Below are 114,400 nucleotides of genomic sequence, written 5' to 3'. Positions count from 1 at the left end.
GGGGTGCTGGCCATCCGGCTGCGCAGGGTGCCGCCGACGAACCGCTCGGGCTGGCCGGCGATCGGCAGCGCCGCGTACCAGGTCGCGAACCACGGTTCGGCGCGGACGGCGCTCAGCAGGTCGACGAATTCCGCCGCCGGGACCAGGTTGCGCCGGGACAACCCCGAGCCGTCACGCTGCCGCAGTTTTCCGGTGTCCATTCCCGTGTCGGCCACGTACTCGCTGATCGCCGTGAGGCCGGACGTCCAGGTGCCCGAGCCGGAGAGCACCCGGCCGATCTCCTTGGTCAACACCTCGGCGTGCCCGTTGTTGGACAGTTTGAGGAACGGTGTCATCAGCTCACCGAGGCTCATCGAGTCGTGGCGTGCCACCTGTTGGGCCGTCTCCGGGGTGGGCTGACCGAGCACGGTCCGGCCGCGCACCAGAACGCCGTGTCGGTGCAGCGCGGCCCGGAACACGTCGGCCGCGTAGCCGGTGGGTTCCGAGACGGTCACCCACTCGCTGGCGGGCGCGTCGCCGACGGCGATCTGGCCGGTCACCACCACCGTGTTGCCGCCGTGCTCACGATCGATCGAGATCGAGGTCTCGCCGCCGCTGACCGTCTGGGCGCGGTTCTCGACGCGGACGTACCCGGTGGCGGGGGTGGTGGTGACCACCGGACGGCCGCCGGCCCGGGCGGCCGGCGCGGCGCGCACGATCACCGTGCCCGCGTCGTAGTCGGTGTCCGGGGCGACGGTGAGCGCCGAAACCTGGGCGGCGTAGTAGTAGGGCTCGTCGTCCCAGGTCCAGTCGGGGCCGAGTCGGGTGCGGTCGTAGCGGGTGTCGTCGGCGACGAGGTTTCCGGCTACCAGCCGGACGCCGGCGGCGGCGACCTTCGCGGCGAGCGCGTCGTAGTCGGCGGCGAGCATCGTCGGGTCGCCTCCGCCGCGCAGGTACAGGTTGCCGGAGAGCAGACCCGCTCGGCGTGTGCCGCTGGTGCGGACGTCGGTGCTGAAGCGGTGGCCCGGGCCGAGCAGTTCGAGGGCCGCCGTCGAGGTCAGCAGCTTGGTGTTGGACGCCGGCACCAGCCGGCGGTCACCGTTGCGGTCGTAGAGCGTCTGCCCCGTGCTGGTGTCGACAACGACCACCGACGCCTGCGCGCCGGTCAGCCGGGTGTCGGCGAGGATCGTGTCGATGGTGGCGCGCAGTTGGGTCGTCGCGGGGGTGGGCGACTCGGCCGTGGCACCGGGCGCTCCGGCGGTGGCCGCGGTGGCAACGAGCGCGAGCAGCGCGAGGGCCCGGGGGAAGTGACGACGATGCATCCGCTGATGCTGTCACGGAGATATTCGCCGGAAAAGGGCCTCTGTCGAAAGATAGTGCCGTCCGGGTTATTTCGGCCCGCCGACCGACTTCTCGTGACCACCCCAGTAGTGCCGCTGCGCACCCATGACCATCGGTGCGACAAGTGCGGCAAGCGCCCCACCGAGAAGCGGGAACACGATGAACACCCAGAGCTGCCGCAGGGCGACACCGCCCTCGAAGACCGCCGGGCCGAACGCGCGGGCCGGGTTGACCGCCGCACCGGTGAGCGTCACACCCACCAGTTGGGTCACGGCCAGAGCCAGACCGATGGCCAGCCCGGCGGTGCCCGGATTCTCACTCCGGCTGGTCACCACCAGCACCACCAGCACAAAAAGGAAGGTCAGGATGACTTCCAGCACGGCGGCGCCGCCCCGGTTGATGTGCGCGCCGTACCCGTTCGTGCCCAGGGCCCCGGTCTGGTCCGCGACGTCACCCCATCGGGTCAACGCCCAGAGCACGAAGCCCGCGACGGTGGCCCCGACGAACTGCGCGATCCAGTAGGCCACCGCCCCGATCAGCGAGATCTTGCCGGACAGCAGCACGCCGAGCGTCACCGCGGGGTTGACGTGGCTGCCGGAGAGTGGACCGATCGTGTAGACGAGGGCCACCATGACGAACCCGAAGGCGAGTGCCACCACCACCACGCCGCCCTGGACCCGTGCGGCGATGGCACTGCCCACGCCGAAGAACACCAGCAGCAGGGTGCCGAGGAACTCTGCCGCGTACCGACGGAAGTCGCTCATTCACTCAGCGTAAGTGCAGGTCAGGTGGTCGACGCCGAAACGGCGGTCTGTGATCGGCGCGACGGTCGAGGACGGGCACAGCGGGGACGTCCCGGGCGTTGTAGCCCACGTGGACACCCACTTCGCGGACGTCGTGGTGATCGGCGCCGGGCAGGCCGGCCTGAGCGCCGGCTACCACCTGCGCCGCACCGGCTTCGCGCCCGGTGACGGCTTCGTCATCCTCGACGCCGACAACGGGCCCGGCGGTGCCTGGCAACACCGCTGGCCGACGCTCGTCTTCGACCGGGTGCACGGTTTCCACGACCTCCCCGGGCTGGCGCTTCCGCCCACCGACCCGCAACGCCCGGCCTCCGACCAGGTCCGCGCCTACTTCGCCGCGAACGAGAGGGCCTTCGACCTGCCGGTGCGGCGGCCGGTGCGGGTCCGGGCGGTGCGCTCGCGCACCGACGGTCGGCTGGATGTGCAGACCGACCGGGGCACCTGGACCGCTCGGGCCCTGATCAACGCCACCGGCACCTGGACCCGGCCGTTCTGGCCGCACTACCCGGGCCGGGCAGTGTTCCGGGGACGGCAACTGCACACCGCCGACTACCGGGGTCCGGCCGAGTTCACGGGTCTGCGGGTGGTGGTGGTCGGCGGCGGCACCTCGGCCGTGCAACTGCTCGGCGAAATCTCCACCGTCGCGGCGGCCACCACCTGGGTGACCCGCCGGCCGCCGACGTTCAACGCCGAGGAGTTCGGCCCGGAACTGGGCCGCGCCGCGGTCGCCACCGTCGACGAGGCGGTCCGGGCCGGCCGACCGCCGGGCAGTGTGGTGGGCGTGACCGGGCTGCCGGTCACCCCCGAGACACGCCGACTGCGTGAGCGCGGCGTCCTCGACCGACTACCCATGTTCGACCGGATCACGCCCGACGGGGTGGCCTGGACGGACGGGCGGTTCGTGCCGGCCGACGTGATCCTCTGGTGCACCGGATTCCGGGCGGCCATCGACCATCTCGCCCCGCTGGGGCTGCGTGCCCCGGGCGGCGGTATCACGATGGACGGCACCCGGGTGGTCGCCGACGGCCGGGTTCACCTGGTCGGGTACGGCCCGTCGGCCAGCACGATCGGGGCGAACCGGGCCGGCCGCGCGGCGGTCAACGAGATTCGCGCCCGGCTGGCCGAGGCCGCCGCTCTCCACTGACCTGGCTCTATTTGACGGATGGTCGACCAGCGGGCACGGTGGAGAAGACGGGGCCGTCAGCTGCCCTGATCCAATGCGACGGCGATGACCGTTCGCCCCTCTGTCGCCTCCCAGGTGTGCTCGTGCGCGGGCCGATTGTCCGATCCGCGCGGTATCCGACAGCGAGCCGACAATCCACGAGGAGTTCCCGCCATGCTCACCATGACCGACAACGCCGTGCTCGTCATTCGTGACCTCGCCACCCAACAGGACGTCGCCCAGGACGGCGGGGTGCGGATCGCCGCCGACGCCGAGGCCGGCTCGCTCACCGTCGAGTTGGTGCCCGAACCGGCACAGGGCGACCGGGTGGTCGACAACCAGGGCGCCCGGATCTTCCTGGACGAGGACGCCGCTGAACTGCTCGGCGACGCGTCGGTGGACGCCACTGTCGACGACGAGGGCATCATCCAGTTCGGTTTCACCGAGAAGCAGTAGACCCGACCCTCACCGCAGCGGTCGTCCCCGCTGCTGAGGCGGACCCTTCCCGGGGTGCCACCTCGGCGCGCCGTCTTCGGGCGGATGCAGCAGGGTGGCAAGCACGTGGGCCAGATGGTGCGAGGTGCTCCACGCCGCCCAGTTGGCGGTCGAGCCGGCGCCGGCACCCCTGCGGGCCCGGCGCAGCAGCTCGTGGTCACCCCAGGAGAACGCCGCCCCGGTGGTCGGCCAGTGTGGTGCCGACACCAGCGTGCGGCACAGGTCGGCGAAACGTTCGTCGCCCCGGCCGCCGCGTCGCGCCCAGCGGTAGACCCACCACCTGCCGTCGTCGGTGTATCGCACTGTCGGCAACCGGTCGCCGGGGTCGCCGGCGCCCGGCCCGGCCGGGTGGACGCCGTAGTCGCCGTAGTCGACCCCGGCGTCAGCCAGCCGTCGCCAGAGCTGCCAGTCCCAACGCTCCAACTGGACCGGCTCGTCGGTGGGCAACCGGGACAGCGTCGGCGGCATACCGCCCGCCGCCACCGTCACCGACCGCCACGCGTGTCGGCGCGCCCAGTCGAGCAGATGGCGGACCCGGGGCTCGGCGGTCCGCACGTCGGCCGGGCAGCACACGTCGCCCGCGTCCACCAGCAGGTCGCACTCCTCCGGGGTGAGGTCGGTGAACCGCCAGATCCGTTCCACAGCTGTGGTGCTCGCGTCCGGCCCGGCCCGGTCCTGGCCGGTCCGCAGCCGCACGAGTGCGCGTCGGCCGTACGCCCGCGCGGCCGCGCCGTGCGCGACCAACCGGTGGTCGCTCTCGGTGAGCCCGATGACCGGCACCACAGGTACGCCCCAACGGGTCAGCTCCGCCTCGGGGATGTCGGGCAGCGCGCTGACGTCGATGGCGGGCATCAGGCCGGACGGCAACCCACGGATGGAGTCCATCGTGGACCTGCCGATCGCACCGATCTCCAGGACCGGGGCGACGAGCGTGGCGTACGCGGGATCGATGTGGTTCAGGGCCTCGAGCTCGCCCCGTCGGCTGGCGAGGATGGGGCGGTAGAGACGTGCCGCCGCCCGGCCCCCGTGGGCGGGCACCATACTTCAATCTAGCCAGGCATACGCGCCGGCCACAGGGCTGTGGGTCGGAATTCGGCTGCTGCACTGTCGGTTCGGCGACTACCATCCCCGGATGCCCACGCCGATTCACCGATACCGATCCGACGACGAGGACAGCGCGCGGTGGACCGGCTTCCCGTTCCGCGACGGCGACATCGTGATCAGCACCCGGTCCAAGAGCGGCACCACCTGGATGCAGATGATCTGTGCGCTCCTGGTGCTGGGCACCCCGGAGTTGCCGGCGCCGCTGACCGAGCTGTCACCGTGGCTGGACTGGTTGGGCGAGCCGAAGGACACGGTGTACGACCGGCTGGCCGCCCAGCCGCACCGGCGGTTCATCAAGACGCACACCCCGCTGGACGGGATACCGCTCGACCCGCGCGTGCACTACGTCGTGGTGGCCCGGCACCCGCTGGACCTGGCGGTCTCTCTCTATCACCAGGTCGCCAACCTGGATCGGGCGCGCCTCGCCGAGCTGACCGGCCAACCCGCACCGGACGGCCCACCCGCGCAGCGGCCGCCGGTGCAGGAGTGGTTGCTGAGCTGGGTCGACCGCGAGGTGGACCCCCGTGCCGAGTTGGATTCGCTGCCCGGTGTGCTCATGCACCTGAGTGACGCGTGGGCCCGCCGGCACGAGCCGAACGTCGAGTTGGTGCACTACGACGACCTGCTGGCCGATCTGGGTGGTGAGATGCGGCGGCTCGCCGACCTGTGGGACCTTCCGCGCCCGACGCCGGAGGTGGTCGAGGCGGCCACCTTCGGCCGGATGCGGGAGCGCGCCGACCGGCTCGCACCGGACACGCTCGGCGTGTTGCGGGACAGGCAGGCGTTCTTCCGTCGGGGAGGCTCGGGCCAGGGGCGCGACCTGCTGCCCGAGGCCGGGCAGTCCCGCTACCAGGAACGGGCCCGGGCCCAGGCCCCGCCCGACCTGCTCACCTGGCTGCACCGCTGACGGTTCCCACCGTCCGCGCCGATCTTGCGGTTTCGGTTGCCGACACGCGTGGAATGCCCTTTATGGTCCAACAGTAAGTGCGAGATCGCGGGGGACCGGGGGGAAAAGAGCGCACGGCGCCGTTTCGACACTGTCGCAACGTCGCCGTGCTCTGGCCGTCTCCCACCACCGCAGCCGTTCGGCGGTACGCCGGCGGGGACCTGGCTCGACCGGCCGCTCGTGCCGGTCCGCTCCTCGATCCCCGCTCCGGGCAGATCCAAACCCACCGAGCGTGGGGAATTGCACCATCCGCCAGTCCCGGCGTGGCGCGCCACCGGACGGGGTATGAGCGTGGGCATGGAGCATTTCACTATCGCGACCGTCGCCGAGCAGAGCCCCGACTTCCGGCGGGTGCTGTGGACAGGTGAGCACACCCAGCTGGTCATCATGACCATCCCCGCCGACGGGGAGATCGGCGAGGAGGTGCACGAGGACATCGACCAGATCCTCACCTTCGTGAGCGGTGTCGGCGAGGCGCGGGTCGCCGGCTCGAAGCGGAAGGTCGTCGCGGGCGACCTGGTCGTGGTGCCGGCCGGCACCAAGCACAACTTCGTCAACACCGGCCCCAACCCGCTGGTGCTGTACACCGTCTACGGGCCGCCGGAGCACGCCGACCAGGCGGTGCACAAGACCAAGGAAGAGGCCGACGCGGCCGAGGCGGCGGGGGAGGACGAGCCGCCGACCGAGTGAGCCGCGCCGCCTGATCCCGACCGATCCGGGTATCCCCGGCGGGTGGAGCAGCAGCCGGAGATCTCCGACTACGGGTTCCTCTCGGACTCCCGTTCGGGTGCCCTGGTCGGCAAGGACGGCTCGATCGACTGGTGGTGTCCGCACCGGTTCGACGGGGCGTCCGTGTTCGCGCGGCTGCTCGACCCGGGCGCCGGCCATTTCCGGCTGGCGCCGGTCGGCGTCGGCGGCCCGGGTCACCGGGTGGAGCGCGCGTACCTGCCGAACACGTTGGTGCTGCGGACCGTGCACCACACACCGCACGGCAGCGTGGCGGTCATCGACGCCCTGGCCGCCGAGGTCGGTGCCCGCGCCCACGAGTTGGGCAAGAACTCACCCGCCGTGCTGATCCGCGTGGTCAAGGGACTCTCCGGGCGGGTACGGATGGCGTTGGACTTCGCGCCCCGCCCGGAATACGGCCTGCTCACGCCGTACCTGCACGAGCAGCCGGACGGCGGGGTGCTGGCCGGCGCCGGCCCGGTCGTGCTCATGTTGCGCGCCGGGGGCCTGCGTCTGCGGGCGGGCACCGACCGGGTGACCCACGAGTTCGAGGTCTCCGCCGGTCAGGTCATCGGGATGGACCTCGCGTTCGGCGAGGCGTACGGCGACCCGCCGGCCCGGATGGATCCGCTGACCACCCTCGCCGAGACGACAGAGGCGTGGCAGGCGTTCCGGGAGACGCACGGGTACTCCGGCCGTTACCCCGAACTCGTCACGCACAGCTCGACGGTCCTGACCGGTCTCACGTACGCCCGCAGTGGTGCGGTCGCCGCCGCGCTCACCTCCTCGGTGCCGGAGCGGATCGGCGGCGACCGGAACTACGACTACCGCTACTCCTGGCTGCGGGACTTCTCGTTGACGATGCGGGCGCTGTGGGTGGCGGCCTGCCCCGACGAGACGTCCCGGTTGTTCACCTGGGCGACCCGGTCCATCGGCCGGTTCGGCGACGAGCCTGTCCCGGTGCTCTTCGGGTTGGAGGGGGAGCGCGACCTCTCCGAGCACCACTGCAACCACCTGCGCGGCTACCGTGACAGCCGACCGGTGCGCATTGGCAACGACGCCTGGCGGCAGCGGCAGCTCGACGTGCCGGGTGAGGTGATGTCGGCGGTGTGGCGGCTGCGTGACTACCTCGGCACGCGGTTCGAGGGCGAGTTGCTGGAGATGGTGCTCGGGCTGACCGAGCAGGTGGCCGCCACGTGGCAGTTGCCGGACCGGGGCATCTGGGAGACCCGCGGCGAGGAGCGGCACTATGTCTCGTCCAAGGTGTCCTGCTGGCTGGCGATGGATCGGGCGGTCGGGCTCGCCGACCGGCTCGGCGATCGGGCCGACCCTCGTCGCTGGGCGGCGGTACGCGACGAGATCCGCGACACCGTGCTACGCGAGGGGTGGAACGACCGGATCGGGGCGTTCACCGGCGCGTTCGGCTCGGCGGAGCTGGACGCCTCGGTGCTCGCTATGCCGGTGGCGCGTTTCCTGCCGGCGACCGACCCGCGGATGCGCTCCACCATCTCGATGGTCGAGCGTGAGCTGGGCACCGAGGACGGCCTGCTGCGACGGTGGACGACCGACCCGGCGGGGTTCTTGCTGTGCTCGTTCTGGCTGGTGGAGTGCCTGGTGATGATGGGTGAGCCGCAGCGCGCCGAGTCGCTCTTCGAGCGGGTTGCCGGGTACGCCAACGATGTGGGGCTGTTCAGCGAGCAGGTCGATCTGACGACCGGGGCGCAGCTCGGCAACATGCCGCAGGCGCTCTCGCACATCGGCCTGATCAACGCGGCCTGGCGGATCAGCGAGCCGGAGAGCTACTGACCGGTCGGCGGTGCTCCTCCGGTCGGAATCCTGCAACAGACCTGCAAGCGTCAGGCATTGACGCTGATGCTTGGGCAGTCCTAGCCTCGAAGGGGCGGGAAAGCCCTTTCCCCAGGGTTTTGATCCCGCTTCACCCCGCTTCGGATCCGGGCATCCGGCGGGGCGCACACCGATCCCTCTCACGGCGCAGCACGCCGTGCCGCCACGTCTCGGTACGGCCGCCGGGGGATCACCACCACATGCGTCAAGGAGGACACCTGTGCAGAAAAGACAACTCCCCGGCCGCCGACCACTCCTGCTGGCAGTGGGTGCCGGGGTGACCGCGGTGGCCCTCACCGCCGGCATGACCTCGGCCTTCGCGGCCACCGTCTTCAGCGACAACTTCACCGACGGCGACACCTCCGGCTGGTCCAAGTCCGGCGGCACCTGGACCGTCGACGGCTCGGGCGTGCTCAACCAGTCCAACGCCGGCAGCGAGCTGGCCCGGCTGTTCGCCGGCCAGACCAGTTGGACCAACTACTCCGTGCAGGCCCGGGTCCGGCCGGCAAGCTTCGGCTCGTCGAGCGCCCTGGTCGGGCTCGCCGCCCGCTCCACCAGCAGCACCAAGATGTACCGGCTGGCAGTGCTCGGCTCCGGCCGGGCCGAACTCCAGGCGGTGAACGGCAGCTCCGTCACCGCTATCGGGTCCGCCTCGCTGGGCGCCGGCACCGGCACCTGGTACACCCTGCGCATCGAGGCGAGCGGCAGCACCATCCGTGGCTTCGTCAACGGCACGCAGATCGCATCCGGCAGCAACAGCCTGACCGGCGCGGGCCGGATCGGTCTGGTCACCGCGTACGCCAGCGGCGGCTTCGACGACGTGGTGGTCGACTCGTCCGGCGGCGGAACCCCGACCACCCCGCCACCGACCACCACCCCGCCACCGACGACCACCCCGCCACCGACGACCACCCCGCCGCAGGCTGGCTGGCCGACGCCCACCAGCAGCCAGAAGGTGGACGCCACGATTCCGGTCTCCGGGACCTTCGACGGTGGGCTCAAGCGCTTCTACGGCATCGGTGACGGCGGGCAGAGCGAGAGCCAGGACCCGATGTTCGAGCTGGCCGCCGGCGCCACCCTGCGCAACGTCATCATCGGGGCCCCGGCCGGCGACGGCGTGCACTGCGAGGGCGACTGCACCCTGATCAACGTCTGGTGGGAGGACGTCGGCGAGGATGCGGCGACCTTCCGCGGCGGCACCACGTACACCGTCGACGGCGGTGGTGCCCGCTCCGCCAGTGACAAGGTCTTCCAGCACAACGGCGCGGGCACCGTCTACATCAGGAACTTCCGGGTGGAGAACGCCGGCAAGCTCTACCGCGCCTGCGGCAACTGCTCCACGTCGTACCAGCGGCACGTGGTGATCGACAACGTGACCGTCCGCAACACCGACGCGATCGCCGGGATCAACACCAACTGGGGCGACACCGCCCGGTTCAGCCGGATCACCATCGTCGGCGACCCGGACCGGGAGACCTCGATCTGCGTGAAGTACAAGGGCGTGCCGAAGGGCAGCGAGCCGACCGAGATCGGCGAGGGCGCCGACGGCGTCAACTGCCTCTACTCACCCTCCGACATCACCTACCAGTAGACCGGCACGACGGCATCCCGCGGACCGCCCGGTCCGCGGGATGCCGCCACCTCACCCCATCAGGGGTACGTCCGACACGTCTACGGTGTCCGGATACTTCAGCCCGGCGCCGGTGTTGAGCACCACCACCCGCTCGCCGGCCCGAATCCACCCGCCGGCCCGCAGTTGCCGCGCCGCCGTGAGGCAGGCCGCCCCCTCCGGGCAGAGCAGCAGCCCCTCCCGGGCGGCGAAGTCCCGCAGGTCGGCCAGGATGTCCGCGTCGTCGACGGCGACTGCGGTGCCGGAGGACTCCCGCAACGCCGCCAGGATCAACTCGTCGCCCAGCGGGGCCGGCACGGTGATCCCGAACGCCACAGTGTGCGCGTCCGCCCACGGCTGCGCCCGATCCTCACCGGCGGCGAACGCCCGCACGATCGGCGCGCACCCGGTTGACTGCACCGCCACCAGCCGGGGCAGCTTGTCGCCGATCCACCCCAGCTCGCGCATCTCGTGCAACGCCTTGTGGATGCCGATCAGGCCGACCCCGCCACCGGTCGGATAGATGATCACGTCGGGCGTCTGCCAGCCGAGCTGCTCGACGATCTCGTACCCCATTGTCTTCTTGCCCTCCAACCGGTAGGGCTCGCGCAGCGTGCCGGCGTCGAAGATCGCACCGTTCGACGCCGCGATCAGCTCGGCCACCAGCCGGCCGGCGTCACTGATCAGCCCGTCGACCAGGCGCAGGTCGGCACCGGCGGCGACACACTCGCGCCGGCAGATGCTCGGCGCCTCCAGCGGCATGACGATCGTCGCGCCCATTCCGGCCCGCGCGGCGTAGGTGGCCCAGGCCGAGCCGGCGTTGCCGTTCGTGGGCATCGCGATCCGCTGGACGCCCAGCTCGCGAGCCCGGCTTACACCAACCGCCGCGCCCCGGGCCTTGAACGAGCCGGTGGGGATCAACCCCTCGTCCTTGACCATCAGATCCGCGATGCCGATCTCGGTGCCGTACGCCGGGGCCCGCAGCAGCGGCGTCCAGCCCTCACCGAGGGTGGTGACGTGCCGAGGGTCGGCCACCGGCAGCAACTCCCGGTAGCGCCACAGGTCGGCCGGGCGCAGCGGGAAGCGTTCCGGGGTGACCGCCTTCGCCACGGCCGGCAGGTCGTAGCGGGCCAGCAGCGGCGACCCGCACTCGCAGAGGTTCTGTAGCCGGTCCGCGGCGTACTCCCTGCCGCAGCGCGGGCAGTCCAGGTGGGTCAGGTACACGTCGCTCCTCGCCGTCACACCGCGTCGATGCTCAGCCAGTGCCGGCTGCGCCGCCCCGGCTGGTAGACCGAGTCCAGCCGCTTGGCGAGCACACCCGGCAGGCCCTGTTCCTGTCCGGCACGCAGGGCCTCGTCGCCCGCGCCCGGGAACCACGGCGGAGTCTGCCAGTGCGTACCGGCCATGACCAGCCGATCGGTCACACCGGCATTCTCCGGCAAACCGGACCGGTGCGCTGGACGCCGGAGTGTCCGGTTCGCTCGGCGGCCGGCGGTCGGGCGGGGTAGAACGGACCTCATGGACCTCAGCGACCAGCCCACCGCCCTGCTCCCCGGTGACGTGCGGATGCCCCTGCTCGGTTTCGGCACCTGGCAGGCCACCGGCCAGGCCGGTTACGACGCCGTGCTGGCCGCGCTCGACACCGGCTACCGGCACCTCGACACCGCCACCGTCTACGGCAACGAGCGCGAGGTCGGCCGGGCGGTGCGGGAGAGCGGGCTGCGCCGGGAGGACCTCTTCATCACCACCAAGCTGCCGCCGGACCGGGTGGGCCGGGAGCGGGCGACACTGGAGGCCAGCCTGGAGGCGCTCGGCGTCGAGTACGTCGACCTCTGGCTGATCCACTGGCCGCCGTCGTCGCCGGGGGACAGCATCCCGCTCTGGCGCGAGATGCTCGCCGCTCGCGACGAGAATCTCACCCGGGCGGTCGGGGTGAGCAACTACAGCACCGCGGAGATCGACGAGCTGATCCAGTCCACCGAGGAGAACCCGGCGGTCAACCAGATCAGATGGAGCCCGTCGTTGTACGACAGGCAGCGGCACGCCGAGCACCGGGACCGGGGCGTGGTGCTGGAGGGGTACAGCCCGTTCAAGACCAGCGACCTCAGTGACCCGGTGTTGACGAGGATCGCCGGCGCGCACGGCGTCTCCCCGGCGCAGGTGGTGCTGCGGTGGCACATCGACCACGAGATCGTGGTGATCCCGAAGTCGGTGACCCCGGAGCGGATCACCGCCAACTTCGACGTCTTCCACTTCTCGCTCACGGCCGAGGAGATGCGCGACATCGACGCGCTCGGCGAGGTCTGATTCGGCGGTTTCCTTCAGCTCTCGGCGCAGGAATGAAGGGTATCGACATCGACGTACGTGACGGTATAGCGTGCCCGTCATCACGTTCGTCGATCCGTTCGTACCCGCCGTCGCTGGAGGATCGCCATGCCCCGAACCCCGTCCATCCGTCTGCGCCGCCGAGGGGTGCTCGGCATCCCCGCCCTGGTGGTCGCCGCGCTCACCGTCGTCGCCCGACCCACCGCGGCGACCGCCGCGCCGAAGGCCGAGTGCCTCGCCGACCTGATCCAGGACGCCTGATGGCGACGATTCCCTGGCTGGTGGACGTGCTGCGCGCCGCCGGGGTCCAGGTCGTGGTCGAGGGGGACTGGCTCAACCGGATGCGCCCCGGCACCTTCGACCCCATCGGGGTGCTCTGGCACCACACCGCCTCGACCTCCAGCGCGAGCAACCCGCACCCGGCGCTCGGCATCTGCATCAACGGCCGCTCCGACCTGCCGGGACCACTGTGCCAGGCGCTCGTCGACTACAACGGCGTCTTCCACGTCATTTCCGCCGGCCGGTGCAACCACGCCGGGGTCAGCGGCGGCAGCGGGCCGATCCCGGCCGGGGACGGCAACACCCTGATGATCGGGTGGGAGATCGACTACAACGGCGTCAACCAGGAAATGACCGCCGCGCAGTACAACGCGTCGCTCGCCGCCACCGCTGCCGTGCTCACCCGGCTCGGCCGGGACAGCAGCTACGCCCGGGGCCACCGGGAGACAAGCACCTCCGGCAAGATCGACCCGTCCTTCATCGACCTGAACGTCATGCGTGCCGACGTGGCGGCGAGGATGGCCGGCGGCGGCACGGCCTGGTCCTCCACGGTGGACAACACCACCAGTGGGCGGTTCACCGCCAGCGCCAACTGGGGAGTGTCGTCGTACTCCAGTCAGCGCTACGGCGCCGACTACCGGTACGCGGATCCCGTGGCGGCCAGCGATGTCGCCTGGTACCGGTTCAACGTCCCGGCCACCGCCAGCTACCGGGTCGAGGCGTGGTGGCCGGCGAACACGGGCTACAACAGCGCCGCCCCGTACATCGTCGCCACCAGCACCGGCAACCAGACCGTCCGGGTCGACCAACGCGCGACCGGCGGGCAGTGGCGCATCCTCGGCACGTTCACCCTCCCGGCGGGTGACGCCAACCGGGTCGGCGTGAGCCGGTGGAGCAACACCACGGGCCTGGTCATCGCCGACGCGGTACGCCTCACCCGCGTCTGACCCCGACAGCCCGGCCGCGATTCGGGCGGCCCGGGTCGCCGGCCCGGGTCGCCCGCCCGGGTCGCCGGCCCGGGCGGCCGAGCCGCGATTCGGCGTCACGCGCCCGCCCCGGCGTGATCGACTCGACTTCCCGGAAGTCGGGGCGTGCCAGGGCGACGCCCCGATCTCACGGGATCGGAGTGGACCTCGGCGGCGGCAACTCGTGACGGGCCGGCCCCTGCGCATCCGGAGACCGACGATCCCGGGTCACGCACGGGGAGGTGCGTTTGCCGGTGCCGAGCCCGTCGGTGCCCGCACGATGGAGCCACGAGCCGTGTACCTCGTCGACGTGGACGGTGCCACCCGCCCGTGTGTAGGACGCCTGCCAGTCGCGGATCGTCTCGTACGCGCCGTGGTCGAGATAGTCCAGGTGCAGCTCGAGTTGGACGTGCTGCCGCGGGGGCAGGGCGGTGAGTCGGCGGGTGAGCCGTCCGGAGGCGACGAAGGCGAGCGTGCCGATGATCGACACGAGCCAGGTGCCGGGATTCGGCTCGGTGACGTGGATCTCGCACCGGGCCAACCGCCACAACATGAAGAGCACCGCCGTCGCCATGCCCAGCCCGACCCCGATGAGCAGGTCCGTCGCGGCCACGCCGACGGCGGTGACCACGTAGATGGGCAGCTCCCGGTGCCGGGCGTACGTGCGGATCTGGGCGAGGCTCACCAGCCGTACGCCGACCACCACGAGGACCGCGGCGAGCGCGGCCATCGGGATCATCTCCAGCAGTACGGTGCCGGCGATCACGAACCCGGCGATCCAGACCCCGTGCAGAATGGCCGAGGCGCGGGTGCGCGCGCCGGCCGCGACGTTCGCCGAGCTGCGCACGATGACGCCGGTGACCGGAAGGCCGCCGAGCGTCCCGGACACGGCGTTCGCGGCGCCCTGGGCGATGAGTTCACGATCGAGGTTCGCCCGTGGGCCGTGGTGCATCCGGTCGACGGCCACCGCGGAGAGGAGAGATTCCACGCTCGCCACCAGGGCGATGGTCAGGACGGCCGGAAGAACCTCCCACGGCGGCGCGTCGGGCCAGCGGGCGAAGGCGATCGCGCCCAGGGGGTCGGCGGGCAGGTCCACCCGCTCCACGTCGGCACCGACGGCCGTCGCGACCACAGTGGTGACCACCACCGCCACCAGGGTCGCCGGCAGCATCGTGGTCTTGACCAGACGTGCCCAGACCAGCAGCAGCGTGATGGTCAGCGCGCCGAGCAGCACCGACACGCTGTGGTAATCGGCGATCTGGCCGGGTAGGTCACGCAGATTCGCCCAGGCGGAGCTCTGGGGTGCGCCGCCGAGTGCGACGTGGACCTGGCTCAGCGCGATGACCAGGCCGATGCCGGCCAGCATCCCGTGTACGACTGTTGGCGACAGGGCGAGCGCGGCCCGCCCGAGGCGGGTGATGCCCAGCAGGATCTGCAGCAGCCCGGCGACTGTCACGATCGCGGCGGTGCCGGCGAAGCCGAACTCGGCGATGGTGCCCGCGACGATCACGGTGAGCCCGGCCGCTGGTCCGCTGACCTGGAGCGGCGCGCCGCTGAGCGCCCCGGCGACTATTCCACCGACGACGGCGGCGATCAGCCCGGCCAGCAGCGGTGCTCCCGAGGCGGCAGCGATGCCCAGGGACAGCGGTATGGCGATCAGGAAGACGACGATCGACGAAGGGACATCGTGCCGAAATGACGCTAAAGCCGACATCTTCTGGAAGGTACTTAAGTAATATTAATGCATAGTTAAGCGTGATTCTTTCATCCGCTACGCGCGACAGCGGGGACGCGACCGTCCGGGTCACGCCCCCGCCGTCGTGGTCGGATCAGCTACGAGTGCAGTTCGCCCCGTTGAGCGAGAAACTGGTCGGCGACGAGTACGACCCGCTCAGGGTGCCCTGGTAGCCGAAGCTCGCGGTGCCGCCGGGTGCGATCGACCCGTTGTGGCCGACGTTCCGGGCGGTCACCGAGGACCCGCTCTGGCTCACCGTGGCGTTCCACGCGTTGGTGACCGTCTGCCCGCCGGGCAGCGAGTAGGCGAGCGTCCAGCCGTTGATCGCGCTGGACCCGGTGTTGCTGACCAGCACGTCGGCGGTGAAGCCGTTGTTCCACGAGTTCGCCGTGTACTTCACCGCGCAGCTCGCGCCACCGCTCGGCGGCGGGGTCGTCGGGTTGGTCGGCGGCTGGCCGCCACCGTTGACGTTTGCCGAGAACGACGTCACGGCCAGGCCGACGCCGCCCTGCCACGGCTCGAAACCGGCCTGGATGCTGGTCAGGTACCAGGAGTTGGTGATCGCGCCCCGGTTGCGGGTGTCGTTGATGAAGTCCAGCACGCTGAAGTTCAGGCTGGAGATCGCCGACTGCGCGACGTAGGAGATGACGTTGTTGGAGCCGTTGCTGCCCCGCCAGACCTCCCAGGTGCGGCCGGCGAGGTTGGTGGTGCCGACCACCGAGCCGATGGGCTGGATCGAACCCTGCCGGTTGAGCCAGATCATGATCTCCATCTGGTTCACCCCGTCCCGCTTGGGCGACGGGTCCAGCCAGATGTCGTACGACGCGTTGTAGGTGGCGCCGCTGACGTAGCGGTAGGAGATGCTGCTGGTGGCGCTGCTGATCTGGCTCACCTGGATCGGCAGGTTCGTGCCGGGGGAGCAGTTGGTGTAGTGACAACCGAAGAACACCGAGGGGTACGCCGTGGGCGCCCCGTTCGTCGGGCTGCTGCCGTTCAGGGTGGTGATCTCGAAGCCGTTGCTGGTGGCGTTGATGCACTGTTGGGCGGTGGTGCCCCAGCGGTTGTTCTGCACCACGTAGCGGCCCTGGATGACGGTGGAGCCGTACTGTTCGCAGATCTGCGTGTCGGCGGAGGCGCTGCCACCGAAGGCCACTGCCACCAGCGAACTGGCGACCAGCAACCCGGCGGCGGCCAGGGCTCGAAGTTGACGTTTCATGACGCTCCTTGACTCGGCGCGTGCCGGGCGCCGGATGTGGTGGGGCAATGCGGGAGCGCTCCCACGCTCAATCACACATTTACATGTCTGAAACTGCTGCGCAACCGTACGGGTCGAACCGGCACATTGTGCGGATTGCCGTGCCCCGCCGGACGGCTGGCGCCGGACAGCGGCCAAGCGGTGCGGATCGTCGAGGAGTGGCGGGGTGCGGACCGATTGGGCCTGGTGTGCGCCGATCGCTCCGAGTAGCGTGTTGCCTCCAACGCGTGCCGCTCCCCCTCCGGAGGCGTACACCACCATGGGTGGCTCCCCCCTGCGCATCCTCGTCGTCGGCGCGGGCATCGCCGGCCTGGCAGTGGCCCGGGCGCTGCGCCTGGCCGGCTTCCGGCCCGACGTCACCGACAAGCTGCCACCGGGGGAGTCCACCGAGGCCGGCCTCTACCTGCCCGGCAACGCCGCCCGCGCACTGCACCGCCTCGACCTGCACGACCCGGTCCGGCCGACCGGGCAGGTGATCCACCGGCAGCGGTTCTTCGACGCCGCGGGCGCGCAACTCTGCGAGGTCGACCTCGACGCCCTCTGGGCCGGCGTCGGCGAGTGCCGGGCCCTACCCCGGGCCGACCTGCACCGGGTGCTGCTCAGCGGTGCCGGCGGCGCCGTCCGGCACGGTGCCGAGGTCCGCACCCTGGACCTCCTCCCGGGCGCTGTCGGCGTCACCTTCACCGACGGCACCACCACCGAGTACGACCTGGTCATCGGCGCCGACGGGCCACGCTCCTCGGTCCGTGCGCTGGCCGCCCTCGGTGGGCCGCCGCGCCCGGTCGGGCAGGTGGTCTACCGGGCCGTCCTGCGCGACGGTCCACCTGTCACCGAGTGGACCGCACTGCTCGGGCAGCGCTCCGGGTTCCTGATGGTGCCGATCGGTGCCGGGCGACTGCATCTCTACGCCGACGAGGCGGGCACCGAAGAACCAGCCGATCCGCTGGCCCGGCTGCGGGAACTCTTCGCCGACTACCGTGGCCCGGTTCCCGAGGTGCTGGCGGCTCTCGACGAGGTGCACGTCGGGATCACCGACGAGGTGGAGCTGGGCCGCTGGTACCGGGGTCGTGTCCTCCTGGTCGGCGACGCCGCGCACGCCACCGCGCCGACCCTGTCGCAGGGCGCGGCAATGGCGCTGGAGGACGCCGTGGTGCTGGCCGAGTCGCTGCGCGCCGCCACCAGCGTGGAGGCGGCGCTCGTGGCGTACGAAAGTCGTCGCCGCCCGCGTACCCGATGGGTGCGGGACCGGACCCGCGACCGCAACCGGACCAGGGACGTGCCGCCGGCGCTGCGCGACCCGCTGCTGCGCGGACGCGGCGACCGGATCTTCGGGGAGCACTACCGGCTCCTGCTCGGCCCGCTGTAGGCCCGAAGTAGATCGTGTCACGCCACCCCACGCGGCGCTGCGACCTGCCGGGGACTATCCTCCTTGCGGATGACGGCCCGCCGATAACCAGCGTGTGCCGAGCGGGACAACCGAGAACCGGAGGCCACTCGTGACCACCGTCGCACCCAAGCCGGTCGTGACCCGGCCCTGGCCGGTCCGGGAGCCGGTCAAGGGGTCGGCCATCGCGCGGCTGCTGCGAACCACGGACGCGAAGCAGATCGGGATCATGTACATGATCACCGCGTTCGCGTTCTTCATGATCGGTGGCCTGATGGCCCTGGTCATGCGTGCCGAGCTGGCCCGACCCGGGTTGCAGTTCCTGTCGCCGGAGCAGTACAACCAGCTGTTCACGATGCACGGCACGATCATGTTGCTGTTCTTCGCGACGCCGATCGTGTTCGCCTTCGCGAACTACATCGTGCCGATCCAGATCGGCGCGCCGGACGTCTCCTTCCCGCGGCTGAACAGCTTCGCCTACTGGCTGTACCTGTTCGGCGGCACGATCGCGACCGCCGGGTTCCTCACCCCGGGTGGCGCCGCTGACTTCGGCTGGTTCGCGTACGCGCCGCTGAGCAGCGTCGAGCACTCGCCGGGTGTCGGCGCCAACATGTGGATCATGGGTCTGGCCATCTCCGGTCTGGGCACGATCCTCGGCGCCGTGAACATGATCACCACGGTGCTGACCCTGCGCGCGCCCGGCATGACCATGTTCCGGATGCCGATCTTCACGTGGAACATCCTGGTCACCAGCCTCCTGGTGATCCTGGTCTTCCCGCTGCTCGCCGCCGCGCTGTTCGCGCTCGCCGCGGACCGCATCCTCGGTGCGCACGTGTACGACGCGGCAACCGGTGGGCCGATGCTCTGGCAGCACCTGTTCTGGTTTTTCGGGCACCCCGAGGTGTACATCGTGGCGCTGCCGTTCTTCGGCATCATCAGCGAGGTCATCCCGGTCTTCTCCCGCAAGCCGATCTTCGGCTACAAGGGTCTGGTCGCCGCGACCGTCGCGATCGCCGCGCTCTCCATGAGCGTCTGGGCGCACCACATGTTCGCCACCGGCCAGGTGCTGCTGCCGTTCTTCAGCTTCCTGAGCTACCTGATCGCCGTGCCGACCGGTATGAAGTTCTTCAACTGGATCGGCACCATGTGGCGGGGCCAGATCAGCTTCGAGACGCCAATGCTCTGGGCGGTCGGCTTCCTGGTCACCTTCCTCTTCGGTGGTCTCACCGGTGTGCTGCTGGCCAGCCCGCCGATCGACTTCCACGTGTCGGACTCGTACTTCGTGGTGGCGCACTTCCACTACGTGCTCTTCGGCACCATCGTGTTCGCGGTCTTCGCCGGCATCTACTTCTGGTTCCCGAAGATGTTCGGCCGGATGCTCGACGAGCGCCTGGGCAAGGTGCACTTCTGGCTCACCATGATCGGCTTCCACACCACGTTCCTGGTGCAGCACTGGCTGGGCAACGAGGGCATGCCCCGTCGGTACGCCGACTACCTGCCCAGCGACGGCTTCACCACGTTGAACACGATCTCCACGATCGGCGCGTTCATCACCGGTATCTCCACGCTGCCGTTCATCTACAACTGCTGGAAGTCGTACAAGACCGGCCCGGTCGTCGAGGTGAACGACCCCTGGGGTCACGGCAACTCGCTGGAGTGGGCGACCAGTTGCCCGCCGCCGCTGCGCAACTTCGACAAGATGCCCCGGATCCGCTCCGAGCGGCCGGCGTTCGACGCGAAGTTCCCGGAGTTGGCCGCCGGCCAGAGCGTCGCCGGCCCGCCGGAGGGTGGCGCCAAGCCGCTCACCAGCGAGTCGGACGGCGGCGCCAGCTACCGCGAGGACACCGCGAGCGACGTCGACAGGCACTGACCGCTCACGCTCAGCAGTACGACGGGCGCCGCCTCCGGGACAACCGGGAGCGGCGCCCGGTGTCTTTCCCTGTCTTTGCCGGCATGCCCCGGTCTGGCCCGGCGCGGTCCCGGCTCGACGCGGCTGCCCTCGGGACTGTGTCCCTGATGAGCCTGATGCCTGTGAGTCATCGTGATGACTCACAGGCATCAGGCTCATCAGTAGGTATGCCGGGTCGTGCTGCCCGGGTCGGCCCTGGTCAATGCTGCTTGGCCGCGCTGCCTGGGTCGTGCTGCCTGGGTCGTGCTGCCCGGGTCGTGCCGCCCTGGCCGCACTGCCCGGGCGTGCTGCCTGGCCGCGCTGCCTGGCCGTGCCGCCTGGGTCGGCTCTGGTCCGTCTGGCCGGTGTCGGCGGTCGTAGTGGTCGGCAGCGCCGTGCGAGGGCTGGCGAGAGCGGCGACCCGTCGCTCCGCTGCGTGGGCGGGGTGTCAGCGGGCAGCGGAGGTGAGGTCGGCCTCGACGGACGGCGGGATGACCGCGTCGGCGTTGCGGCGGCGGCGCAGCTCGATCGGGAGCACCACAAGGGTGACGAGCGCGCCGAGCGCACCGGTCACCACGAAGCCCCAGAGGGGCGCGCTGGCGTCGATCACCGCGCCGGCGAGTGGCGCGCCGACCGCGATGCCGACGGTGACCGCGGAGCCGTGCAGGCCCATCGCCTCACCGCGTACCTCGGCCGGTACCAGGCGGCTGACCGCGTCCGAGCCGGCCGCGATGGTCGGCGCGCAGAGCGCGCCGGCGGGGATCAGTGCCAGGCACAGCAGCCACCAGTGCGCACCGCCCAGCCCCACCGGGATGGTGCACAGGGCCAGCGCGGCGGTCAGTGCCAGCGGGGAGAACGAGCGGTGCACCGCCCCGTAGGCGAAACCGCCGGCCAGCGAGGCGACCGCCCAGATGGCCAGGACCGCGCCGGTCCAGCCGACCTCGCCGCTGGCCCGCAGAACGGCGACCACCGCTACATCGGTGCCGCCGAGCACCAGGGTCGCCGCGGCGCTGAGAGCCAGGACAGCGAGCAGTCGGGGTGTCAGCCACTCCCGGCGTGGCACCCGGCGCTGCGGGCCGGTGGGCTCGGTGGCCTCCCGGATCGGTGGGTTCACCACCCACAGGGCGATTCCGGCGGCGACGATGCCACCACCGACCAGATACATGGTGGTCTGCGCGGAGATCGCGGTGACCAGGGCCACCGCCAACGCCGGGCCGATCATGAAGGACAACTCGACCGACATCGAGTCCAGGGCGTATGCCTGGCGGCGCTGCTCCTCGGGGACCAGCGCGGCGATCGACTGCCGAACCACGGAGAAGATGGGCAGGGCCAGGGAGCCGGCCACGAAAGCGGCCGGCAGGAGCACCGGGTACGTGAGGGAGGGCGCTGTGGACCAGAAGATCGCCTCGGCGATCCCGGTGAGCACCAGGACCGGGCGCAGTCCACGCCTGTCCACGAGTCGGCCGAGCAGCGGCCCGCCTATCGCCGCGCCCACTGTGACAGCCGCACCCACCAGGCCCGCCGCCCCGTAGCCTCGATCAAGGTCGAGCACCACGTGGAAGGTGAGCGTCACCCCGGTCGCGGTGAGCGGGATGCGGGCGAGGACGGCGACCACAAGCAGCGACCGCAGGCCGGGCAGGGCGAGCGCCTGCCGGTAAGGCTTCATGTTCACGTGGGTCCGTACCTCCGGCGACATCCTCGACCGGTGGCGGCCCCGGGGCCAACCTAATAACGCCTCATGCGGCAGTGATCACAGGCTCGCCGTGCATCACCACCCCGGCGCCGTCCATCGCGCGGAGGGCCACGTCGGTGGTCGCCGGGGCGACGGCGGCGGTCAACTGCAGCAGCACCGTGGTGGCGAAGCCCTCCCGGGCGGCGTCCAGCGCGGTAGCCCGCACGCAGTGGTCGGTGGCGATGCCGACCACGTCGACCCGGTCCACGTCGTGCCGGCGCAGCCAGTCGGCCAGGCACTCGCCGTCGTCGGCATGCCCTTCGAAACCGGAGTACGCCGCCGCGTGCTCACCCTTGTGAAAGATCGCCTCGACCCGGGCCGTGTCCAGTTCCGGGTGGAACTCCGAACCGCTGGTGCCGACCACACAGTGCCGGGGCCAGGACTCCACGAAGTCCGGCGGATCGCCGAAGTGGGCACCCGGGTCGACGTGGTAGTCCTTGGTCGCGACCACGTGCGCCCACCGGTCCGGCTCGGTGGCGAGCAACCGGGAGATCCCGGCGGCCACCCCCGCGCCGCCCGCCACGGCCAGCGAGCCGCCCTCGCAGAAGTCGTTCTGCACGTCCACGATGATCAGCGCGTTGGCCATCGGGGGTTCCTCTCTCCGTGTTGTCGGTGGCGCTCGGGGGACGGCTCAGCCGGCGGGTACGACGGTGACCGGCACGGCCGGGTCGCCGGCCGACAGCTTCAGCCCTTCCCACGGGATGGAGATCAGGCACTCCCGCAGGTGCTCCCGCGACTCGTCGAGGGTGGGCAGCCTCACCGGCTCGCCGGCCACCACGTACGAATGCTGGAGCAAGCGGTCGTTGGGCTGCCGGTCCGGAACGCCCTGCGGGACGATGACCTCCTCGGTGGCGGTGCCGGTCGGCTTGTGCCGTCGGACCGCTACCTTCCGGCCGCCGATGGTCGCCTTGTGCTCGGACCGCTTCACCACCGGGCGTCCCTCGACCTCGACCAGCTTGTAGACCAGCCCGGCGGTCGGCGCCCCGGAGCCGGTGACCACTGCCGTGCCGGCGCCGTACATGTCCACCGGCTCGGCGGCCAGCGCGGCGATGGCGTACTCGTCCAGGTCACCGGAGACGATGATCTTGGTCTCGGTGGCGCCCAGCGAGTCGAGCAGCTCCCGGGACTGCTGAGCGATCACCGCGAGGTCACCCGAGTCGATCCGTACCGCCCGCAGCTCCGGCCCCGCCACCGCTATCGCGTTACGGATGCCCTGGCTGATGTCGTACGTGTCGACGAGCAGCGTGGTGTCCTTGCCCAGCGTGGCGACCTGCGAGGCGAACGCCGCCCGCTCGTCGTCGTGCAGCAGCGTGAACGCGTGCGCCGCGGTGCCCGCCGTCGGGATGCCGTACCGCGCACCGGCGGCGAGGTTCGACGTGAACCGGAACCCGGCCAGGTACGCGGCCCGCGCTGCGGCCACCGCCGCTTCCTCGTGCGCCCGACGCGACCCCATCTCGATCAGGGCCCGGCCCCGCGCCGCGGTCACCATCCGGGCCGCCGCGGCAGCCACCGCGCTGTCGTGGTTGAGCACCGACAGTGCCACCGTCTCCAGCACCACACACTCGGCGAAGCCGCCGGAGACGGTGAGGATCGGTGAACCGGGGAAGAACAGCTCACCCTCGGCGTACCCGTCGACGTCGCCGGTGAACCGGTAGTCGGTGAGCCACGCCGCCGCCGTCTCGTCGACCACGCCCGTCCGCAGCAGGAACTCGACCTCGGTGGGGTCGAACCGGAAGTCGCGGATCAGCTCGATCAGCCGGGTCGTCCCGGCGACCACGCCGTACCGGCGGCCGGTCGGCAACCGGCGGCTGAACACCTCGAAGACACACCGGCGGTCGGCCGTGCCGTCCTTCAGTGCCGCACTGACCATGGTCAGCTCGTAGTGATCGGTCAGGAGCGCGGGGCGGTGGATGCTCACCGCCCCAGCCTAAGGTTCAGCTCGCGTCGCCGCCGTCGTGGCCCGGGATCGACCGTAACGCCGCCCACAGCTCGGCCCGTCCGGCGACGCCGAGCTTGGCGTAGATCCGCTGGAGGTGGTTCTCCACAGTGCGCGCCGAGAGGTAGAGCCGTTCGGCGATGGCCCGGCTGGGGGCGCCGTGCGCGGCGAGGCGGGCCACCTGCCACTCCCGCTCGGTGAGCACCGGCGCGCCGGCCTGGAGCGCCGGCGTCCGGATCAGGTCACATCGCCCGAGCAACCCGGCGAGGCGCTCCCGGGCGTCGTTCGCCGCGGCCGAGTGCTGCCGGCGCAACCGCTGGACGGCCTGGGAGGTGGCCTCGGCGGCGTACACGGTCAACTCCAGGGCCGCGTAGTCGTCCGCGACCGCGAGCAGACCGGTGGGGGAGTCGGTGACCGCGGCGCGGGCGTGCCGGGCCAACAGCGGCGGGAGCACCCCGTCGACCCGCTCGGAAAGCTCGGCGAGGCGCTGCGCCACCGTGCGCCGGCCACCGTCGGAGCAGGTCGGCCCAACCTCCATGCCGGCCTGGTCCAGTCGGACGAGGTCGTGCAGGACGTGCACCTCGTGCCCGGCGAAGCCGTCCGAGCGCAGCCGGTCCACCAGGTCGCCGAGGTGTTTGACAGCGCCCGGCAGATCGCCCGTCGCGGCGAGCGACGCACCCCGAGCCTGCTCCAGCCACGGGTAGAGCACCGCCATACCCGGTGCCTGGGTGCGGTCGGCTTCGGCCATCGCCGCGACCGCCTGGGCGGCGTCACCGCGCAGCGCCGCCGACTGCGCGCGTTCGGCCTGGGCCAGACCCGCGTAGACCCGACTCGTGGCCAGCACCGCGCAGGCACCGAGGGAGGTCCGCATCGCGGCGTCGCTCTGCCCGCGCAGCCGGGCCGCGTACGCCTGGAGGATCGCCAGGTAGCCGGTGCCGAGGCGGAAGTCGCCGGCGCCGGCGAGGTCGGCGAACTCGTCGGCCACTATCGCGTCGATGCCGGCGAGGTCGCCGGTGAGCATGAGTCGGGTGCCCCGGGCCAGCTCCAGGGCCAACTGGAGGTACGGCATGTCGGTGCGCCAACTGGCCGCGGCCGAGTGCACCTGGGCGATCGCCGTACCGCTGCGGGTCAGCTCGCCCTGCGCGGCCTGCACGTACGCGATCGTGGAGCGGGCCAGCTCGCGGGCGGCGACGCCGGCCGCCGGCCGGTCCAGTACCTGTCGGCTGAGCTGCACAGCGGTGGCGGTGTCCAACCGGTGCAGGCGCATGATCGCCTCGAAGGCGTGCACCCGGGACCGGTCGGCGGAGTCGCTGAGCTGCTCGACCCGGTTCGCAATCTCCTCCACCGTGGACTCCTGGCTCAACCCCCAGTAGGTGACCATGCCTCGGACGGTCAGCCAGCGGCAGAACCGCCGCTCGTCGCCGGGCTCGGGCGTCACCGCGTCGAGGACCTCGATCGCCTCTTCGGGTCGGTCGGCGAACATCAGGATGGTGGCCAGCAGTTCGGCCGCGTCGTAGCCGCCGTCGGCGTTCAGCGCGGCCCGCGCCAGCCGGGTAGCCAGCGGGACGTCGTAGCGGGTGAACGCCTGCACCGCGGCGTCCAGCAGCAGGGCCGGATCCTGTGCGGTGCCCGAGTCGAGTCGCCAGACGGCCACCCGCAGCAGATCGTCGCGGCGGCGTTTGCCGACCTGCTCCAGCAGCTCGGCGAGGTGTGCCTGGAGCCGACGGGTGCGGCTCACCGGACAGCGGCGACGCATCACCTCGCCGTAGAGCGGGTGCGCCAACCGGACGTTCGTGCGCCTGTCGTGTTGAACGACGGTGATCAGCCCGCGTTCCTCGGCCGTCTCCACGTCCGACTGTTCGGCGGCCTGCCGCAGGAGGTGCAGGCCCAGTGGTTCGCCGAACGCGACGAGCTCGACGACAGCGCGGACGCCGTCGGTGAGTTTGCCGACCCGGGTGTCGATGAGGTCGGTCAGGTTGGGCGCCAGCTCCAGTCGCCCGGTCCACTTCCAGATGCCGTACGTGCGCTTCAACTCCGCGCTGCCGTTTGCGGCGTGCACCAACTCGCGTAGCAGCAGCGGGTTGCCGGCCGACAGTCGGCCGAGCCGGTCGGCGGAACCGGGGTCGACCGGGCCGCCGAGGATCGCCGTCAGCAGGTCGGTGGTCTGCTCCTGCGGCATCGGGGTCAGCTCGACGTGTTCGACCAGGTCGTTGGTCCAGAGCGCGCGGATCGGCAGCGGGATCTGCTCACCGTCGCGCAGGGTGCCGACCACTGTGGCGTTCTCGGCGCGGGCGACCAGGTGCACGAGTGCGGCCGAGGGTGGGTCGAGGAGGTGGGCGTCGTCGATGGCGAGCACGATCCGTCGACCGGCCGCCTGCTGTTGCAGCAGGTTGAGCGCCCACCGCAGGACGCCGGCGGGGGAGAGGCCCTGGGGCTGCTCGGCGGGGAGGACCTGGACCAGCCCGCCGAACGGCAACGCCGCTGTGGTGGCGCTGGCGGCGATGGACCAGATCGCGAACCGGTCGTTGGGCAACACGCCGACTGCCTCGCGCAGCAGCCGACTCTTGCCGATGCCGGCGCTGCCACTGAAGAAGAGCCCGCGGCCGGCCTCACCGGTCACCGCTTCCAGCAGGCGGTTCAGCTCGTCCGTGCGGCCGACGAACTCCCATCGACTCATTCGCGCAGCATATCGACCGGAATCCCCCCGCGCCCGCACCGTCACCGTGCGAAGTTGAGTAATCGCACAATTACCGGTGAGTACCCGAGATGTTCCGCTCGGTTGCCGGCCCGCCCGTAGTCTTCCGACATCCAGGTTCTTGTACCGGAACTTTCGCGACCGGACCTTCGGTCACCTGCATTGGGAGGCACCTGATGAAGCAGGGCCCTCTCCCCTCGGTCGACTCGCCGGACGACATGACCGGCCCCACCGACCTACCCACCTGCGGTCCCCTCCCCGCCCAGGTCGGAGTGTCCGGCGCAGCCCCGGACGAGCCGCTCGGTGTGGTCGCCGTCGGTCCGGCCGGTGCCGAACGGCGGGCCGTGCTCGCCACAGTGCTCGGGCTCGACCCGGTCATGCTCACAGTGCCGGCCGGCAGTTGGCTGGTCGTACGCGACGCCAAGGTTCCCACCCGGGCGGCGTTCGTGCCCGGCTACCGTCAGCCGCACTCGTACGGCGCTGACCGTGACGCCGCCGGTCCGGCACTGGCCCGCCCGCCCCGGCGTGTCGAGCTGACCGTTCCCGAGCCGCTGCTGCGGCACTTCACGCTCATCGACGTCCCGGACACCGCAACCCTCGGCGTGTCCGGCACCCGGGTGCTGCTCGAAGCAGCGGGTCGAGCCGGCGCGCTGCTCTTCGTGATCGCCGCCGACCAGGCTTTCACCGCCGCCGAGTTGAACCTGCTCGCCGAGGTCGCCCCGACCCCGGTGGAGGTCGTCTTCGCGGTCACCCCCGGCGCGGCGGGCTGGGCTCCGCTGGCCGACGGCACGGCGACTACGGAGGACGCGGGGGCGTCCGTCCCGCCGGTCGGTGGTGCGGGGACCGAGGTGGACGCGGTGGCGGTGACGGTGGAGGCACATCGGGCCGCGCTCCTGGCCGCGGTGCCGGCGCTCGCCGGTGCGCGGTGGTTCCCGGTCGACGACGCCGACACCGCCGCCGACCTACGGCGGGCGCTGGTGGGCTGGGCGTCGCGGGAGGGGTTGCAGCGGGCCAGCGTCGACCCGGTCCTGCCGGGCCATCAGGATCGGGTCGCCGTGGCCGCCGATCCCGGTAACTGGGCCGAACGGCTCGACCGGCGTACCCGCTCGTGTGCTCAGCGGATCCGTCAACATCTCGCCCTGGAGTTGGCGAACATCCACCTGCGGGCCGTTCAGGAGATCGTGTTCGGAGTCGGCTGTGCCGGCCTACCGGATCACCTCGACCGGGAGATGGCGGCGTTGTCGCTGTTGGCGACCGCACAGTGCGACCAGGCGGTGCACGGCATTCTGACCGACGCCGCGACCCAGGTGCTCGGCGTGCCGCCGGCGGAGGGCGTGCACCGCCGGATCGCCCGGGCCGTGCGGTACGGACTGGCCGATCACCGGCCCGGCCACGAATTGGACAAGGTGCTCTTGATCACCAGTGCGGCAGGTGTGACCGACTTGACCGGCTCGGAGGCGATCGACGCCGCCGCCAGCTATCCGACGGCGTCCCGCGACGAGGTGCTCCCGCCGGTCGCGGTGGCGCTCTCCGGCGGCTGCTGGCAGCAGTGGCGTACGCCCGGCAACGCCGACCAGAGCGCGGCGCGGGCCTGGTCCCAACGGGCGGTGCGTGAGGTCGAGTTGGGATTGTCCAGGGAGATCTCCCGACGGTTCGAGGTGATCCGCCTCTCGCTGGGCGTGGTGCTCTCCGATGCACTCGATCACGGCACTCTGCTCGCCTGAGGGCGCGCCCACCGGTTGGTCCGGGTCCGGCCCGGACCCCGCTTCCGATGGCGTCCGGGGCGGGTCGGGAGTGCCGGGGGTGGGTGATCCGCGCCGGGCCGGCGTTCCGGTTCCTCGGTTCCGGGAAACCGGTGGCACGATGGGGGGCATGGCGGCTCCGCAGGTTGTACCGGTCGAGACGCCGGACACTGACGAGGTGCCGGCGTCCGACCGGCAGTGGGTGACGATCGTGTGGGACGACCCGGTCAACCTGATGACGTACGTGACCTGGGTTTTCCAGAAGCTTTTCGGCTACAGCCGGGAGAGGGCCGAACAGCTGATGCTGGACGTGCACCACAAGGGCCGCGCCGTGGTCTCCACCGGCGCCCGGGAGCGGATGGAGCACGACGCGTCGCAGTTGCACGCGTACGGGCTGTGGGCGACGGTGGACAGATCATGAGCATGTTCCATCGCCAGGCCGGCCGCTACGTCGCCGTGTTCGCCGTCGACGAGGTGCGGGTGCTGCGCAAGGTCGCCTCCGAGGTGGTGGGTCTGCTCACCGACGGCTTCGACCACACCGACCCGGTCGTCGGCAGGCTCTTTCCGGCGGTCTACCCGCAGGACGCCCCGGGCACCGCCGAGTTCCGCCGCTACACCGAGGGCGACCTGAAGACCGCGAAGATCGATCAGGCGGGGGCGATCCTGGCCGCGTTGCCTGACGACGCCGGTGGCGAGGTGCGGCTGGACGCCGAGGCCGCCGAGGCGTGGTTGCGGGCGATCAACGACGCCCGTCTCGCGATGGGCGTCCGGCTGGAGATCAAGGACGGCACGGATCTGGGCGAGGAGTTGGACGACGCGGTCGCCGAGGACCCGGGGTCCAGCCGGGTGTTCCAGCTTTCGGTCTACGCCTATCTCGGGTATCTACAGGAGTCGCTGCTCAACGCCTTGATCGACTAGGCGTGACCGGCACCACTTCGGCACGTGCCCGGCAGGCGTTAGGCTGGTGCACGTGCTGAGCATCGACCGGTCGATCATCGACGCGATCGTCGCCCACGCGCGCCGGGATCACCCCGATGAGGCGTGCGGCGTGGTCGCCGGTCCCATCGGCGGCGACACCCCGACCCGGCACATCCCGATGGACAATGCGGCGCGGTCGATGACCTTCTACGAGTTCGACTCGATGGAGCACCTGCGCGTGTGGCGGGAGATGGACGACCGGGACGAGGAGCCCGTCGTCATCTACCACTCGCACACCGCCACCGAGGCGTACCCGTCGCGGACCGATGTCGCCTTCGCCGGCGAGCCGGGGGCCCACTACCTGCTCGTCTCGACCCGGGAGCCCGACTCCGAGGAGATCCGGTCGTTCCGGATCGTCGACGGCGTGGTCACCGAGGAGCCGGTCCGCGTCGTGGAGGCCGGGGTCGACCCGCACGCCGTCCAGTCCTACATGTTCGGGCAGAGCCCGGCGACGGTCGATTACGAGTGTTCCGGCCGCTGACCTGTCAGCGCCGCAGCCGTCTCGTCCCGTCACCGTAGGCACACCCGATCGAGGAGTTCGACATCATGGCTATCGAGGTTCGCATCCCCACCATCCTGCGCAGCTACACCGGCGGCGCGAAGGTCGTCGACGGCAGCGGCGACACGCTCGCCGAGCTGCTCACCGACCTGGATTCCCGGCACGGTGGTCTGCGTGGCCGGCTGATCACCGACGCGGGCACGCTGCACCGCTTCGTCAACGTCTACGTCAACGACGAGGACGTCCGCTTCCTCGGCGCGTTGGACGCGAAGCTCTCCGACGGTGACAGCGTCACCATCCTGCCAGCCGTGGCCGGCGGTGCGTTCGGCTTCGCCGCCGCCGCGGCGATCAGCTCGCACAGCATCAGCCTGCACAACGCCGCCGCGGAGGCCCGCGACGCCGTAGCGGCTCGCTGAGGTCGGCCGCCATGGCGCGGTACGACAGTCTGCTCGACGCCTGTGGGGGCACGCCGCTCGTCGGCCTGCCTCGACTGTCCCCGACGGTGCCCGACGGGGCCCCTCCGGTGCGGCTCTGGGCCAAGCTGGAGGACCGCAACCCGACCGGCAGCATCAAGGACCGCGCGGCGCTGTTCATGGTGCGCGCGGCGGAGGAGTCCGGCCGGCTCCGCACTGGTGACACCATCCTCGAGCCGACGAGTGGCAACACCGGCATATCGTTGGCGATGGTGGCCAAGCTGCGCGGTTACCGGTTGGTCTGCGTGATGCCGGAGAACGTCTCCACCGAACGGGTCCAGATGCTCCGGATGTACGGTGCCGAGATCATCTTCTCGCCGGCGGCGGGCGGTTCCAACCAGGCGGTCGCCACCGCCAAGCAGATTGCCGTCGAGCACCCCGACTGGGTGATGCTCTACCAGTACGGCAACGAGGCGAACGCACGGGCGCACTACGAGACGACCGGGCCGGAGCTGCTGCACGACCTGCCCAGCATCACGCACTTCGTGGCCGGTCTGGGCACCACTGGCACCCTGATGGGCACCGGCCGCTACCTGCGGGAAAAGGTCGAGGGCATCCAGGTGGTGGCCGCCGAGCCGCGGTACGGCGAGGTGGTCTACGGCCTGCGCAACATCGACGAGGGCTACGTTCCGGAGCTGTACGACGCGTCGGTGCTCTCCCGCCGGTTCTCGGTCGGCACCCGCGACGCGGTGTTGCGCACCCGTCAACTGGTGGACGTGGAGGGCATCTTCGCCGGGTTCTCCACGGGCGCCATCCTGCACGCGGCGTTGGCCGTGGCGCACGAGGCGGTGCGCGACGGCCGGCGTGCCGATGTGGCGTTCGTGGTGTGCGACGGCGGCTGGAAGTACCTGTCCACCGGCGCGTACGGCGGCACGCTCGCCGATGCCGAGGACGCCCTGGAGGGGCAGCTCTGGGCCTGACCGATCTGGTCTGCCGACTACGGGCCGTCGACATTTGTCGGCGGCCCGTCTGCTGCCCGAGGTACCGCGAGCAGGTGTCACGTTCGTGACAACTTCCGTTGGATCATTCTTGCTGCCGGGTGCGCCAGCGTAGGCTGCGCAGCGTGGCGCACGCGTCGGTAGAGATCATGGCCGGGACTGTCACCGGCACGGCTGCTACTGATAGTGACAGCGAGACCACTCGATGCGACTGACAGTCCTGGGAAGCGCCGGCAGTTTTCCTGGCCCCGAATCCCCCTGCTCCGCCTACCTCGTCGAGGCCGACGGTTTTCGGCTCCTGGTCGACTTCGGTTCGGGGTCGCTGTCCAGCCTCCAGCGCTACGCGGGGCTGCACGCCCCGGACGCGATCCTGTTGACCCACCTGCACTGCGACCACATGTTCGACGCCGTGCTGTACGTGGTGGTGCGCCGGTACGCCCCGGACGGCCCGTACCCGGCGCTGCCCGTGTACGCGCCCGCCGGCGCGCCGGACCGGCTCAGCGCCGCGTACGGCGACGACGGTTCGGTGGAGGACGTGTACCAGTTCTACTCGCTCCAGCCGGGCACGTTCCCGATCGGCCCGTTCACGGTCACCGTCGACCGGGTCAACCACCCGGTGGAGACGTACGGCGTGCGGCTGGAGCACGACGGGCGTTCGCTGTGCTACTCGTCCGACACCGCCCCGTGTGACGCGTTGCTGCGGCTGGCCCAGAACGCCGACGTGTTCCTTTGCGAGGCCAGTTACCTCGACGGTGTGGACAACCCGCCGGATCTGCACCTGACCGGTCGGGAGGCCGGTGAGGCGGCGACCAAGGCCGCTGTGGGCCGGTTGCTGCTCACCCACCTGGTGGCCGCCTGGGGCAGTGAGGCGCACACACTGGAATCGGCCGCCTCCGCGTACACCGGGCCACTCGAGGTGGTCCGACCCGGCGCCAGCTACGACGTCTGACGCACCGCGTCGTCCACCGGACGGTTGTGGCGGTGTACTGGCCCAGGAGTTCGGCTGGCCGGCGGCGGTCGACGGATTCCTCGGTGTGCACGGCGCGGACGTTCTCCGGGGCACCCCGGGCGAGGTGCGCAGCCGCACCGCATAGGGTGCAGGGATGGCGCGACCTGACGGGCGAGGGCCCTCTCAACTCCGACCGGTGACAGTGACCCGAGGCTGGAGCACCCATCCGGAGGGCTCGGTGCTCGTCGAGTTCGGTGGCACCCGGGTGCTCTGCACGGCGAGCGTCACCGAGGGGGTGCCCCGCTGGCGCAAGGGCTCCGGGCTCGGCTGGGTGACCGCCGAGTACGCGATGCTGCCCCGGGCCACCAACACCCGCTCCGACCGGGAGAGCGTCAAGGGCCGGGTCGGTGGCCGTACCCACGAGATCTCCCGGCTGATCGGTCGTAGCCTGCGGGCCAGCATCGACCTCAAGGCGCTCGGCGAGAACTCGATTGTGCTCGACTGTGACGTGCTCCAGGCCGACGGTGGCACCCGCACGGCAGCGATCACCGGCGCGTACGTCGCGTTGCACGACGCGGTGGGCTGGCTGGCCGCCCGGAAGTCGTTGTCGGGTAAGCCGGAGAAGGTGATGCACCGTTCGGTGTCCGCGGTCAGCGTGGGGATCGTCGCCGGGGAGGCCCGGCTGGACCTCTGTTACGAGGAGGACGTCGCCGCCGAGGTGGACATGAACGTGGTGTGCACCGGCACCGGCGACTTCGTCGAGGTGCAGGGCACCGGCGAGGCCGGCGTGTTCGCCCGCGACCAGCTCGACGCCCTGCTCGACCTGGCCGTGGCGGGTTGCGCCGACCTGGCCGAAGCTCAGCGGAAGGCACTCGCCTCATGAACAAGGTCCTGCTCGCCACCCGTAACCGCAAGAAGCTTGTCGAGCTGCAGCGGATCCTGGACGGCGCGCTCGGCGCGCACCGGATCGCCCTGCTCGGGCTCGACGATGTCGAGCAGTACGCGGAGCTGCCGGAGACCGGTCTGACCTTCGGTGAGAACGCGCTGATCAAGGCTCGGGAGGGGTGCCGGCAGAGTGGGCTGCCCACCATCGCCGACGACTCCGGGCTCGCTGTCGAGGCGCTCAACGGGATGCCGGGGGTGTTCAGCGCCCGCTGGTCCGGCCGGCACGGCGACGACCGGGCCAACCTTCAGTTGGTGCTGGACCAGATCGGCGACGTGCCCGACGAGCAGCGGGCCGCCTCGTTCGTCTGCACCGTGGCGTTGGTGCTGCCCGGCGGCAAGGAGCACCTCGTCGACGGCCGGCAGTCCGGTCGGGTGCTGCGCGCGCCGCGCGGTGACGGCGGGTTCGGCTACGACCCGATCTTCCTGGGCGACGGCCAGGACCGGACCAACGCCGAGTTGACCCCGGCGGAGAAGGACGCCATCAGTCACCGGGGCAAGGCGCTGCGCGAGCTGGCCAAGCTGGTCGCGAAGGTGCTGCCGCCCGCCAACTGACGGGCGCGAAGGTGCTGCCGCCCGCCAACTGACGGGCGCGAGGTGCTGCCGCCCGCCGCCTGACCCGCGGCGGACGGCAGCCACCCGCCGGAGATCAGCCCAGCGGGCCGACCTCCCGTTCGATGGCGGCGCGTAGCTCCGGCCCGGCGACGACGGCGCGGGCCGCCTCCATCACCGGGGCGAGGAACACGTCCGGGCCGGGCTCGCCGGCTGCCGCACCGAGCGCGGCGACGGCCGCCTGGCCGGCCGGGGACGGCTCCAGCGGGGCGCGCAACTGAAGGCCGCGTACGCCGGCCAGCAACTCCACAGCGAGCAGGCTGGTCAGGTTGTCCAGCACGGTCCGCAGCTTCTTGGTCGCAGCCCAGCCCATCGAGACGTGGTCCTCCTGCATGCCGCTCGTGGGCAGCGAGTCCACCGAGGCGGGGGACGCCAGCCGACGGTTCTCCGCGACGATGCCGGCCGCCGTGTACTGGGCGATCATCAACCCGGAGTTGACCCCGGCGTCGGGCGAGAGGAACGCCGGCAGCTCCCGGGAGCGGGTGACGTCGAGCAGCCGGTCCACCCGCCGCTCGGCGATCGCGCCCACCTCGGCGGCGGCGATGGCGAGGAAGTCCGCGGCGAAGCCGAGAGGTGCCCCGTGGAAGTTGCCTGTCGACTCGACCCGGCCGTCCGGCAGCACCACCGGGTTGTCCACAACGGACACCAGTTCCCGACCGGCGACGGTGCGGACGAAGTCCAGGGTGTCCCGGGCCGCGCCGGCCACCTGCGGCGCGCACCGCATCGAGTACGCGTCCTGCACGGCGTGCGCCAGGTCGTCGCGGTGCGAGTCCATCACCCGGGAGTCCTGCAACAGCCTGTGGATGTTCGCCGCGGACGCCGCCTGACCCGGGTGCGGCCGGATGGCGTGCAGCTCGGGCAGGAACGGCCGCTCCGATCCGAGCATCGCCTCGATGGCCAGCGCTGCCGTCACGTCGGCCATGGCGAACAGGTGCGCCGAATCGTGGATGGCAAGCAGCAGCATGCCGAGCATGCCGTCGGTGCCGTTGATCAGTGCCAGCCCCTCCTTGGCGGCCAGCTCGATCGGCTTGAGCCCGGCGGCGGTCAGCGCGTCGGCCGCGTCCTGCCGCTCACCAGCCGGGCCGAGCACCCAACCCTCGCCGAGCAGCACCAGCGCGCAGTGCGCCAGCGGTGCCAGGTCGCCGGAGGCGCCCAGCGAGCCGTGCTCCGGCACCCACGGGGTGATGTCGTGGTTGAGCAGGTCAACCAGCGCCTCCGCGACCAGCGGCCGCACCCCGGAGCGGCCCAGGGCGAGGGACCGGACCCGCAGCAGCATCATGGCCCGGACCACCTCCCGCGGCATCGGGGCGCCCACCCCGGCGGCGTGCGACCGGATCAGCGCGTGTTGCAGCTCGGCCCGCCGCTCGGGGGCGATGAAGGTGTTGGCCAACGCGCCGAACCCGGTGGAGACCCCGTAGACGGGACGACCCGACGACTCGATGCCGTCCACGATGGCCCGGCTCGTCGCCATCGCGTCGACGGTGGTCGGCGCGAGGACGACAGAGGCGGTGCCGCGGGCCACCGCGAGAACGTCGTCGGCGGTGATCCCGGTGGGCTGGATGGTCACGTGCGTCATTGCGGTACTCCGTTGCGTATTACCTGGCGGATCAGTGGGACACCGGGCCGGTAGGCCAGGTGCAGGTGCGAGGGCGCGTCGAGGACGACGAGGTCGGCCCGCGCGCCGGGGGTGAGGACACCGATGTCGTCGCGGCGCAGAGCCCGCGCCCCACCGGCGGTGGCGGCCCAGACCGCCTCGGCCGGGGCCATCCGCATCTCGCGGACCGCGAGGGCCACGCAGAACGGCATCGACGAGGTGTACGACGAGCCGGGGTTGCAGTCCGTCGCCAGCGCCACTGTGACACCGGCGTCGAGCAGCCGGCGGGCATCGGGGTACGGCGAGCGGGTGGAGAACTCCGCGCCGGGCAGCAGGGTCGCCACAGTGCGGGTCCCCGACCCGTCGGTGTGGGCGGTGGCGGCGAGCGCTGCCACGTCGGCGTCGCTCAGGTGGGTGCAGTGGTCGACGCTTGCCGCGTCCAGTTCCACGCCCAGTTGCACCCCGGGGCCGGGGCCGAGCTGGTTGGCGTGCAGTCGTACGCCCAGCCCGGCGGCCTGACCACAGGCCAGGATGGCGCGGGCGTGGTCCACGTCGAAGGCGCCCTGTTCGCAGAACACGTCGATCCACTTGGCGTACGGAGCGGCGGCGGCAAGCATCGGCCCGCAGACCAACCCGACGTAGTCGTCCGGGCGGTCGGCGTACTCGGCGGGCACCACGTGCGCGCCCAGGAAGGTGGTCTCGGTGCTGGTCTCGGCGGCGATCCGCAGGGAGCGGGCCTCGTCGGCGACGGTGAGCCCGTACCCACTCTTGATCTCCATGGTCGTGGTGCCCTGGCGCAGCGCCTCCCCGCGCAGCCGGCGCACCGTGACCCGCAGCTCGTCGTCGGTGGCGGCCCGGGTCGCGCCGACAGTGGTCCGGATGCCGCCGCCGGTGTAGGGCTGACCGGCCATCCGGGCGGCGAACTCGGCGGCCCGATCGCCGGCGAAGATCAGGTGGGCGTGGCTGTCCACGAAACCGGGAAGCACTGCCGCCCCACCGGCGTCGACGTGGTGGTCGGCGGCCGGCGCGTACGCCGACGGCCCGACCCAGACCACCCGGCCCTCCTCCACCAGCACGGCGGCGTTGCGGCGGATGCCGAGCGGTCCCTCGCCGGCACCGTTCGTGACCAGCTCCCCGATGTTGTCGACGAGCAGGCTGCCGCTCATGCGGGGATCACCGCCTCGATCGACGCCGACAGTTCGGCCGGTACGTCGACGGTCAGGTGTCGGCCCTCGGCGACCACCAGCCGGCCGTCCACCACCACCTGCTCGACGTCCGCCGCGCCGGCCGCGAAGAACGCGCCCACCGGTGGCACCCCGGCGGTGCGGGCGCTGTCCAGTCGTACCGTCACCAGGTCGGCGCGGGCACCCACCGCGATCCTCCCGGCGTCGGCCCAGCCCAGCGCGGCGTGCCCGGCGACGCTTGCCGCGCCCAGCAGGTCGAGCGGCGCGAAGTGGCCGCGCCGACGGGTGCGCAGCCGCTCGTCCAGCTCCACCGCCCGGGCCTCCTCGAACAGGTCGATCACGGCGTGGCTGTCGCTGCCGAGGCTCAACCGGATGCCCGCGTCGGCCATCGGTCGGGCCGGGCCGATGCCGTCGGCGAGGTCCCGTTCGGTGGTGGGGCAGAGGCACACACCGGTCCGGCTGTCACCGAGCAGTGTCAGGTCGGCGCTCGTGGGGTGGGTGGCGTGCACGGCCGTGGTGCCCGGCCCGAGCACGCCGTGGTCGGCGAGCAGTGCGGCGGGCGTACGCCCGTGCACTCGCCGGCACTCGTCGTTCTCGGCGGGTTGCTCGGACAGGTGCACGTGCAGCGGTGCCTGCCTCTCGCGGGCCCAGTCGGCGACGGTGCGTAGCTGGTCGGCCGGGACGGCCCGTACCGAGTGCACCGCCGCGCCGACCCGGATGTGCGGGTCCGTCGGCTGGAACGCCGCAGCGCGTTCGGCCCAGCGGCCCGCGTCACCGTCGCCGAAGCGTCGCTGCGGCCCGGCGAGCTGTCGACCGTCCACGCTGGAGGTCAGGTAGCAGGTGTCCAGCACCGTGAGCCGGATCCCGGCGTGGGCGGCGGCCTCCACGAGCGCCGCACCCATCGCGTTCGGGTCGTCGTACGCGCCGCCGTCCGGCCGGTGGTGCAGGTAGTGGAACTCGCCGACGCAGGTGATCCCGGCCAGCGCCATCTCGGCATAGACGGCCCGGGCCAGGGCGAGGTAGGTGTCCGGGTCCAACCGGTCGGCGACGGCGTACATCTGGTCCCGCCAGGTCCAGAAGTCACCCCGCCCGCCATGGGTACGCCCCCGCAGTGCCCGGTGGAACGCGTGCGAGTGCGTGTTAGCCAGGCCAGGCAGGGTCAGGCCGGGCAGCGGCACCGCGTCGGCGTACACCTCGACCCCGGCGGGTGGCCTGCTGCCGGGCGTCAGCGGCGTCACGGCGGTGATCCGGCCGTCGTCGACCTCGATCAGCACGTCGGGGGTGGGCTCGGCGTGCTCGGGCAGCCAGGCGTACTCGGCGAGCCAGCGGGTGGTGGTCATGCCACTCGCCTCCTTTCGAGCTGAATCGTCTGCGACATCAGCGTCGAGGCCGGTGCCGAGGCCGAGGCCGAGGCCGGTGCCGGTGTCGGTGTCGGTGTTGGCGTTGGCGTCGGTTCCGGCGTCGGTTTCGGCCTTTGCTGTGATTCGTTTGCGGCATCAGCTCCAAAGGACGTCGACACCAGGTGCCGACCCCCGCTGCGGCGGAGCCGCCGCACCCGGGAGCCTGGCTGCCTCGGGCCAGCCGGCGAGCGGCCCGTCACCCTGTTCACCTGCACGTCAGCTCCTTCAGCACCCGGGCCAACGCCCGAACCCCGGCGGCGCAGTCGTCGTCGGTGGCGGTCTCGGCGGGGGAGTGCGAGACGCCAGTCGGGTTGCGCACGAAGAGCATCGCGGTGGGCAGGTACGCGGCGAGCACACCGGCGTCGTGGCCCGCCCCGGTGGGCAGCACCGGCGCGTCGAGAAGCGTGGCCAGTCGGTCGGCCAACCCGCCGTCGAAGGCGACCACCGGGGTGGCGGACTCCTCGGTGACCGTCACCGTCGTACCGTCGCGGCGGGCCCGTTCGGCGAGCTTGCCGCGCACCGCGTCGACAAGCCCGGTCAGGGTGTCCGGGTCGGCAGCGCGGGCGTCCAGCCAGCCGGTCACCTTCGACGGGATCGCGTTCGTGGCGTTCGGTGCGACGGCGACCCGGCCCACAGTGGCGTGCGCGCCGCGCAGCCGGGCCTCCTTGTTGGCCGCCAGCACCGCGAACGCGTAGGTGAGCATCGGGTCACGCCGGTCGGCCATCCGGGTGGTACCCGCGTGGTTGCCCTCGCCGACGACGTCGAAGCGCCACCGCCCGTGCGGCCAGATCGCGCTCGCCACCGCTACCGGCGCGTCCGTGTCGGCGAGCGCGCGGCCCTGCTCGACGTGCAACTCCACGAAGGCACCGAACCGGCCCAGCACCTCCGGGCGGGCGCCCGCCGGCCGGTCACCGAGCGCCTCGGCGAAACTCACCCCGGCCGCGTCGCGCAGGCCGGCCGCGCGTTCGGCCGAGAGCGCCCCGGTCAGCAGCCGCGAACCCAGGCAGGGTACGCCGAAGCGCGCCCCCTCCTCCTCGACGAAGGCACCGAGAACCAGCGGCCGGTCCGGGGTGACGCCGGCGGCGCGCAGCTCGTCGACGGCGAGGAACGCGCTGACGATGCCGAGCGGCCCGTCGTACGCCCCGCCGTGCGGCACGGAGTCGAAGTGGCTGCCGGTGAGCACCGCGTCGGACGCCTCCGGGTCACCCCAGTGGGCGAAGAGGTTGCCGTTGCCGTCCTCGGTGACCGGCATGGCACGGCGCTCGGCCTGCGCACGGAACCAGGCGCGCAGTTCCCGTTCCGGCTCGGTCAACGCGTACCGCAGATAGCCGCCGCTGTCGGCGTCCCGTCCGACCGGCGCGATCTCGTCCCACAGCGCCCGGAACCGGGCGGAAAGGTCGCCGCTCACGCAGGGTCCCCCTCCGTCATGGGTACCCGGACGCCGTGGCGGTCGGCGACCTCGCGGGCGCTCTCGTAGCCGGCGTCGACGTGCCGGATGACACCCATCGCCGGGTCGTTGGTGAGCACCCGTTCGATCTTCTGACCGGCGAGGGCGGTGCCGTCTGCCACGCACACCTGCCCGGCGTGGATCGACCTGCCGATGCCCACGCCGCCGCCGTGGTGGATCGACACCCAGGACGCGCCGCTGGCCGTGTTGACCAGGGCGTTGAGCAGCGGCCAGTCGGCGATGGCGTCGGAGCCGTCGGCCATCCCCTCGGTCTCCCGGTACGGGCTCGCGACGCTGCCGGTGTCCAGGTGGTCGCGGCCGATCACCACCGGGGCGGAGAGTTCGCCGGAGGCGACCATGTCGTTGAACCGCACGCCGGCCCGGTCCCGTTCGCCCTGGCCCAACCAGCAGATCCGGGCCGGTAGGCCCTGGAACGCGACCCGCTCACCGGCCAGCTTGATCCAACGGGCAAGCGACTCGTTCTCCGGGAACAGGTCGAGGATGGCGCGGTCGGTGGCCGCGATGTCCGCCGGGTCACCGGAGAGCGCCGCCCACCGGAACGGACCCCGACCCTCACAGAACAACGGCCGGATGTACGCGGGCACGAAGCCCGGGAAGTCGAAGGCGCGCTGGTAGCCGCCGAGCTGCGCCTCACCCCGGATCGAGTTGCCGTAGTCGAACACCTCGGCACCGGCGTCGAGGAAGCCGACCATCGCCTCGACGTGCTGCGCCATCGACGCGCGGGCCCGGTCGGTGAACTCGGCCGGCTTCGCGGCGGCGTAGTCCCGGGCCTCGGCCAGTTCCACCCCCACCGGCAGGTACGCCAGCGGGTCGTGTGCGCTGGTCTGGTCGGTCACGATGTCGATCTCGACGCCCCGGTGCAGCAGGTCCGGAAAGACCTCGGCGGCGTTGCCGACCACGCCGACGCTCAGCGCCCGGCGTTCCCGCTTCGCCGCGCAGACCCGAGCGATCGCGTCGTCCAGGTTGTCGGCCACCTCGTCCAGATAGCGGTCGTGCACCCGACGGTCGAGCCGGGTGCGGTCCACGTCCACGATCAGGCACACGCCGCCGTTCATGGTGACAGCGAGTGGCTGCGCGCCGCCCATCCCGCCGCAGCCGGCGGTGAGAGTCAGCGTGCCCGCCAGGGTGCTCCCGCCCTGCCCGTCGCCGTCGGCGATCTTCGCGGCCACCGCCGCGAACGTCTCGTAGGTGCCCTGGAGGATGCCCTGCGTTCCGATGTAGATCCACGAACCGGCGGTCATCTGCCCGTACATGGTCAGGCCGAGCTGTTCGAGGCGGCGGAACTCCGGCCAGTTCGCCCAGTCACCGACCAGGTTCGAGTTGGCCAACAGCACCCGGGGCGCCCACTCGTGGGTGCGCATGACCCCGACCGGGCGGCCCGACTGCACGAGCATCGTCTCGTCCTCGCGCAGGTCGGTGAGCGTCCGGACCAACGCGTGGTACGACGGCCAGTCCCGCGCCGCCTTACCGGTGCCGCCGTAGACCACCAGGTCGTCGGGGCGTTCGGCCACCTCGGGGTCGAGGTTGTTCATCAACATCCGCAGGGCGCCCTCCTGCTGCCACCCGCGGGTGGTGAGCTGGTTGCCCCGTGCGGCACGAATGGGTCGGGTCATCTCTGGTTCTCCTCCGGTCAACCGAGGAACAACTGTCGGCGGGCCGCGGAGGCTTCGAACGCCTCCAGTCGGCGCTGGGTGTCGGTCGGCGCGGCATCGCAGATCGCCTGCAACAGCACCATGGCCAGGGTCATCGGTGCGGTGTGCAGGTCGAAGACGAGCTGCGCGCCGACCGCTGCGGCGAGCACCACGTCGGCGTGCTCGGTGGCCGGGCTGACCGGCGAGTCGGTGATCGCCACCACTGTCAACCCGGCGCGACGGGCGTCGCGCAACGCGTCCAGGGTCTCCCGGGGGTAGCGGGGCAGCACGAAGGCCAGCACGGCGGACGCCCCGGCCTCGGCGGCCTGCTCCAGGCGGTCGGTGAGCAGGCTGCCGCCGTCGTCGAGGACCCGGACGTCCGGGTGCACCTTGGCCGCGAAGTAGGCGAAGTACGCGGCGAGTGGTGCGGCGGCACGCAGGCCCAGCACCGGCAGTGGGCGGCTTGCGGCGAGCAGCCGCCCGGTCTCGGCGATCCGGTCCCGGTCGGCGAGCTGACCGGCCAGTCGGTCCAGGTTGTCCATTTCGGCGCGTACCGCCTGCTGGAGTTCGTTCTCGGTGTCCGCCGGCCCGCCCGGCGTCGCGGTGGTCAGGTCGCGCAGGCGGCGGCGCAGTGCCGGATAGCCGTCGTGGCCGAGCGCGACGGCGAACCGGGTGACCGACGGCTGGCTGACCCCGGCCAGTTCGGCGACCTCGGCGGCGGACAGGTACGCCACGGTGGGGGCGTGCTGCACCAGACAGTGCGCGATCCGGCGTTGGGTGGGGGTGAGTCGTACCCCTTGGAACAGGTCGAGCACCCGGTCAGCGGGTGCCTCGACAGCTCCTTCATTCATGTGCCGACTCTATGCATGAGAACTTTCACTGGCAAGCGGCTCCGGCCACCGCCAGCCGCCCCGGGCGGGGCAGGCCCGGTTGGCCGACGGTCGGTACTATCCGCACGGCGGTTCAACGGAGGAGTGCGCATGCAGCCGGAAGGCCCCTACAGGTACACCCACGCGTTGGGCGGGTCTCCGGTGGGGAAAGCATGGGCCGCGATCGACGAGCAGGGCCGTTTCGTCACAGTTGCTGTGCTCGAGGCCGCAGTGGCCGCCACACCCGGCTGGCGTGAGGCGTTCGCCGCGGCCGCCGACCTGTTGGCCACGTCAGCCAATCCGATGCCCTACACGTACGCCGACTTCTCCGCCGCCGCGCCCTGGGTGGCCTACCCGGCCGAGGCGGGCCCCGGCGCCGAGAAGCTGTTCCGGGCCCTCGGTGTCGACTACACCCCCGCCCCGACAGTGGCCCCACCGACGTCCGCGCCGCCCGTCTTCTCCGCGCCGCCTTCAATGTCCGCCCCGCCGGCGTTCTCCGCCCCGCCTTCGGTGTCCGCACCCCCGGTGTCGGGTCCGCCGCAGCCCGTCTCCGGTGGTCCGCAGGCCCCGTGGGCGGTGCAGTCCGGCCCGATACCCGGTCAGCTGGTCTCCGCGGCCCCGCACTCCGTCTCCGGCGTACCCACCTCGCCGGGGCCGGTCACCTCGTCCCCGCCGGCCGCGCACACGTCCCCGGTCAGCGGGCCGGGCCCCGACACCCTCGCCGCGCCGCCGCACGACCCGTTCAGGTCGCCGACGCAGCGGATCCGTCCCTCCTCGCCCCGCAAGAGCCGTACCGGGCTCTGGGTCGGGATCGCCGCCCTGGTGGTGGTGCTCGTCGGTGGTGTGGGTGCGGTCGCGTGGCGCAGCTTCGGCGGGCCGTCCGAGCCCACGACGGCGAGCCCAGCGCCCACCGCGACGGCCACGTCCGGCCCCACGGCCTCGCTGCCGACCAGCCCGCCCCAGCAGCCCGGCCTGGAGCCGCCCCGGCCGGGGGACTGGCCCAGGTGGCCGACCTTCGTCGAGAGTGCGGCGGTCCACACCCTCAACCCGGACGGCCTGGGCATCACGTTCCGGGCGCCGGCCAATTGGGACTGCACCCCCGGTAGTCGCGGCGAAGGACAGGTCGAGTACAACTGCGGTGCCGCGATCGCTGACAACTCGGAGGTCGGCGGCGAGTTGATCGTCCGCGAGTGCCGCGATTGCAAAGAGGAGCAACGGGCCGCACTGCGCAAGGCCGAGGAGGCGTGGGGGCTGCAATGGCGCAGCGCCGGGCAGTATGTCGTCCTGGCCGAGACCGTCAAACTGAACGGCGCCGAAAGGTACGCCATTGTTGTTGTCGCATTCTGGCGTTCCTCGCCGGACGGTGCCATCGACCGCCAGTTGGTGCTGCGGATGACCGGCCCACCTGCCTATATGAATGACATTCGTCGGGTGGTCAACTCCGTGCGCGACAACGCGCGCTTCTGACCGACATGTCAGCCGTTTCGGCAGTCGAGAAGACGTATCAACGGTGCCGGCGAACCAGTTTCCCGCTTACCCGAAAGTCAGGCCGTAAGGCGTGAGCAGACCCCCGCATGACCAGCGCAGCCCCGGCGGTGACTGGTTGGCCAACGCCGAGACGGAGATCGTCATGTTGCCCGGCGTCGGCGATGGTCATCCGCAGGATGATCCGAGCCAGGCCCCGACGACACGGCTCAACCCGGCCGAGGTGCTGGCCCAGCGACGGGTCGGCCCCACCGCTGCCCCGGCTGCGGGCCCGCCCGCCGCGCCGCCCGCCGACCCCGTAGGCCCGGCCGCTGGCATCGCCGACGAGGCGTCCGGGCCGCACTCGTCGGGCCGCCATCGGGCCCCGGGCGTGCTCACGCAACTGACAGCGGCCGGCCGGGCACTCGTCGAGGGCCTGCGAACCGATCCGGACCACCGCATCGTCGCCGTGTTGGCAGTGCTCGTGGCGTCGCTCGGTCTGGCGCCGATCGCCCTCGCCCCGTCCGAGGTGGTGATCTACAGCGGCGTGGCCACCGGCACGCCGATGTTGTACACGTACACGATCGCCATCGTGGCGGCCCTGGTCGTGATCGGCATCCAGACGCGGCGCCAACTCACCGGCGCCCTCTTCCCGTGGGTGCCGTTCCTCGGCTGGATGCTCCTGTTCGCCGTGTTCGCCTGGGACTCGTCCCTGCGCACCGTGAGCGGCCTCGTGCACTTCAGCCTGGTGGCGATCGTGTTCGCCATCGGAGTCAGCGCCGAACGGGCCGACCGGAGAAAATCCGTCCTGCTGTGGGCGTTCGCGGCGGTGGCGTGGTTGCAGCTCTTCGCGATCATGATGGCGGTCATCGGTTTCCCGCTGCGCCGCATCGCCGGCCAGCAGGCGCTCGACGTGCTCGGCCGCGCCACCGGCCTGACCAGCCATCCCGGCGAGTTGGCGAAGCTGATGTTCTTCTGCGGGATGTGCGCGTTGACCCTGCCGCAGAAGACGGTGCGGCAACGGTGGGTGGCCTGGACGACACTCGGCGCCGTCTTCCTCGGCGTCTCCCTCACCCAGAGCCGTTCGGTCCTCGCCGCCGTGGTCTCCATGATCCTCATCCTGGTGGTGCTCGAGTTCGTGACCGGGCGCTGGCAGAAGAAGTACTTCGTCGTCCTCGGGATCACCGGCCTGCTCGGCCTGCTGTCGGTGCCGTGGCTGATCAAGCGGTTCACGGCCGACCCCGAGGGAGGCGACCGCCAGCACCTGCTCCAGGTCGCCTTCGACGTGATCCGGGACCACCCGTGGGCCGGGGTGGGCCCCAACAGCTACGTGGCCGTCGCCGGCGCCTCCGATCCGCTCACCGCCAGCGGCGTGCCAGTGCACAACGTGCTGTTGCTCAGCGCCGCGGAGCTGGGCATCGTCGGTGCGCTGCTGCTCTGGCTGCCGTTCGCGATGGCCGCGACGACCGCCATCCACTCCGTGTTCCGGGTACGGACCTCCGAACTGGCCCCCCGGGTTCTGGTAAGCGCACTGCCGGGTCTCGTCCTGATCGGCATGACGGGATGGGGACTGATGCAAGGACCGTACTTCCTGATGTTCGCGCTGGTCGCCGGCTACTTCTACGCCCGGTCGCGACACGCACGGATGGCGAGTGGTCATGGTCGCGACTGAGGTCACCACGCCGGAGCGACGGCGACCGTCCCTGACCATCGTGTCGGGCCTGCTGGGCATCTCCACCCTGGCCACCCGATCCACCACCCTGGTGGTGATGGCGTTCCTGACCAGGGGCGCCGGCACCGAGGCGGTCGGCTTCTACGGTCTCGCCACCCTCATCGCGTCGTTCACCGCCGCCGCGCTCTCCCTCGGCCTGCCGACCTACCTGACCAGGGAGGCAGCCGCCGGAACCGTGTCTCCGCCGGTGGTCGCGCGGATCCACTGTGGGCGCTTCGCCGCGTTGACGGTGGCCGCCGCCGTCGCGTACCCCCTGATCGGTGCGGTCCTCCCCCCGGAGGCGCAGTTCGCCTTCTTCCTGATCTTCGTGGCCAGCCTGCTCGAGCAGTGGAACGAGACGGCGTGGGTCCTCATCCGAGGCACGCCCTCGGCCTGGGCGGAGCCGCTCACGAACGTGTCCGCGGGCCTCCTGCTGGTCGGCGCTTGCGCCGTCGACGTGTGGCTGCTGGACGGGCTCACCCTCGGCGACGCCGCCGTCTACATGTCGATAGCGGCCGTCCTCCGGTCCGCTGCCGCGTTCCTCATCGTGCGCATCCTGCCGGCGCTGCGTGACTCCCGGGGCATCCGTGCCTTCCAGCACGTCCGGCAGGCCCTGCCCTACTTCGCCGCCGACCTCTTCGGTCTCTTCTACTTCCGCGGCGACGTGTTCGTCCTGGCGTTCTTCGTCGCCGCCGCAGAGGTCGGCGAGTACGTGTCGGCGGCGGCGATCGTCGGACCGGTGGTCCAGGTCGCGGCGTCCATGGGCGTCGGCGCGCTCGCCTACGCCGCGCCACGGCGGGCATCCGGGGCCGCCCAGGCGAACGATCCGCTCACGATCTTCCGGTTCTTCGGGCTCGCGGGCCAGGCCGCCGCCGGCGTCATGTTCATCGGCATCCCGATCGGGACGGCTGTGTTGTTCGGCGACCACGCCGGAAACATCCCGACGCTGGCCATGGTGCTCACCTTCTTCCTCGTTCTACGATTCGGCAACTTCGGCCTGTCCGCCATTCTGCTCTCCCAGGGCCGCGCCTCCAGCCGGCTGATCGTGCTGGCGTTGAGCATCTGTGGCAGCGTCGGGCTGAACGTCGCACTCGACGGCACGTACGGCGCCTTCGGATCCGCCACGGCGATGGTGCTGAACGAACTGGTCGTGGCCGGGTCACTGCTCTGGTTCCTGCGGATAAAGGAACTGGTACGTCCGGTCGTGATCTCGGTCGTGATCGTGGCGGCGGCGGTCGGCGGGCTCGCCGTACTGCTGGCCGTCCTGGAGCCCGCCCTGGCGTCCTTCATCCTGGGCGGCGTCATTCTCGTGCTGGCTACCGCCAAATTGTTGGCTCAACGGAGGGCCGCAGGTCACCTGCAGGCCGCGACGACGGAGGACATGTGAGGGTCGGAATAGTCGGGTGGTTCGGATCGGACAATCTCGGAGACGAGATCCTCCTCCACTCGCTCATTACCTGCGTCCGGGCGGTCAAGGAGAACGCGACCTTCGTGGTCTTCTGCCCCAACCCGGACCGGGTCGCCGAACTGCACGGCGTGGACACGGAGAACATGCCGGTGCTGCGGGCTCGTGGCGCCTCGGAGCGCCAGGTCGCGGTCCAACGGTCGATCAAGTCGTGTGATCTGCTGCTCCTCGGCCCCGGCACGGTCTTCCAGGAGCGTTCGCCGAACCTGTCCTGGCCCGGCACGCTGCCGATGTTCGCCCGGATCATCGCGATGGCCAAGATTGCCGGAACGCCCGTCGCCACTGTGGGCGTCGGCGTCCGCGAGGGCGGAACCCCGTTCGGTCGTCAACTGCTCCGGGTCATCGGCGCCGCCTGCGTCGGCGTCGGTGTGCGCGACGAGCGGACCGCGTCGCACTTCGGCTCCAGCGCCGAGGTCATCGGCGACATGGCGTACACCCTGCCGCTGCCCGAGTTGGAGCCGGTCGGCCCCGGTCGGCGCTTCGCGCTGTCCATGCGGCCGCTCGCGCCGGAGTTGGAGGGCCCACTGCTGGCGGCGACCTCCGGTTGTGCCGCCCGCCTGCGCCAGGAGGGATGGTCGGGCACCTTCCTTCCGATGGCCTTCGGCCGGGGAGCGCACGGCGAGGACGACCGGGTCATCTACGAGCGGGCGTTCCGCGACCTGCTGGCCCTGGACCAGACCCCGCTGGACGGCAGTCAACCACTCGCCGGGGCGCTCCGCACCTGGTTGCAGGCGCTGTCGACGAATCAGCTCGTCCTCGGCACCCGCCTGCACGCGGCGCTCCTGGCCGTGGCGATCGGCGTTCCCACGGTGGCCATCGCCTACGAGCGGAAGGTCCAGGACGCCTTCGTCGATCTGGGGCTCAGCGAGTACGTGGTGCCGCCGGACGTCGACGCCGACACGCTGTACCGGAAGGCCACCCAGGCCGCCGCGGCGACCGACGAGTTCCGGGAGGCCGCCGGCCGGGTCGCGGCCCAGGGCCGCGTCGCGCAGGGATTCGTCACGACTCTGCTGAAGCGGCTGGGCTGATGCGCGTCCTGCTGCTCACCCCGTTCGCGCCGAACGGCACGCACAACCATGCCGCCGCCGACACGATCGTGCAGCTCACGCCGCGGCTGGCCGAACAGGTCGACCTCTTCGTGTACTCGCCGGGAAACACCGAGGCGACCGAGCCTGACGACCTGAAGTACACGTTGCTGCCGTCGAACGTCGTCGCACGTCCGAGTCACCTGGACCGTCTCCGGGTCGAACCGGCCTGGCTGCGCCAGGCGTGGCCACGGGAGGCCACCCAGGAGGCTGCCGAGCTGATCCGCCGGATCCAGCCCGACGTGGTGCACGCGGAGTACCTGCAGTCCGCCGAGGTCGTCGGGCTCAGCCGGTCCTCGGTGCTGGGCCTGCACGACATCACCGAGAAGGTCATGCGGGAGTCGTACCGGGCGTCGTCCGGCCTGGAACGGCCGTACCGTCTCGCCGAGCTGGTGCGGACCCGACGGTTCGAGCGGGCGGCGATCCGGCAGGCCGCCGCCGTCATCACCCTGTCCGACGCCGACTTCGCGGTGGCCAAGGAGTACAACCCCAACACCGTCCTCGCCCGGCCCGGCATCCACGTCGGGGAGCGGTCCTGGTCGCCGCCGCCGGTGACCAGCAGGCCCCGGCTGGTGTTCGCCGGGGCGATGTGGCGACGGGCGAACGTCCTCGTCGCCGAGCTTCTCGCCCGGGAGGTGATGCCGATCGTGTGGCAGAGCCTGCCGGACGCCGAGCTCAGGATCGTCGGGGCCGATCCCACAGCCGACGTGGTCGGTCTCGGCGAGAACGACAGCCGGGTGGTGGTGACCGGGGCGGTGCCCGACTTCCAGTCGGAGATGCTCGGCGCCCACGCCGTCGTCGTGCCGTCGATCGTGGGCGGCGGTGTGCTGATGAAGGTGGCGCACGCCATGGCCCTGGGCTGCCCGGTCATCACGTCCAGCGGGCCGGCCGAATCGGTCCGGGGGGACGCCTCGATGCTGTTCGTCGCGTCGAGCGCGGACGAGATCGCGGCTGCCGTGCGGGCCGCTGTCGAGTCACCGCAGGACGCCGCGCAGCGTGGTCGGAACGCTCGCGCCCACATCGAGCGGACGTTCCGGTGGGACGACACGGTCCGCTCGTACCTCGACGCCTACGCGATTGCGGGTCGACAGTGAAGATCGCAGCCATCATCGTCTCCTACAACTCGGCCAAGGAGCTTCCCCTCAGCCTGGGCTGCCTGGCTGCCCTGCCGATCGAACATGTCGTGGTGGTGGACAACTCCTCCACCGACGACAGCGTCGAGGTGGCCAAGTCCTTCGGGTACCAGGTCATCTCGCTGCCGAACGTCGGCTTCGGCAAGGCCATCAACGCCGCGGCGGAGACCATCCCCGACGCGGACGCCTACTTCCTGCTCAACCCCGACTGCCACATCACCGCCGAGTCCTTCGCGCACCTCGCCGAGGCAGTGCGGGCCGACCCGACGTTGGGGGTGGCCGCGCCGCTGATGCGGTACCCCGACGGGAGCTTCGGGATCTCGGCGGGCCCCACGCCGAGCATGGCCAAGGAGTGGCTGGCCGCCCTCCGCGTCGACGAGCTCGTGCCCAGCGGCGTCAAGCGGTCGTTGGCGCAGGCGGGGCCGCTGCGCAAGAAGTTCGCGATGCTCGACTACCTCGACGTCGAGCCCACCGGTCAGGTACGCGAGGCCGCCTGGGTGTCGGGCTTCTGCATGCTCGTCCGAGGGGACGCCTTCCGGGCCGTCGGTGGGTTCGACAGCGACTTCTTCCTCTACTTCGAGGACGTTGACCTCTGCGCCCGGCTCTGGGCCGGGGGCTGGAGTGTGAAGTCGATCGGGACGAGCGTCGCCGAGCACAAGGAGAGCACCAGTACCGCTGCGGTCGGCAAGAACAACCTGTACCGGGCCGGCATGCAGGTCTATTTCGCGAAGCACGGCACGCGAGCACAGCGACTCCTCGCGTCCGCCCTAAGGAGGCTGCCGATTTGAAGATTTTGTTCGTAGCACCCTGGATCCCGGCGTCGGTTCGTCCGCGAAGCCTGGTGATCCTGGAGATGCTCGCCGCCGAACACGATGTCCGCTTCCTCGCGCTGACGCACGACGACAAGGAGGTGCAGCTGGCCGACCAACTGCCGGTCAAGGAGCGCACCCTCGTCCCCAACCCGCGCGCCGGTTCCATGCTGCGCTCCGCGCGTGCGCTGGGCACCGGGGCCTCGTTGCAGACGGGGTACGCGAGCCCGAAGGCGCTCACCGACGCCCTGCGGCAGCAGTTGGACGAGTTCCAGCCGGACGTGGTGCACCTCAACGTCTTCCGCACCGTCCACCTGGTCGAGGCCTGCGGCGACACGCCGGTCATCGTCGACCTGGACGAGTTCCGCAGCGAGTACTACGAGCAGTTGGCCTCGCACGGGCCCAACCTCGCCTGGCGGGCGTTGGGTCGGGTGGAGGGCAGCCGGATGCGGGCGCGGGAGGACGAACTGGTCCGCAAGGGGGTGCCGCTGATGCTCTCGGCGCCGTCCCTGCCCGGCCAGGAGCGACCCAACACCTACCTGGTCCGCAGCCCCTGCGACTTCTCCGTCCAGCGGCAGCAGGGTCCGATCGCACCGACGGTCCTGTTCGTCGGTCGCCTCAGCTACGAGGCGAACGTCAACGGCCTCATGTGGTTCGTGCGCGAGTGCTGGCAGGGCATTCGTGACGTGGTGCCGGACGCCCGGCTGCGGATCGTCGGCACGGACCCGCCGAAGGCGGTCCAGGCGCTCGTCGGAAACGGCATCGAGCTGCACGCCAACGCGCCAGCGGTCGAGCCCTACTACTCGGACGCGGCGGTGGCCATCGCGCCGATCTTCCGGGGCACCGGGGTGCAGCTGAAGCTCATCCAGGCCATGTCCGCCGGAGTGCCGAGCGTGACGACGAGCATGGTGGCCGACCGCGCCGGTGTGCGGGACGGCGTGCACGTGAGCGTCGCCGACGACAGCGCCGGCTGGATCGCCAAGGTCGCGGCGTTGTTGTCCGCACCGGAGACCGCCGAGCGGATGGCCGTCAACGGCCGGGAGTGGGTAGTGGCGCACCACAGCTCGGCGGCGGTCCGTCAGCAGTTGCAGGCGGCCTACGCCTCGCTCTCGCGGCGGTCAGGGGTGGACGCCGGACCGCATCGCTGACGCACCAGCCCGGATGGCGAAGGGGCCGCCGAGACGATTGTCTCGACGGCCCCTTCGGGGTTTGTCGCGTCAGGACGCGACGGTCAGGCGTTGGTGCTTAGCCCACGGTCTGAACGACGTGGGTGAAGTCCGCCCCCGTCGGCCACGGGTCCTCAGAGGAGGGGTCGTAGCTGGCGATCAGCGGCGAGGTGGTGCTCGGTGCCACCACCATGTTGTAACTGGTCTGCGACTGCAGCCCCATGGTGCCGTCGCCCCAGTGGTAGAGCCAGAACGACTGCGGCGTGCCGAGCGTGGTGGAGTTGGCGATCAACGCGGTCGGCTTGCCGCTGCTGTTGACCGCGCTGGTGACGTAGCGCCAGTTGGTGTGGGACCGCAGCGCGACGCCGTCGTCCCCCAGGTCGAGCATGTCGAACTTCTGCGGGTTGCCGACGGTCGTGCCGTTGGCGATCACCGGCGACGTGGTGCTCGGCGCGGTCACGATCCGGCTGTTCTTCACCGAGTTCAGGACGACGACAGCAGCCGGCGACGCCCAGATGAACTTCTCGGCCGTACCGACAGTCGTGGAGCTGGCGATCAGCGGGCTGGCCCCACCCGACGGCACGGTGACGTACTTGCCGTTCACCTTGGCGATCAGGGTGGTCGTGCCGTCACCCTGCATCACCACCTGGAACCGCTCCGCGTCGGTGATGGCGCTGGCGTTGGCGATCAGTGAGCCGGCGCCGCCGGAGGTGGCGCTGACGTACTTGCCGTTCGCCCAGGACGAGAACGCGATGTAACCGGTGCCCGCGCTCACGATCGTGAACTTCTCCAGATCACCGATCTGGCTCGGCACCTGGCTGGCCTTGAGCGGCTGGGTGCCGCCCGTGCCGACCGTGACGGTCTTGCCGTTGGCCAGTGCGCGCAGGCCGGTGACCTGCGGAACCGCAGTGGTGCCGATGCGCAGCATCACGTCGCTCGTGCCGGTGAACGCCGTGTTGCGGACGACCCGGCGGGTGCCGCCGTAGACGAGGTTGTTACGCACCTGAAGGGGCGTCCACGTCGGGTTGGCGGACAGTGCGAGCGCGGCGGCGCCCGCGACGTGCGGGCTCGCCATCGAGGTGCCGCTGTACCTGTCGATCGCCGTGTCGCTGCTGGCCACCGACGACGGGATGTTGTGACCCGGCGCGTGGATGTCCACGCACTGGCCGTAGTTGGAGAAGTACGCCCGGAAGTCGACCTCGTCGGTCGCTCCCACGGTGATCGCCGAGGCCGCCCGGGCGGGCGACTGGAGGCAGGCGTCGTCGTTGTCGTTGCCAGCGGCGACGGCGTACGAGACGCCGGAGGCGATGGAGGCCTCGACCGCGGCGTCGACCGCGGCGTCGGCGGAACCGCCGAGGCTCATGTTGGCGACCGCCGGCTTCACCGCGTTGGCGGTGACCCAGTCGATGCCGGCCAGCACATCGGCGTAGGTGCCGTTGCCCTCGCAGTCGAGCACCCGCACGCCGACCAGCTTGACGGCCTTGGCCACACCGTAGTTGGTGCCGCCGATGGTGCCGGCGACGTGCGTGCCGTGCCCGTTGCAGTCGTTCGCGACCGGGTCGTTGTCGACGAAGTCGTACCCGTTGCTGGCCCGCCCACCGAACTCCTGGTGGCTGATGCGGATGCCGGTGTCGATGACGTAGGCGTGCACGTTGCTCGCCGTGTTCGGGTAGGTGTAGCGCTTGTTCAACGGCGCGAAGATCTGGTCCAGGCGGTCCAGGCCCCACGACGGCGTGTTGAGCTGGGTGTCGCTCTTCGACACCTTGCGGTTCGGCTCCACGTACGCGACCGAGGAACTGGTGGCCAGGTTCTTGGCCTGCGCCTCGTTCATCCGGGCGGCGAAGCCCCGGATCGAGCGGTTGTACGTGTGGGAGACAGCGCCGCCGTACTGCTTGGTGAGAGCCTTGGCGCTGGCACCGACGGCGGCCGCGTCGGCCTTGGTGTCCTTCAGGACCACGATGTAGCTGTCCTTGATGGCACCCTTGTCGGCGGACTTGAGGGCCCGCGGCAGCTTCTGCCCGTCCGACGGCGCGGCGTACGCGGCACCGCCACTGGAGATCGTTGCAGCTGCGACTACGGCGAGGGCGAGCCCTGCCGTGACCGAGCGACCAGCTCGGCGAAGTTGGAACACGTGAGACTCCCCGTGGGGTCAGCGTCCAGAGCGGACGCACTTGAAGGTCCCCGCCTTTCGGCAGAGACGCTGCCCATCTTCGTTGAACAGTGCCATCGATGGCTCAGCCGTTCGGACTGATTGATGGTGAACTCATCGGCGGGCTGTTGCTCCGCTACGGTTCCATTCACTTCTGCCGAGCGGGGCAGCGCGATGGGCCCTCACTTGCGTAAAGTGCGAGCGTACTTTCGCACCGGTTGATCCGCCGGTCCGCGCGATGTCGACGTGCGCTGACGAACCGCGAAGCGTCGGCTCCTGAGCAAGGAGATTCGGGCCACTCATGTCACGGAAATGGATTCCGGTGCTGGTCGCCTCGGCGCTGGCTGTCAACCTGCTCGGCACCACGTCCGCGGGCGCGGCGACCACCCCCGACGGTGGTGGCCGTGCCAGTGCCGGTGGCCCGGCGGGGGTCCGGCAGAACACGGTCTCCGCGCTGGCCAGCCCGCCTGCCGGCTACACGATCCAGGGCATCGACGTGTCCAGTCACGACCACAACCTCGGGCCGATCAACTGGGGTGGGGTGGTGGCGGAGGGAAACACGTTCGTCTACATCAAGGCCACCGAGGGAAACGACTACCTCAATCCGTTCTTCGACGGCGACTACACAGCGGCGAAGGCGGCGGGTCTCTTCGTCGGCGCATACCACTTCGCCCGTCCGGACGGGCGTGACCCGGTGGGTGAGGCCAACTACTTCATCGACAACATGCGGTGGGCGAAGGACTCCCGCACGCTGGTGCCGATGCTCGACTTCGAGTGGCCGTACTGGGGCGGCGCCCCGACCTGCTACGGGCTGACCCCGACGCAGTTGACCAACTGGGTTCGGGTGTTCACCGACCAGGTCAAGGCACGTATCGGCCGGCCGATGATGATCTACACGAACACCAACTTCTGGAACCCGTGCACCAACAGTGACGCCTCCTTCGGCGGTCTCCTGCTGGACATCGCCGGCTACACCACGACCCGGCCGCCGCTGCCCGCCGGCTGGGCCACCGAGACCATCTGGCAGTACGCACCCGGCGATTCGTCCCAGCCCGGCAACTACAGCAAGAACGTCTTCAATGGCGACTACGCGGGACTGACCCGGCTCACCAGCCCCGAGGTCAGCATCGCGCCTCCCGGCCGGCCGGTGCCCCGCCGGCCGATCGCGCCGAAGCTTCGGTGATCGGCGCGACAACGCTCCGGAACGTCGCCCGCAATTCATTACCTCGACACTTTGCCGTCGGGCAATTGCGAACGTGCGCCGCCGGGTGCGACCAGCCGGTCCGCTAGTCTCCTCGCAACATCACGGGTGGGAGAAATTGGTGCGCGCCGGAAAAAACGAGGTGGCTCCCTTCAGCATCGGTTCTGCCGTGATGTTGCTGGTTGCCGGTTGATCGCTGACGGGTGTTCCGCTCGACTGGGATGAGGGCGCGACACTTTCCGCGGCGACCCGGTCGTTCGGGGAGCTGCTCGATCTCGCCAGCTACAAGGACGCTGTCATCACGCCCTTCTACCTGGTGATTCACGTGCTGGTCACGGTCTTCGGCGAGTCCGATGTGGTCCTACGCCTGCCCTCGCTCGTGGCGATGGCGCTGGGCGCCGGGGTGACCGCCGAGATCGGTCGACGGGTGGCCGGGCCGGCCGCCGGAATTCTCGCCAGCATCATCTGCTCGGCGATACCCAGCCTGGTGTTCTTCGCCCACACGGCCGGCCGTACGCGTTCGCCTTCCTCTTCGCGACGCTCTCGTCCCTGCTGCTCCTCACGGCCGTGGCGTTCCCCTCCTGGTGGCGGTGGGTGGGATACGCGCTTTGTCTGGCGCTCACCGGGGTCTTCCACCTGGTAGCGCTCTCGGTGCTTGCCGCACACGTGGTGATCCTGGCGCTGGCGTGGTGGCCGGAGCGGGATCGCCGGCTGTGGCGGGCGGCAGCGGCGATAGCCGGCGCTCTGGTGGTCGTGTCACCGCTCATCTGGCTCGGTCGCAGCCAGCGGTACTCCCAACTGCACTGGGTGCAGACACCGACGTGGAAGACCGTCGGCGCGCTGCCCGGCGACGTCGCCTTCAGCCCGGTGGTGGGTTACCTGCTGGTGCTGCTCGCCGCCGCTGCCTACTTCGCCGTGCCGACCCGTCGGTACGTCGAGTTGGTGGTCCTCAGCACGGTGCCGGTCGTCGTTGTCATCGGTGCCTCGTTCATCGCACCGGTGTGGGTGCCGCGGTACGGCATCTTCCTGCTGGCGCCGGTCGCGGTGCTGGCGGCCGCGACGGTCACCATCTCGCGCCCGCGCGCGGTGGCAGTGCTGCCGTGGGTCGTCCGCGCGGCGGCGGTCGTGGCCGCGTTGGTGCTCCTCTCGCTGCCGGTGCAGCAGTCGGTGCGGCAGACGCACGACTCACCGGACACCCGCGGCATGGCCGCCGCCATCCACGACAACGTTGCCGGCGGCGACGTCGTCGTCTACACCGACTTCGCCTGGTCGATGCGGCCGACACTGACGCACTACCTGAGCGAGTTGGAGTGGGCCCCGGCGGTCCAGCCACCGGACATCCTGATGAAGCAGACGGCGGCCAGCAACGGGACGCTCGAGGCGACCGAGTTCATCGACATCCAGGGCCGGCTGGCCACTGCCGACCGCATCTGGCTCATCGGTCCGGCCGCTGGCGTCAACGGGGCGTCGGAGGACCCACTCACCGCCCCCGGATGGAAGATCAAGGATATCAGGCAGCACTACGAGGTGCGGCAGACCTACACGTTCGAGACCGGTCGGGAGGTGCTGCTCGGGGCCCGGAACGGGTCGACCACCACCGGTTAGGGCCCGCACGCGCCTGTCCGGGCTCTGCGGGGTATGGGTGGAAATCAGACCCGCGGCTCGACCGTCCCATCGACGTCGCATACATTTGCTGCCATGGCCGACGAACTCGCGTTGCTCCTGCGCCGCGCCGGTTTCGGCCCCACCGCCGCCGAATTGGCAGCGGCGAAGAAGGCAGGTTACGAAGCGACAGTCGCCGCTCTCACGGCGCCGACAGCCCCGGATGTGGGAGCCTCGCTGGCACCCGTGCCGGTTCTGGGCCCGGACCCTTTCTCCGGGTTGTCGCACCCGACCGCCGCGCAGCGTGCCACGGCGAGCGAGGAGCGTTGGGAGCAGACGAAGCGGCTCACCCGGTGGTGGCTGGACCGCCTCACGGTCGCCGATCACCAGACCCGCGAGAAGCTGTGGTTCTTCTGGCACGGGCACTGGGCCACCTCGGTGCGCAAGGTGATGCGGCCACAAATGATGCTGTTGCAGCACCAGAACCTGCGCAGCTCACTCGACTTCTCCGTGATGGCGCACAAGATGATCACGGACCCGGCCCTCGTCTTCTGGCTCGACGGCGAATCCAACACCCGTGCAGCCCCCAACGAGAACCTCGGCCGCGAATTGTTGGAACTCTTCATGCTCGGCATCGGCAGATACTCCGAACGGGACGTGAAGGCCGCGGGTCGTGCGCTCACCGGCTGGCGGATCGACTACGACGGCGCCCGCAGTTACTTCAACCCCGCCTGGCACGACAACGGGGCGAAGACGATTCTCGGTGCGACGAAGAACTTCCACGCCCACACGCTCGTCGATTTCCTGCTCAAGCAGGACAGGTGCGCCGCGTTCATCGCCGAGCGACTGTGGTTCCGCTACGCCTCGTCGACCGACCCGATTCCCAAGTCGACCCGGGACGCCATGGTGGCCTCGTTTCCGCACTCGATGTCGATGCTGCGGAAACTCTTCGAGGATGAGGCGTTCCGGGCCAGCGCCGGCAAACTGGTGAAGCAGCCGACCGAGTGGTTCGTCGGCGCGATGCGGCATCTGGGGCTGCGGCCAGGGGAACTGTCCGACGAGATGTCGACGTACGTCCTCAATGGTCTGGAGCGGCTGGGCCAGTTGCCGTTCGCGCCGCCGAGCGTCGAGGGATGGCCGGCCGGGGTGGAGTGGTTGACGGTGGGGGCGGCGCAGACCCGCCTGAACTTCGCCGGCCGGCTCGCCCAGTTGGTGCCGGCCCAACGGCTGACCCCGGAGGACGTGGCGCACGTGCTCACCATCGAGACCTGGACCAACAGGACGTACGCGGTCCTGAAGGCCACCACCGACCCGCAGCGGCTGTTGACAATCGGCTTGGCGAGCCCGGAATACCTGGTGACGTGACATGGATGCAGTGACCCGGCGCAGATTCTTCCTGGCCTCGGGCGTGGTCGGCGGCAGTGCTCTCGTCGCCGGTGCGGCCAAACTGAGCCTGGGCGGTCTGCTGCGGACCGCCAGTGAGGCGTCCGGCCGCGAAGACCACCGCAAGACGTCCAAGCTGGTCATCGTCACGCTCTACGGCGGCAACGACGGCCTCAACACTGTCGTCCCGTACGCGAGCTCGGCCTACCACGCGGCCCGGCCCGAGCTGGCCTACGAACCGGAGCGGGTGCTTCGCCTCGACGACGCGCTCGGGCTGAACCCGATGCTCAAGGGCCTGAGTTCGTTGTGGGGCGAGCAACGGTTGGCAGTCGTCCTCGGGGTCGGCTATCCGAAACCTGATCGCAGCCACTTCCGCTCGATGGACATCTGGCAGACCGCTTCGCCGAGCGGCCCGACCAGTTCCGGTTGGGTGGGCCGCTGGTTGGACGGCACGAGGGCCGCGCCCGAGGCGGCGGTCAGCTTCGAGCCGATGCTGCCACCCCTGCTCGCCGGCGAGAGCCGCACGGGGGCCTGCGTGAGCATCGGTGGGCTCAAGTTGCCGCCCGGACTCACCGCGGACCTGGTCGGCGCACTGGGGCGGCGGGAGCCGAACGAGTCGGAGCTGCAGGCCCGGGCCGCGGACGCGTACGCCAACCTCATCGACATCGACCAGCTCATCCGGGATGCCGAGGCCGCCAGCGCCGCGCCGCCGACCACAGTGCAGCCAGACAGCCCCGCCACGAGTACGGGTGGGTCGAACATCCTCTCCGCGCAGCTGTCGCGGGTGGCGCAGTGTGTCGAGGCCGGGGTCCCCACCCGGGTGTACTCGGTGAGCCTCGGTGGCTTCGACACCCACGCCTCGGAGCGGCTCGGCCACGAGTTCCTGTTGCGTCAGCTCGACCAGGCGCTGACCAGCTTCGCCGGCCGACTGTCGGGCACCGAGGCCGGTCGACAGGTCACCACTGTCGTCTACAGCGAGTTCGGCCGGCGGGTCCGGGCGAATGCCTCCGACGGCACCGACCACGGAACCGCCGGCCCCGTCCTCGTGCTGGGCTCCCAGGTCGCCGGCGGGCTCTACGGGGAGCAGCCGAGCCTGACCGACCTGGACGACGGTGACCTCAAGGCGACGACGGACTTCCGGGACGTCGTCGGCACCCTGTTGGCCTCGGTGTTGCAGGCCGATCCGGCGCGTTACGTCGGCGGCGGATACCAGCCGACGATGCTGCCGTTCCTCGCCCGCGACTGACTGTCACGACCGGACCGGCCGGTGGTGGCCGTCAGCGACCACCACCGCGGAAGACCTCCGCGACCGTCCGGAGCACCACCTTGACGTCGAGCCAGAGCGACCAGTTCTCGATGTAGTAGTTGTCGAACCGCGCCCGGTCGGAGATCGGGGTGTCGCCGCGCAGGCCACTGACCTGCGCGAGCCCGGTGAGGCCGACGGGCACCCGGTGACGCATCGCGTAGTTCGGATACTCGGCGGAGAACTTCTCCACGAAGTGCGGCCGCTCCGGTCGGGGCCCGACCACACTCATCTCGCCACGCACGATGTTCCAGAGCTGCGGCAGCTCGTCCAGGGACGTACGCCGCATGAACCGCCCGATGGGGCCGACCCGCCGGTCGTGCGCGATGGACCAGTTGGTCTGTGACTCCTGCTCGTCCACCGGGCGCATCGACCGGAACTTGATGACGTTGAACGGCTTGCCGTACCTGCCGATCCGCTCCTGGTAGAAGAAGATGCCGCGACCACCGTCGATGAACGTGGCGATGGCGCAGAGCAGCAGCACCGGGCTCAGCAGGATGAGCGCCAGCGTGGCGACGAGAACGTCGGAGGCCCGCTTGATGGCCCAGCGCGGGCCGGACAGGGTCGTGTCGCCGATCTTGGCGATCGGGATGGCACCGATGTGGTCGGGGTATCCGGCCTGGGACCGGGACCCCCACAGCCGCGGCACGACCCAGAGGTCGCACCGTGAGGTGTTGGGCTGGAGCAGGGTCGCGATCAGGGTGGACTCCGTGCAGTCCGGGTCGGCGATGACCAGGACGTCGCAGTTCAGCAACCGGACCAGTTGTTCGACGTTGTCGAGGGTGCCGAGCAGCGGAACCCCGCCGGAGTCCTGACGGGGCGACGCGTCGACGCAGCCGACGAAGCGCAGACCGTACTGCGGGTAGCGCCGCAGCAGCCGGGCCAGCTCCACGCCGATCGGACCACTGCCGATGATGATGGCGTTGTGCTCCACCCACCGCCGCCGCCGCGCGACGATGGTGAACTTCCGGCTCAGCGCACGACCGGCGATCACCAACACCGCGGAGAGTGCGACGGCGCGCATGAAGCTTGTCACGTACTCCACCGAGGCGTGCCGCTCGGCCGCGATGATGGCCACCACCGCGGCCGAAGCCAGCAGCCGCCCGCAGAGGATCGGCAGTTCGTCGAGGATGCTGACGTGCCGGCGGGCCCGGTAGAGCCCACCCGCCGCGAAGATCGCGACAGTGAGGGCGGCGTTGGCGAGCGTCCCGCGCCAGTAGTTCTGGGTCAGCAGCAGCGGAGTCAGCAGCGCCACGACATCGACCGGGGCCGTCATCATCCAGGCGCGCAGGAACCGCGTGCCGGTGGAGGCCTTGGAGCTGGCGTAGGGCAGCACCGCTGTCGTGTCGAGACCGGGAACCATCGCCTTGACCGCCGGGTCAGGACGTTCGACGCGGGGCATCGCGGCCACTGTTGGCGCGTCGTTCGCCAGCTCGCCCCCTGCCGCCGCCCGTTGTGGAGCCGCCTGCTGCGGCACCACCGGCTGCTGCGAGGCCCCGTCAGGCGTGCTCGAATAACTGACCGCCGAATGGCGTGACATGATCGTTCCTCCCCGTGACTACCCTCGGCCTTACATGTCGCGCCTTCGGGCGATCGCAGGATATGAGCCGCTCAGCTGCGCCGCCAGAGCCGGATGGACAATTGAATGCCCTACTTCCCGGCGGCCAGAATCTCCGGTACCGCGTCGCGCCGGACCGCGCCGTAGAACGTCTTTGCCTTCTCGGTGTTGGCGAATACGACGCTCTCGCTGCCGACCCGGCCGGTGCCCTTCGTCGGGCTGGTCAGGAAGGTCATGTTGCCGCCGCGCAGGCCGCGCAGGTCGGTCGCCATGTCCAGCAGGGACATCTTCTGGTCCACCGCGACCGCGCTGGACGAGGCCTTGACGAACGAGTTGAGCCGGCTCGGGTTGGTCAGGATGCCGCCGGAGGCTGCCTTGTCCATGATTGCCCTGATGACCTGCTGCTGGTGCCGGATCCGGGCGAAGTCGCCGTCCGCGAACTGCTTACGCTGCCGCGAATAGTCGAGCGCGGCCTCGCCGTCCATCTGCTGCATGCCCTGCTTGAAGTTGCGGAACGGCGGGTGGATCGAGGTGAACGACTTCTCCGAGTCGATATCGACGCCGCCGAGCGCGTCGATGATCTCAACGAATCCAGCGAAGTCAATGATCATGACGTGGTCGACCCGGACGTCGGTGAACTTCTCCACGGTTTGCACCATCAACGGCACGCCACCCCAGGCGTAGGCTGCATTGATCTTGGCGTCCCGGCCGCCGTTGTTGCCGTCCTTGGAACGCGGCACCGGCACCCAGGTGTCGCGGGGGATCGAGACGAGCTGAGCGCTCGATCGGTCCTTCGGAATGTGGGCCAGGATGATGCTGTCGGTACGCGAACCGGTAGTGCCCTCCGGATCACGGGAATCGCTACCCAGAATCAGCATGTTCAGCGCGCCCTTGGCCGCTGCCTGCGGACGACCCTCCTCGGGCACGTCAGCGAACGCGTCGACCCGGTCGATCCCGGAATTGATCGAGCGGAAGTAAAGCCCGCCTGCGATGAGACCGCTACCGCCGAGCAACGCCATCACCAGAAAGGTGATCAGAGCGACCTTCTGCCACCGGGGGCGGCGACGCCGCGATCGGGGCGCCTCAGTGGGCTCAGGCTTCGACTGCGGGTCAATGAACTGGGTCTGGGGTTCCACGTACTCCTGGCGATACTGCATGCCGCGATGCTACTGATTCTCGGTTACAGGCATGTACCCCGTCCGGCCCATCCGGCTGCACATCTGGCCAAAAGACTTCCTCCGCCAACGAATGCCTGAACCGGCTGTGAAGCAGCGGTGGACATCGCGCAGCTACGCGACGAGCCCGGCCAACCACTGGTACCTGGCGACGGGATCGGCATGGGATGGTAACCGGGTGCGGCTGACCTCGATTCACACGTACCCCGTCAAGGGTTCTCACCGCCTCGACCACGACGGCGCGTTCGTGCACCCCTGGGGCCTGGCCGGCGACCGGCGCTGGATGGTGGTGGACGCCGACGGCGTCGGCGTCACCCAGCGGGAGACCGCCGGGCTCGTCGGCCTGCGCGCCTCGGTGCGCCCCGGCGGTCTGTCGTTGCGCGCCGACGGGCGACCCGACCTCGACGTGCCGGAGCCGGCCGGTGGTGAACCCGAAGCGGTGCGCACCTTTCGCAGCCGTACGTTCCCGGTCCCCGCGCTGCCGGCCGGTCCGGCGGCCGACGACTGGCTCGGTGACCTGCTCGGCCGACCGGTCCGGCTGGTCTGGCTGGCCCAGCCGACCCGCCACGTGACCGCCGGGAGCCGCGAACACGACACCGGTGACCAGGTCAGTTTCGCCGACGCCTACCCGGTGCTGCTGGCGAACGCCGCCTCCCTCGACGGCCTCAACGACTGGCTGGCCGAGGCGGGGGAGGAACCGGTGCCGATGACCCGGTTCCGACCCAACCTGGTGGTGAGCGGTGCGCCGGCCTGGGCCGAGGACGACTGGGTCGGCCGGCCGCTGCGCATCGGCGACCGGATGTTCCGGGCCGGCGGGCCGTGCGAACGCTGCGTGGTGACCACCACCGACCAGGAGACCGGGGTACGCACGAAGGAGCCGCTGCGCACCCTCGGGCGACACCGCAACATCGCGCAGAAGATCCTCTTCGGACTGAACCTGGTGCCCCTCGACAGTGGACCACTGGCAGTGGGCGCCCCGGTCGTCGTCGAGTCCTGACCGACCACCGACCACCGACCGGCAATCGGCATGCCACGGTCACCGTCCGTCGATGCTGTCTTAGCTTTGGCTTAGCCCGCTTGTCGGCACGCGCCCGGGTCCGGCAGCATCGCCGTCGTGACGGATGGAAGCGCTGTCGACATCAACATCGACCTGGACCATCCTCCGGAGACCCGGACGCCGCCTCCATCCGGCGTGAAGACCTGGCTGGTCGCCACCGGCGTCACAGTCCTCGCGGCGACACTCGGGCTCACCCTCGCCCTCCGCTCCGGCTCCGCCCCGGCCTGCGCCGCCGCTCGGACGCTCGCCGCCCCGCCCACCGGCAACGCCACACACAGCGGCAAGGCCACCTTCTACGACTCCAAGGGTGCCGGCGGCAACTGCTCGAACCCGGCCGCCCCGGCCAACCGGCTCTACGTCGCGCTCGGTCCGACGGAATACTCCGCCGGCGCTGCCTGCGGCGGATTCCTCGACGTCGTCGGCCCGAAGGGCAGCGTCCGGGTGCTCATCATGGATCAATGTCCGGAGTGCGCGCCCGGCCACCTCGACCTGTCCCGCGAGGCGTTCGCCCGGATCGCCGACCCGGTCCAGGGCCTCGTCCCGGTCACCTACCGCGCGGTGGTCAACCCGCCGCTGCCCGGACCGCTCACCTTCCGGATCAAGGAGGGCGCGTCGCAGTGGTGGTTCGCCGTCCGCATCGGCAACCACGGCAACCCACTGCGGTCGGTCGAGGTCCGGCAGGGCGACAGTCGTCCCTGGCAGTCGGCCGCCCGGCAGGACTACAACTACTGGCTGATCGCCTCGGGTGCCGGACCAGGCCCGTTCACCCTCCGAGTCACCGACGTCTACGGCAACCGGGCCACCGTCAGCGGCATCCGGATGGCCCCGGGCCAGGTGCAGAACAGCACGGTCCGGATGTACGCACCGGGCGCCGGGGCGGGCACGCGGCGTCCCTCCGCGTCGACCCGGCCACCGAGCAAACGACCCGTTGTCACGCCGACGCCGACCCCCCGCCAGGTCGAGGTGGCCCGGACCAGCCCGCCGGCCGCCGACCCGTCGACCACCAGCTCCGCCCAGGCGAACGCCCGGTGGTGCGCGGGCTGACCGCTCAGACGGCAGCCGTCAGGTCGAGCCACATCAGAATCTCGTCCCGGTCGTCATCGGCTGCCACCCGCAACGCGCGCGGCAGCCGGCCGATCTCCCGATACCCGAGGCGACTGTAGAACCTGTCCAACCCCAGCCCGTCGCGCACCGTGACGTGCAGCGCCTCGTGGCCGAACACCCTGCCCAGCCGGGCGGCCTCCGCCACCAGCGCGGAGCCGACGCCGGTGCCCTGGGCGTCCGGGCGGACCATCACCCGCTTCAGCACGCACCAGTGGGCCTTGAGTGGGAACCGGTTGTCGCTGAAAATCAGCATGGCCGCCAGTCGGCCCCCGCAGTAGGCGACAAGCAGTCGGTCCGGCCCGTCGGCGATGCCGGCGAAGGTCGGATCGGCAATCACCCGCACGTCGGCGACCGTGACCGGTGGCACGAAGCCCACCGCGCCGCCCGCGTTGCTGACGTCCACCCAGAGGTCGACGATCTCGGCACGAAGCTGCGGGGTCAGGTCGGGGTCGAGAACGAAGCGCAGAGTCACGCTCGCCATCCTGACCCGACAACCAGGCCCGCGACCCGCGACCCGCGACACGCCCGACAACGGATCCCGACTCCGTTCGAGCCAGGATCCGTTGCCAGGTGAGGAAGCTGTAGGGCCGACGGGATTCGAACCCGCACTGGTGCGGACCTAAACCGCATGCCTCCTGCCGTTGGGCTACGGCCCCTTGAAGCTGTACTCGACGAGCGTCCACGGGCACTCGTCCCGACGAGGCAGTCGCCTGCCTATCGGAAAGCCGGTCGGAGTAACCGCATCAGGATCGTAGACCACCTCGGGCTCGACGAGAGCGGGTCGTCGCTGACCAGCGTATGTGGAGGTCTGGCTGTGGCAGTTAGGGCAGAGCAGACGGAGGTTGCGTGGCCGGTTGTCGAGAAAGTCGCCGTTGATGTGATCCACGTGCAGTGTCAGCCTGGCGCCTTGCCACATCGACCCGGTGCCGCACACCTCGCAGGCCTCGGCCAGGCCGATTGTCGCGAGGGCGCGTCTGAGGCGGATGCCCGGAATTCGACGAGAGCCGGCCGGTAGTACTACCAACAGTTCGGTAGGAGACATCCGCCGCCACCGCACGCCTCGATTGTGCGCCTGACCGGTGAAGTGCGAGGTGTCGACGCCGAACCGTTTGAGTTGCCGGCTGATGTGCGCGTGCGAGCCACCGCTGACGCGTACACCGAGCAGCCGCATCACCTCGGTGATGTTGCGGGCGGCGGCGGCAGCGGCGGCCAACGCTTCGGGCGTGTACTTGTATCTGACCACTGACGGACCGTAGCGAACGGGTCTGACAGGTCAGTCCAGGCCGAGGTCGCGGCGGAGCTTGGCGACGTGCCCGGTGGCCTTGACGTTGTAGAGCGCCCGCTCGACCTTGCCGTCGGCGTCGATCACGAATGTCGAGCGGATCACGCCGGTCACGGTCTTGCCGTAGAGCTGCTTCTCGCCGTACGCGCCGTAGGCGATCAGCACCGCCTTGTCCGGGTCCGACACCAGCGGGAAGGTGATGGCGTCGCGATCGCGGAACTTTGCCAGCTTCTCCGGCTTGTCCGGGGAGATGCCGACGACCTCGTAGCCGGCGGCCTGGAGTGAGGCGAGCGAGTCGCGGAAGTCGCAGGCCTGCTTGGTGCAGCCGGGGGTCATCGCGGCCGGGTAGGCGTACAGGACGACCTTGCGACCGCGCAGGTCGGCGAGGGAGAGCTGGTCGCCGGTGTCGGTGGCGAGGGTGAACTCGGGCGCGGGGTCACCGGGGAAGAGACGGTCGGGCGAGGTCATGGCCCCGACCCTACCGCCGAGCCGGACGAGTGCCGCGGGCCGGCGGAACCCGACCTGGAGTGATCAAGGCCATCCGTTGTTGCCAGAGTCTGGCAACAACGAGGCATGGGAAATAGGCTGACCCACGCCGGCCCGCTCGGGCCCGCTGACGCGTGGGAGGTCGCGTGGAGACACTGGCGATGCACATCTCGAACGGGATCATCGACGGTCCCGTCGCAGCGATCTTCGCTGCGCTCGCTCTTGCCGCGCTCACCGCCTGCGTCCTGCGCGGGCGGCGCGACCTGGACGACCGGCTCGCCCCGATGGCCGGCCTGGTGGCGGCGTTCATCTTCGCCGTCCAGATGCTCAACTTCCCGATCTTCACGGCCGGTGTCAGTGGCCACCTGCTCGGTGGTGCGCTCGCCGCCATGCTCGTCGGCCCGTGGGTCGGCGCGCTCTGCGTGGCAGTGGTGCTCGTCGTACAGGCACTGATCTTCGGTGACGGCGGCGTGGCGATGCTCGGCCTCAACATCACGAACATGGCGTTGCTCGGCACCGCCGCGGCGTACGCGCTCATCGCCCTGCTGTTGCGGGTGCTGCCCCGCACGCGCGCCGGTCTGGCCGTCACCGCGTTCGTCGCGGCCATGCTCAGCGTGGTGGTGGCGTCGCAGGGCTTCGTCCTGGAGTACTGGCTGGGTGGCACCACCGACCTGGGCAACAACCTGGGTGGCCTGGCCGGCACGATGGCCGGTGTCCACCTGCTGATCGGCATCGGCGAGGGCCTGATCACCGCGACCACGGTGCTCACCGTCGCGAAGGTGCGCCCCGACCTGGTGTACGCGCTGCGTTCCCTGCGCACGCCCGCCGCCCCCGCCGTCCCGGTCGCCGGAGGTGTCCGATGAAGAACCGATCCTGGGCCTTCCTGGCCGGCGGCCTGCTGGTCGCCCTGCTGCTCGCCGGTGTGGTGAGCAACTACGCCTCGTCCCACCCGGACGGGCTGGACTCGTCCCTGCTCAAGGGCTGCACCGTCGACGCCGACGACAACATCGTCGGAGGGAGCTGCCCGGCGCAGCAGGCCCAGGACCACGAGTTGGCCGACAGCCCGCTCGCCGACTACGGCGTACGGGGCGTGCGGAACAGCTTCCTCTCCACCGGCCTCTCCGGGGTGCTCGGTGTCCTCGTCACCTTCGCGATCGGGGCCGGTGGGTTCTGGCTGCTGCGCCGTCGGGGCGGCACGCCAACCGAGGACGCCACGGCGACGCCCGCCGAGGCTGCCACGCCCGCCGAGGATGACGCGGCGACATCGCGCGCCGCCACGACAAGCTGAACAGGGGTACGCGGATGGGGGCCGGTCACGGGCACGTGCTGTACCGCGAGTCGAACTCGCCGGTGCACCGGCTCCCACCCGAGGTCAAGATCGTGGCGATGGTGGTCTTCACCATCGCCGTGGTGGCCACCCCACGCGAGGCGTTCTGGGCGTTCGGCGCGTACGCCGTGCTGGTGGCCGCGGTGGCGGCGCTGGCCCGGGTGGGGCCACGGTGGTTGCTCAGCCGGGCGTTGATCGAGCTGCCGTTCGTGCTGTTCGCCGTCGCCCTGCCGTTCCTCGGCAGCGGCGACCGGGTCGAGGTGCTGGGTCTGCGACTGTCCGAGGACGGGCTGCACGGCGCGTGGAACATCCTGGCCAAGGGCACGCTGGGGGTGCTGGCCTCGCTGCTGTTGGCCGCTACCACCACCACCCGGGACCTGATCGTCGGGTTGGACCGGCTGCACTGCCCGCAGGTGCTCACCCAGATCGCCACGTTCATGCTGCGCTACCTCGACGTGCTCGTCGGCGAGGCGCGGCGCATGCGGGTGGCCCGGATCTCCCGGGGCGACGACCCGCGCTTCCTGTGGCAGCTGCGCGGCTTCGCCGCCGGGATCGGGGCGTTGTTCCTGCGCGCCTTCGAACGCGGCGAGCGGGTCTACCTGGCGATGCTGTCCCGGGGTTACACCGGACGGATGCCCGCCGTGTGGCAGGGCGAGGGTGCGGCGAGCGCCGGTCAGTGGCTGGTCGCGGCGACCGTGCCGGTGTTGGCGGCCTCCATCGCCGCCACCGCCGTCGTGCTGTCATGATCGGTGACGTGCAGACCGCTGTCTCGCTGGACGTTCGGGGTGTTCGGTACGCGTACCCGGACGGGCACGTCGCCCTGCGGGGGGTCGACCTGAGCGTGCCGCGCGGCGACCGGGTGGCGCTGCTCGGGCCCAACGGTGCCGGCAAGACCACGCTCGTGCTGCACCTCAACGGCATCCTCACCCCTACCGAGGGCAGCGTGAGCGTCGGCGGGCTGACTGTCACCCCGGACCGGCCCACCCTGGCCGAGGTGCGCCGCCGGGTGGGCATCGTCTTTCAGGACCCGGACGACCAGCTGTTCCTGCCCAGCGTGGCGGAGGATGTGGCGTTCGGGCCGGCGAACCTGGGTCTGCGCGGGGCCGAGCTGGCCACCCGGGTGGACGAGGCGCTCGCCGCCGTGGGGATGAGTGAACACCGGGACCGGGCCCCGCAACACCTGTCGTTCGGGCAGCGCCGCCGGGTGGCGGTGGCCACAGTGCTCGCCATGCACCCGGAGATCCTGGTGCTCGACGAACCGTCGTCGAACCTGGACCCGGCGGCCCGTCGTGAACTCGCCGAGATCCTGCGCGGCCTGCCGGTGACCCTGCTGATGGTCACGCACGACCTGCCGTACGCGGCGGAGCTGTGCGACCGTTCGGTGATCCTGGACGACGGCCGGATCGTCGCCGACGCCCCCACCCGAACCCTGCTCGCCAACACCCCCCTCCTGGCAAGCCACCGCCTGGAACTCCCCTACGGCTTCACCCCGTAACCCCAGCCCAGCCCAGCCCCCGCCCCGCCCCCACCCCGCCCGCCCCGCGCGATCTTGCACATTCTGTCCCCGCCTTTGCCGCGAATGCCGCATATCGTCAACACAAAGTGCAAGATCGACGGGGTCGAGGCCAGTGTCGAGGCCGAGGGCCGGGGTCGGGTCAGGGTCGAGGGCCGGGTTAGGGGGTTGGGGCGGGGGTTGGTTTGGCGGCTTGGGCGGCGGCGTGTAGGCGCAGGATGCCGGCGGCTGTCGCACCGGCACCGGTGACCAGGAAGAGCGCCACCATCACCCGGGCGGCGGTGGGTGACCAGGGCACCGGGGCGATGGCTCGGGCGAACACGGCGGCGTTCGCCGCTCCGGCGAAGAGGGCCAGGCAGGCCCCGGCGAGGGCGACGACGAAGTCCGCGCCCGGGCGGCGTTTCAGCGCGTACCACCCGGCGGCGATTGCGCCGAGGCCGGTGAGCAGGGACCAGATCTGCCCGGACAGCAGCCCGATCAGCACCCCGCCGACGCCCTGGGCGCCGGCGTCCAACTCTCGGCCCACCGGGTACCCGACGGCCAGCGTGCCGCCGCCGATCAGCAACACCCCGAGCGTGGAGTGCGCGCGGGCGGTGGCCGCGAGCAGGCCGAGGGCACCCACCGCGAGTATCCCCACGATGGTCACCGCCCACCAGGTGTACGCGTCCGGCGGCGGCACCCAGTCGAGCGTGCCGCCGATCATCACCGGGTCGGTGCCGTCGCGCAGGGGGATGGTCCAGTCCCGGACCCGGTGTTCGCGGTCGGGCGCGGCGCGTACGGCGGCCGGTGGTGCCGACTCCTGCCACAGGGCGCGTTGGTCGTGCCACCGCGCGGTGCTGCCGTCGGCGATCCGCCGCCAGGTTGGTGCGGCGGCCGGGTCGGCCTCGGCCGGGAGCGCGGTGTCTCCGGTGACTGTGCGGTTCAGGTAGGTGGCGGGGGAGTGGGTGTTCTCGTAGACCCCGTCGGGGCCGACGCGCAGGTACGGCTCGCCGGAGTAGCCGATGACCTCGATGGCGTGGCCGGTGGTGTTTGTCAGTTCCAGTCGGGCGCCCGCCTCGATGACGCGTACCTCGAGCCCTGGCCGTGCCGGTGCGACCCCTGTGGTGCGGGTGCGGTAGTCGGTGCCGTCCGGTGCGTCGGCGCCGTGGGCGGCGGCGGGCGCCGCGCTGGTCACTGTCGCCAGGCCGGCTGCGGCGACGACCAGGCCGGTGCGGCCCAGCAGGGTACGGATCACTTGCCGGCCGCCGCCACGGCTGCGGTGAGGGCGTCCGGGGTGGGGTTCTCCAGCGGCTGACCGTTGATCTTGACGGTCGGCGTGCCGGCGACGTTGCTGCGGCTGGCGTCGTCGGTGACGTGTTCGGTCCACGTCCGGTACGTCTTGTCCTTCACGCAGCTGCCGAAGGAGCCCCGGTCGAGGCCGACGCCGGTGCCGATGTCGATGAGCTTGTCGTCGGTGAGCCCGGCGCTGCCCTCCGGCGGTTGCTGGGCGAAGAGCGCCTTGGCGTACTCGTGGTATTTGCCGCCCGCCGCGGCGCAGCCGGAGGCGGCCGAGGCGCGGCTGGAGTACTCGGTGGTGGAAAAACGGTTGAGGTACGCGACCGGGTGGTAGACCACGGTCGCCTTCTTCTCGGCGACCAACTGTTCGAGCGTGGCCCCGGTGCTCTGCTCGAACTGCTTGCAGACCGGGCAGAGGAAGTCCTCGTAGACGTCGACGGTGACGGGCCCGCCGCCGGTGACGATGCCGGTGCCGGCCGCGTTGGCGCCGGGCGGGGTGGTGAAGCTGTCGGAGCGTTGGCTGGACCAGACGGCCCACCCGACGACACCGGCGATGACCAGGACGACGACAGCGGCGGCGGAGACCCAGATCGTGCGGCGGCGGCGCCGCTCGCGGGCCAACTGCTCGCGGACCACCCGGGCGGCGTCCCGCTGCCCCTTGCGACTACTCATCCTCGTCCTCCACAACGGGTTCGCCGGACAACCACCCGTCCACCGATACCGGCGTACGCGGCCAGATCAGCAGAAATCCGGCCAGAACCAAGAATCCCAGGTCCCGGAGGATCTCCGGGAGGTAACTGGGTGCCTGCCCCGCCGCCAGTTGCCCGCCGCTGCCGAAGCACCCGCAGTCGATGGCCAGCCCACGCGCCCAGGCCGAGGCGATCCCCGTGATGAAGACCACCAGCAGCGCGGCGGAGACCCCGGCGACGAGCCGGGTGGCCAGCCCGAGCAGCAGCAGCACGCCCAACGCCAACTCGACGAAGGGGAGGGCCGCGCCGATCACTGTCGCCGCGTCGTACGGCAGCACCTGGTACGCGTTGACGGCCCGCCCGGACGCGGCGAGGTCACTGACCTTCGACGCCCCGGCGACCAGCCAGACGGCGGCGAGGCCGAGTCGGGCCGCGATGCCGAGCCACTGTCGGACCACCGGCCAACGGCCGCCCCGGGTGGAGGGTGCTGTCACGCTCATTTGTCGTCCCGTCCGCGCCGGAAGTTCCAGGTTCAGCCGGCCAGGGCGTCGCCGACCGCCTCGACCAGGTCGTCACGAGCCCGGGCGACCCGGGACCGGATGGTGCCCACCGGCACCCCCTCGACGGCGGCGGCCTCGGCGTACGACAGGCCGAGCAGTTGGGTGAGCACGAACGCGGAGCGCCGCTCGGGGCCGAGGCGGCGGACCAGGTCGGCGGCGCCGAACTGACCGGCCGGGTCCGGATGCGGTCGGTCGGTGTACGCGTTCGCCACCAGGCGTTCGTCGAGTCGCCGACGCCGGATGACGGTGCGGAGGTGGTCGGCGCAGGCCCGCCGCGCGATGCCGAGCAGCCAGGTGCGGACGCTGGAGCGCCCTTCGAACGCGGGCAGGGCTCGAAACGCCCGCAGGTAGGTCTCCTGGGTCAGGTCGTCGGCGCTGTCCGGGTCGACCAGGGCGGCGGCGAATCGCCAGACCTCGGCCTGGGTGAGCCGGACGAACGCCGCCTGGGCGGTGGGGTCACCGGCGCGGGCGGCCAGCGCCGACTCGGTTGCCGGGTCCCGGGCGACCTCGTCGACCGGCCCCGCCGGATCGGCGGCACCGGAGTCACGCGGGACAGGGATCACGACTAAGCAGGTTACGCGGCCGACGGCGGGGCGTCAGGGTCGTTCGGCTCCTGGATGGTCTGCGCCACGTCGGGAACTTTTCCCCGACCCGGGCCGACTACCAATTCATGACGTGCGACCACAGAAGCGACCACCCCCCTCGGGTCGCCGAAGGGGACACCCATCGGCGACCATGGCCGGCATGACTGTCGCCCCCCGCCGCTGGGCTGCCCGGCTGGCCGCAGCCGCCGGCCTCCTGGTCACCGTCGTCGCCTTGTTGATCGCGCCAGCCACCTCCGCCAGTGCCCACGCGGTGCTGGAGAGCAGCAGTCCGGCCGCCTCGTCCATCGTGCCGAGCGGGCCGTCCGAGGTGGTCCTGACGTTCAGCGAGTCGGTCCGCAAGGTTCCCGGCAAGATCCGGATCATCGCCCCGGACGGCTCCCGGGCCGACCGGGGCGAACCGTCGTTCAGCAGCACTGTCGTGACCATCCCGGTGGACCCGGGCGGTGCCCGGGGCACCTACCTGGTCAGCTTCCGGGTGATCTCCGCCGACAGCCACCCGGTCTCCGGGGCGTTCACCTACTCGGTCGGCGCACCCTCGACCCCGCCTGTCGACTCCGGCACCGACAGCCGCGCCAACCCGGTGGTGGAGACGGCGGTGAAGGTGGCCCGCTTCCTCGGCTACGCCGGCCTGGTGCTGCTGGTGGGGCCGGCACTCGTGCTCGCCGCGCTCTGGCCGCGGCGACTCTCCCGGCGGGGGCCGACCCGGCTGGCCTGGACGGGTCTCGGGCTGGTGGCCTTCGCCACCCTCGCCGACCTGTGGTTGCAGGTGCCCTACACGGCCGGTGGTGGTCTCTTCGACGTCACCGGCGAGGGGTTCGGCTCCGTCTTCGGCAGCGCCTTCGGTGCCGCCCACCTGGTCCGGCTCGGCCTGCTGGCGGCGTCCGTCTTCCTGCTCCGCCCGCTGCTGGCCCGGCCCGCCGGCCGCGCGGACGCGATCATCCTGGCCGTCCTCGGCGGCGCCGCCCTGCTGACCTGGCCGCTGGCCGGGCACCCGGCGGCCTCCCCGGCACCGGCGGTCTCCGTGGTGGTCGACGCGGTCCACCTGGGCAGCATGGCGGTCTGGCTGGGCGGTCTGCTCATGCTCGCCGTCTTCCTGCTGCGCCAGGCCGACGAGCGGGAGTTGGGCGCGATCCTGCCGATCTGGTCGCGCTGGGCGGCGCTCGCCGTGTCGGCGCTGCTGCTGGCCGGCACCGTCCAGGCACTCATCGAGGTCGCCACCCTCCGGGCGCTATTCGACACCACGTACGGGCGTCTGTTGCTCGCCAAGATCGCGCTGTTCACGATCGTCATCGGCGTGGCCGCGTACTCCCGGCAGTTGGTGCGCAGCCGGGTCGCGGCGCAACGTCCGGTGCCGGTGCGCCGGGCGGTCCTGGTGGAGTTGGCGGTCACCGTGGTGGTGCTTGCCGTGTCCGCCACGCTCGTGCAGACCACACCCGCCCGCACCGCGGCGGCCGGGCCGTCCGCCGGGGCCGAGTCCGGCCTCTTCAGCACCAGGCTCTCCAGCCCGCTGCTGTCCGTCGAGGTCGAGGTGAGCCCGGCCCAGCGGGGCAACAACTCGGTGCACCTGTACGCGTACGGCACTGACAACCAACCGCTGCTCGTCGCGGAGTGGAAGGCGACGGTGGCGCTGCCCTCGGCCGGGATCGAGCCGATCGACGTGCCGTTGCTGCGGTTGACGGACAGTCACGCCTACGGCGACATCAGCCTGCCGGCCGCCGGCGAGTGGCAACTGAAGATCACCGCCCGAACGACAGACATCGACCAGGCCACGGTGACCGCCACCGTGCCCATCCGTTAGAGAGGTCCGCGAAACCCATGAGCCGATTCCGGCGTACCGCAACCGCCGCTGCCGCCCTGGCGTTCACCGCCGCCGCCACCGCTGTGCTCGGCTTCGCCGGACCGGCGTCCGCGCACGTCACGGTGAACCCGAAGGAGGCGACCCAGGGCGGCTACGCCCGGGTGGCGTTCCGGGTGCCCAACGAGAGCGACAGCGCGTCGACGGTCAAGCTCGAGGTGGTGCTCCCGGAGAACGCCCCGGTCGGTTCGGTGTCGACGATGCCCGTGCCCGGCTGGACGGTCGCCACGGAGAAGCGCAAGGTGGACCCGCCGATCGAGGTGCACGGCAGTCAGCTCACCGAGGCCGTCTCCAAGATCACCTGGACGGCGTCCGCCGACGCGGGGGTGAAGCCGAGCCAGTTCCAGGAGTTCCCGGTCTCGCTGGGGCCGCTGCCGCAGGTCGACTCGATGGTCTTCAAGGTCCTGCAGACCTACTCCGACGGCAACGTCTCGCGGTGGATCGACGAGCCGGCACCGGGTGCCGAGGAGCCGGAGCACCCGGCGCCGGTGCTCACCCTGGCCGCCGCGGCGGCACCCGCCGGTTCGGCCACGCCGACCGCTGCCGTCGCCTCGCCCGGCGACGACGACGATGACGACGACGGCAACGGGCTCGCTGTCGGCCTCGGGGTGGCCGGTCTGGTCGCCGGTCTGGCCGGCCTGGCGCTGGGTGGGCTGGCGTTCGCGCGTACCCGCCGGGAGCCGGCCGCCAAGTCCTGACCTCCGTCCCACCCGCTGGCCCGCCGGATGATCCGGCGGGCCAGCGTGCTTTCCCCGGCCGGTGCCGACCGTGCCGTGGATATCCCCTGATCAGACGGTGTACGTCGGTAAGGTCGGCCGGGTATCTGGCTACGGAGGGGGACGGTGCGGATGCGGTTCGTGCGGGTGATCGCCGGAGTGCTGCTGTTGGTGGTGGGAATTCCGGCGCTGTTCGCCGGTGGCGGGCTGTGGCTGGTGACCCGGCACGCCGACCCCGACGGGGCCTTCGCCGCCCGCTTCGAGACGGTCCGTACACCCGGTCACGCGGTGGTGGTCACCGATCTGGACCGGTTGCTGCGACAGGAGGCGCCCTTCGCGCGAGCCGCGCAGACCCGGCTGCGGGTGGACGCCCGCACCACGGGCGGGCCGGCCTTCGTCGGGCTGGCGCCCACCGCTGAGGTGCGTGGCTGGCTGGAGGCGGTGCCGCACGCCACTGTCCGCCGGGTGGCGCTGGCCCGCGGCCCGCTGCCGGTCCGGCTCGATCCGGCCGGGCCGGCCGTCGACACCCCGGGCGTCGCGACGGCCGACGGGCCGGTCACCCCGCTGGGTCGGCCCTTCTGGGTACGCGAGGGAATCGGCTCGCTGGAGTGGAGCGCGGACGACCTGGCCGGCGAACCGATGAGCCTGGTGGTGATGCGCCTCGACGGCGGTGCCGACCTGTCCCTGGACCTGCGCGTCGAGCTGCGGGCCGAGTGGGCCGGCCCGGTCACCTGGGGTCTGCTGGCCGCCGGCGTGCTGCTGATGGTGGGCGCGGCGCTGCTCCTGCTGCGACAGGTGCGCCCGCGCGAGGTGATCTTCGTGGTCGAACCGGACCAGGTGCCGGTGCTCGCCGGCCGGCTCGGGGTCACCTCGCTGAGTGGCCTGGGCCCTCGGCAACCCGACCGGTCCCCGGCGTTGCCGGTACGACAACTCGCTCCGGTCGGCTCCGGAGCGGCGGAACGTTCCCGCTCGGCGATCGCCGCCACGCGTGCCGCGACCCTCGCCGACCTGGACGAGGCGGTCCGGCTGCCCCGCCCGCCGGAGGTCACGCTGAGTCTCGCCTGGCCGCCGGCCGACGCTGACGAACCCACCGCTCGACCGGTGGCGGTCCCACCGGTCGACGGTCAGGCGGGTGGAGATCCCGCCAGGTGACCGGTTCCGCTGGCTGACGGCTCGGCCTCGGTGGCGGTGGACCGGCGAGTGGCCCTCCGCGCTGCCGACGCGGAGGGCCACTCTCACCGGGGGAGCGGTGCTACCCGAGCGACGCTTGAGGTAGATGAGGACAGATTAGCGGCGATCATGGCTACTCGGGACTTCTGTCCATTTGATGCGATTTTCCGCACGGACTTCCGGGCGCACCGGCAACGCCACCAGCAGCAGCAGACTGAGCAGCACGTAGGTGTTCTGCAGGACGAAGTCCACCGGGTTGTGGGTGCGGACCGGTCCCGCGCCCCAGGCCTGGAACGTCACCACCCCGTAGATGGTCACGGCGGTGATGCCCAGCGCGAGCCCGGCCAGCCACCGCCGTCGACGCACCTCGTCCGGGCGGTCGGCGCTCAACGCCGCGTCGGCGAGCAGCACCACAGCGGGCACGAACCAGTAGATGTGGTGGGTCCAGGTGATCGGGCTCGCCAGCGCCCCGACCAACCCGGTCAACGTCAGCCCGGTCAACTGGTCACCGGCCCGCGCCGCGCGGGCGGCCCGCCACAGCCCGTACCCGGCGACCACGGCGACCACGAGCAGCCAGAGCAGACGGTCCGGCTTCGCCGGCTCGGTGAAGCGGCTGAGAAGACCGAACAGCGACTGGTTGCCGACGATGTCGGTGCGTCCGACCCGCTCGGTGGTCCACAGTTCGTGAGTCCAGAAGCGCCACGAGTCGCGCGGGGCGATCGCCGCCGCGAGCACTGTCGCCGCCGCCGCGGTGGCGCTCGCCACCGCCGCGGCCCACCACCGCCGCGTGACCAGGAGGTAGACGATGAAGATGCCGGGGAAGAGCTTGAGTGCCGTCGCCAGCCCCACGCCCACCCCGGCCCACCGTCGCGCCTGCGGCACCGCGAACAGCAGGTCGGCCAGGATCAGCACGATCAGCAGCATGTTGATCTGGCCGAAGGTGATCGTCTCGCGGATGCTCTCCACCGCCAGCACCAGCAGGACGGCGGCGATCATGGTGAACGTCCGGGGCAGGTCGTGTCGGGCGATCACCGGCGCCACCAGCCACCTGGTGGTCAGCACCACGGCCAGCACGGTGAGCGCCGTGAAGATCGCCACGGTGGCGCCGAGCCGCAGCAGACCGAACGGCCACAGCAGCAGCGCGCTGAAGGGTGGGTAGGTGAAGTACAACTCGCCCTGCACCCGGTCGGGTTGGACGTAGTCGTAGAGCGGGTGGCCGACGCGCCACCAGTCCATCGCGGACATGTAGATCTTGAGATCGAAGAAGTTGTGCACGAGGCCGGGGAGGTAGAGCGCAGGCAGCACAGCGCCGAGGGCCACCACAGCGACCAGGCGGCGGACCGTACGGCCGCCGGGATCGTCGTCGGTGACGGCGGGCGGTGCGACGGGTTCTGCTGGCACCCCGAAACCCTAGCGGGCCGGTCGGCCGAGAGCGCGCAGCCGCAGGGCGTGGGCTGCGCGTAGGCTGTCCCGGTGGCTGATCTCCTCGTCTGGATCGACTGTGAGATGACTGGGTTGGACCTCGGCAGGGACAAACTGATCGAGGTTGCGGCACTGGTCACCGATCCTGACCTCAACGTGCTGGGTGACGGTGTCGACGTGGTCATCCACGCCGACGAGGCGGCGCTGGAGGGGATGCCGGAGGTCGTACAGACGATGCACGCCAAGTCCGGCCTCACCGAGGAGGTCCGTCGTTCGGCGGTCACCCTCGCCGAGGCCGAGGACCTGGTCCTGGAGTACGTGCGTACCTTCGTCAAGGACCCGCGGACGGCGCCGCTGTGCGGCAACTCCATCGCCACCGACCGGGGTTTCATCGCCCGGGACATGCCCCGCCTCGACGCGCACCTGCACTACCGGATGATCGACGTGTCGTCGATCAAGGAACTCTGCCGCCGGTGGTACCCGCGGGTGTACTTCGGTCAGCCGCAGAAGGGTCTCGCGCACCGGGCCCTGGCCGACATCCGGGAGAGCATCCGGGAGTTGGAGTACTACCGGCGCACTGTCTTCGTTCCGCTGCCCGGCCCGGATGTCGAGACCGCGAAGGCCATCGCCGCCGAACTCTGACCCTGCCGCGCTGACCGGCAACCCGCTGGACGTGCCCGGCCGTGGTGTGGCTATTATTGGTCCGCACCCCGCCCGGAGCGATCGACCGGGCGACGGCGGCATGGTGGCTGTAGCTCAGTTGGCAGAGCACCGGGTTGTGGTCCCGGTTGTCGGGGGTTCAATTCCCCTCAGTCACCCCACACAAAGGCCCCCTCTTCGGAGGGGGCCTTCGTCGTTGTCGGCGCTACCTGCTGGCCGGTGATCGACTCTGGTTTCCGGAAATCGGGGCATCCGATCGAGCGGGATGCCCCGATTTCCGGAAACGCGAGTGGATCCAGCTCAGGCGGTCGGCGTGGGGGACGGAGTGACCGCCGCGTCCGGGGTCGGGGTGGCGGCGTCCGGGTCGGCCGGAGGCTCGTACGGAAGGGCGCTGCCCTTGACGTACTCGTCCCAGCTCATGTTCCAGTCGGTCCAGCCGTTGCCGTTCTGCAGCTTGCGCTCGGTGCCCTTGACAGTGATCGGGTCGCCGATCTGGGTGTTCTTGAAGAGCCAGTCGCCGTTGGCCATCGACACGTTCACGCAACCGTGCGAGACGTTCGTGGTGCCCTGCTGCCCCTCGGACCAGGGTGCCGCGTGGATGAACTCCCCGCCCCAGGTGAGGCGCTGCGCGAAGTCAATCTTGGTGCGGTAGCCCTCCTCCGGGCCCAACTCCTCGAACGTGTCGAAGACCGTCTTCCGCAGCTTCTCGATCACGACCATGGTGCCGCTCGACGACGGGGTGCTCTTCTTGCCCAGGCTGACCGGGATGGTCTTGACCACGGAGCCGTTGCGGGTGACAGTCATCCGCTTGGTCTTGTTGTCGACGGTCATGACCACCGCAGCGCCGATCTTGACGTCCACCGAGAGGTCGGAGCGGCCGTACCAGCCGTCGCCCATCGGCAGGCCACCCGCCTGCACCCGGTAGGAGACCTTGCTGCCGGTCTTCCAGAACACCTTCGGCCGGTACCGGACCTCGGTGGGGCTGACCCAGTGCCAGATCCCCTCCTGCGCCGGGGTCGAGGTGACTGTCATCCGGCGCTGCACGTCGTCGCGGTAGTCCTCCGGGATGTTCCGGCTGAACTTCACAATCAGCGGCATGCCCACCCCGACCACCTGGTTGTCACCGAGGAAGCTGCTCACCCGAACCTGATTGCCGGGCTTCGCCATGGTGGTGAAGGTGCTGGTCGCGGTGGCCGGAAGGCCGTCGTCGCCCTTGGCGGTCACGGTGGCCGTGTAGCTCGTGCCGTACGCCAGCGCGCCGGTCGGCAGCCACGACTTGCCGTCCTTGGCGAGGGTGCCCTCGACCGCCTTGCCGGCCGCGTCCTTCACCTCGACCGCGGACTCCACGGCGTCCTTCGTGGTGAAGGTGATGCCGGTGGACGCGGGCACGTCCTTGGCGTCGGCAGCCGGCTCACTGATCGTCGCCGCGGCCTTCGGTGTCGGACTGTCGCCGCCGCCGTGCCACGAGGACGGCTTTCCGCCGTCGCCGTTGGTGCAGGCCGAGGTGAAGGCCAGCGCCACGGCGAGAAGCCCCGCCGCGAACACACGGCGCCGCCCGCCTGGCCTGATCAGCTGGTCCTGGCTAGCTCGCATGAATTCCCTCACAGTCGTGGTCGCTGCCCCATCGTCTCCTACTGACGCGCGAGAGCCGGCCCCGGTTGCCGAGGGTGAAGCGAAACACGCAATCAATAGTGCCCGAATCCTGCTACTATCCGGCGTTTCGTGAGCCTGGTTCGTCTCCGTACCGGGAGTGCGGGGGTCGCCGCGCCGTCGATGAGCGGCGGGAGTGCAAGGGTACGCCGGCCCCGCCAACGGCGGGGCCGGCGCAACACTGCCGACGACTCAGACCGCCGGGCCGGCCCCACCACCGGGCACCGGCAACGCGCTGCCCTTGATGAAGTCCGACCAGCTCAGGCTCCACGCCGTCCAACCGTTGCCGGCGGTGACCCTGCGCTCGGTGCCCTTGATCGTGATCGGGTCACCGACCCGGGTCTTGTCGAACAACCACCTGGCGTTCGCCATCGACACGTTCACGCAGCCGTGCGAGACGTTCTGCCGCCCCTGCACGTGCTCCGACCAGGGTGCGGCGTGGATGTACTCGCCGCCCCAGGTGAGCCGCTGGGCGAACTGGATGTCGGTCACATAGCGGTTGGCCGGGTCCGGGTCGTCCCGGGTGTCGAAGACGGTGGCTTCCTTCTTCTCCATCACGACCATCGTGCCGCTCGACGACGGGGTGCTCTTCTTGCCCAGGCTCACCGGGATGGTGCGTACCGGCGCGCCGTTCTCGTACACCGTCATCTTCTTGTTGGCGTTGTCGACCTTCATCTCGAACGACCGGCCGATCTTGGCGGTGGCCTTGCGGTCGACGTCGCCGTACTTGCCGTTGCTGAGCGGCACCCCCGCCAGGGCGATCCGCACGGTGATCGTGGTGCCCGGCTTCCAGTACTCCGGGGCCCGGTAGTAGGCCTGCGTGCCGTTGCTGACCCAGTGCCACGCGCCCGGCTGCGGCGGGTCGGTGCGAACGAACATCCGCTTCTGCACCGCCGCCCGGTCCTTCTTCGGAATGCCCGGGTGGAACTCGGTGACCACCGGCATGGCCACCCCGTAACTCTTGTCGTCGAAGAGGTACAGGCCCGATCCGATCGTCGACTTCGGCTTGGCCATCGTGGTGAAGCTGCTGGTGCCCTGGCTGCTCGTGCCGTCCGACGCGCTCGCCGTCACCGTGGCCGTGTAGCGGGTGCCCCACTTCAAGGGGGTGGACGGCACCCAGGCCGAACCATCGGTCCGCAGCTTGCCCTCGACCGAACCGCCGCCGTCCGCCGTCAGCGTCACCGCGGACACCTTGCCGCCGCCCGGGAGCTTCGCGCTGATCTCCGTGCTCGCCGGCCTGTTCTTCGCGCCGTTCGCCGGGCTCAGCGTGAGCGCCGGCCCGCTCGGTGTGCTCGGCGTCGAAGGTGCGGCCGAACCGGGGGTGGCGCTCGCGTCCGAGGACGCCCCGCCAACGAATTCCGGCTTCTTCTCGTCGCCGCCGCATCCGGTCAGCGCCAGCGACGCCACCAGAGTCAGGGCGCCCACCACCGCCCCGGCTCGCGTGAACCGTGCCATGCCCACCTCTGTTCTCGCGTACCTGGCGGACATCGTGCCGCATCGACGCCGCAACCCATGCCCCGATCTTGGCGACGGTGGTCGTTTTGGGGCTTTTTGCCGGCAAAGCTCGACCGAAGGGGGGACCCGGGTAACCGAATTGGAGCCCGTGTTGGAGGGGTGCTAATGTTCTCTCCGTTGCCGAACGAGCGCCGCTAGCTCAACTGGCAGAGCAGCGGACTCTTAATCCGCGGGTTCGGGGTTCGAGTCCCTGGCGGCGCACAAACAAAGCTCTGACGGGTGTCTTTCACCTCGTCGGAGCTTTTTTGTGGTGCCGATCCACACGGCGGTAGGTCAGCCGGAATTCCGCCTCGGGAGCAGCAGCTCCTCGTGATCGAGTTCCCGCTCCAGAACGCGCAGTTCCTCGTCCGGAAGCCGCCCGGAGTCGCGCCAGCGTACGAGTTCCTCGCGCTGCGCGTCGATAACTGTGCGCCGGACGCGAAGGGCCGTCTCGTACTCCGGTGAGGTGGGCATCTCGGACGAGTCGCTCTGCTCCAGGAGGTCCAGCCGCCCGCGGTAGCGCGCCAGTCGGGCCAGTAGCTGGGTGCGGGTGGTGTTGACCGCCACCGCGCTGCCCGGTTCCACTGCGACGTCGTCGAGGCGGGCCAGGGCGGCTTCGACCGCCGCCGAGCGGGCTTCGTTGCGTACGCGGGCCTGGTCCGTCTCGTTGGCGCGCAGGCCCAGCATTCGCACGAGCGGCGCGAAGGTCACACCCTGCCCGACGAGTGTCACCAGGACGACCACGAAGGTGCAGAACAGCAGGAGGTCACGGTCGGGAAAGGGCGCACCGCTCCTGGTGGTCAACGGCAGGGTGAAGATCGCCGCCAGGCTGATCACGCCACGGGTTCCGGACCAGCTCAGCGCGACCACCTCACGGGAGGTGAGTCGGCGGGCGTTGCGGTCGGCGCGTTCGATCTGCCGGGCGGTTCCGACGGGTTCGTCGGGGTCCTCCTGCTCGGAGATGCCGCCCAGGCGGGTGTGCAGCGACCGGGGGAGGGACTGGGTCATCACCAGCCACGCGGGGCGCAGCAGGAGCACCACGCCTACCGATATCGCGACGGCGATGACGATCGTCGACGTGTCGTACTGACGGAGGCCCTTCACGACCTCGGGGAGCTGCTGGCCGATCAGCAGGAAGACGAAGCCTTCGAGGAGGAAGTCGACGAGCCGCCACACCGCGTTGGTCTGTAGTCGGGCGGCACCGGAGGTGAGCTGCGGTGTGTGGTGGCCGACGATCAGCCCGGCGATCACCACCGCGAGCACCCCGGAGACGTGCAGTTCCTCGCCCAACAGGTAGGCCACGAACGGTGTCGCGAGTGAGATGGCGTTCGACAACAGTGGGTCCGCGGTGAACGGTCGGGCCAGCCGTACCAGCCAGGCCACGGCCGCCCCCACGGCGACGCCGCCGACGGCCGCCAGCACGAACTGGGCAACCGCGGACGGGAACGAGAACGTACCGCCGACGGCGGCGGCCACCGCGACGCTGAGCATCGTCAGCGCTGTGGCGTCGTTGAGCAGCCCCTCGCCCTGAATGATCGTGACCAGTTTCGGGGGCAGGTTGACGCGGCGGCCCACCGCCAGGGCTGCCACCGGGTCGGGTGGCGCGATGGCGGCGCCGACGGCGATTCCGGCGGCGAGCGTCGCCCCGGCGACGAAGAGGTGGAACCCGATGCCGACAAGCACCCCGGTGAGGAGCACCAGCAGCACGGACAGGCTGACGACGATGCGGAGGTTCCGGCGGATGTCCAGCAGCGAGGAGTCCAGCGCGGCACTGTAGAGCAACGGCGGCAGCACGACCATGAGCACGAGGTCGGGGTCGAGGCTGATGTTGGGGCCGGGTAGCAGCGCGTACGCGATGCCGATGAGCGGCAGGAGCGCCGCGGCCGGCAGGCCGGTGCGGGCCGCCACCCACCGCACGACGACGATGACCGCGACGGCGGCGAGCACGAACAAGAGCATCGAATGGGTGCTCACCTGATTACTTCCCCTGGGTCGGCGCGAGGTTCCTCGGAGCCACCGCGGGCTCGCGGCCGAACCGGCAACGCGGCGCCGTCGGCGCAGCTTGCAGCAGTAACGAGGGTACCCGCCTGATCACCGGAAGACCGGTCTCCGACAGAGCGCGCGAAGATCGACCGTCGTGGCCCTACAGTCCGCTCCATGAGGTGGACGGTGCGACTCGCGGTCACTTTTCCCGTACTGCTGACCGCCCTGGCGGCCGGTGCGGTGAGCGCCGCCGCGGCGCCCACCGACGGCGACCTCGGCCTGGCCGTGCGGCCCGGCCAGGCCGACTACCGGGTCGGCGACCAGGTCCGCCTCGACCTCACTGTCACGAACACCACCGGCGCGGCGTGCGCGCTGCCGACGAGCGCCGTCGGCACTGTCCAGGTGACCGGGGTACGCCTCGACGGACGCGACCTCACGCCGACGCTCGCCCGCAGCTTCCACGACGACGGCATCGGTGCCGCCGCCACCGCCGGTCTCACCACTGTGGAGCCCGGCGCGGACACGACGGTGCGCCTGACCGGTGTACGTCTGCACGACGGCGACACGCCGGACGCGGTGGTGCTCCGTTCGGTGGCGGCCACCCCGGACGGAGGTGGCCTGGACACGCTGTGGCCGGTCGGCGCCCCCGGCCGGTACGAGGTGACAGCCGGTTACCTGCCACTGCCGGTGACCGGCGCGACAAGCCTCTGCGCGGGCGGGACCGCGCTGCGGACCACCACCTTCACCATCGACGACGGCGGCGCGTCCGGCCCGCGCTGGCTGTGGATCGCCGGCGCGGCGTTGCTGCTGACGCTGCTCATCGCCGTAGTGGTGGTGACCCTCCTGCGGAAACGTCACCGGCCGACCGCCGCCGCCGTGGCCCTGCTGCTGTGCGTCGGCGCACTTGTCGTCGGCGGGCCGCGCCCGGCCCGGGCCGACTACACGGTGGACCCGACAGGTGGCGTGCCGGTCAGCGGCGTCGACTTCCAGGGCGCTGTCGACGCCTGCCTGACCGGGTTCTCGGCCCCCGGCGGTGACCCGTCCGGCCTGCTCCCGCGCCTGCGGGACAAGAAGTCGCCCCGCGTGCGGATCATTCCGACCACCGGCGGCTCGGGCGCGTTCGAGACCCCGGACAGCCCCGCCGGGAAGGGCTCCTCCACTGTCACCTGGAATCCGACCTCCGTCGACCCGTACGGCGACGGCGTGGTCCGGGACCCCTGCGCCGCGCTCTACCACGAGCTGAACCACGCCGACGACATCTCGCAGAGCAAGGTTCCGCAGGGCGACTGTGGCAGCACCGGCATCCGTACCGCCGAGGTGAAGGCCACTCTCGCGGAGAACCGTTACCGGGTGGCGAAGGGCCTGCCACCACGCACCGAGTACGACGGGAAGCCGCTGCCGAAGAACCTCGACGAGTGCAAGAAGCCGCCGAAGAAGACTCCTCCGCAGAAGGGTCCGGTGAAGCTCTGCGAGGAGGGCGCCACCTGTGGCGGCAGCAACGGCGACCCGCACCTTGTCACGTTCGACCGGGTCGCCTACGACTTCCAGGCAGTGGGCGAGTTCACGCTCGTCACCGCCACCGCCGGCGACCCGCTGGAGGTGCAGGTCCGCCAGGCGCCGATGGCCGGCACCCGGACCGCCTCGGTCAACTCGGCTGTCGCGTTCCGGGTCGGCGCACACCGGGTGGCGCTCACGCTCACCGACGGTGGCACCCGGGTACACGTCGACGGCGTGTCACAGGCCGCGCCGCCGGAACGCACCGACCTGCCCGGCGGCGGCACCCTGACCCGCCGCCCCTCGGACACCGGACCCGCCGACGGGTACGACGTGACGTGGCCGGACGGCTCCGCGGCGGCGGTGGACCAGATCGGCCACTACGGCTACCGGGTGCTGGTCAAGCTCACCGACGGCCGGGCCGGCAAGGTCCGCGGCCTGCTCGGCGACTTCGACGGCGACCCGGCCGACGACATCGCACCCCCCTCCGGGCCCGCGCTCGGCCAGCCGGTGCCGTTCGCGCAGCTCTACCCGGCGTACGCGGACAGTTGGCGGATCACCCCGGACCGCTCGCTGCTGCACTACGACGACGGGCAGGACAGCGGCACGTTCACCGACCGGGCGTTCCCCGAACGGGAGGTGACGGTCGGCGACCTCGACCCGACCCGCCGTGCCACGGCCGAGCAGATCTGCCGCTGGGCCGGCGTCACCGCCCCCGCCCAGCTCGCCGAGTGCGTCTTCGACGTCGCCGTCAGCGGCCGCCCCGAGTTCGCGGTGGCCGGGGCCTCCACCGAGCGGGTCGCCCCGCCCGCCGCCGCGTCGATCACCGCCGTACCCGCGGCCACCGCCGGTCTGACCCCCGGCGGGGCGCCACTGACATTCCCCGGCCGGGCCGGGGACGCCATCTTCGTCGACGCCACCGCGCCCGGGATCGCCGACCGCTGCACGCCGTACGTGCTGACCGATCCGACCGGCCAGGTGGTCGGGGGTGGCTGCAACATCAACGGCATGGGGTACGTCGACCGCGTCGACCTCACCACCGCCGGCACGTACGCCGTGCGGGTCACCGCCGCCCCCGGCGACACCGGACGCGCCGCCATCCGGGTGTACGTGGCCCGGGACGTCGACGGCACGCTTGAGGCGAACGGCCCGGAGGTCACCGCGACACTTGACCACCCGGGGGCGCGGGCTCGGTACCGCTTCACCGGGCAGCAGGGTGAACGCGTCTTCGTCGAGGTGCCCACGAGCACACTCACCAACCAGTGCTCCCCGCTGGAACTGCGCGACGCCGAGGACCGGTTGCTGAGTAGCGGCTGCGTGATCAACGGCGTCGGCGAGATCGACGGCACGCTGCTGCCCGTCGACGGGACGTACACAGTCGTGGTCGATCCGACCGGACGCACCACCGGCGCGGCCACACTGCGGCTGGTCAGCAGCCGCGACCGGGCGGCGACGATCACCGTCGGCGGTCCGCCGGTCGTCGCCACAGTCGACCGACCCGGCGCGGTCACCACCTATCGATTCAGCGCCAGCGCCGGCACGTCGGTGAGTCTGACGGCGACCGCGTCCGACCTACCCGACCAGTGCGGTGTGCTGGAACTCCGCGCCCCCGACGGCAGTCCGATCACCAGCGGCTGCGTGATAAACGGTGCCGGCGACATCGAGCCGACGACGCTGCCGGTCTCCGGCACGTACACGGTGGTGGTGGACCCGTCCGGGGTGGCGACCGGGCAGGTCACGCTAACCCTGCGGTGAGGCGGACCCTGCCTGTTCGGGGTGGCGTCCGGGGCGTGCTAGCGTCTCGTCCCGTTGCCGGCGAGCGCCGCTAGCTCAACTGGCAGAGCAGCGGACTCTTAATCCGCGGGTTCGGGGTTCGAGTCCCTGGCGGCGCACCAACGAGACAGGCCCTGATCTGGTGGCTCACACCGGTCCAGGGCCTTCCTCGCACGACGGTGCCGTGTGGTCGTGCTGCCGTGCTAGCCCTAGGCTGGCGCAATGAGGGGACCAGCGCGGACCGGACCTGTTGGGTGCCGATGAACCGGAATTCAGCGGCACCTGCCGAGGTGATCCCTGACGCGATCCGGGCTGACGTGGAGGCGTTGTGGCGCTACCACGACATGCGTCACGAGCTGCGACCGTGCGACGTGGGGATCGGATTGGGCAGCCATGACCTCGGGGTGGCTGTCATTGCGACGCGCCTGTTTCACGAGGGCCTGTTCCCAAGGATCGTGTTCACCGGCGCGAACGCCCCAACGACCATCGAGCGGTTCCCCCATGGAGAAGCAGTTCACTACCGCGAGTACGCCATCGAGCAGGGCGTATCCGCGGAAGCGATTCTCGTGGAGCCGCGTGCCACGAACACCGCTCAGAACCTGGAGTACTCACGTCAGCTCCTGACCGAACACCGGATCCCGGTGAAGTCGGTGCTGATCATGTCGCGGCCCTACCAGCAGCGTCGGGCCTACGCCACCTGCAGGCTGATGTGGCCGGAGGTTGACGTGGTGTGCGCGTCGAACCCACTCGAACTGGACGACTATGTGCGCAGCATCGGTGACCCGCGGCGGGTGGTGGACATGTTGGTAGGCGACACGCAGCGGATCGAGGTGTACGCCGAGCGCGGGTTCGCGATCCCGCAGGAGATGCCGCACGAGGTACGGGCGGCCTTCGAGCGCCTGGTGGCGGCTGGCTACACCAGCCGACTGATCTGAGTTCAACTACCAGCGCGGCGCTCCCGACCGGACGCCCATCCGGTCGCTGAGTTCGACGGCCAGTCGGGGTGGTCGGGGGCGGGTGAGGATGTCCCGGATGAGGTCGCGGGAGAGCTGGTGGTAGCGCACCTGGTCAGGGCCGATGCCCTCGGCCTCCAGGAGCGCCGTGAGCGCGTCGTCGATGCGGTTCCACCGGGCAAGGGCCCGGGCGGTTTCGATGGCGTGCCGAACCTGCCGCTCGACGGGCACGGTGCTGGTGTCGAGTGGGGCTCCGATGACGATGGCGCGTTGCACGTCGCCGAGTTCCATTGCCACTGTCGTTTTGTGGATCGACACGTTGGTCGGCCCGAACGCGGTCCACACGTGGTTGCCGTCGGCGCCGAGCCGCCGTGCGGCGGCATCGGCCTCGGCGATGTGGGTGTCGGCGGAAGCGCGGTCGTCATCCCGGGCGGCGGCCAGCGCGCAGACGAGGTGCAGGCTGCCATAGACCGACAGGAGTTGCGGGGTGGGCTTGGCGAGCCATGGTTCCAGGAACTGTGCCGCCGTGGCGGCGAGGCCGCGGGCTTGGGTGTACTCACCGATGGACGCCAGCGAGTGTGCGGCCGAGCGGCTGAGCGAGCCGATGACGACGTGATCCTGGCTGGCGTTGGCGGCGGCAAGCCCTCGGCTGGCGGCGGTCCACGCGAGGTCACCTTCGCCGAGCTTGGTGAGGAACAACGCGGCGAGTTGGTGGGCGTAGGCGGTCATCGCGTGCGCTCGCTGGCCATCGTCTCCGTCGTACGCCTCGGTGGCGGTGAGGCAGTCGTGGATGAGGTAGGGCAGCCGGCGGGCAAGGATGCCATATCGCGAGTGCTGGTAGGCGGTCCAGATCTCGGCGACGTCCTTCTCGATCTCGATCAGGGTGGGCGCTTCGACGTTCCCCGTGCTGGCCAGCGTCGGCGCGAGGTGACGATAGTCGTGAAGCGCGGCCCGCAAGGCCGGGATGGTCTCGCGCCCTGAGTCGTCCGACCACTCGAACAGGCTCGGTGCACCGATCAGGTCGCCGAGGGACACGTCGAGGGCTTTGGCGATCGAGCGGATGACCGACAGCCGGTCGAGGTCTGCCCGGTTCGTCTCGACCTTGCGTAACCATTCCTGGGTCTTGCCGACCAGACCGGCCAGCACCTCCTGGGAGAGACCTCTCCGGCGCCGGTAGAAAGCGACGCGTTGGCCGATCGTCATGTCGTCCGTCATCCCTCGCACACCATCACCCTGCCCGCTGAACGCCGCCGGACCCGGTACGGATTTTCCCGGTCCTCCGTTCAGGCCGCCCCTACGTTCAGTTCACCCCGGATCACCGGCGCGTGTCGATGCCGATGTCGGGACGACTGACAGGGAGTTGTCGATGGAGGGATCGATGGGCGGCGCACCACAGCACGGCTTGGGCCGTTGGCTCGGCCCGTCCTGGAACGAACTGTCTCGGCGTTCTCCCCGCCTGCGTACCGCCATGAGGGCTGCGTGGGTGGGTGATCGGCGGTCTGCTCCCAGCCGCCGTGATGCGGCGGCGGGCTCGCCATTCCCCCGGCGAGCCCGCCGCTCATCGTTCCTGGTGGGGGTGGAGGCATGACGGTGTACGTCTCGCGTAACGCGATGGCCAGCCAGTCCCGGCGCCCCGAGCCCAGGTGGACGTCCTCACAGGGGCAGGTGCGGCGCGCTGATCCTCCGCTGCTCACTTTCGTGTGGCGTCGGCTGTTCGAGCAGCAGGCCCGAGAGGGCGGTCGCCGGTGACCGGGCAGCAGCGCCGTCTCGCGGCGAACCGGCTCGCGCCAGCCGAGGTGGAACATCTGCCGATGCGCCCGCTGTGGCTGTGCCGCCGGTGCGGGCAGCCGTGGCCCTGCGGCGCGGCGAAGCTCGCGCTCCTCGCCGAGTACCGGGAAGAGCCGGTGAGCCTGTTCCTCTACCTGGCCGGCTGCCTGCACGACGCGATCGACGACCTGCATCGGCTCAACCCGAGCGTCACGGGGAGCGCCGCCGACATGTTCGACCGGTTCCTCGGCTGGCCCGCCCGCCACACCCACGCCTACCGCGTCAGCACCACCACGGCCGCCAGCATCGAAGAGGCCTCCTCGTGAACGGCATCGGCCTCATCAACGCTACCGGCCAGCCGGCGGTCGCCGGCAGCTTCCACACCCTGGTCGTGCAGCCGACGAGCTTCTGCAACCTCGACTGCACCTACTGCTACCTGCCCGACAGGAGATCCCTCCGCTTGATGAGCAGCGCAGTCGCGCAGGCTTGCGCCGAGTCGATCGCGCAGCAAGCCAGCGGTCATCCGGTGAGCGTCGTGTGGCACGGGGGTGAACCCACCGCCACTCCCATCGAGTTGTTCCGTAGTTTCTTGGCCCCGTTCGAGGAGCTCCGCCGCGCGGGGATGGTGCGTCACGAGCTCCAAACGAACGCGACGTTGATCAACCGGCAATGGTGCGAGCTCTTCACCGCTTATGGGTTCGAGGTCGGGGTCAGCATCGACGGACCGGGCGCGTTGAACCGGAACCGCCTCGACCGGGCCGGCACGTCAACAGACGCCCGCACTCTGCGCGGCATACAGACCCTGGCCGAGGCAGGGCTGGGGTATTCGGTGATCTGTGTAGTCACCCCGGAAACCATCGACCACGCGGAAGCCCTCATCGACTTCTTCACCGGCCTGCCCGGATGCGAGTCGGTGGGCTTCAACATCGAAGAGCAGGAGGGCGCCGACCGGGCACCGGTGTCGGAGGACGCCGCGTACCGGTTCTGGCAGCGCCTTATCGAACGTCGCGTTGGCGGCAGCCCGCTGCGGATTCGCGACGTGGACCGGTTGGCCGACTATCTCGCAGCCGCCCGCGCTGGCCGCGTCGACCACGCGCCGTACGAGCCGATCCCGACCGTCTCTTGGGATGGGCAGGTGGTCCTGCTGTCACCGGAACTGCTCGGCATCACCGAGCCGCGATACGGCGACTTCATCGCCGGCAACGTCCTTCATCAGCCCATCACCGCCATGCTTGCCGGTGCCGGCGACCTGGGCTACGTCGCCGAGTTCATTGCGGCCCTCAACGACTGCGCCGACCACTGCGCCTTCTACGACTTCTGCCGCGGCGCCCAGGCCGGCAACCGCTACTTCGAGCACGCGACGTTCACCGCCCATGAAACCGCCTACTGCCGGACCACCCGACAGGCCCTCGTCCGCGCCGCCGCGGATCACCTCGCCCTTCAAGGAGGAGCACCATGACCAATGCTCTCGCGACTCTCGTCAACGCCGCACCCGAGCAACTCGCTCGCCTCGGCGTCGACCCTGAGCGGTCGGTAGCGATCGACGCGGCGAAGTTCGACAACCGCCCCGCCTGGGATAACAAGGGTAAGTTCGACAGTCGACCCGGCTGGGACAACTGGAACAAGAAGAAGTAGCCCCACCACGGGACGCGCGGGGTGGTGTGCCTACCCCGCGCCCACATAGGTTGAGGACACATGCGCACCACCACGATCGGCGACGTGAAGGTCCTGCTGCCGGACCTCGAACCGGACGACCTCGACACCACGACGGACCTGGCCGGCGGCCTCACCGAGGCCCTCGTCGAGGGCGCCGCGTGGCGCGGCTCGCACCTTGAGGACGCCAGCATTCGCAGCAGTCTGATCTCCGGCGTGGACCTGAGCGAGAGCACCTGGGAAGCCGGGAGCCTCTACGGCTGTGAGATCACCGGCACCGACTTCTCCGGCATGACCCTGACCGGCGTCACCATCGAACGCTGCGCGATCAGCGGCTCCCGGTTTACCGGCACCAGACTCACCGACGTGCGCCTGAAGGACGTCCTGTTCGACGGCTGCCGCTTCGACTACGCCACCTTCCAACGCGTCGCCGCCGCCGGCTCGGTCGCGTTCACCGACTGCAAGTTCACCAACGGCACGTGGTCCTCCTGCCGCCTACCGCGCATCGCGCTGCGGTCATGTGACCTCGCCGGACTGGAATTGGACTCTTGCCACCTCGACGGCACCGACCTGCGGGGCAGCCGGCTCCAGGGCCTCAAGACGCCGCTGGACAACCTGCGCGGCGTTGCCGTCGGTGAGGACCAACTCCCTGACCTCACCCAACTGACCGTGGCCGCTCTCAATCTCACCGTGCGCAACGACTGAAGCCGAGGAGGCGTCGTGCTCGCTGAACCCACTGGCAGCCCGGACACGATCCTCGTCTGCGTCCGGGGCAACTCCGGCTCGGGCAAGAGCAGCATCGCCCGCGAGCTACGACGCCGGCACGGCCGGGGCTGCGCCCTGGTCGAGCAGGACTACCTGCGCCGCATCCTGCTGCGCGAGCGGGACAAGCCCGGCGGCGCGGCACCGGCGTTGATCGGGCAGACCGTCCGGTTCGCTCTGGACCACGGCTATCACGTCGTGCTGGAGGGCATCATGCACAGCAGCCGTTACCGAAGCATGCTGACCTCCCTGCGGGACGACCACCGCGGGCGGTCGCTGTTCTGCTACCTCGACGTGTCCCTGGCCGAGACCCTGCGCCGGCACCTCACACGCCCGCAGGCCAGCGAGTTCACCGCCGAGGACATGAGCGGCTGGTACGCCGCTTATGACTTCCTGGGCTGGTCCGACGAGCTCGTCCTACCCGAGAGCACCGGACTGGACAAGGCGGTCGAGACCATCGCCGCTGCCGCTGGGCTACCCCAGACCGGACGCGATGACGACTTGCTTCCGAACGTTCCGTCCCCGTAGAGCAGCTCAGCCGGCTACCGGTGCCGTTCCGGCGCACCGTTCGCCAACGTCGGTCCCGACTGGCCATACAGCCCGCCCAACACGGCGACTGCGACGACGTGCAGCTCGCCCTACCGCGCCTGCCTGAGCCAGCTCTCAATGACAGTGAAGTCATGCTCGGTCAGCCCGCGATGGGGATCGACCTGGTGCAGCCGGGCCGGACTTGGGTGATGAGTCGATACCCATTGCTGATCGGCGTGGGAGATCTCGTCGTCGACCCAGACGAAGGGGCGTCCCTGCGCCCACTCGACCAGCCCACGGGTCTTCCAGTGCAGGACGCTCACCTCGTCGGCGTCGGGCCAGTTCACGACTGGCAAGGTCGGTAACCCGAGCAGGGGTGCGAGTACGTCGTTCGCGTCGCTCATCCAGGTCGTCGCCCACACGAGATCACACGGGAGGGCCTCCAGTCGGCGGCCGTGTTCCGGATCGACCTTGTGCAGCAGGGGATGGGCGTCGGCCGCGAGGACCGCCGCCTCGGTGTAGCCATGCGGCATGCCCGGCTGAGCCGCCTTGGGTGTGCCGAACGGGATGAGGGTGCCGTCCACGTCAAGGAACAGCAATGGACGCGACGCAGGGGCGGACATGATCCCAGAGGCTAGCCCCACCCCGCCGTCAACTACCTGCGCGCGCTTTCCCCAGGTCCATTCGTCTCGCCGGTGCTCCCGGCGGCCGGCAGGCGTGCGCCGCAGACGGCGACCACGGAGGAGCGGCGCCGGAATGCCTCTCACCGGAGCCTTCCGCTCCGGCGGCGCCGGCGACTCGACCACGCCGGCAACACCACATTCCACATTCCCCTATCAAGGAGTTCTCGTGCTTTCGCCGACACCTTCACCCACTGCCCTAGGCATTGGCAGTGACGACTTCCGGCTTGATCCCCGTGCGGGGGTCGGGCTTGGCGTCAGCGTTGACGTCAGTCTTCAGCCGGACCCCCCAACCGACCCCCTGTTTCCTCTCACACCGCAGGTCAGCCAGGCTGTCAGCGCCATCGGCTTGTCCTGCGACAGACCCTGCCTGGTCTCGGGTCTCTCCCCCTGGGGCTGGCATTCCGTACCGGAAAGGAGGCGGTAACCGGTGGATGATCCGGTCCTTCGGGTCCAGTCCCAGCTGACCGGCCGTGACCGGGTGCTGCTGGGCTGGTTGTACGACCACGGCGTGTTGACGTCGTTCCCTGGCGGCGCACCAACGATGAAGGCCCTGACCTGGTGGTGCACCCCGGCCGGGGCCTTTTTCGCGTACGCCGATAATGGGCGTCGCTCGGTGGGTGCTCGGGAGCCGTTGGACGTGGCCGGGTTGGTGGGACACGGTGCGATGCCAGCGGACAGACCCATGGATCAAGTGGGGTGCGCTGCCGCCGGTGCATCCCCCGGGAGCGGATGGGGGTTAGTTGTGCGTCGGATCATGCGTACGTCGGTGCGGGCCATTCTTCTGGATGAGGAAGACCGTCTCATGCTGATCAGGCGGACCAAGCCCGGCCAGGCGCCGTATTTGACGACGCCGGGCGGTGGCGTGGAGTCGACGGATGCCTCACTGGAGGCCGCGCTTCGCCGGGAGTTGTACGAAGAGCTCGGTGCCGAGGCCGACCGGTTCGCCCAGGTGTTCCTGTTCACCGCCCCCACTGGTCAGGGCGTTGCGGTCCAGCACTTCTTTGTCTGTCGGCTACTTCAGCTCAACGAGGACGCCCGTACGGGGCAGGAGTTCGCTGACCCGTCGCGTGGTGGCTACCAGCTTGGCCGGTTGAGGATCGACGAGCTGCCTGCGGTGGATCTCAAGCCGGACGCGCTGAAGGGGTTCATCACCTCCAACGAGGAGGCTCTGCTCTCGGTATAGGGCAGTTTGGCCAGACCATTGCTGGGTCGAGTCTGAACTGGTATTGGCTACGGTCGGGTACGGGCTTGATCGCCGCGTCGGGCGGGCCAGCCGACCGGCGCGGGAGACTGGGCGCGCTGGTCCAGGCGCCGCCCCGACCAAGTCATCGGGTGTCTTCGCCTTGAGATTCGACCCGTCCGAGGACCAAACATGGGTCTGCTCCGGAGACTGCGGTTGATCTCGCGCGGGACATCGTGAGGGCCCATCGTGGGTGATCCGGATGCTGCTGCACGCGCCGACCCTGAGGTGTGTCGTGAATCGCCGCGCTGACCGGGATCTCCCGCCGTCTCACCGCTCTCTCCTTCTACCGCCTTCTCGGCCGCGACCACTGATCGCCTATTCCTCCGTGACGTCTGGTGACGTCGGTGTCGTGCCGGTAGGTTCGACCTCCTGAGCTCTCGTCGTCAGGTGGAGGAATCCGGCAGCGTGTCGCATGTCGAGAAGATCACTACAGAGCTACGTACGCTGGCTGCCGGCGTTGAGCGTGCGCAGGATCTGGCTGCCGCTGCTGATCAGCAGGCGCAGGAGATCGCGCTGCGCGCGGCGGGTGCCGGGTTCGCAGCGGTCGCTGCCGGGGTGGCGCGGGTTCGCGGGGCCATCGCCACCATCCGGGGTGGACTGGGCGGCCTCGCCGGGGCTGTCGGTGATGCCGCGAAGGTGGCCGCTGCTGTCCCGAAGCAGGCCAGTCCGGGGGAGACGATCAGCGGGCTGACTCCGGTCCAGAGTGCGGCCGACGGCATCCGTGACCAGACGGCCGCCACGATCACCCAGGTCGGTGAGGCGCAGCAGCTTGTCGTCGGGGTCTTGCAGGGCGGGCAGCCTGGGCCGCTGATACAAGGTCTGGAGAGCGTCAAACAGGTGCTTGTCCTGCTGGTTCAGCGCACCGCCACGACCCGCCAGGCCGTTGATGCGGCGATCGCCGAGGCACGACAGTTGGGAAACTGAGCGGGGCTGGCGGTGCCGTACCGACCAGCCCTGCCTCGGTTCCCACAACGTCCCCCGGCAGGGGCGTGACGACGGCGTGGACGCGCAAACCGACCGGAGAGCCGGGCGGTTCGCCTACCGGTCGACGTACCCGGATTCCTCCGAGAGAGGACGAACGCGTGCGGCGCTCCCTGGAACTGGAGAACCAGTGCGCCGATACCGTCGCTGCCCAGGGGTATCGACTCCACCAGAACCCGACCCGGCAGGAGATCGCTGACGCCCGGCTCGGTACCGGTGATTCTGGGAAACCGGGCAAGGATCCCGACTACCTGATCGAGGGACTCGTCTTCGACTGTTACTCCCCGATGCCGGCGAAGAGCGTGCGAGGCGTGTGGAGCGGGGTATCCGACAAGATCACTAGCGAGCAGACTCAACGGGTGGTGGTCAACCTCCACGACTGGCGTGGCGATCTCCCGGCATTGCAGAGACAGTTCGACGACTGGCCGATCGCAGGGTTGAAGGAACTGGTGGCGGTGACGCGCAGCGGGGCGATAATCCAGATCCTGCGACGAGACTGAAGGGCTATCCATGGCGACGGAGTACCGCTTGACGCTGGCCGGCGACATTCCTCTCGATGTGCTGGCCGGTGTCGTCGCTCCGGAAGGTGTTGAGGAGTCGGCGGTAGATGGCAGGCCCCGGGTGTTGAGTGCGGACCTCAGCGATCGGTGCGGTTACACGGTGAGCATCCACGCCGGATCCCACGGCTACTTCGAGGCCGAAGATAGTGACGGCTCGATGTGGGAATGGGAACCGGAGCGGTACGTCACCATCGGGTTCCGACTGGTTAAGTGCGAATCCTCCGACCGGGCGACGCGGGAGATGCTGGCGAGTGTGGCCCGGGTGCTAGACGAGCGGCCGGAGGACGCCGCGCTGATCCTAGACGCCGACTGGCTGCTGCTGACCCGCTTCTCGGGAACGCTGCGCCGGCACGCACTGAGCTGGTGGGGCGTTCACGGCGAGGACGATCGGCCGGTGAGTTCACCGCCGAGGACATGAGCGGCTGGTACTCCGCCCACGACGTCCTGGGCTGGCCCGGCGAACTCGTCCTTCCGGAGACCACGGGACTGGACGAGGCCGTCAACGCCATTGCCGCCGCGGCCGGGCTACCGCAGACCGGACGCGACGACGACCTGCTACCGAACGTTCCGATCCCGTAGAGAGAAGCGGCAGATCAGGAGCCGCCTGCCGAACGCGGCGCATACATGATCAAGGCGACGCCGATCAGGCAGATGCCGGCGCCGATGACGTCCCACCTGTCGGGTCGGAACTTGTCGACGATCACGCCCCAGGCGAGGGAGCCGACGACGAACACGCCGCCGTACGCGGCGAGGATGCGCCCGAAGTTCGGGTCGGGCTGGAAGGTGGCGACGAATCCGTACGCGCCGAGGGCGATGACTCCGGCGGCGATCCACCAGAGGCCGCGGTGCTCGCGCCAGCCCTGCCAGATCAGCCACGCCCCGCCGATCTCGAACAGGGCGGCGACGACGAACAGCAGGACAGAGCGGACGACGGTCATTCGTGGACGGTACCGGTGTGCCCGCGATCATGCCGGTGACCAGGTCGGGCATCCGCTGGCGCGATCGGAGCGGTCACTCACCGCACCACTGGGCCCGCCGGCGGGGGCGTGGACGGCGACGGCGGTTGACCGGGAATTCCGATCAACCGCCGTGGAGACGCCGTTGGGTCAGAGGCCGTAGACGCTCAGTTTCGTGCCGTCGGTGACGTAGGCCCGGCCGTAGGTGACAACGAGTTGGTCGGTCGTGCCGGTGAAGGCCGGTGCGTTCAGGGGTGCGCCGTCGACCGGGTTGAGGGCGTACACCCGGTTGCCCTTGGCGGTGACGTACAGGACGCCACCGGCGATGATCGCCCGCTGGGACTGGCTTCCCGGAATGCTCCTGCTCCAGATGATGGCGCCGGTGCTGCGGTTCAACGCGAAGACGGTGCCTCCGGAGGAGGTGACGTACAGCCGGGACGGGGTGACCACCACGAACCTCGGGTACAGGTTCGAGGCCAGCCAGGTCAGGGTGCCGGTCGTCGCGTCGAGCACCTGGAGGCTGTGCCCCCATCCGACGTAGAACCTGGTTCCCGTCTCGTCCGTGGCGAGCGGCCGGTAGGCGCGGTCCGCCACGGCGTTGACGGGGGCGCCGGTGTCGATGGTGACGGTGGTGCTGGTCAGCGGACCGGCATTCCCGACGTTCCCGGAGAGGAGGATGCGACCGTTGGCCGAGGCCGGCTGCTCCATACCGAGGTCCTTCTGCCACAGCAGTTGCCCGTCGGCGAGGCGGTAGGCGCGTGTGTCGGCGGTATAGCGGCCTTCACCGGAGGCCACTATGACGCCCCGGTCGACGAGGATCTGCAAGGCCACGCCGTCATCATGAATGTCCCGTACCAGCGTGCCGGTCGGGGCGTCGAGCACGAAGATCCGTGAGGAGTCGCTGCCCGGCTGGTGCCCGGCGATGGCCGCGAAGACGAGCTGGCCGTTCGTGTGGACGAGTTCGGTGGGCAGTGTGAACTTCTCGGGGTCCAGCTCGAAGCGCCACTTCTGTGCGCCGGTGGCCTCGTCGGTGGCGGTGATGCCGCTGTCGTCGAGTGTGTAGACCAGTCCGTCGGCGACGACAGGTGCCCGCTGGCCGGTCCGGGTCGGGCTGCTGGTGTGCTTGAGTTTGAGGTTCGCGACGGTCGCGGCCGTCACTGTCGTCTCGTTGGGATTGAACGCGCTGTTGCTGACCAGGTAGCCGGACATGGACCACCAGCCGGTGCCGGCCGCTGCGGCGGGCGTCGCCGGGACCGCCACCGTTGCCGCGAGCACCGCCGTAGCGGTCAACATCTTCACTGCGTGCCTCACTCGTACCTCCCCCGTTGGCGCGGCGTCGGAGGACACCGTGCCTGACCACGTCACCGCGACACGCCCCGCTGCTACAACAAGGGCTGCCGTGGCGGCGATCATATGGCGGCGACGGCGTCCAGTGTTGTCCCTTTCTGGCGGCCGTCCAAACGGGAAGAAACCCGATGTGCAAGCCCTGCGGGACGAAGACGTTGCCGGCGCCCAGCGGGCGCCGGCAACGCCCGGTCAGCTCGCGTGGGTCAGGCGCGTGGTGATGCGCAGGCCCAGCAGGGTGTCGTTCATCCACGGCACCCGCTCGCGGTGCAGGCCGGCGGTCATCTGGTCCGCCCAGACCTCGTACCGTTGCAGGAGCGTGTTGGCGCGGGAGCGCGCGCTGGTGATCAGGCAGTCACCCAGTGGGTCACCGGGCAGGTTGGACGAGTCGACGGCGGGCTCGCAGGGCACCTTGAGGCTGACCTGGTCGCGCAGTGGGAGTGGGCGGCTGGGGTCCAGCGGGCACGGTGCGGGCCCGCACAAGGTGTAGTTCGCGCCCGCCTTGGCGTAGGCGTTGCCGACCTTGGCGTCGGTCGGCATGTTCACCGGAATCTGGTACTGCCCGAACAGGTTCGCGGACAGCACGTCGTCCGCGTCGAGGGCGTTGGGCAGACCCAACCGGGTGTACGCCTGAAGCAGCCGCGCCGCAGTGTTCACCTTTTTCAGTGCGGTGGGCACCGGCCCGCCGACCTGGGTGCTCTGGTCCCGTACCCGGTCGTACATGGACTTCTGCCGGGCCTGGAGGAAGCCGCGCAGGGTCGACGTCAGCGTGGTGTCCAGCGCCGTGTTGTTCACGATCGTGGCGCCGCTCGCGAAGGCGTACCGGCCCGAAGGCCACTTCTGGGTCAGACCCTGCTCGGGCGTGGTCTCGCTGTCGCAGCTGAAGAACTCGCAGTACACCTGGTAGACCTGCTCGCCCGGCCAGGTGTAGTCGGCGGTGCGCGAGTTCTGCCAGGCCGCTGACGAGTTCAGCCGGAACCGGCTGTGGATCTGCAACCGCAGCCTGCCGTAGGCGCGGACCACGCCACCGCTGTCGGTGATCCGGGTGTGGTGCCAGCTCGGCGTGTAGCAGTAGCCGACCTCGGGCAACTCCCGTACCCCGGCCGGCGGCTCGTCGTGGCGCGGCGAGTACGAGTACTGGAGTGCCCGCACCATGGTCGACATCAGCTCGTAGCTGACGTTGTCGGGTCGTTCGATCTGCCGGCTGCCCTCACACGCGGGGACCGTCGCCTCGTCGGCCTTCGCCGGCGCCGGGGCGAGTGGCTTGTCGGTGTCCCAGAACAGGTCGTAGTTCTTGGGCGTCTTCACCTGTACGCCGTTGGCGTCCGGCTCGTAGCGGACCTGGACCTCGTTGGTCCGGAAGGCCCTCAGCGCCGTCGACAGCTCGTTGGTGGCGGTGACGTACTCGTTCACCAGCCCGGTGATCAGGGCGTTGGCGTTGCCGTTGGTCGGCCGGCCGAAGCTGGCCGCGAGGTCGGCGATGCGGGTGCCCTCCGCCTCGATCTGCGCCGCGCGGCCGGCGCTGACCTGGGCGGCGTACGTCGGGTTCTGCAGCATCACCATGGCGTACGCCTGCGCGCCGAGGTTCCACACCGCCGGGTTGCCGACCGGCGTCGACGGTTCGACTATCGACGGGTCACGTCCGCTGGCGACCCGGGCGAGGTAGTTGATCGACCGGGCCTCGCCGAAGCTGTTCAGCACAGTGGTCGGGTCGACCGCGGGGTTGTCGGCGTCGGTCCGGGGCACCACGAAGGCGGCGCCGCTGGCCAGTTGCGTGGCGGTCAGATGGAACTCGTTCTCCGGGCCGATGAACTCGCCGTACGTCGGGATGGGTTGACCGAAGTTCTCCCGGTAGCCGATGTACTTGTTGATGTCGGCCCGGGCGTCGTGCAGGGTGGCGTCGCCGATCGCGGCCAGCACGGTGGCGGCGATGTCCTCCAGGCGCAGGCCGAGTTGGGCGACCTGCTGCTGGACGAGGGTGATCTGCGCGGTGTTGCCGGCGATCGCGGCGTTCAGTTTGTCGAACTGGGCCATCATGTTCGCGTACACCGTGTTGATCTGGGCCTCGACCCGCGCGAAGCTGGCGCGCATCTCGTCGCCGAGGGCCCGCACCTCGTTGCGCAGCGCTGTGACCTGGGCGAGGATCTGTGCGTCAAGTGACGGTCCGCTGCTGCCGAAGAGCCCGACGATCGACATCACGGCTCCGAAGACGTTGCCGGTCATCGCCAATGTCGCGGTACTGAAGATCGAGTCCGCGAGGCCGCGGCCGGTGATCGCGGCGGCGTACTTGGAGATGGCACTGATCGTGGTCAGGACCGCCTCGCCGATCACCTTCGACTTCTTGCCGGCGTCGGGGTCGGCGAACCCGATGATCGTGGAGACCATGCCCACCCCGGCCTTGACGTCGGAGATCGTCTGTTGCCGGGCCTTGTCCCGGTCCTCGGCGGCCTTCTTGGCCGCCGCCGTGCACTGGGCGCTCGGCGGACCTTCAGGCGGGCACTTGCTGTTGTTCTCGCCGATCTCGAGACGGATCTCCAGGCTCAGGCCGAGCAGTTGCGCGTGCAGGGAGGCCAGTTGTTGCTTGGCGGCGGCGACGTAGGCCACCGAGTCGCTCCGGAGCGCCAGGATCGCGTCGAGGTCCACGTGCGAGAGCCCGGGATCCTGCCGGAGTTCCTCGTAGCTGCTGGTGACGTCCACCCCGACGGGCGCGCCGAGGACGGCGTTCCAGGCGGTGGCGACCGGCGCGCTGACTGCACCTGCCTGCCGGAGCGTCGACCAGACCTGGGCGAGTGCGTCGTCACGGCCACGCAGCCACTGGGCGGTCCGCAGCGCGCCGGAGGCCAGCTCCTCGCGGGTGTCCCACGGTTCGACGCTGGTGCCGATCACGGCCCCGACCAGGCCGGTGATCTCCGCTGAGGTGCGGGTGTCACCGCCGGCCGTGCCGAGCAGGATGTCGACGGACTTGAGCAGCAGGTCCTGTTCGGGCAGCAGCCTGTCGAAGGCGGTCAGGGAGCCGTCGAGCAGCTGCTTGCGTGCCGCGAGCTGGGTCTGTGCCTGGGCGGCAGTGACGTTCGGGTGCAGGCGGTGCCACTGGACGAACTCGGCCGACAGGACGACTGTGGTGATCCGGGCGGCACTCTGGAGATGCAGCTCGGCGACCTGGCCGAAGGCCCGGTCGGTGAGCGCCGCCTGAGGGACGGGGACGGGGACGGGATCGGCGGACGCGGGTCCGCCGACGAGCACGCTTGCCGCCGTGACGGCGATCATCGCCAGCACAGCGGTCCCGCGCCTGGTGCGCGTGGAGCGTTCGAATGTCATGGCGCGAACGTATTGAGACTGCCGGAAAGGGCGCTGAAACCGTGCTGACTCGCGCGGGCGGCGCTCAGCCGGCGGCGGGCGGTGCGCCCGGCGCGTCGAGGGCCGGCGCCACGACGGCGAACGCCGTGTCCATCAGCTCGGCCAGGTGTTGCTCGTCGTCGCCCGGCTGCCACCGCTGAAGCACCGCGTCGAGCGCCAGGAGTGCCATCCCGGCGGCCATCAGTGGGTAGGGGTCGGTGCGCGGGTCGAGGGCACGACGGGCGGCCAGCTCGGCCGCCAGCTCGGCACGCCACTCGATCTGCCGTTCCAGCCAGCGGGCGTGCAGGGCGGGAGTGTCCAGGATGAGTCGGACGACCACGCGCGCCCGCTCGGAGTGTTCCGGGTGGTCGTTGCAGGCGGCGAGCGGCACCCACAGGGCGTGGCGCAGCGCGACCGACGGCGGCTCGGCGGGTGGCCGGGCGGCGAGTTCGGTGATGATGTCGGTGCTGGTGTCGGCCAGGAACCGGACGACGACGTCCTCCTTGGACGCGAAGTAGCGGAAGAAGGTACGCCGCGACATGCCGGCCGCGGCCACGATGTCGTCGACAGTCACCACGTCGAAGCCCTTGGTGGCGAGCAGCATCAGGGCGGCGTCGCGCAGTTCGTCGGCAACGAGCTGGCGTTTGCGTTCGGCCAGGCTGCTGTCCGCGCGAGAGTTCACTCCCCGATGCTACGTCATTGAGTGCCACCCCATGCCCATGATGGCATTGTGCGCACTGCTTGACACTGAGTGCCACAGATAGCACAGTGGATCGCATGAGTGTCAATGGCTGGTCCACCGACCAGATCCCCGACCTGAGCGGCCGTACCGTCGTCGTCACCGGTGCCACGGCGGGCCTCGGCCTGGTCACCACCCGGGCGCTCGCCGTCCGCGGTGCCCGTGTCGTGCTGGCCGTCCGCAACGAGGAGCGGGGCCACCGGGTGGCGGCCGACATCACCGCGGCCCAGGCCGGCGTCGACCTGGAGGTTCGGCGGATCGACCTGGCCGACCTCGACTCGGTACGGACCTTCGCCGACGGGATGCACGCCGACCACGGTCGGGTGGACGTGCTGATCAACAACGCGGGGGTGATGGCGCTGCCCCGCACCCTCAGCCCGCAGGGGCACGAGATGCAGTTCGCCACCAACCACCTCGGGCACTTCGCTCTCACCGGGCTCCTGCTCGACCTCCTGGTGGCCGGCGAGGATCCCCGGGTGGTCACTGTCACGTCGATCAACCACCGGCAGGGGAAGGTGCGCTTCGCCGACCCGACCGGCGAGCGGGGCTACTCCCCGATGGGCTTCTACAACACGTCCAAGCTGGCCAACGCCATCTTCGGCTACGAACTGCACAGGCGGCTCAGCGCCGTGGCGAGCCCGGTGCGCAGCTACCTCGCCCACCCCGGCTACACCGCGACGAACCTCCAGAGCAGTGGCAGCACACCGATCTGGCGCTTCCTGCTGGGCCGGATCGGCAACCCGCTTCTCGCCCAACCGGTCGACCGCGGCGTCTGGCCGCAACTGTTCGCCGCCACCGACGCGGCAGCGCGGCCGGGCCAACTCGTCGCCCCCGGTGGGCCGGGCGAACTGCGTGGACACCCCGCGCCGGCGAAGCTCTCCGCGGCGGCGACCGACACCGAGCACGGCCGTCGTCTGTGGGAGATGTCCGAGCAGGCCACCGGCGTGCGATTCGACGCGCTACGACAAGCGAACTGATCCTCCCGAACTGTCACATCTCGCGGTGCCAGATCGTCCGTCCGGCGAGAAACCACACTGGAGGACACATGTTCGCTACTTATGTCACTGTCACCATCATCGCGTCGGTCTTCACCGGCTTCGCCGCCGTGATCTACCTGATCGGTCACGACTACCCGAAGGCTCAGGCGGACATGAAGCGCGTGCCTCGGTCCTGGGTGCCGCGGCTGGGCCTGGCGCTGGCGGCCGGCTCGTTGGGGCTGCTGGCCGGCTTCGCCGTACCGCTGCTGGGCACCCTCGCCGCCGCCGGGCTGGTGCTGTACTTCATCGGCGCGCTCATCGCGCACCTGCGCGTCGGTTCCCGTCAACTGGTGGGTTGGGCGATCTTCTTCGTCACCGAGGTGGCCGCACTGACGGTGAACGTGCTCTACCACTGGTGAGTCGTCCGCTCCGACGCGCGGGGCAGCTCGGCATTGCCGACTCATTGGCGTGCATCTATAGTTGCGCGGATCCCACCAGTCATGGCCGTGGTGACGCGGCCGAATCGTCGAAGCGCTTCGACGATTCGTCGTACAGGCCCGTCAGCCGGGTGTCGAGCCTGGTCACGCCGGTCTCGGCGCCCGCTTGGCGCCTGACGTACGACATGAGGAGAACCGCATGCGGAACTGGCGCCTTCGGCGCGGTATCACCGCGCTCGCGCTCGCCCTGCTCGCCCTACCGGCCGTTCCCGGCACCGCGCTCGCCGAACCCACCTACCCGTTCCGAGATCCCCACCTGCCAGTGAACGCCCGGGTCGACGACCTGCTCGGCCGCCTCACCCAGGACGAGAAGATCTCCTGGTTGCACCAGTACCAGCCGGCCATTCCCCGGCTGGGCATCGGCCTGTTCAAGACCGGCACCGAGGCGCTGCACGGGGTGGCCTGGTCCACCGACATCGACAACAACGGCGCCGTGGTCAAGGCTCGCGGCACTGCCTTCCCGCAGCCGGTGGGCATGGCCAGCACCTGGAACACCGACCTGATCCGGCAGGTCGGTTCGGCCGTCGGTGACGAGGCGCGTGGCTACCACGCGCAGAACCCCCGGGTCTGGGGTCTCAACCTGTGGGCACCGGTGGTCAACCTGCTGCGTGACCCCCGCTGGGGTCGCAACGAGGAGGGTTACTCCGAGGACCCGCTGCTCACCGCCGCGATGTCCACCGCGTACGGCTCGGGAATGACCGGCGGTGACCCCGACCACCTGAAGAGCGCCCCGACCCTCAAGCACTACCTGGCCTACAACAACGAGGTCCGGCGCGACGTGACCTCCTCGAACGTGCCGCCTCGGGTGCTCAACGAGTACGACCGCGCCGCCTTCCGACCGGCCATCGCCGCCGACGCGGCGACCGGCGTGATGGCCGCGTACAACCTGGTCAACGGCCGTCCGGCCACCGTCGACCCGGACCTTGCCACTGTGGTACGCGGGTGGACCGACCAGCCGCTGATGAACGTCACGGACGCCTGGGCGCCGAACAACCTGGTCGGCTCCCAGGGCTACTACGCGACCCAGGCCGAGGGAAACGCCGCGATCGTCAAGGCCGGCCTGAACAGCTTCATCACCGACGACACGAACGCCCAACCGACGATCACCGCCATCAAGCAGGCCCTCGCCACCGGTCTGCTCACCGAGCGGGACATCGACGCCCGGATCCGCGAGATCCTCAACGTCCGGTTCCGGCTGGGTGAGTTCGACCCGGGCGGCGGCCGGTACGGCGGCATCACCCCGGACGTCATCAACAGCCGGGAACACCAACGACTCGCCCGGCAGGCCGCCGGCGAGGCGATGGTGCTGCTGAAGAACGAGCGGCAGGCGCTACCACTGGACCCGGCCCGGACCCGCAAGGTGGCGGTGCTCGGCCCGCTTGCCGACACCCTCTACTCGGACTGGTACGGCGGCGACCTGCCGTACCAGGTGACAGCACTCGGCGGCATCCGCGAACGGCTGGGCAGCTCGGCCAGTGTGAGAGGGCTCGACGGGGCGGACCGGATCGCCCTGAAGAACGTGTCGACCGGCCGCTACATCTCGTCCACCGGCACCACCGACGCCGACCGGGTTCTCGGGACCGGCGCCACCCCGGCGCTCGTCGCCCAGTTCGACGTGGTCGACTGGGGGCAGGACGTGGTGACACTGCGCAACGCCGCGAACGGTCGCTACCTCGGCTACAACTGGGGGCCGTTCCTCACCCGCGACGAACAGCCAAACGGTTGGTACGTCCAGCAGCAGTTCAAACTGGAGCCGCAGGGTGACGGCACAGTGGTGCTGCGCTACGTCGGCTACGAGACCAAGGAGAGCTGGTTCGGCGCCGACACGTACGTGACTGTCGGCGACGATGGCGCCCTCAAACTCGGCGCGTCCACCCCGGCCGCCGCGACCCACTTCAGTCGCGAGCTGATCAGCAGCGGAGTCGACCGGGCGGTGGCGGCGGCCAAGGCTGCCGACACCGCGGTGCTCGTTGTCGGCAGCAACCCGTTCATCAACGGCCGTGAGGCGCACGACCGGACCTCCACCGCGCTGAGCGCCGGCCAGGAGGCACTGGTCAAGGCCGTGACCACTGCCAACCCACGGACCGTGCTGGTGCTCCAGACCAGCTACCCGGTCACCATGAGGTGGGAGCAGGAGCACGTACCGGCGATCGTCTGGACCACCCACGCCGGCGCGGAGACCGGTCACGCCGTCGCCGACGTCCTCTTCGGTGACCGCAACCCGTCCGGCCGGCTCACCCAGACCTGGTACCGCTCCGACTCACAACTGCCACCGGACCTGCTGGAGTACGACATCATCTCGTCCGGGCAGACCTACCTGTACAGCCGCGCGAAGCCGCTCTACCCGTTCGGCCACGGCCTGTCGTACACAGGGTTCCGGTACGGCCAGCTCCGCGCCGGTGCCGAGTCGGTGGCGGCCGACGGCACCATCACGGCCCGTGTCGACGTGACGAACGTCGGCAGCCGGACCGGGACCGAGGTCGTTCAGTTCTACACCCACCAGCGCACCTCGCGGGACAGCACCCCGATCCGTCAGCTCAAGGCGTTCCAGCAGGTGAAACTCGCACCCGGGCAGACCCGTACGGTGACAGTGCGCCTGCCCGCCGCCGACCTGGCGCACTGGGACGTCACCCGCAGTCGGTGGGTGGTCGAGTCGTCAGTGCACGACCTGATGGTCGGGGCGTCCGCCGAGGACATCCGGGCCCGCGCCACAGTCCGGGTCCGCGGTGAGACCATCCCGGCCCGCAATCTCTCGCAGCCGACCAGGGCGGAGAACTTCGACAGGTACGCGGGGGTCCGGCTCGTCGACGAGACGAAGCCCAGCGGTACGGCGGTCGGCGCCACCGCCGCCGGTCAGTGGATCTCCTTCGACGGTTCCGCGTTGGGTGCCGGCCCGCGCACCTTCAGCGCGACTGTCGCCAGGGCCGGTGCGGGCGCCGGCACCATCCAGATCCGGTTGGGGTCGCCCACCGGTCGGGTGCTCGGTACGGCCACAGTGCCCAGCACCGGCGACGACTACCGGTACGTCAGCACCAGCACCGAGTTGGCCCGGGCCGTCGGCACCCGAGACGTGTACCTGGTTTTCGACTCTCCGCTGCGGTTGGCGGAGTTCTCCATCAGGTGACCGGAGCGCGGGGCCGGGTCGTTCGTCGACCCGGCCCCGTTGTCGTTCCGGGGCGGCACCCGCGCTGCCGGCCGACGAACCTGCCTCGGCTGTCGATTCGTCGGACGACGCACCTGGGGGTGTGCGGGCGGCAGGGTTGATCTGCCCGATCCGACGGCATTTATACATAGACGCCCCCCAATTGCCAGTTGCATAGGTCAGACGTGTGACCTACGCTCCGAGTAAGAATTTCGGGGCGGTTAACAAAGAGTGCGGTCGGGGCGACGAAAGTCCCCGCCGGCCCTTAGTGGCGTCGCTGTTCCGTACTCGTCGCTCGATACGCACTTTGGGCACCACATCGACGACCAGTGAGAGGAACAGACGTGAAGTCAGCCATATCCACCGCTCGAATGTCAGTGTTGGCGGTGGCGGCGATAGTCGCCGCCACGCTGCCGGCCGTGCTGACCAACCAGCTACCGGCCGCAGCCGCGGTCCAGGCGACCTACTACGTCGCCCCCGACGGTGATGACGCCAATCCGGGCAGCCTTCAGTCGCCATTCCGGACCGTGCAACGCGCCCGAGACATCGTCCGGACGATAAACACGAACATGACCGGTGACGTGAACGTCGTCCTGCGCGGTGGCACCTATCCGGTGAGCAGCACAGTCGAATTCGGGGCGAGCGATTCCGGCACCAACGGATTCCGGATCAGTTACGCGGCGTACCCCGGCGAGAGGCCGGTCCTCGACGGCGGCGTCCAGGTGACCGGGTGGAGCCAGCACAGCGGCAACATCTGGAAGGCGCCGCTCGACCGTGCCAACAAGCTGCGGACGCTCTACGTCAACGACAAGCGCGCAGTCATGGCGACGAAGACGATCAGCTCGGCGGGCTGCTACGGGACGTACACCGTCACTGCCAACCAGGCCTCCTGGGCCTGGGAGTCGGGGTCGCAGTGCGACGGCGCCAAGTACAACCTCAACGATTTCCCGGCCGTGCCACGCAACCAGGACGACATCGAGATCGAGACCGGAACCACCTGGACCACTGCCATCGTCGGTGTCCGTCAGGTGACCACGAGTTCCGACGGTGCGAACCGGGTCGCCCTGTTCCAGCAACCGGGCGCGGCGATCGCGCAGGGCGCGTTCAACGGCAACGCCCAGGTCGGTGGCACCCACAAGCTGATGAACGCGTACGAGTTCCTGGACTCGCCCGGGGAGTTCTACTTCGACAAGGGCACCAAGACGGTCTACTACTACAAGGCCAGCGCCGAGAACATGGCGACCGCGTCGGTGTACGCGCCGAACAACGTCACCACACTGCTGCGGGTCGCGGGCACCTCGACGAGCAGCCACGCGCGCAACATCACCTTCTCCGGCCTGACTGTGCAGCACTCCGACTGGAACCTGTTCAACGTCGCCGGCTCGTCCTTCAAGCAGGCGCAGCAGGGCAATCTCGGTGCGCAGGTGTACGCGAAGGGCAACTTCCACGTCTACTACTACCGCAACGTCGACGTGACGCCCGGCATCGTCCAGGTGCAGAACGCCGACGGGATCCTGCTGCAACGCAACCGGATCCAGCACACCGGTGCGGACGGCATCAGCCTGGTCAACGACGTGCAGGGCACCCAGTTGATCGGCAACCACACCAACGACATCGCGGGGTCCGCCATCAGTGTCGGCCATCCCCAGCACGTCTACATCGGAGACGGCACGTCGACCAACCGGGAGAAGTACTCCGCACAGGTCGAGGGTCTGCCGAAGAACATCGACATCAAGAACAACTACATCTACGACAGCGCGGTCCTGTTCAACGGGCACAGCCCCATCACCGCGTACTTCGTCGACACCCTCACGATCCAGCGCAACCGGATCGAGAAGGCACCCTGGTCGGGCATCACGATGGGTTGGGGTTGGTGGAACTTCGACGGGTCATCGGGGTCGATCCAGCCCAACCGACCGACCACGACGGCGCGGAACAACACCATCAGCTACAACCACATCATCGACACGGTGCAGCGCCTGAGTGACACCGCGCCCATCTACACCCTCGGCAGCCAACCCGGGACGACCATCACCAACAACTACCTGCAGGGTGTGCCGTCAGGCCACAAGTACGGACTGCACCCGGACGAGGGATCGGCGTTCATCACGTTCCGCGACAACGTCCTGAGCATCGACAAGAACGTCACCTGGATGATCAATTCGGACGACTTCGGGCGGAAGCACGATCTGAGCATCACGCAGATCTACGGCCCGATCAACAAGGTCTCGAACAAGAACCTGCCGAACAGCACCGTCGCCGACATCCTCGTCTCCTCCGACTACGTCTGGCCGGCGGCGGCGTACGGCATCGCCGCGAACTCGGGCCTCGAGGACGCCTACCGGGACATCATCCCGGCGAGCAACTTCTCCGCGCCGAACTACGTCCTGCCGGCCAGCACGTTCGTGGCAAGTGCCACCGCGACGATCCCGATCCGGAGCATCGGCGACGCCACCAAGTCGGTCTGGTTGGCCCCGTACGGCACCACGACCTTCACCGCCGGGGCGACGATGACCAGGGCCACCGGCACCGCCACCTCCATTGCCGTGCCGGCGACCCAGGGCGAGTACCGGCTCTACGTCGTCGACGCACAGGGCACCCGGTCGGCCGAGTCGACATCGATCGTCCGGCAGCAGCAGGGCGGTGGCAGCGGCACCGGGCAGGGGCAACTCGTCGGCGGCCAGTCCGGTCGGTGTGTCGAGGTGCCGAACTCCTCGACCACCAACGGCACCCAGACCCAACTCTGGGACTGCACCACCGGCGCCAACCAGCGGTGGACCCACACCAGCGGCAAGCAGTTGACCGTCTACGGCAACAAGTGCCTGGACGCGTCCGGGAATGGCACTGCCAACGGCACCCAGGTCATCATCTGGGACTGCCACGGCGGCACCAACCAGCAGTGGAACGTCAACGCCAACGGCACCGTCACGAACGCCCAGTCGGGGCTCTGCCTCGACGCGAACGGTGCGGCCACCGCCAACGGGACCAAGGTGATCCTCTGGTCCTGCAACGGTGGCCCCAACCAGCAGTGGACGCTACGTAGCTGATCCACCTCACACCCCGGGGCCAGGCCGACACGGGCCTGGCCCCGGCTATTTCTGGTAGCCGTAGTTGTCGCAGGTCCGGCGTCCCTGGACGCAGTTCCTGGTGCGCTTGTTCATGGTGTTGACGTCCCACATCACGAACGCGTCGCCGTGCATCGACGAGGCGCTCTTGCCCTCCTTGTCGGAGGCGAGGTAATAGCCGGCCGGGGTGCCCTTCGCCGGGTACTGGATGTCGAAGGTGATCGCCGGTATCCGGACCGGGTGGCTGGTCGGGCAGGAGTTGCCGCTGCCGTACGCCACATGGTCCTTGTGGTTCGGGCTGTCCAGGTGCTTGCCGTCCCAGCAGTCGGGGAACTGCATCATGTAGTGCAGCGTCGCGCCGCCCCCGCAGATGGGCCAGTTGCCGTTCGTGCTGCGGGCGATGCCGTCGAGATCGCCGGGGCCGTAGAAGGCGCAGTAGAACTGACCGGTCGCGCCGCGCGGCGTCGGCTTCTTCTTCTTGGCGTCACCGGAGATCATGCGCAGGCCGTTGGGCATCGGCATCTGGCCCGTCGAGTTCTTCGCCAGCGAGCGGTAGTAGACCCGGAACCCGCTGGTCTCGACCGGCTTTCCCGTCGCGTTGTCGTAGAGCGTGGGCACCCAGTAGGCGGAGTGGTCCTGGATCGGCTTGCAGGAGGTGGCGGTGAACTTCGTCAGGTCCCCGGCGACGGTGCTCGCGTCGACTGCCTTGTTGCCGACGAACGAGTGCATGTGTGACGCGCCCGGTAGGCCGGGGGCCACGATCGGGTCGTCCGGCAGCCGGTGGCTGTACGTGCAGTCCGCCCGGAACTCCGGCAGGTTACCCACCCCGGACGGGACCGGGTCGGCCTTCAACGCCCGGTACGCGTCGGCCTGCGCCTTCCAGGCCGCCCGGTCGACCGGGATCCAGCCGGTTGCCGGCACCTTCGGCGCGGCAGCGGTCGACGGCGTCGCACCCGCCGACGGGGACGCGGAGGCCGACGGCGACGCGGAGGCCGACACCGCCACGCCGGGCGACGGCGGCTGTCCGGCCGGTGCGGACTGGTAGTCGAGGGCGTTCGACGCGGTCGACGGCTCGGGCGTCACGTCACCGTTGGCCAGGTACACGCCCCCGGCGGCCAGGACGAGCGCGACTGCCGCTCCCGCTGCCACGGCCACCCGGTTGCGGGCGGACCAACTCGGCGGACGGTGACGAGACGGCGGTTGGCTCGCGTCCGGCTCGGGCAACGAGGCGTACGACACGGGTCACTCCCAACGGACAGACGGCAGCGCTGACCCGGACGGCCACGGCCGCCGTATGGTAGGCGCTTCCCGATCACACCCGACAGCTTCTTAAAGCTTCTTTAAAGGTGCCGCCGGCCATCTGGCGGGTACGTGGGGGAGATGACGTCGACCTGGAAACCCCACGAGAAACACGGTGGTCTGTCGGAGAAGGACAAGCGCGAGCTGCCGGAGAGCGTGTTCGCGTTCCCCGACAAGCGCAAGGAACCGATGACCGACGCCGGTCACGTCCGTAACGCCATCGCCCGGTTCGACCAGGTGCAGGGTGTCACCGACAAGGAGCGTGACCTGGCGTTCCAGAACATCCTCGCCGCCGCCAAGCACTACGACGTCGAGGTCGCCGAGACGAACTGGCGTCAACTCGGCAAACTTCCGCACACACCGAATCCGGCCCACTGAGCGGTCCCGGTCGCGTACCTGCCGGATAGGGTCGTCAGCGCTGGGTAAGCGGCGCGGATGCCCGCGAAGCAGCAGCCAGCAACCGGTGGCGACCCCTCCTCGGGGGAGGCAACCCGGGCCGGTCGGCCGTCCGACGGCCTGCGTGAGCGGGTGCGCCACGGGCTGCGTACCCGCGCCTGGCGACTCCGCCTCTATGGGTTGCTCGCCGTGCAGGCCGGCATCGCGGCGGCGCTGGCGTGGTTCGTGGGGTACCAGTTCCTGGACAATCCCACCCCGGTCCTCGCGCCCACCACGGCGGTCGGCATCGTGGCCGCCTCGATGGGCTCACGCCTGCGGCGCACCATCGAACTGCTCGTCGGGGTGGTCCTCGGGCTCGCCGTCGGTGACACGCTCATGCCGTTCTTCGGCATCGGAGCCTGGCAGACCGGTGTGGTCGTCGTACTTGCGATCATCGTCGCGGTGCTTCTCAAGGGCGGCGGTTCCCTGCTCACCCAGGCCGGCGGTACCGCGGTGCTCATCGCCACCCTGGAACCGCCCGTCCGGGATCTGTCAGTGCCCCGCTTCGTCGACGCCGCCGTCGGTGGGTTGATCGGGCTGGCGGTCGGTCTGCTGGTGGTGCCCATCCACCCGCAGCGGACGGTGCAGCGGCTGGCCGAACCAGTCCTCGACCCGGCCGTCGTGGCCCTGCACGACCTGGCCGCGGCGCTCCGCCGTCGCGATCTCGGCGAGGCCCAGCGAGGTCTGGACGCGCTGCGGACGCTGAGCCCTCGACTGACCGCGCTCGACGAAGGGCTCGACGCTGCCCAGGAGGTCGTCCGACTGGCGCCACTGCGCTGGCGTGAACGACCATCCCTGGCCTTCTACACCGAAGCCGTCCGCCACCTGGAACGCAGCCTGAACAGTTGCCGCTCCATCGCCAGGAGGCTCACGAAGGCGCTTCGGGACGACGAGCCGATATCCGCGGAGTTCCCCGCGGCGATCGACCTGCTGGCGACGAGCGTGCAGACCCTCCGGTGCGCGATCCGCGGACGGGAGGAACCGCGGGAGGCGCGTCGACAGATCCTGACGGCAGTGGAGCTGATCGGGAAGGCGCAGGGGGAGGGGGATCCCACCCGCCCGCACACCCACCGGTTGGGCTACTCCGGCATGATCGCCGCCGGTGAGTTCCGCACGGCCGCACACGACCTGCTCATCGCCAGCGGGCTGGACGCCGACCGGGCGGCGGAGCTGGTGCGGCAGACGGCGGACCCGGACGACTGGGGCTGAGCCCGCCGCGCAGCGTGTCAGGTCGTCGTGAGCGAGGCGACGACGTCCAGGTAGTGCGGGTTCCTCATGACCCCGAGCACGTTGCCGAACGGGTCGACCACCGCCGCGGTGACGAACCCCTCGTCCCCGTGCGGAGTGATCGGCTGGTACTCGGTGGCACCCATCGCCAACAGCCGCTCGACCGTCGCGTCGAGGTCGTCGACACACCAGTGCATGACCGCACCGCCGGGCCCGGTCGCCGCTCCGGCCGGCGCGTACCTCCGGTCGATGATGCCCAGCTCGGCCTGGAAGTCCCCGATGCGGAACTCGGTGTAGGCCGGGCGTCCGTCGGGTCCCTGACGCACGAAGTACGCCTCGATCCCGAGGAAGTCCGCATACCAGGCAGTGGCCGCTGCCACGTCGTCCGCCCAGATGTTCAGGGTCGCGAATCCTCGCAGGCTCATCAGGTGCCCTCTCGTCGACGTCGGTTGTGGTGACGCTATCGACGGCGGCGGACGTTTTGCTTGGATCTCCTCGGTGTCGCGCCGCGGGCCGCCGCATCTTTCCTCGGCAGCCGGGTAGACGCCGCCATTGCCAGGACGAGTGGCGGGGGACAGCGTGGACAGCTACCCGGCAGTCGAGGACCACGGCCTGATCGGTGATCTGCAGACGGCGGCACTGATCAGCGGTGACGGCACGATCGACTGGTTCTGTGCGCCCCGCTTCGACTCGCCGAGTGTCTTCGGCGCGTTGCTGGACCGCCGCCGGGGTGGCCACTTCCAGCTTTCGCCCGACGGCGTCGACTACACGAGCAAGCAGCTCTACCTGCCCGGTACGCCGATCCTGATCACTCGTTTCCACAGCGCCGACGGTGTCGGTGAGCTGTTGGACTTCATGCCGGTCACCGGGGCGGAGGCCACCGACCGGCACCGGTTGATCCGACTGGTCCGCATGATCCGGGGCAGTATGCCGCTCCGCTTCGACTGTCAACCCCGGTTCAACTACGGACGCGATCCGTTCGAGCTTCAGGTGCACCCCGAGGGCGACCTCTTCCGAAGCGAGACACTGAACTTCTCGCTCACCCTCTTCAAGGATGCGGAGCAGCTGATCGACGCGGGGGCCATCCACCGGAGCGCGCAGGGCGTGTCGGCTCGGTTCTCGCTGCGGGCGGGTGACATCGGCGGGGTGGTCCTGGAGACGGCCTGCTCGCAGGCGCCCCGAGCACTCAGCACAGAGGAGGCGTGCGAACTCCTTGCCGAGACCCGCGACTTCTGGCGAAGGTGGGTGAGCCGTTCCCGCTACAAGGGCCGTTGGAGGGAAGAGGTCGAGCGGTCGGCGATGACCCTCAAGCTGATGACGTACGCACCAACCGGCGCCCTGGTCGCCGCGCCCACCGCAGGGCTGCCCGAGCAGATCGGCGGGCAGCGGAACTGGGACTACCGCTACACCTGGATCCGAGACGCGTCCTTCTCCGTGCACGCGCTGCTGCGCCTGGGCTTCACCGACGAGGCCGAGAAGTATCTGCTCTGGCTCGACGCGCGCATCCAGGACGCCCAGGACCCCGATCTGCCCCTGAGGATCGTGTACCGGATCGACGGCTCGCCGGACCTGCCCGAGGAAGTACTCGGCCATCTGGAGGGATACCGCGGGTCGGCACCGGTGCGCATCGGCAACGGCGCGTCGGGCCAGCTTCAACTCGACATCCACGGCGAGGCGCTCAATTCCCTGGAACTCGCCGACCGAAAAGGCCTGATCGCGCCGTACGCGGGGTGGCGAAAGACGGCGGAGTTGATGGACTGGCTCTGCGAGCACTGGGACCAGCCCGAGGATGGCATCTGGGAGACCCGGTCCGGGCGGCAGGACTTCACGTACGGGCGGGTGATGTCCTGGGTGGCGCTGGACCGCGCCATCCGCCTCGCGCAGCGCCGTGGGCGCCCCGGTGACACCACCCGTTGGACGACCGAACGCAACACCATCTACGAGCAGGTCATGGAGCGTGGCTTCCACCCGGGGCGTCAAGCCTTCGTGCAGCACTACCGCACCGACATCCTGGACGCCTCGCTGCTCTCCATGCCCGGGCTCGGCTTCATCTCGCCGATGGACCCGATGTGGGAGTCGACGCTACGGGCGATAGACGCCGAGCTGGTCTCCGACAGCCTCGTCTACCGCTACGACCCGAACGCCTCGCCGGACGGCCTCGCCGGCTCCGAGGGCACCTTCAGCATGTGCACCTTCTGGTACGTGCAGGCCCTCGCCCAGGCAGGCCGGATCGACGACGCCCGGTTGACGTTCGAGAAGATGCTGACCTACAGCAACCCGCTGGGCCTCTTCTCCGAGGAGATCGCGCCGAGCGGTGAGCAGATCGGCAACTTCCCGCAGGCGTTCAGCCACCTCTCGCTGATCAGCACGGCGACCCATCTCGACGACCTGCTCGACCGGCAGGGCTGACCGGCCCGGTCAGAACAGCGTCAACGGCTCGACCGGAGTCGGCTCGGGTAACGGGTCGAGCCCGGGCACTCGGGCCCGTACGTCGTCGTGGAACCGGCGGGCGAGCGTCGGCGCGTCGGCGTTGTCAGGGGTGTGGATGAACATCGTCGGCGAGCGTCCCTCGCGGAGCCAGGCGACTGTCACGTCGACCCACCGCTGCCACCCCTCGACAGTGCGCGTCGGGTCGTCGCGACCGAGGTAGCGGACGATCGGCCGGTCGGTGAGCGCGAGGGACCGGAGCGGCAGTCGCGGCTTCTTGACCCAGGCATCCCGTTCGGCGTCGCTGGTCGGCGGGTTGGTGAAGAAGGCTGTCGTGTCGAAGGGGACCCATTCGGCGTGGGCGTCGGCGAGCGTCGCCTCGAGCAGTCGGGCCGCCCGGTCCTCGGTGAAGAACGCCTGATGGCGGACCTCCACCGCGTACCTGTGGGACGGCGGCAGTTGGTTCAGGAACCGCCCCAGGGTGGGCACGTCGGTGGGTGCGAACGAGCCGGGCAGCTGGACCCAGAGGGTGTGGGCGCGCGGACCGAGCGGTTCGATGGCGTCCAGGAAGGCACGCAGCGCTCCGTCGACGTCGGTGAGCCGGCGTTCGTGCGTGATGACCTTGGGGAGTTTGAGGACGAACCGGAAGTCCGGCCCCGTCTGCGCGGCCCAGGAGGCGACGGTGTCCCGGGCCGGGGTCGCGTAGAACGTGGTGTTGCCCTCGACCGCGTCGCACCAGCTGGCGTAGTGCCGCAGGCGCTCGGCGGGCGGTAGCCGGTGGCCCGGCCACGACCGGTGACTCCACATCGCGCACCCCACGTGCAGACGCATGACCCGTCCTCCCGACTTGACCGGACCCACCGTATCCGGGCCGTCGGACGCGACCGGCCCGACGGGTGCGCCGGTAGGGTTCGCCGTCATGCGTGTGCTGTTCGCCAGTCTTGCGTCCGTCGGTCACACCTATCCGCTGATCCCGCTGGCTATCGCCGCTCGGGACGCCGGACACGAGGTCCACTTCGCCGCC

100 protein-coding genes, 4 tRNA genes and 3 pseudogenes (2 of these 107 running past the window's edge) are annotated in these 114,400 nt (G+C 70.3%); 66 read left to right on the top strand and 41 right to left on the bottom strand.

Going from position 1 to position 114,400, the window contains the following annotated elements; genetic code table 11:
• Together dacB and ABZ406_RS01630 are read right to left on the bottom strand one after the other, a co-directional pair.
• Positions 1-1,301, bottom strand: the 5' portion of a protein-coding gene (gene dacB, locus ABZ406_RS01635) for a D-alanyl-D-alanine carboxypeptidase/D-alanyl-D-alanine-endopeptidase (protein ID WP_357755183.1). Its footprint begins 283 nt before the window's first position; 1,301 of the gene's 1,584 nt are visible here — the first part of the coding sequence; its start codon is at positions 1,299-1,301; the stop codon falls past the left edge of the window.
• 66 nt (positions 1,302-1,367) lie between these two features.
• Positions 1,368-2,084: an aquaporin gene (locus ABZ406_RS01630; RefSeq protein WP_357755180.1), complete on the bottom strand. Its 717-nt coding sequence runs from the start codon at positions 2,082-2,084 to the stop codon at positions 1,368-1,370.
• Positions 2,085-2,133: 49 nt separating this feature from the next.
• Between ABZ406_RS01630 and ABZ406_RS01625 the strand changes: the two genes are divergently transcribed.
• Positions 2,134-3,267 (top strand): NAD(P)-binding domain-containing protein, encoded by a 1,134-nt coding sequence (locus ABZ406_RS01625; RefSeq protein ID WP_357755177.1) that lies wholly within the window; start codon positions 2,134-2,136, stop codon positions 3,265-3,267.
• Positions 3,268-3,459: 192 nt separating this feature from the next.
• Positions 3,460-3,741, top strand: a complete 282-nt coding sequence (locus tag ABZ406_RS01620; protein WP_357755174.1) for an adhesin — start codon at positions 3,460-3,462, stop codon at positions 3,739-3,741.
• Positions 3,742-3,750: 9 nt separating this feature from the next.
• Here ABZ406_RS01620 and ABZ406_RS01615 read toward each other — a convergent pair whose 3' ends face one another.
• Positions 3,751-4,821, bottom strand: coding sequence for a hypothetical protein (locus ABZ406_RS01615; protein WP_357755172.1), 1,071 nt, complete (start codon positions 4,819-4,821; stop codon positions 3,751-3,753).
• Positions 4,822-4,912: 91 nt separating this feature from the next.
• Between ABZ406_RS01615 and ABZ406_RS01610 the strand changes: the two genes are divergently transcribed.
• The 4 genes from ABZ406_RS01610 (at position 4,913) to ABZ406_RS01595 (ending at position 9,992) form a co-directional block, all read left to right on the top strand.
• A complete protein-coding gene (locus ABZ406_RS01610) occupies positions 4,913-5,791 on the top strand; it encodes a sulfotransferase domain-containing protein (RefSeq protein WP_357755170.1) in 879 nt (292 codons plus the stop codon).
• Between the two features lie 336 nt (positions 5,792-6,127).
• Positions 6,128-6,520 carry a cupin domain-containing protein gene (locus ABZ406_RS01605; protein WP_357755168.1) on the top strand — a complete coding sequence of 131 codons (393 nt, stop codon included), beginning with the start codon at positions 6,128-6,130 and terminating at the stop codon, positions 6,518-6,520.
• 42 nt (positions 6,521-6,562) lie between these two features.
• A complete protein-coding gene (locus ABZ406_RS01600) occupies positions 6,563-8,362 on the top strand; it encodes a glycoside hydrolase family 15 protein (protein ID WP_357755166.1) in 1,800 nt (599 codons plus the stop codon).
• Between the two features lie 259 nt (positions 8,363-8,621).
• Positions 8,622-9,992: a pectate lyase gene (locus ABZ406_RS01595; protein WP_357755164.1), complete on the top strand. Its 1,371-nt coding sequence runs from the start codon at positions 8,622-8,624 to the stop codon at positions 9,990-9,992.
• Positions 9,993-10,043: 51 nt separating this feature from the next.
• Here the strand turns inward: ABZ406_RS01595 and ABZ406_RS01590 are convergent, their stop codons facing one another.
• Together ABZ406_RS01590 and ABZ406_RS01585 are read right to left on the bottom strand one after the other, a co-directional pair.
• A complete protein-coding gene (locus tag ABZ406_RS01590) occupies positions 10,044-11,234 on the bottom strand; it encodes a threonine synthase (RefSeq protein WP_357755465.1) in 1,191 nt (396 codons plus the stop codon).
• A 14-nt stretch (positions 11,235-11,248) separates the two neighbouring features.
• Positions 11,249-11,434: pseudogene (locus ABZ406_RS01585) on the bottom strand (ATP-dependent DNA ligase); the annotation flags it as partial.
• Positions 11,435-11,528: 94 nt separating this feature from the next.
• Between ABZ406_RS01585 and ABZ406_RS01580 the strand changes: the two are divergent.
• The 3 genes from ABZ406_RS01580 (at position 11,529) to ABZ406_RS01570 (ending at position 13,561) form a co-directional block, all read left to right on the top strand.
• Positions 11,529-12,317, top strand: a complete 789-nt coding sequence (locus ABZ406_RS01580) for an aldo/keto reductase (protein ID WP_357755161.1) — start codon at positions 11,529-11,531, stop codon at positions 12,315-12,317.
• Between the two features lie 126 nt (positions 12,318-12,443).
• Positions 12,444-12,596: a hypothetical protein gene (locus ABZ406_RS01575; protein ID WP_357755158.1), complete on the top strand. Its 153-nt coding sequence runs from the start codon at positions 12,444-12,446 to the stop codon at positions 12,594-12,596.
• Positions 12,596-13,561 (top strand): N-acetylmuramoyl-L-alanine amidase, encoded by a 966-nt coding sequence (locus ABZ406_RS01570; protein WP_357755154.1) that lies wholly within the window; start codon positions 12,596-12,598, stop codon positions 13,559-13,561. Before ABZ406_RS01575 ends, ABZ406_RS01570 begins: the two co-directional genes overlap by 1 nt.
• A 166-nt stretch (positions 13,562-13,727) precedes the next feature.
• Here the strand turns inward: ABZ406_RS01570 and ABZ406_RS01565 are convergent, their stop codons facing one another.
• Together ABZ406_RS01565 and ABZ406_RS01560 are read right to left on the bottom strand one after the other, a co-directional pair.
• Positions 13,728-15,293 (bottom strand): SulP family inorganic anion transporter, encoded by a 1,566-nt coding sequence (locus ABZ406_RS01565; protein WP_357755152.1) that lies wholly within the window; start codon positions 15,291-15,293, stop codon positions 13,728-13,730.
• Positions 15,294-15,408: 115 nt separating this feature from the next.
• Positions 15,409-16,530 (bottom strand): cellulose binding domain-containing protein, encoded by a 1,122-nt coding sequence (locus ABZ406_RS01560; protein WP_357755149.1) that lies wholly within the window; start codon positions 16,528-16,530, stop codon positions 15,409-15,411.
• A gap of 298 nt (positions 16,531-16,828) precedes the next feature.
• Here ABZ406_RS01560 and ABZ406_RS01555 point away from each other — a divergent pair, with 298 nt between their 5' ends.
• Positions 16,829-17,935 (top strand): FAD-dependent monooxygenase, encoded by a 1,107-nt coding sequence (locus tag ABZ406_RS01555; RefSeq protein ID WP_357755146.1) that lies wholly within the window; start codon positions 16,829-16,831, stop codon positions 17,933-17,935.
• 130 nt (positions 17,936-18,065) lie between these two features.
• Entirely contained in the window at positions 18,066-19,823 is a 1,758-nt protein-coding gene (gene ctaD, locus ABZ406_RS01550; RefSeq protein WP_357755143.1) for a cytochrome c oxidase subunit I, read from the top strand.
• Between the two features lie 466 nt (positions 19,824-20,289).
• Here ctaD and ABZ406_RS01545 read toward each other — a convergent pair whose 3' ends face one another.
• The 4 genes from ABZ406_RS01545 to ABZ406_RS01530 are packed head-to-tail and all read right to left on the bottom strand — an operon-like array spanning position 20,290 to position 26,186.
• Complete coding sequence (locus ABZ406_RS01545; RefSeq protein WP_357755140.1) at positions 20,290-21,537, bottom strand: MFS transporter; 1,248 nt, start codon at positions 21,535-21,537, stop codon at positions 20,290-20,292.
• A 40-nt stretch (positions 21,538-21,577) separates the two neighbouring features.
• On the bottom strand, positions 21,578-22,159 hold the full coding sequence (locus ABZ406_RS01540) for an isochorismatase family protein (protein WP_357755138.1): 582 nt from the start codon (positions 22,157-22,159) through the stop codon (positions 21,578-21,580).
• A gap of 45 nt (positions 22,160-22,204) precedes the next feature.
• Complete coding sequence (locus tag ABZ406_RS01535; protein ID WP_357755135.1) at positions 22,205-23,491, bottom strand: nicotinate phosphoribosyltransferase; 1,287 nt, start codon at positions 23,489-23,491, stop codon at positions 22,205-22,207.
• Positions 23,492-23,507: 16 nt separating this feature from the next.
• Positions 23,508-26,186, bottom strand: a complete 2,679-nt coding sequence (locus ABZ406_RS01530) for a LuxR C-terminal-related transcriptional regulator (RefSeq protein ID WP_357755132.1) — start codon at positions 26,184-26,186, stop codon at positions 23,508-23,510.
• A gap of 194 nt (positions 26,187-26,380) precedes the next feature.
• Between ABZ406_RS01530 and ABZ406_RS01525 the strand changes: the two genes are divergently transcribed.
• From ABZ406_RS01525 to rdgB, 9 genes are all read left to right on the top strand, one after another.
• Positions 26,381-27,928 (top strand): hypothetical protein, encoded by a 1,548-nt coding sequence (locus ABZ406_RS01525; RefSeq protein ID WP_357755130.1) that lies wholly within the window; start codon positions 26,381-26,383, stop codon positions 27,926-27,928.
• A gap of 148 nt (positions 27,929-28,076) precedes the next feature.
• On the top strand, positions 28,077-28,367 hold the full coding sequence (clpS, locus tag ABZ406_RS01520; protein ID WP_030331276.1) for an ATP-dependent Clp protease adapter ClpS: 291 nt from the start codon (positions 28,077-28,079) through the stop codon (positions 28,365-28,367).
• Positions 28,364-28,864 (top strand): DUF2017 domain-containing protein, encoded by a 501-nt coding sequence (locus ABZ406_RS01515; RefSeq protein WP_357755127.1) that lies wholly within the window; start codon positions 28,364-28,366, stop codon positions 28,862-28,864. Before clpS ends, ABZ406_RS01515 begins: the two co-directional genes overlap by 4 nt.
• A gap of 52 nt (positions 28,865-28,916) precedes the next feature.
• Entirely contained in the window at positions 28,917-29,405 is a 489-nt protein-coding gene (locus ABZ406_RS01510) for a M67 family metallopeptidase (RefSeq protein ID WP_357755124.1), read from the top strand.
• 65 nt (positions 29,406-29,470) lie between these two features.
• The gene (locus tag ABZ406_RS01505) at positions 29,471-29,839 is read left to right on the top strand and encodes a MoaD/ThiS family protein (RefSeq protein ID WP_357755121.1); all 369 of its coding nucleotides are present in this window, start codon (positions 29,471-29,473) and stop codon (positions 29,837-29,839) included.
• A gap of 11 nt (positions 29,840-29,850) precedes the next feature.
• The gene (locus ABZ406_RS01500; RefSeq protein WP_357755118.1) at positions 29,851-30,816 is read left to right on the top strand and encodes a cysteine synthase; all 966 of its coding nucleotides are present in this window, start codon (positions 29,851-29,853) and stop codon (positions 30,814-30,816) included.
• Between the two features lie 223 nt (positions 30,817-31,039).
• On the top strand, positions 31,040-31,783 hold the full coding sequence (locus ABZ406_RS01495) for an MBL fold metallo-hydrolase (RefSeq protein WP_357755116.1): 744 nt from the start codon (positions 31,040-31,042) through the stop codon (positions 31,781-31,783).
• Between the two features lie 154 nt (positions 31,784-31,937).
• The gene (gene rph, locus ABZ406_RS01490) at positions 31,938-32,666 is read left to right on the top strand and encodes a ribonuclease PH (RefSeq protein ID WP_357755113.1); all 729 of its coding nucleotides are present in this window, start codon (positions 31,938-31,940) and stop codon (positions 32,664-32,666) included.
• The gene (gene rdgB / locus ABZ406_RS01485) at positions 32,663-33,280 is read left to right on the top strand and encodes an RdgB/HAM1 family non-canonical purine NTP pyrophosphatase (protein ID WP_357755111.1); all 618 of its coding nucleotides are present in this window, start codon (positions 32,663-32,665) and stop codon (positions 33,278-33,280) included. The genes rph and rdgB overlap by 4 nt, the downstream gene beginning before the upstream one ends.
• Before the next feature lie 94 nt (positions 33,281-33,374).
• Here the strand turns inward: rdgB and hutH are convergent, their stop codons facing one another.
• The 6 genes from hutH to ABZ406_RS01455 form a co-directional block, all read right to left on the bottom strand.
• Positions 33,375-34,913 (bottom strand): histidine ammonia-lyase, encoded by a 1,539-nt coding sequence (hutH, locus tag ABZ406_RS01480; RefSeq protein ID WP_357755109.1) that lies wholly within the window; start codon positions 34,911-34,913, stop codon positions 33,375-33,377.
• On the bottom strand, positions 34,910-36,097 hold the full coding sequence (gene hutI, locus ABZ406_RS01475; protein ID WP_357755106.1) for an imidazolonepropionase: 1,188 nt from the start codon (positions 36,095-36,097) through the stop codon (positions 34,910-34,912). Before hutI ends, hutH begins: the two co-directional genes overlap by 4 nt.
• Positions 36,094-37,455: a formimidoylglutamate deiminase gene (locus tag ABZ406_RS01470; protein ID WP_357755103.1), complete on the bottom strand. Its 1,362-nt coding sequence runs from the start codon at positions 37,453-37,455 to the stop codon at positions 36,094-36,096. Before ABZ406_RS01470 ends, hutI begins: the two co-directional genes overlap by 4 nt.
• A 265-nt stretch (positions 37,456-37,720) precedes the next feature.
• The gene (locus ABZ406_RS01465) at positions 37,721-38,923 is read right to left on the bottom strand and encodes an allantoate amidohydrolase (RefSeq protein ID WP_357755101.1); all 1,203 of its coding nucleotides are present in this window, start codon (positions 38,921-38,923) and stop codon (positions 37,721-37,723) included.
• Positions 38,920-40,596: a urocanate hydratase gene (hutU, locus tag ABZ406_RS01460; RefSeq protein WP_357755099.1), complete on the bottom strand. Its 1,677-nt coding sequence runs from the start codon at positions 40,594-40,596 to the stop codon at positions 38,920-38,922. Before hutU ends, ABZ406_RS01465 begins: the two co-directional genes overlap by 4 nt.
• Before the next feature lie 17 nt (positions 40,597-40,613).
• The gene (locus ABZ406_RS01455; protein WP_357755097.1) at positions 40,614-41,465 is read right to left on the bottom strand and encodes a MurR/RpiR family transcriptional regulator; all 852 of its coding nucleotides are present in this window, start codon (positions 41,463-41,465) and stop codon (positions 40,614-40,616) included.
• A 129-nt stretch (positions 41,466-41,594) separates the two neighbouring features.
• Between ABZ406_RS01455 and ABZ406_RS01450 the strand changes: the two genes are divergently transcribed.
• The 7 genes from ABZ406_RS01450 to ABZ406_RS01420 all read left to right on the top strand — a co-directional run bounded on the left by ABZ406_RS01450 (position 41,595) and on the right by ABZ406_RS01420 (position 50,298).
• Positions 41,595-42,950 (top strand): hypothetical protein, encoded by a 1,356-nt coding sequence (locus tag ABZ406_RS01450; protein ID WP_357755094.1) that lies wholly within the window; start codon positions 41,595-41,597, stop codon positions 42,948-42,950.
• Positions 42,951-43,041: 91 nt separating this feature from the next.
• Positions 43,042-44,619 carry an O-antigen ligase family protein gene (locus ABZ406_RS01445; protein WP_357755092.1) on the top strand — a complete coding sequence of 526 codons (1,578 nt, stop codon included), beginning with the start codon at positions 43,042-43,044 and terminating at the stop codon, positions 44,617-44,619.
• Positions 44,606-46,045: a hypothetical protein gene (locus tag ABZ406_RS01440; RefSeq protein ID WP_357755089.1), complete on the top strand. Its 1,440-nt coding sequence runs from the start codon at positions 44,606-44,608 to the stop codon at positions 46,043-46,045. The genes ABZ406_RS01445 and ABZ406_RS01440 overlap by 14 nt, the downstream gene beginning before the upstream one ends.
• Entirely contained in the window at positions 46,042-47,151 is a 1,110-nt protein-coding gene (locus ABZ406_RS01435) for a polysaccharide pyruvyl transferase family protein (protein WP_357755087.1), read from the top strand. Before ABZ406_RS01440 ends, ABZ406_RS01435 begins: the two co-directional genes overlap by 4 nt.
• The gene (locus ABZ406_RS01430) at positions 47,151-48,302 is read left to right on the top strand and encodes a glycosyltransferase family 4 protein (protein WP_357755086.1); all 1,152 of its coding nucleotides are present in this window, start codon (positions 47,151-47,153) and stop codon (positions 48,300-48,302) included. Before ABZ406_RS01435 ends, ABZ406_RS01430 begins: the two co-directional genes overlap by 1 nt.
• Positions 48,299-49,129: a glycosyltransferase family 2 protein gene (locus ABZ406_RS01425; protein ID WP_357755083.1), complete on the top strand. Its 831-nt coding sequence runs from the start codon at positions 48,299-48,301 to the stop codon at positions 49,127-49,129. Before ABZ406_RS01430 ends, ABZ406_RS01425 begins: the two co-directional genes overlap by 4 nt.
• The gene (locus ABZ406_RS01420) at positions 49,126-50,298 is read left to right on the top strand and encodes a glycosyltransferase family 4 protein (protein ID WP_357755081.1); all 1,173 of its coding nucleotides are present in this window, start codon (positions 49,126-49,128) and stop codon (positions 50,296-50,298) included. Before ABZ406_RS01425 ends, ABZ406_RS01420 begins: the two co-directional genes overlap by 4 nt.
• Positions 50,299-50,395: 97 nt before the next feature.
• On the opposite strand, the gene ABZ406_RS01415 is transcribed toward ABZ406_RS01420, so the two are convergent.
• Complete coding sequence (locus ABZ406_RS01415; protein WP_357755079.1) at positions 50,396-52,447, bottom strand: S8 family serine peptidase; 2,052 nt, start codon at positions 52,445-52,447, stop codon at positions 50,396-50,398.
• Between the two features lie 319 nt (positions 52,448-52,766).
• On the opposite strand from ABZ406_RS01415, the gene ABZ406_RS01410 reads away from it, so the two are divergent.
• From ABZ406_RS01410 to ABZ406_RS01390, 5 genes are all read left to right on the top strand, one after another.
• Positions 52,767-53,648, top strand: a complete 882-nt coding sequence (locus tag ABZ406_RS01410) for a GH25 family lysozyme (RefSeq protein ID WP_357755077.1) — start codon at positions 52,767-52,769, stop codon at positions 53,646-53,648.
• 334 nt (positions 53,649-53,982) lie between these two features.
• The gene (locus ABZ406_RS01405) at positions 53,983-54,309 is read left to right on the top strand and encodes a glycosyltransferase family 39 protein (protein WP_357755075.1); all 327 of its coding nucleotides are present in this window, start codon (positions 53,983-53,985) and stop codon (positions 54,307-54,309) included.
• Entirely contained in the window at positions 54,261-55,271 is a 1,011-nt protein-coding gene (locus ABZ406_RS01400) for a hypothetical protein (RefSeq protein WP_357755073.1), read from the top strand. The genes ABZ406_RS01405 and ABZ406_RS01400 overlap by 49 nt, the downstream gene beginning before the upstream one ends.
• Before the next feature lie 93 nt (positions 55,272-55,364).
• Positions 55,365-56,633, top strand: coding sequence for a DUF1800 family protein (locus tag ABZ406_RS01395; protein ID WP_357755071.1), 1,269 nt, complete (start codon positions 55,365-55,367; stop codon positions 56,631-56,633).
• 1 nt (position 56,634) lies between these two features.
• Positions 56,635-57,897 carry a DUF1501 domain-containing protein gene (locus tag ABZ406_RS01390; protein WP_357755069.1) on the top strand — a complete coding sequence of 421 codons (1,263 nt, stop codon included), beginning with the start codon at positions 56,635-56,637 and terminating at the stop codon, positions 57,895-57,897.
• Positions 57,898-57,928: 31 nt separating this feature from the next.
• On the opposite strand, the gene ABZ406_RS01385 is transcribed toward ABZ406_RS01390, so the two are convergent.
• Positions 57,929-59,356: a sugar transferase gene (locus tag ABZ406_RS01385; RefSeq protein WP_357755462.1), complete on the bottom strand. Its 1,428-nt coding sequence runs from the start codon at positions 59,354-59,356 to the stop codon at positions 57,929-57,931.
• A gap of 248 nt (positions 59,357-59,604) precedes the next feature.
• Positions 59,605-60,531: an LCP family protein gene (locus ABZ406_RS01380; protein WP_357755066.1), complete on the bottom strand. Its 927-nt coding sequence runs from the start codon at positions 60,529-60,531 to the stop codon at positions 59,605-59,607.
• Between the two features lie 334 nt (positions 60,532-60,865).
• Between ABZ406_RS01380 and ABZ406_RS01375 the strand changes: the two genes are divergently transcribed.
• The gene (locus ABZ406_RS01375) at positions 60,866-61,684 is read left to right on the top strand and encodes an MOSC domain-containing protein (protein WP_357755064.1); all 819 of its coding nucleotides are present in this window, start codon (positions 60,866-60,868) and stop codon (positions 61,682-61,684) included.
• 117 nt (positions 61,685-61,801) lie between these two features.
• Entirely contained in the window at positions 61,802-62,788 is a 987-nt protein-coding gene (locus tag ABZ406_RS01370) for an expansin EXLX1 family cellulose-binding protein (RefSeq protein WP_357755062.1), read from the top strand.
• A 4-nt stretch (positions 62,789-62,792) separates the two neighbouring features.
• On the opposite strand, the gene ABZ406_RS01365 is transcribed toward ABZ406_RS01370, so the two are convergent.
• The 4 genes from ABZ406_RS01365 to bcp all read right to left on the bottom strand — a co-directional run bounded on the left by ABZ406_RS01365 (position 62,793) and on the right by bcp (position 64,598).
• Positions 62,793-63,320 carry a GNAT family N-acetyltransferase gene (locus ABZ406_RS01365; RefSeq protein WP_357755059.1) on the bottom strand — a complete coding sequence of 176 codons (528 nt, stop codon included), beginning with the start codon at positions 63,318-63,320 and terminating at the stop codon, positions 62,793-62,795.
• A 110-nt stretch (positions 63,321-63,430) separates the two neighbouring features.
• Positions 63,431-63,504, bottom strand: a tRNA-Leu gene (locus tag ABZ406_RS01360).
• Positions 63,495-64,091, bottom strand: coding sequence for an HNH endonuclease (locus ABZ406_RS01355; protein WP_357755057.1), 597 nt, complete (start codon positions 64,089-64,091; stop codon positions 63,495-63,497). The genes ABZ406_RS01360 and ABZ406_RS01355 overlap by 10 nt, the downstream gene beginning before the upstream one ends.
• 30 nt (positions 64,092-64,121) lie before the next feature.
• The gene (bcp, locus tag ABZ406_RS01350) at positions 64,122-64,598 is read right to left on the bottom strand and encodes a thioredoxin-dependent thiol peroxidase (protein WP_357755055.1); all 477 of its coding nucleotides are present in this window, start codon (positions 64,596-64,598) and stop codon (positions 64,122-64,124) included.
• 164 nt (positions 64,599-64,762) lie between these two features.
• Here bcp and ABZ406_RS01345 point away from each other — a divergent pair, with 164 nt between their 5' ends.
• The 4 genes from ABZ406_RS01345 to ABZ406_RS01330 are packed head-to-tail and all read left to right on the top strand — an operon-like array spanning position 64,763 to position 67,438.
• Positions 64,763-65,479: an energy-coupling factor ABC transporter permease gene (locus tag ABZ406_RS01345; RefSeq protein WP_357755052.1), complete on the top strand. Its 717-nt coding sequence runs from the start codon at positions 64,763-64,765 to the stop codon at positions 65,477-65,479.
• A complete protein-coding gene (locus ABZ406_RS01340) occupies positions 65,476-65,904 on the top strand; it encodes a PDGLE domain-containing protein (protein WP_357755050.1) in 429 nt (142 codons plus the stop codon). Before ABZ406_RS01345 ends, ABZ406_RS01340 begins: the two co-directional genes overlap by 4 nt.
• Positions 65,905-65,918: 14 nt before the next feature.
• A complete protein-coding gene (gene cbiQ, locus ABZ406_RS01335) occupies positions 65,919-66,689 on the top strand; it encodes a cobalt ECF transporter T component CbiQ (protein ID WP_357755048.1) in 771 nt (256 codons plus the stop codon).
• A complete protein-coding gene (locus tag ABZ406_RS01330; RefSeq protein WP_357755046.1) occupies positions 66,686-67,438 on the top strand; it encodes an ABC transporter ATP-binding protein in 753 nt (250 codons plus the stop codon). The genes cbiQ and ABZ406_RS01330 overlap by 4 nt, the downstream gene beginning before the upstream one ends.
• Positions 67,439-67,616: 178 nt before the next feature.
• Here the strand turns inward: ABZ406_RS01330 and ABZ406_RS01325 are convergent, their stop codons facing one another.
• From ABZ406_RS01325 to ABZ406_RS01310, 4 genes are read right to left on the bottom strand one after another with little or no spacing between them, the layout of a single operon-like run.
• Complete coding sequence (locus ABZ406_RS01325; protein WP_357755043.1) at positions 67,617-68,690, bottom strand: hypothetical protein; 1,074 nt, start codon at positions 68,688-68,690, stop codon at positions 67,617-67,619.
• The gene (locus ABZ406_RS01320; RefSeq protein ID WP_357755040.1) at positions 68,687-69,403 is read right to left on the bottom strand and encodes a thioredoxin domain-containing protein; all 717 of its coding nucleotides are present in this window, start codon (positions 69,401-69,403) and stop codon (positions 68,687-68,689) included. The genes ABZ406_RS01325 and ABZ406_RS01320 overlap by 4 nt, the downstream gene beginning before the upstream one ends.
• Positions 69,396-69,920 carry a MauE/DoxX family redox-associated membrane protein gene (locus ABZ406_RS01315; protein WP_357755038.1) on the bottom strand — a complete coding sequence of 175 codons (525 nt, stop codon included), beginning with the start codon at positions 69,918-69,920 and terminating at the stop codon, positions 69,396-69,398. The genes ABZ406_RS01320 and ABZ406_RS01315 overlap by 8 nt, the downstream gene beginning before the upstream one ends.
• A 32-nt stretch (positions 69,921-69,952) precedes the next feature.
• Complete coding sequence (locus ABZ406_RS01310) at positions 69,953-70,543, bottom strand: sigma-70 family RNA polymerase sigma factor (RefSeq protein ID WP_357755036.1); 591 nt, start codon at positions 70,541-70,543, stop codon at positions 69,953-69,955.
• Positions 70,544-70,715: 172 nt separating this feature from the next.
• Between ABZ406_RS01310 and ABZ406_RS01305 the strand changes: the two genes are divergently transcribed.
• The 3 genes and pseudogenes from ABZ406_RS01305 to ABZ406_RS01295 all read left to right on the top strand — a co-directional run.
• Entirely contained in the window at positions 70,716-72,383 is a 1,668-nt protein-coding gene (locus ABZ406_RS01305) for a copper resistance protein CopC (protein WP_357755034.1), read from the top strand.
• Positions 72,384-72,400: 17 nt separating this feature from the next.
• Positions 72,401-73,138 (top strand): YcnI family protein, encoded by a 738-nt coding sequence (locus tag ABZ406_RS01300; RefSeq protein WP_357755032.1) that lies wholly within the window; start codon positions 72,401-72,403, stop codon positions 73,136-73,138.
• 687 nt (positions 73,139-73,825) lie between these two features.
• A pseudogene (locus ABZ406_RS01295) lies at positions 73,826-74,104 on the top strand (hypothetical protein); the annotation flags it as partial.
• Positions 74,105-74,443: 339 nt separating this feature from the next.
• On the opposite strand, the gene ABZ406_RS01290 reads toward ABZ406_RS01295, so the two are convergent.
• Positions 74,444-75,727 carry a glycosyltransferase family 87 protein gene (locus ABZ406_RS01290; RefSeq protein WP_357755030.1) on the bottom strand — a complete coding sequence of 428 codons (1,284 nt, stop codon included), beginning with the start codon at positions 75,725-75,727 and terminating at the stop codon, positions 74,444-74,446.
• Between the two features lie 72 nt (positions 75,728-75,799).
• Between ABZ406_RS01290 and orn the strand changes: the two genes are divergently transcribed.
• Together orn and ABZ406_RS01280 are read left to right on the top strand one after the other, a co-directional pair.
• Positions 75,800-76,390, top strand: a complete 591-nt coding sequence (orn, locus tag ABZ406_RS01285) for an oligoribonuclease (RefSeq protein WP_357352045.1) — start codon at positions 75,800-75,802, stop codon at positions 76,388-76,390.
• A 103-nt stretch (positions 76,391-76,493) separates the two neighbouring features.
• A tRNA-His gene (locus ABZ406_RS01280) sits at positions 76,494-76,569 on the top strand.
• A gap of 139 nt (positions 76,570-76,708) precedes the next feature.
• Here ABZ406_RS01280 and ABZ406_RS01275 read toward each other — a convergent pair.
• Together ABZ406_RS01275 and ABZ406_RS01270 are read right to left on the bottom strand one after the other, a co-directional pair.
• Positions 76,709-78,001, bottom strand: a complete 1,293-nt coding sequence (locus tag ABZ406_RS01275; RefSeq protein WP_357755027.1) for an Ig-like domain-containing protein — start codon at positions 77,999-78,001, stop codon at positions 76,709-76,711.
• A gap of 249 nt (positions 78,002-78,250) precedes the next feature.
• Positions 78,251-79,513 carry an Ig-like domain-containing protein gene (locus ABZ406_RS01270; RefSeq protein ID WP_357755025.1) on the bottom strand — a complete coding sequence of 421 codons (1,263 nt, stop codon included), beginning with the start codon at positions 79,511-79,513 and terminating at the stop codon, positions 78,251-78,253.
• Between the two features lie 188 nt (positions 79,514-79,701).
• Between ABZ406_RS01270 and ABZ406_RS01265 the strand changes: the two genes are divergently transcribed.
• Positions 79,702-79,774, top strand: a tRNA-Lys gene (locus ABZ406_RS01265).
• A gap of 72 nt (positions 79,775-79,846) precedes the next feature.
• On the opposite strand, the gene ABZ406_RS01260 is transcribed toward ABZ406_RS01265, so the two are convergent.
• Positions 79,847-81,511, bottom strand: a complete 1,665-nt coding sequence (locus tag ABZ406_RS01260) for a Na+/H+ antiporter (RefSeq protein ID WP_357755460.1) — start codon at positions 81,509-81,511, stop codon at positions 79,847-79,849.
• Between the two features lie 198 nt (positions 81,512-81,709).
• Between ABZ406_RS01260 and ABZ406_RS01255 the strand changes: the two genes are divergently transcribed.
• From ABZ406_RS01255 to ABZ406_RS01245, 3 genes are all read left to right on the top strand, one after another.
• Positions 81,710-84,784, top strand: a complete 3,075-nt coding sequence (locus tag ABZ406_RS01255; protein WP_357755022.1) for a VWD domain-containing protein — start codon at positions 81,710-81,712, stop codon at positions 84,782-84,784.
• Positions 84,785-84,848: 64 nt separating this feature from the next.
• Positions 84,849-84,924, top strand: a tRNA-Lys gene (locus ABZ406_RS01250).
• Between the two features lie 132 nt (positions 84,925-85,056).
• Positions 85,057-85,737 carry a YdcF family protein gene (locus ABZ406_RS01245; RefSeq protein ID WP_357755020.1) on the top strand — a complete coding sequence of 227 codons (681 nt, stop codon included), beginning with the start codon at positions 85,057-85,059 and terminating at the stop codon, positions 85,735-85,737.
• 6 nt (positions 85,738-85,743) lie between these two features.
• Here ABZ406_RS01245 and ABZ406_RS01240 read toward each other — a convergent pair whose 3' ends face one another.
• Positions 85,744-86,970, bottom strand: coding sequence for a helix-turn-helix transcriptional regulator (locus ABZ406_RS01240; protein WP_357755018.1), 1,227 nt, complete (start codon positions 86,968-86,970; stop codon positions 85,744-85,746).
• A gap of 369 nt (positions 86,971-87,339) precedes the next feature.
• Here ABZ406_RS01240 and amcA (ABZ406_RS01235) point away from each other — a divergent pair, with 369 nt between their 5' ends.
• Genes amcA (ABZ406_RS01235) through ABZ406_RS01210 form a run of 6 tightly spaced genes read left to right on the top strand, consistent with a single transcriptional unit; the run spans position 87,340 to position 90,465 of the window.
• The gene (gene amcA, locus ABZ406_RS01235) at positions 87,340-87,504 is read left to right on the top strand and encodes a multiple cyclophane-containing RiPP AmcA (RefSeq protein WP_327031735.1); all 165 of its coding nucleotides are present in this window, start codon (positions 87,340-87,342) and stop codon (positions 87,502-87,504) included.
• Positions 87,501-87,848 (top strand): hypothetical protein, encoded by a 348-nt coding sequence (locus ABZ406_RS01230; RefSeq protein ID WP_196921379.1) that lies wholly within the window; start codon positions 87,501-87,503, stop codon positions 87,846-87,848. The genes amcA (ABZ406_RS01235) and ABZ406_RS01230 overlap by 4 nt, the downstream gene beginning before the upstream one ends.
• Positions 87,845-88,981, top strand: coding sequence for a cyclophane-forming radical SAM peptide maturase AmcB (gene amcB, locus ABZ406_RS01225; protein ID WP_357755014.1), 1,137 nt, complete (start codon positions 87,845-87,847; stop codon positions 88,979-88,981). Before ABZ406_RS01230 ends, amcB begins: the two co-directional genes overlap by 4 nt.
• Positions 88,978-89,157 carry a multiple cyclophane-containing RiPP AmcA gene (gene amcA, locus ABZ406_RS01220; protein WP_357755012.1) on the top strand — a complete coding sequence of 60 codons (180 nt, stop codon included), beginning with the start codon at positions 88,978-88,980 and terminating at the stop codon, positions 89,155-89,157. The genes amcB and amcA (ABZ406_RS01220) overlap by 4 nt, the downstream gene beginning before the upstream one ends.
• A gap of 60 nt (positions 89,158-89,217) precedes the next feature.
• Positions 89,218-89,880 (top strand): pentapeptide repeat-containing protein, encoded by a 663-nt coding sequence (locus tag ABZ406_RS01215; RefSeq protein WP_357755009.1) that lies wholly within the window; start codon positions 89,218-89,220, stop codon positions 89,878-89,880.
• A 15-nt stretch (positions 89,881-89,895) separates the two neighbouring features.
• Entirely contained in the window at positions 89,896-90,465 is a 570-nt protein-coding gene (locus ABZ406_RS01210; protein ID WP_357755006.1) for a kinase, read from the top strand.
• A gap of 110 nt (positions 90,466-90,575) precedes the next feature.
• Here the strand turns inward: ABZ406_RS01210 and ABZ406_RS01205 are convergent, their stop codons facing one another.
• On the bottom strand, positions 90,576-91,088 hold the full coding sequence (locus ABZ406_RS01205) for an HAD domain-containing protein (RefSeq protein ID WP_357755002.1): 513 nt from the start codon (positions 91,086-91,088) through the stop codon (positions 90,576-90,578).
• Between the two features lie 802 nt (positions 91,089-91,890).
• Here ABZ406_RS01205 and ABZ406_RS01200 point away from each other — a divergent pair.
• The 5 genes and pseudogenes from ABZ406_RS01200 to ABZ406_RS01180 form a co-directional block, all read left to right on the top strand.
• A complete protein-coding gene (locus ABZ406_RS01200; RefSeq protein ID WP_357755458.1) occupies positions 91,891-92,331 on the top strand; it encodes an NUDIX hydrolase in 441 nt (146 codons plus the stop codon).
• A gap of 465 nt (positions 92,332-92,796) precedes the next feature.
• Positions 92,797-93,315: a DUF6244 family protein gene (locus ABZ406_RS01195; RefSeq protein WP_357755456.1), complete on the top strand. Its 519-nt coding sequence runs from the start codon at positions 92,797-92,799 to the stop codon at positions 93,313-93,315.
• A gap of 158 nt (positions 93,316-93,473) precedes the next feature.
• The gene (locus tag ABZ406_RS01190) at positions 93,474-93,872 is read left to right on the top strand and encodes a hypothetical protein (RefSeq protein WP_357754999.1); all 399 of its coding nucleotides are present in this window, start codon (positions 93,474-93,476) and stop codon (positions 93,870-93,872) included.
• Positions 93,873-93,882: 10 nt separating this feature from the next.
• Positions 93,883-94,350, top strand: a complete 468-nt coding sequence (locus ABZ406_RS01185; RefSeq protein ID WP_357754996.1) for a SitI3 family protein — start codon at positions 93,883-93,885, stop codon at positions 94,348-94,350.
• A pseudogene (locus ABZ406_RS01180) lies at positions 94,329-94,511 on the top strand (hypothetical protein); the annotation flags it as partial. The gene ABZ406_RS01185 and the pseudogene ABZ406_RS01180, both read left to right, overlap by 22 nt.
• A 14-nt stretch (positions 94,512-94,525) precedes the next feature.
• On the opposite strand, the gene ABZ406_RS01175 reads toward ABZ406_RS01180, so the two are convergent.
• The 4 genes from ABZ406_RS01175 to ABZ406_RS01160 form a co-directional block, all read right to left on the bottom strand.
• The gene (locus ABZ406_RS01175) at positions 94,526-94,870 is read right to left on the bottom strand and encodes a YnfA family protein (protein ID WP_357754993.1); all 345 of its coding nucleotides are present in this window, start codon (positions 94,868-94,870) and stop codon (positions 94,526-94,528) included.
• A 168-nt stretch (positions 94,871-95,038) separates the two neighbouring features.
• Complete coding sequence (locus tag ABZ406_RS01170) at positions 95,039-96,199, bottom strand: PQQ-binding-like beta-propeller repeat protein (protein ID WP_357754990.1); 1,161 nt, start codon at positions 96,197-96,199, stop codon at positions 95,039-95,041.
• Between the two features lie 225 nt (positions 96,200-96,424).
• Positions 96,425-99,550, bottom strand: a complete 3,126-nt coding sequence (locus tag ABZ406_RS01165; protein ID WP_357754987.1) for a hypothetical protein — start codon at positions 99,548-99,550, stop codon at positions 96,425-96,427.
• A 64-nt stretch (positions 99,551-99,614) separates the two neighbouring features.
• Positions 99,615-100,250 (bottom strand): TetR family transcriptional regulator, encoded by a 636-nt coding sequence (locus ABZ406_RS01160; RefSeq protein WP_357754984.1) that lies wholly within the window; start codon positions 100,248-100,250, stop codon positions 99,615-99,617.
• Positions 100,251-100,345: 95 nt separating this feature from the next.
• Here ABZ406_RS01160 and ABZ406_RS01155 point away from each other — a divergent pair, with 95 nt between their 5' ends.
• From ABZ406_RS01155 to ABZ406_RS01140, 4 genes are all read left to right on the top strand, one after another.
• The gene (locus ABZ406_RS01155) at positions 100,346-101,284 is read left to right on the top strand and encodes an oxidoreductase (protein WP_357754981.1); all 939 of its coding nucleotides are present in this window, start codon (positions 100,346-100,348) and stop codon (positions 101,282-101,284) included.
• Positions 101,285-101,352: 68 nt separating this feature from the next.
• Complete coding sequence (locus ABZ406_RS01150) at positions 101,353-101,703, top strand: DoxX family protein (protein WP_357754978.1); 351 nt, start codon at positions 101,353-101,355, stop codon at positions 101,701-101,703.
• 217 nt (positions 101,704-101,920) lie between these two features.
• Positions 101,921-104,905 (top strand): glycoside hydrolase family 3 C-terminal domain-containing protein, encoded by a 2,985-nt coding sequence (locus ABZ406_RS01145; RefSeq protein ID WP_357754975.1) that lies wholly within the window; start codon positions 101,921-101,923, stop codon positions 104,903-104,905.
• 389 nt (positions 104,906-105,294) lie between these two features.
• Positions 105,295-107,970: an RICIN domain-containing protein gene (locus ABZ406_RS01140; RefSeq protein ID WP_357754972.1), complete on the top strand. Its 2,676-nt coding sequence runs from the start codon at positions 105,295-105,297 to the stop codon at positions 107,968-107,970.
• Positions 107,971-108,015: 45 nt separating this feature from the next.
• Here the strand turns inward: ABZ406_RS01140 and ABZ406_RS01135 are convergent, their stop codons facing one another.
• Positions 108,016-109,227 carry a DUF1996 domain-containing protein gene (locus ABZ406_RS01135; RefSeq protein WP_357754969.1) on the bottom strand — a complete coding sequence of 404 codons (1,212 nt, stop codon included), beginning with the start codon at positions 109,225-109,227 and terminating at the stop codon, positions 108,016-108,018.
• A gap of 141 nt (positions 109,228-109,368) precedes the next feature.
• On the opposite strand from ABZ406_RS01135, the gene ABZ406_RS01130 reads away from it, so the two are divergent.
• A complete protein-coding gene (locus ABZ406_RS01130; RefSeq protein ID WP_357754966.1) occupies positions 109,369-109,665 on the top strand; it encodes a DUF6582 domain-containing protein in 297 nt (98 codons plus the stop codon).
• A gap of 57 nt (positions 109,666-109,722) precedes the next feature.
• The gene (locus ABZ406_RS01125; protein ID WP_357754963.1) at positions 109,723-110,931 is read left to right on the top strand and encodes an FUSC family protein; all 1,209 of its coding nucleotides are present in this window, start codon (positions 109,723-109,725) and stop codon (positions 110,929-110,931) included.
• Positions 110,932-110,948: 17 nt separating this feature from the next.
• Here ABZ406_RS01125 and ABZ406_RS01120 read toward each other — a convergent pair whose 3' ends face one another.
• A complete protein-coding gene (locus ABZ406_RS01120) occupies positions 110,949-111,374 on the bottom strand; it encodes a VOC family protein (RefSeq protein WP_357754960.1) in 426 nt (141 codons plus the stop codon).
• A gap of 154 nt (positions 111,375-111,528) precedes the next feature.
• Between ABZ406_RS01120 and ABZ406_RS01115 the strand changes: the two genes are divergently transcribed.
• Positions 111,529-113,358, top strand: a complete 1,830-nt coding sequence (locus ABZ406_RS01115; protein WP_357754957.1) for a glycoside hydrolase family 15 protein — start codon at positions 111,529-111,531, stop codon at positions 113,356-113,358.
• Positions 113,359-113,367: 9 nt separating this feature from the next.
• Here the strand turns inward: ABZ406_RS01115 and ABZ406_RS01110 are convergent, their stop codons facing one another.
• A complete protein-coding gene (locus ABZ406_RS01110) occupies positions 113,368-114,183 on the bottom strand; it encodes a DUF72 domain-containing protein (protein ID WP_357755454.1) in 816 nt (271 codons plus the stop codon).
• Positions 114,184-114,295: 112 nt separating this feature from the next.
• Between ABZ406_RS01110 and ABZ406_RS01105 the strand changes: the two genes are divergently transcribed.
• Positions 114,296-114,400, top strand: partial view of a glycosyltransferase gene (locus tag ABZ406_RS01105; RefSeq protein ID WP_357754954.1) — the 5' portion only. The gene runs 906 nt beyond the window's last position; only the first 105 of its 1,011 coding nucleotides appear in the window; its start codon is at positions 114,296-114,298; the stop codon falls past the right edge of the window.

Source organism: Micromonospora sp. NPDC005710 (assembly GCF_040630995.1).
Lineage (GTDB): Bacteria > Actinomycetota > Actinomycetes > Mycobacteriales > Micromonosporaceae > Micromonospora.
Note: the sequence above shows the minus strand (reverse complement) of the source record. Positions and strands in the feature narration are given on the sequence as shown.

What these genes read in the sequence shown, in the direction of transcription:
- ABZ406_RS01630 (WP_357755180.1), bottom strand. Translation starts at nt 2,084, where the DNA reads ATGAGCGACTTCCGTCGGTACGCGGCAGAGTTCCTCGGCACCCTGCTG.
- ABZ406_RS01620 (WP_357755174.1), top strand. Translation starts at nt 3,460, where the DNA reads ATGCTCACCATGACCGACAACGCCGTGCTCGTCATTCGTGACCTCGCC.
- ABZ406_RS01615 (WP_357755172.1), bottom strand. Translation starts at nt 4,821, where the DNA reads ATGGTGCCCGCCCACGGGGGCCGGGCGGCGGCACGTCTCTACCGCCCC.
- ABZ406_RS01610 (WP_357755170.1), top strand. Translation starts at nt 4,913, where the DNA reads ATGCCCACGCCGATTCACCGATACCGATCCGACGACGAGGACAGCGCG.
- ABZ406_RS01605 (WP_357755168.1), top strand. Translation starts at nt 6,128, where the DNA reads ATGGAGCATTTCACTATCGCGACCGTCGCCGAGCAGAGCCCCGACTTC.
- ABZ406_RS01580 (WP_357755161.1), top strand. Translation starts at nt 11,529, where the DNA reads ATGGACCTCAGCGACCAGCCCACCGCCCTGCTCCCCGGTGACGTGCGG.
- ABZ406_RS01575 (WP_357755158.1), top strand. Translation starts at nt 12,444, where the DNA reads ATGCCCCGAACCCCGTCCATCCGTCTGCGCCGCCGAGGGGTGCTCGGC.
- ABZ406_RS01570 (WP_357755154.1), top strand. Translation starts at nt 12,596, where the DNA reads ATGGCGACGATTCCCTGGCTGGTGGACGTGCTGCGCGCCGCCGGGGTC.
- ABZ406_RS01565 (WP_357755152.1), bottom strand. Translation starts at nt 15,293, where the DNA reads ATGTCGGCTTTAGCGTCATTTCGGCACGATGTCCCTTCGTCGATCGTC.
- ABZ406_RS01560 (WP_357755149.1), bottom strand. Translation starts at nt 16,530, where the DNA reads ATGAAACGTCAACTTCGAGCCCTGGCCGCCGCCGGGTTGCTGGTCGCC.
- ABZ406_RS01555 (WP_357755146.1), top strand. Translation starts at nt 16,829, where the DNA reads ATGGGTGGCTCCCCCCTGCGCATCCTCGTCGTCGGCGCGGGCATCGCC.
- ABZ406_RS01545 (WP_357755140.1), bottom strand. Translation starts at nt 21,537, where the DNA reads ATGTCGCCGGAGGTACGGACCCACGTGAACATGAAGCCTTACCGGCAG.
- ABZ406_RS01540 (WP_357755138.1), bottom strand. Translation starts at nt 22,159, where the DNA reads ATGGCCAACGCGCTGATCATCGTGGACGTGCAGAACGACTTCTGCGAG.
- ABZ406_RS01530 (WP_357755132.1), bottom strand. Translation starts at nt 26,186, where the DNA reads ATGAGTCGATGGGAGTTCGTCGGCCGCACGGACGAGCTGAACCGCCTG.
- ABZ406_RS01525 (WP_357755130.1), top strand. Translation starts at nt 26,381, where the DNA reads ATGAAGCAGGGCCCTCTCCCCTCGGTCGACTCGCCGGACGACATGACC.
- clpS (WP_030331276.1), top strand. Translation starts at nt 28,077, where the DNA reads ATGGCGGCTCCGCAGGTTGTACCGGTCGAGACGCCGGACACTGACGAG.
- ABZ406_RS01515 (WP_357755127.1), top strand. Translation starts at nt 28,364, where the DNA reads ATGAGCATGTTCCATCGCCAGGCCGGCCGCTACGTCGCCGTGTTCGCC.
- ABZ406_RS01505 (WP_357755121.1), top strand. Translation starts at nt 29,471, where the DNA reads ATGGCTATCGAGGTTCGCATCCCCACCATCCTGCGCAGCTACACCGGC.
- ABZ406_RS01500 (WP_357755118.1), top strand. Translation starts at nt 29,851, where the DNA reads ATGGCGCGGTACGACAGTCTGCTCGACGCCTGTGGGGGCACGCCGCTC.
- ABZ406_RS01495 (WP_357755116.1), top strand. Translation starts at nt 31,040, where the DNA reads ATGCGACTGACAGTCCTGGGAAGCGCCGGCAGTTTTCCTGGCCCCGAA.
- rph (WP_357755113.1), top strand. Translation starts at nt 31,938, where the DNA reads ATGGCGCGACCTGACGGGCGAGGGCCCTCTCAACTCCGACCGGTGACA.
- rdgB (WP_357755111.1), top strand. Translation starts at nt 32,663, where the DNA reads ATGAACAAGGTCCTGCTCGCCACCCGTAACCGCAAGAAGCTTGTCGAG.
- hutH (WP_357755109.1), bottom strand. Translation starts at nt 34,913, where the DNA reads ATGACGCACGTGACCATCCAGCCCACCGGGATCACCGCCGACGACGTT.
- hutI (WP_357755106.1), bottom strand. Translation starts at nt 36,097, where the DNA reads ATGAGCGGCAGCCTGCTCGTCGACAACATCGGGGAGCTGGTCACGAAC.
- ABZ406_RS01470 (WP_357755103.1), bottom strand. Translation starts at nt 37,455, where the DNA reads ATGACCACCACCCGCTGGCTCGCCGAGTACGCCTGGCTGCCCGAGCAC.
- hutU (WP_357755099.1), bottom strand. Translation starts at nt 40,596, where the DNA reads ATGACCCGACCCATTCGTGCCGCACGGGGCAACCAGCTCACCACCCGC.
- ABZ406_RS01455 (WP_357755097.1), bottom strand. Translation starts at nt 41,465, where the DNA reads ATGAATGAAGGAGCTGTCGAGGCACCCGCTGACCGGGTGCTCGACCTG.
- ABZ406_RS01450 (WP_357755094.1), top strand. Translation starts at nt 41,595, where the DNA reads ATGCAGCCGGAAGGCCCCTACAGGTACACCCACGCGTTGGGCGGGTCT.
- ABZ406_RS01440 (WP_357755089.1), top strand. Translation starts at nt 44,606, where the DNA reads ATGGTCGCGACTGAGGTCACCACGCCGGAGCGACGGCGACCGTCCCTG.
- ABZ406_RS01430 (WP_357755086.1), top strand. Translation starts at nt 47,151, where the DNA reads ATGCGCGTCCTGCTGCTCACCCCGTTCGCGCCGAACGGCACGCACAAC.
- ABZ406_RS01410 (WP_357755077.1), top strand. Translation starts at nt 52,767, where the DNA reads ATGTCACGGAAATGGATTCCGGTGCTGGTCGCCTCGGCGCTGGCTGTC.
- ABZ406_RS01395 (WP_357755071.1), top strand. Translation starts at nt 55,365, where the DNA reads ATGGCCGACGAACTCGCGTTGCTCCTGCGCCGCGCCGGTTTCGGCCCC.
- ABZ406_RS01390 (WP_357755069.1), top strand. Translation starts at nt 56,635, where the DNA reads ATGGATGCAGTGACCCGGCGCAGATTCTTCCTGGCCTCGGGCGTGGTC.
- ABZ406_RS01385 (WP_357755462.1), bottom strand. Translation starts at nt 59,356, where the DNA reads ATGCCCCGCGTCGAACGTCCTGACCCGGCGGTCAAGGCGATGGTTCCC.
- ABZ406_RS01380 (WP_357755066.1), bottom strand. Translation starts at nt 60,531, where the DNA reads ATGGCGTTGCTCGGCGGTAGCGGTCTCATCGCAGGCGGGCTTTACTTC.
- bcp (WP_357755055.1), bottom strand. Translation starts at nt 64,598, where the DNA reads ATGACCTCGCCCGACCGTCTCTTCCCCGGTGACCCCGCGCCCGAGTTC.
- ABZ406_RS01340 (WP_357755050.1), top strand. Translation starts at nt 65,476, where the DNA reads ATGAAGAACCGATCCTGGGCCTTCCTGGCCGGCGGCCTGCTGGTCGCC.
- cbiQ (WP_357755048.1), top strand. Translation starts at nt 65,919, where the DNA reads ATGGGGGCCGGTCACGGGCACGTGCTGTACCGCGAGTCGAACTCGCCG.
- ABZ406_RS01330 (WP_357755046.1), top strand. Translation starts at nt 66,686, where the DNA reads ATGATCGGTGACGTGCAGACCGCTGTCTCGCTGGACGTTCGGGGTGTT.
- ABZ406_RS01320 (WP_357755040.1), bottom strand. Translation starts at nt 69,403, where the DNA reads ATGAGTAGTCGCAAGGGGCAGCGGGACGCCGCCCGGGTGGTCCGCGAG.
- ABZ406_RS01315 (WP_357755038.1), bottom strand. Translation starts at nt 69,920, where the DNA reads ATGAGCGTGACAGCACCCTCCACCCGGGGCGGCCGTTGGCCGGTGGTC.
- ABZ406_RS01305 (WP_357755034.1), top strand. Translation starts at nt 70,716, where the DNA reads ATGGCCGGCATGACTGTCGCCCCCCGCCGCTGGGCTGCCCGGCTGGCC.
- ABZ406_RS01300 (WP_357755032.1), top strand. Translation starts at nt 72,401, where the DNA reads ATGAGCCGATTCCGGCGTACCGCAACCGCCGCTGCCGCCCTGGCGTTC.
- ABZ406_RS01275 (WP_357755027.1), bottom strand. Translation starts at nt 78,001, where the DNA reads ATGCGAGCTAGCCAGGACCAGCTGATCAGGCCAGGCGGGCGGCGCCGT.
- ABZ406_RS01270 (WP_357755025.1), bottom strand. Translation starts at nt 79,513, where the DNA reads ATGGCACGGTTCACGCGAGCCGGGGCGGTGGTGGGCGCCCTGACTCTG.
- ABZ406_RS01260 (WP_357755460.1), bottom strand. Translation starts at nt 81,511, where the DNA reads ATGCTCTTGTTCGTGCTCGCCGCCGTCGCGGTCATCGTCGTCGTGCGG.
- ABZ406_RS01255 (WP_357755022.1), top strand. Translation starts at nt 81,710, where the DNA reads ATGAGGTGGACGGTGCGACTCGCGGTCACTTTTCCCGTACTGCTGACC.
- ABZ406_RS01240 (WP_357755018.1), bottom strand. Translation starts at nt 86,970, where the DNA reads ATGACGGACGACATGACGATCGGCCAACGCGTCGCTTTCTACCGGCGC.
- amcA (WP_327031735.1), top strand. Translation starts at nt 87,340, where the DNA reads ATGACGGTGTACGTCTCGCGTAACGCGATGGCCAGCCAGTCCCGGCGC.
- amcA (WP_357755012.1), top strand. Translation starts at nt 88,978, where the DNA reads ATGACCAATGCTCTCGCGACTCTCGTCAACGCCGCACCCGAGCAACTC.
- ABZ406_RS01215 (WP_357755009.1), top strand. Translation starts at nt 89,218, where the DNA reads ATGCGCACCACCACGATCGGCGACGTGAAGGTCCTGCTGCCGGACCTC.
- ABZ406_RS01205 (WP_357755002.1), bottom strand. Translation starts at nt 91,088, where the DNA reads ATGTCCGCCCCTGCGTCGCGTCCATTGCTGTTCCTTGACGTGGACGGC.
- ABZ406_RS01185 (WP_357754996.1), top strand. Translation starts at nt 93,883, where the DNA reads ATGGCGACGGAGTACCGCTTGACGCTGGCCGGCGACATTCCTCTCGAT.
- ABZ406_RS01175 (WP_357754993.1), bottom strand. Translation starts at nt 94,870, where the DNA reads ATGACCGTCGTCCGCTCTGTCCTGCTGTTCGTCGTCGCCGCCCTGTTC.
- ABZ406_RS01165 (WP_357754987.1), bottom strand. Translation starts at nt 99,550, where the DNA reads ATGACATTCGAACGCTCCACGCGCACCAGGCGCGGGACCGCTGTGCTG.
- ABZ406_RS01155 (WP_357754981.1), top strand. Translation starts at nt 100,346, where the DNA reads ATGAGTGTCAATGGCTGGTCCACCGACCAGATCCCCGACCTGAGCGGC.
- ABZ406_RS01150 (WP_357754978.1), top strand. Translation starts at nt 101,353, where the DNA reads ATGTTCGCTACTTATGTCACTGTCACCATCATCGCGTCGGTCTTCACC.
- ABZ406_RS01145 (WP_357754975.1), top strand. Translation starts at nt 101,921, where the DNA reads ATGCGGAACTGGCGCCTTCGGCGCGGTATCACCGCGCTCGCGCTCGCC.
- ABZ406_RS01140 (WP_357754972.1), top strand. Translation starts at nt 105,295, where the DNA reads ATGTCAGTGTTGGCGGTGGCGGCGATAGTCGCCGCCACGCTGCCGGCC.
- ABZ406_RS01130 (WP_357754966.1), top strand. Translation starts at nt 109,369, where the DNA reads ATGACGTCGACCTGGAAACCCCACGAGAAACACGGTGGTCTGTCGGAG.
- ABZ406_RS01125 (WP_357754963.1), top strand. Translation starts at nt 109,723, where the DNA reads ATGCCCGCGAAGCAGCAGCCAGCAACCGGTGGCGACCCCTCCTCGGGG.
- ABZ406_RS01120 (WP_357754960.1), bottom strand. Translation starts at nt 111,374, where the DNA reads ATGAGCCTGCGAGGATTCGCGACCCTGAACATCTGGGCGGACGACGTG.
- ABZ406_RS01110 (WP_357755454.1), bottom strand. Translation starts at nt 114,183, where the DNA reads ATGTGGAGTCACCGGTCGTGGCCGGGCCACCGGCTACCGCCCGCCGAG.